Origin of the sequence: Photobacterium sp. GB-72, from assembly GCF_003026095.1 — a bacterium.
In the GTDB taxonomy this organism is placed as follows: domain Bacteria; phylum Pseudomonadota; class Gammaproteobacteria; order Enterobacterales; family Vibrionaceae; genus Photobacterium.
This window is the reverse complement of sequence record NZ_PYNV01000006.1, coordinates 57,672-173,014: the sequence shown is the minus strand read 5'-3', so window position 1 is coordinate 173,014 and position 115,343 is coordinate 57,672. Positions and strand designations below refer to the sequence as shown.

General features: G+C 39.1%; 95 protein-coding genes (1 of these 95 only partly in view). 53 read left to right on the top strand and 42 right to left on the bottom strand.

The window, feature by feature from the left end; translation table 11 throughout:
* Window positions 1-171: 171 nt before the first annotated feature.
* The gene (locus C9J40_RS09575; RefSeq protein ID WP_107208142.1) at window positions 172-837 is read left to right on the top strand and encodes a lipocalin family protein; all 666 of its coding nucleotides are present in this window, start codon (window positions 172-174) and stop codon (window positions 835-837) included.
* A gap of 153 nt (window positions 838-990) precedes the next feature.
* Here the strand turns inward: C9J40_RS09575 and pncB are convergent, their stop codons facing one another.
* Window positions 991-2,190, bottom strand: coding sequence for a nicotinate phosphoribosyltransferase (pncB, locus tag C9J40_RS09570; protein WP_107208143.1), 1,200 nt, complete (start codon window positions 2,188-2,190; stop codon window positions 991-993).
* A gap of 673 nt (window positions 2,191-2,863) precedes the next feature.
* Here pncB and pepN point away from each other — a divergent pair.
* From pepN to rmf, 10 genes are all read left to right on the top strand, one after another.
* Window positions 2,864-5,488 carry an aminopeptidase N gene (gene pepN / locus C9J40_RS09565; RefSeq protein ID WP_107246662.1) on the top strand — a complete coding sequence of 875 codons (2,625 nt, stop codon included), beginning with the start codon at window positions 2,864-2,866 and terminating at the stop codon, window positions 5,486-5,488.
* Between the two features lie 126 nt (window positions 5,489-5,614).
* Complete coding sequence (locus tag C9J40_RS09560) at window positions 5,615-5,839, top strand: DUF2835 domain-containing protein (protein ID WP_006645627.1); 225 nt, start codon at window positions 5,615-5,617, stop codon at window positions 5,837-5,839.
* Between the two features lie 112 nt (window positions 5,840-5,951).
* Entirely contained in the window at window positions 5,952-10,775 is a 4,824-nt protein-coding gene (locus C9J40_RS09555; RefSeq protein WP_107246661.1) for an NAD-glutamate dehydrogenase, read from the top strand.
* A 348-nt stretch (window positions 10,776-11,123) separates the two neighbouring features.
* Entirely contained in the window at window positions 11,124-12,134 is a 1,011-nt protein-coding gene (gene pyrD / locus C9J40_RS09550) for a quinone-dependent dihydroorotate dehydrogenase (RefSeq protein ID WP_107208146.1), read from the top strand.
* A 254-nt stretch (window positions 12,135-12,388) separates the two neighbouring features.
* Entirely contained in the window at window positions 12,389-12,928 is a 540-nt protein-coding gene (locus C9J40_RS09545) for a cell division protein ZapC (RefSeq protein ID WP_107246659.1), read from the top strand.
* A 985-nt stretch (window positions 12,929-13,913) separates the two neighbouring features.
* Window positions 13,914-16,058: a bifunctional 23S rRNA (guanine(2069)-N(7))-methyltransferase RlmK/23S rRNA (guanine(2445)-N(2))-methyltransferase RlmL gene (gene rlmKL, locus C9J40_RS09540; protein ID WP_107246657.1), complete on the top strand. Its 2,145-nt coding sequence runs from the start codon at window positions 13,914-13,916 to the stop codon at window positions 16,056-16,058.
* Window positions 16,052-16,303, top strand: a complete 252-nt coding sequence (locus C9J40_RS09535) for a glutaredoxin family protein (RefSeq protein ID WP_107246656.1) — start codon at window positions 16,052-16,054, stop codon at window positions 16,301-16,303. The genes rlmKL and C9J40_RS09535 overlap by 7 nt, the downstream gene beginning before the upstream one ends.
* Before the next feature lie 5 nt (window positions 16,304-16,308).
* Window positions 16,309-18,243, top strand: coding sequence for an ABC transporter ATP-binding protein (locus C9J40_RS09530; RefSeq protein WP_107208149.1), 1,935 nt, complete (start codon window positions 16,309-16,311; stop codon window positions 18,241-18,243).
* Window positions 18,243-20,228, top strand: coding sequence for a DUF3466 family protein (locus C9J40_RS09525; RefSeq protein ID WP_107246654.1), 1,986 nt, complete (start codon window positions 18,243-18,245; stop codon window positions 20,226-20,228). The genes C9J40_RS09530 and C9J40_RS09525 overlap by 1 nt, the downstream gene beginning before the upstream one ends.
* Window positions 20,229-20,400: 172 nt before the next feature.
* Window positions 20,401-20,574: a ribosome modulation factor gene (gene rmf, locus C9J40_RS09520; RefSeq protein WP_005367875.1), complete on the top strand. Its 174-nt coding sequence runs from the start codon at window positions 20,401-20,403 to the stop codon at window positions 20,572-20,574.
* Between the two features lie 317 nt (window positions 20,575-20,891).
* On the opposite strand, the gene fabA is transcribed toward rmf, so the two are convergent.
* A complete protein-coding gene (gene fabA / locus C9J40_RS09515; RefSeq protein WP_107208151.1) occupies window positions 20,892-21,407 on the bottom strand; it encodes a bifunctional 3-hydroxydecanoyl-ACP dehydratase/trans-2-decenoyl-ACP isomerase in 516 nt (171 codons plus the stop codon).
* 68 nt (window positions 21,408-21,475) lie between these two features.
* Window positions 21,476-23,209: a Lon protease family protein gene (locus C9J40_RS09510; protein ID WP_107246653.1), complete on the bottom strand. Its 1,734-nt coding sequence runs from the start codon at window positions 23,207-23,209 to the stop codon at window positions 21,476-21,478.
* 193 nt (window positions 23,210-23,402) lie between these two features.
* Here C9J40_RS09510 and matP point away from each other — a divergent pair, with 193 nt between their 5' ends.
* From matP to C9J40_RS09495, 3 genes are read left to right on the top strand one after another with little or no spacing between them, the layout of a single operon-like run.
* The gene (gene matP / locus C9J40_RS09505) at window positions 23,403-23,867 is read left to right on the top strand and encodes a macrodomain Ter protein MatP (RefSeq protein WP_107208153.1); all 465 of its coding nucleotides are present in this window, start codon (window positions 23,403-23,405) and stop codon (window positions 23,865-23,867) included.
* A 52-nt stretch (window positions 23,868-23,919) separates the two neighbouring features.
* Window positions 23,920-24,225 (top strand): DUF3634 family protein, encoded by a 306-nt coding sequence (locus tag C9J40_RS09500; protein WP_107208154.1) that lies wholly within the window; start codon window positions 23,920-23,922, stop codon window positions 24,223-24,225.
* A gap of 55 nt (window positions 24,226-24,280) precedes the next feature.
* The gene (locus C9J40_RS09495; RefSeq protein ID WP_107246651.1) at window positions 24,281-24,679 is read left to right on the top strand and encodes a PPC domain-containing DNA-binding protein; all 399 of its coding nucleotides are present in this window, start codon (window positions 24,281-24,283) and stop codon (window positions 24,677-24,679) included.
* Window positions 24,680-24,724: 45 nt separating this feature from the next.
* Here C9J40_RS09495 and C9J40_RS09490 read toward each other — a convergent pair whose 3' ends face one another.
* From C9J40_RS09490 to C9J40_RS09480, 3 genes are all read right to left on the bottom strand, one after another.
* Window positions 24,725-24,970 carry a hypothetical protein gene (locus C9J40_RS09490; RefSeq protein ID WP_107208156.1) on the bottom strand — a complete coding sequence of 82 codons (246 nt, stop codon included), beginning with the start codon at window positions 24,968-24,970 and terminating at the stop codon, window positions 24,725-24,727.
* A 115-nt stretch (window positions 24,971-25,085) separates the two neighbouring features.
* Window positions 25,086-25,523: a hypothetical protein gene (locus C9J40_RS09485; RefSeq protein ID WP_107208157.1), complete on the bottom strand. Its 438-nt coding sequence runs from the start codon at window positions 25,521-25,523 to the stop codon at window positions 25,086-25,088.
* Window positions 25,516-26,310: a transcriptional regulator gene (locus tag C9J40_RS09480; protein ID WP_107208158.1), complete on the bottom strand. Its 795-nt coding sequence runs from the start codon at window positions 26,308-26,310 to the stop codon at window positions 25,516-25,518. Before C9J40_RS09480 ends, C9J40_RS09485 begins: the two co-directional genes overlap by 8 nt.
* Before the next feature lie 730 nt (window positions 26,311-27,040).
* On the opposite strand from C9J40_RS09480, the gene C9J40_RS22385 reads away from it, so the two are divergent.
* Window positions 27,041-27,151 (top strand): single-stranded DNA-binding protein, encoded by a 111-nt coding sequence (locus C9J40_RS22385; protein ID WP_107208159.1) that lies wholly within the window; start codon window positions 27,041-27,043, stop codon window positions 27,149-27,151.
* Window positions 27,152-27,406: 255 nt separating this feature from the next.
* Window positions 27,407-27,583 (top strand): hypothetical protein, encoded by a 177-nt coding sequence (locus tag C9J40_RS21990; RefSeq protein WP_158259551.1) that lies wholly within the window; start codon window positions 27,407-27,409, stop codon window positions 27,581-27,583.
* Between the two features lie 289 nt (window positions 27,584-27,872).
* On the opposite strand, the gene C9J40_RS09470 is transcribed toward C9J40_RS21990, so the two are convergent.
* Together C9J40_RS09470 and C9J40_RS09465 are read right to left on the bottom strand one after the other, a co-directional pair.
* On the bottom strand, window positions 27,873-29,975 hold the full coding sequence (locus C9J40_RS09470; RefSeq protein WP_107208160.1) for a PAS domain-containing hybrid sensor histidine kinase/response regulator: 2,103 nt from the start codon (window positions 29,973-29,975) through the stop codon (window positions 27,873-27,875).
* 12 nt (window positions 29,976-29,987) lie between these two features.
* Window positions 29,988-31,151: an FIST signal transduction protein gene (locus C9J40_RS09465; protein WP_107208161.1), complete on the bottom strand. Its 1,164-nt coding sequence runs from the start codon at window positions 31,149-31,151 to the stop codon at window positions 29,988-29,990.
* A 145-nt stretch (window positions 31,152-31,296) separates the two neighbouring features.
* Between C9J40_RS09465 and C9J40_RS09460 the strand changes: the two genes are divergently transcribed.
* Window positions 31,297-32,028 carry an SDR family oxidoreductase gene (locus C9J40_RS09460; RefSeq protein WP_107246649.1) on the top strand — a complete coding sequence of 244 codons (732 nt, stop codon included), beginning with the start codon at window positions 31,297-31,299 and terminating at the stop codon, window positions 32,026-32,028.
* 46 nt (window positions 32,029-32,074) lie between these two features.
* On the opposite strand, the gene C9J40_RS09455 is transcribed toward C9J40_RS09460, so the two are convergent.
* Window positions 32,075-32,530, bottom strand: coding sequence for a hypothetical protein (locus tag C9J40_RS09455; RefSeq protein WP_107208163.1), 456 nt, complete (start codon window positions 32,528-32,530; stop codon window positions 32,075-32,077).
* Window positions 32,531-32,999: 469 nt separating this feature from the next.
* On the opposite strand from C9J40_RS09455, the gene C9J40_RS09450 reads away from it, so the two are divergent.
* From C9J40_RS09450 to uspE, 5 genes are all read left to right on the top strand, one after another.
* A complete protein-coding gene (locus C9J40_RS09450) occupies window positions 33,000-35,396 on the top strand; it encodes a heavy metal translocating P-type ATPase (protein ID WP_107246648.1) in 2,397 nt (798 codons plus the stop codon).
* Window positions 35,397-35,618 (top strand): cbb3-type cytochrome oxidase assembly protein CcoS, encoded by a 222-nt coding sequence (gene ccoS, locus C9J40_RS09445; protein ID WP_107208165.1) that lies wholly within the window; start codon window positions 35,397-35,399, stop codon window positions 35,616-35,618.
* Window positions 35,611-36,294, top strand: coding sequence for a sulfite exporter TauE/SafE family protein (locus C9J40_RS09440; RefSeq protein WP_107208166.1), 684 nt, complete (start codon window positions 35,611-35,613; stop codon window positions 36,292-36,294). The genes ccoS and C9J40_RS09440 overlap by 8 nt, the downstream gene beginning before the upstream one ends.
* A gap of 74 nt (window positions 36,295-36,368) precedes the next feature.
* The gene (locus C9J40_RS09435) at window positions 36,369-37,133 is read left to right on the top strand and encodes an FNR family transcription factor (protein WP_105060229.1); all 765 of its coding nucleotides are present in this window, start codon (window positions 36,369-36,371) and stop codon (window positions 37,131-37,133) included.
* Between the two features lie 271 nt (window positions 37,134-37,404).
* Complete coding sequence (uspE, locus tag C9J40_RS09430) at window positions 37,405-38,346, top strand: universal stress protein UspE (protein ID WP_107246646.1); 942 nt, start codon at window positions 37,405-37,407, stop codon at window positions 38,344-38,346.
* A gap of 44 nt (window positions 38,347-38,390) precedes the next feature.
* Here uspE and C9J40_RS09425 read toward each other — a convergent pair whose 3' ends face one another.
* Window positions 38,391-38,690, bottom strand: coding sequence for a hypothetical protein (locus tag C9J40_RS09425; protein ID WP_107208220.1), 300 nt, complete (start codon window positions 38,688-38,690; stop codon window positions 38,391-38,393).
* A 166-nt stretch (window positions 38,691-38,856) separates the two neighbouring features.
* On the opposite strand from C9J40_RS09425, the gene C9J40_RS09420 reads away from it, so the two are divergent.
* Together C9J40_RS09420 and C9J40_RS09415 are read left to right on the top strand one after the other, a co-directional pair.
* Complete coding sequence (locus C9J40_RS09420; RefSeq protein ID WP_107246645.1) at window positions 38,857-40,587, top strand: trypsin-like serine protease; 1,731 nt, start codon at window positions 38,857-38,859, stop codon at window positions 40,585-40,587.
* Between the two features lie 3 nt (window positions 40,588-40,590).
* Window positions 40,591-41,349 carry a hypothetical protein gene (locus C9J40_RS09415; RefSeq protein ID WP_107246643.1) on the top strand — a complete coding sequence of 253 codons (759 nt, stop codon included), beginning with the start codon at window positions 40,591-40,593 and terminating at the stop codon, window positions 41,347-41,349.
* 63 nt (window positions 41,350-41,412) lie between these two features.
* Here the strand turns inward: C9J40_RS09415 and ttcA are convergent, their stop codons facing one another.
* Window positions 41,413-42,306, bottom strand: coding sequence for a tRNA 2-thiocytidine(32) synthetase TtcA (gene ttcA, locus C9J40_RS09410; protein ID WP_107208217.1), 894 nt, complete (start codon window positions 42,304-42,306; stop codon window positions 41,413-41,415).
* 198 nt (window positions 42,307-42,504) lie between these two features.
* Window positions 42,505-43,680 (bottom strand): D-alanyl-D-alanine carboxypeptidase family protein, encoded by a 1,176-nt coding sequence (locus C9J40_RS09405; RefSeq protein WP_107208216.1) that lies wholly within the window; start codon window positions 43,678-43,680, stop codon window positions 42,505-42,507.
* 357 nt (window positions 43,681-44,037) lie between these two features.
* Between C9J40_RS09405 and C9J40_RS09400 the strand changes: the two genes are divergently transcribed.
* Window positions 44,038-45,522, top strand: coding sequence for a carboxypeptidase M32 (locus tag C9J40_RS09400; RefSeq protein WP_107246641.1), 1,485 nt, complete (start codon window positions 44,038-44,040; stop codon window positions 45,520-45,522).
* 164 nt (window positions 45,523-45,686) lie between these two features.
* The gene (locus tag C9J40_RS09395; RefSeq protein ID WP_107208214.1) at window positions 45,687-46,358 is read left to right on the top strand and encodes a flavin reductase family protein; all 672 of its coding nucleotides are present in this window, start codon (window positions 45,687-45,689) and stop codon (window positions 46,356-46,358) included.
* A 65-nt stretch (window positions 46,359-46,423) separates the two neighbouring features.
* Here the strand turns inward: C9J40_RS09395 and C9J40_RS09390 are convergent, their stop codons facing one another.
* Window positions 46,424-47,218 (bottom strand): Cof-type HAD-IIB family hydrolase, encoded by a 795-nt coding sequence (locus C9J40_RS09390; RefSeq protein ID WP_107208213.1) that lies wholly within the window; start codon window positions 47,216-47,218, stop codon window positions 46,424-46,426.
* A gap of 75 nt (window positions 47,219-47,293) precedes the next feature.
* Window positions 47,294-47,893 carry a sugar O-acetyltransferase gene (locus tag C9J40_RS09385; protein ID WP_107208212.1) on the bottom strand — a complete coding sequence of 200 codons (600 nt, stop codon included), beginning with the start codon at window positions 47,891-47,893 and terminating at the stop codon, window positions 47,294-47,296.
* 251 nt (window positions 47,894-48,144) lie between these two features.
* Between C9J40_RS09385 and C9J40_RS09380 the strand changes: the two genes are divergently transcribed.
* Window positions 48,145-48,390 (top strand): hypothetical protein, encoded by a 246-nt coding sequence (locus C9J40_RS09380; RefSeq protein WP_107208211.1) that lies wholly within the window; start codon window positions 48,145-48,147, stop codon window positions 48,388-48,390.
* A gap of 65 nt (window positions 48,391-48,455) precedes the next feature.
* Here the strand turns inward: C9J40_RS09380 and pepT are convergent, their stop codons facing one another.
* Window positions 48,456-49,685, bottom strand: a complete 1,230-nt coding sequence (gene pepT / locus C9J40_RS09375; RefSeq protein WP_107208210.1) for a peptidase T — start codon at window positions 49,683-49,685, stop codon at window positions 48,456-48,458.
* 264 nt (window positions 49,686-49,949) lie between these two features.
* Complete coding sequence (locus C9J40_RS09370) at window positions 49,950-50,780, bottom strand: hypothetical protein (RefSeq protein ID WP_107208209.1); 831 nt, start codon at window positions 50,778-50,780, stop codon at window positions 49,950-49,952.
* 444 nt (window positions 50,781-51,224) lie between these two features.
* On the opposite strand from C9J40_RS09370, the gene potA reads away from it, so the two are divergent.
* The 6 genes from potA (at window position 51,225) to C9J40_RS09340 (ending at window position 57,174) form a co-directional block, all read left to right on the top strand.
* Complete coding sequence (potA, locus tag C9J40_RS09365) at window positions 51,225-52,343, top strand: spermidine/putrescine ABC transporter ATP-binding protein PotA (RefSeq protein ID WP_045129697.1); 1,119 nt, start codon at window positions 51,225-51,227, stop codon at window positions 52,341-52,343.
* Window positions 52,327-53,184 (top strand): spermidine/putrescine ABC transporter permease PotB, encoded by an 858-nt coding sequence (gene potB, locus C9J40_RS09360; RefSeq protein WP_045128969.1) that lies wholly within the window; start codon window positions 52,327-52,329, stop codon window positions 53,182-53,184. Before potA ends, potB begins: the two co-directional genes overlap by 17 nt.
* Window positions 53,184-53,954, top strand: coding sequence for a spermidine/putrescine ABC transporter permease PotC (gene potC / locus C9J40_RS09355; protein WP_045084112.1), 771 nt, complete (start codon window positions 53,184-53,186; stop codon window positions 53,952-53,954). Before potB ends, potC begins: the two co-directional genes overlap by 1 nt.
* 184 nt (window positions 53,955-54,138) lie before the next feature.
* Window positions 54,139-55,176, top strand: a complete 1,038-nt coding sequence (locus C9J40_RS09350; protein WP_107208208.1) for an extracellular solute-binding protein — start codon at window positions 54,139-54,141, stop codon at window positions 55,174-55,176.
* Window positions 55,177-55,480: 304 nt separating this feature from the next.
* The gene (gene potD, locus C9J40_RS09345) at window positions 55,481-56,536 is read left to right on the top strand and encodes a spermidine/putrescine ABC transporter substrate-binding protein PotD (RefSeq protein ID WP_107208207.1); all 1,056 of its coding nucleotides are present in this window, start codon (window positions 55,481-55,483) and stop codon (window positions 56,534-56,536) included.
* A 191-nt stretch (window positions 56,537-56,727) separates the two neighbouring features.
* Window positions 56,728-57,174, top strand: a complete 447-nt coding sequence (locus C9J40_RS09340) for a glycine zipper family protein (RefSeq protein ID WP_107208206.1) — start codon at window positions 56,728-56,730, stop codon at window positions 57,172-57,174.
* Between the two features lie 66 nt (window positions 57,175-57,240).
* On the opposite strand, the gene cobB is transcribed toward C9J40_RS09340, so the two are convergent.
* The 10 genes from cobB to C9J40_RS09290 form a co-directional block, all read right to left on the bottom strand.
* Entirely contained in the window at window positions 57,241-57,954 is a 714-nt protein-coding gene (gene cobB, locus C9J40_RS09335) for a Sir2 family NAD+-dependent deacetylase (protein ID WP_107208205.1), read from the bottom strand.
* A 143-nt stretch (window positions 57,955-58,097) separates the two neighbouring features.
* A complete protein-coding gene (locus C9J40_RS09330) occupies window positions 58,098-58,604 on the bottom strand; it encodes a prepilin-type N-terminal cleavage/methylation domain-containing protein (RefSeq protein ID WP_107208204.1) in 507 nt (168 codons plus the stop codon).
* Between the two features lie 177 nt (window positions 58,605-58,781).
* Entirely contained in the window at window positions 58,782-59,852 is a 1,071-nt protein-coding gene (locus C9J40_RS09325) for a formate dehydrogenase subunit gamma (protein ID WP_107246639.1), read from the bottom strand.
* A 95-nt stretch (window positions 59,853-59,947) separates the two neighbouring features.
* Window positions 59,948-60,565, bottom strand: coding sequence for a formate dehydrogenase FDH3 subunit beta (fdh3B, locus tag C9J40_RS09320; protein ID WP_005367779.1), 618 nt, complete (start codon window positions 60,563-60,565; stop codon window positions 59,948-59,950).
* Between the two features lie 11 nt (window positions 60,566-60,576).
* Window positions 60,577-63,435 carry a formate dehydrogenase subunit alpha gene (locus C9J40_RS09315; protein WP_107246638.1) on the bottom strand — a complete coding sequence of 953 codons (2,859 nt, stop codon included), beginning with the start codon at window positions 63,433-63,435 and terminating at the stop codon, window positions 60,577-60,579.
* Between the two features lie 13 nt (window positions 63,436-63,448).
* Window positions 63,449-63,643, bottom strand: coding sequence for a twin-arginine translocation signal domain-containing protein (locus C9J40_RS09310; protein ID WP_107208201.1), 195 nt, complete (start codon window positions 63,641-63,643; stop codon window positions 63,449-63,451).
* A 97-nt stretch (window positions 63,644-63,740) separates the two neighbouring features.
* Window positions 63,741-64,358 (bottom strand): molecular chaperone, encoded by a 618-nt coding sequence (locus C9J40_RS09305; RefSeq protein ID WP_005367775.1) that lies wholly within the window; start codon window positions 64,356-64,358, stop codon window positions 63,741-63,743.
* Window positions 64,359-64,367: 9 nt separating this feature from the next.
* A complete protein-coding gene (locus C9J40_RS09300) occupies window positions 64,368-66,023 on the bottom strand; it encodes a 4Fe-4S binding protein (protein WP_107246636.1) in 1,656 nt (551 codons plus the stop codon).
* Between the two features lie 300 nt (window positions 66,024-66,323).
* Window positions 66,324-67,019: a DUF3306 domain-containing protein gene (locus C9J40_RS09295; RefSeq protein WP_107246634.1), complete on the bottom strand. Its 696-nt coding sequence runs from the start codon at window positions 67,017-67,019 to the stop codon at window positions 66,324-66,326.
* Window positions 67,009-67,503: a DUF3305 domain-containing protein gene (locus C9J40_RS09290; RefSeq protein WP_107208198.1), complete on the bottom strand. Its 495-nt coding sequence runs from the start codon at window positions 67,501-67,503 to the stop codon at window positions 67,009-67,011. Before C9J40_RS09290 ends, C9J40_RS09295 begins: the two co-directional genes overlap by 11 nt.
* 311 nt (window positions 67,504-67,814) lie before the next feature.
* Here C9J40_RS09290 and fdhD point away from each other — a divergent pair, with 311 nt between their 5' ends.
* Together fdhD and C9J40_RS09280 are read left to right on the top strand one after the other, a co-directional pair.
* Window positions 67,815-68,696 (top strand): formate dehydrogenase accessory sulfurtransferase FdhD, encoded by an 882-nt coding sequence (gene fdhD, locus C9J40_RS09285; RefSeq protein ID WP_107246633.1) that lies wholly within the window; start codon window positions 67,815-67,817, stop codon window positions 68,694-68,696.
* Window positions 68,696-69,607, top strand: coding sequence for a helix-turn-helix transcriptional regulator (locus tag C9J40_RS09280; RefSeq protein WP_107208196.1), 912 nt, complete (start codon window positions 68,696-68,698; stop codon window positions 69,605-69,607). The genes fdhD and C9J40_RS09280 overlap by 1 nt, the downstream gene beginning before the upstream one ends.
* A 124-nt stretch (window positions 69,608-69,731) precedes the next feature.
* Here C9J40_RS09280 and C9J40_RS09275 read toward each other — a convergent pair whose 3' ends face one another.
* Window positions 69,732-70,190 carry a hypothetical protein gene (locus tag C9J40_RS09275; protein ID WP_107208195.1) on the bottom strand — a complete coding sequence of 153 codons (459 nt, stop codon included), beginning with the start codon at window positions 70,188-70,190 and terminating at the stop codon, window positions 69,732-69,734.
* 608 nt (window positions 70,191-70,798) lie between these two features.
* Here C9J40_RS09275 and pbpG point away from each other — a divergent pair.
* On the top strand, window positions 70,799-71,695 hold the full coding sequence (gene pbpG / locus C9J40_RS09270) for a D-alanyl-D-alanine endopeptidase (RefSeq protein WP_107246631.1): 897 nt from the start codon (window positions 70,799-70,801) through the stop codon (window positions 71,693-71,695).
* A gap of 418 nt (window positions 71,696-72,113) precedes the next feature.
* Here pbpG and C9J40_RS09265 read toward each other — a convergent pair whose 3' ends face one another.
* On the bottom strand, window positions 72,114-74,108 hold the full coding sequence (locus C9J40_RS09265) for a cache domain-containing protein (protein WP_107246629.1): 1,995 nt from the start codon (window positions 74,106-74,108) through the stop codon (window positions 72,114-72,116).
* A 59-nt stretch (window positions 74,109-74,167) separates the two neighbouring features.
* Window positions 74,168-75,619, bottom strand: coding sequence for a sigma-54 dependent transcriptional regulator (locus tag C9J40_RS09260; protein ID WP_107246628.1), 1,452 nt, complete (start codon window positions 75,617-75,619; stop codon window positions 74,168-74,170).
* 273 nt (window positions 75,620-75,892) lie between these two features.
* On the opposite strand from C9J40_RS09260, the gene C9J40_RS09255 reads away from it, so the two are divergent.
* The 6 genes from C9J40_RS09255 to C9J40_RS09230 all read left to right on the top strand — a co-directional run bounded on the left by C9J40_RS09255 (window position 75,893) and on the right by C9J40_RS09230 (window position 81,841).
* A complete protein-coding gene (locus C9J40_RS09255) occupies window positions 75,893-76,717 on the top strand; it encodes a substrate-binding domain-containing protein (RefSeq protein WP_107246627.1) in 825 nt (274 codons plus the stop codon).
* Between the two features lie 128 nt (window positions 76,718-76,845).
* A complete protein-coding gene (locus C9J40_RS09250) occupies window positions 76,846-77,547 on the top strand; it encodes an ABC transporter permease (RefSeq protein ID WP_107208190.1) in 702 nt (233 codons plus the stop codon).
* Between the two features lie 15 nt (window positions 77,548-77,562).
* Window positions 77,563-78,264: an energy-coupling factor ABC transporter ATP-binding protein gene (locus tag C9J40_RS09245; RefSeq protein WP_107246625.1), complete on the top strand. Its 702-nt coding sequence runs from the start codon at window positions 77,563-77,565 to the stop codon at window positions 78,262-78,264.
* Window positions 78,251-78,844, top strand: a complete 594-nt coding sequence (mobA, locus tag C9J40_RS09240; protein WP_107246623.1) for a molybdenum cofactor guanylyltransferase MobA — start codon at window positions 78,251-78,253, stop codon at window positions 78,842-78,844. The genes C9J40_RS09245 and mobA overlap by 14 nt, the downstream gene beginning before the upstream one ends.
* Window positions 78,831-80,609: a bifunctional molybdopterin-guanine dinucleotide biosynthesis adaptor protein MobB/molybdopterin molybdotransferase MoeA gene (locus C9J40_RS09235; RefSeq protein ID WP_107246621.1), complete on the top strand. Its 1,779-nt coding sequence runs from the start codon at window positions 78,831-78,833 to the stop codon at window positions 80,607-80,609. Before mobA ends, C9J40_RS09235 begins: the two co-directional genes overlap by 14 nt.
* Before the next feature lie 506 nt (window positions 80,610-81,115).
* Entirely contained in the window at window positions 81,116-81,841 is a 726-nt protein-coding gene (locus tag C9J40_RS09230) for a DUF3581 domain-containing protein (protein ID WP_107208186.1), read from the top strand.
* 54 nt (window positions 81,842-81,895) lie between these two features.
* Here the strand turns inward: C9J40_RS09230 and C9J40_RS09225 are convergent, their stop codons facing one another.
* The 3 genes from C9J40_RS09225 to nagE form a co-directional block, all read right to left on the bottom strand.
* The gene (locus tag C9J40_RS09225) at window positions 81,896-83,224 is read right to left on the bottom strand and encodes a HAMP domain-containing sensor histidine kinase (RefSeq protein ID WP_107246620.1); all 1,329 of its coding nucleotides are present in this window, start codon (window positions 83,222-83,224) and stop codon (window positions 81,896-81,898) included.
* The gene (locus C9J40_RS09220; protein ID WP_107208184.1) at window positions 83,205-83,882 is read right to left on the bottom strand and encodes a response regulator transcription factor; all 678 of its coding nucleotides are present in this window, start codon (window positions 83,880-83,882) and stop codon (window positions 83,205-83,207) included. Before C9J40_RS09220 ends, C9J40_RS09225 begins: the two co-directional genes overlap by 20 nt.
* Window positions 83,883-84,065: 183 nt before the next feature.
* Window positions 84,066-85,451 carry an N-acetylglucosamine-specific PTS transporter subunit IIBC gene (gene nagE, locus C9J40_RS09215; RefSeq protein WP_107208183.1) on the bottom strand — a complete coding sequence of 462 codons (1,386 nt, stop codon included), beginning with the start codon at window positions 85,449-85,451 and terminating at the stop codon, window positions 84,066-84,068.
* 356 nt (window positions 85,452-85,807) lie between these two features.
* Between nagE and C9J40_RS09210 the strand changes: the two genes are divergently transcribed.
* On the top strand, window positions 85,808-86,521 hold the full coding sequence (locus C9J40_RS09210; protein WP_107246618.1) for a phosphatase PAP2 family protein: 714 nt from the start codon (window positions 85,808-85,810) through the stop codon (window positions 86,519-86,521).
* A 47-nt stretch (window positions 86,522-86,568) separates the two neighbouring features.
* On the opposite strand, the gene C9J40_RS09205 is transcribed toward C9J40_RS09210, so the two are convergent.
* Window positions 86,569-86,928 carry a helix-turn-helix transcriptional regulator gene (locus C9J40_RS09205; protein ID WP_105060270.1) on the bottom strand — a complete coding sequence of 120 codons (360 nt, stop codon included), beginning with the start codon at window positions 86,926-86,928 and terminating at the stop codon, window positions 86,569-86,571.
* Window positions 86,929-87,149: 221 nt separating this feature from the next.
* Between C9J40_RS09205 and C9J40_RS09200 the strand changes: the two genes are divergently transcribed.
* Both C9J40_RS09200 and C9J40_RS09195 read left to right on the top strand, forming a co-directional pair.
* Window positions 87,150-87,587: a hypothetical protein gene (locus tag C9J40_RS09200; protein WP_107246617.1), complete on the top strand. Its 438-nt coding sequence runs from the start codon at window positions 87,150-87,152 to the stop codon at window positions 87,585-87,587.
* A gap of 81 nt (window positions 87,588-87,668) precedes the next feature.
* On the top strand, window positions 87,669-88,115 hold the full coding sequence (locus tag C9J40_RS09195) for a DUF411 domain-containing protein (protein ID WP_107208180.1): 447 nt from the start codon (window positions 87,669-87,671) through the stop codon (window positions 88,113-88,115).
* A gap of 120 nt (window positions 88,116-88,235) precedes the next feature.
* Here C9J40_RS09195 and C9J40_RS09190 read toward each other — a convergent pair whose 3' ends face one another.
* Window positions 88,236-88,550 carry a heavy metal-binding domain-containing protein gene (locus C9J40_RS09190; RefSeq protein WP_107208179.1) on the bottom strand — a complete coding sequence of 105 codons (315 nt, stop codon included), beginning with the start codon at window positions 88,548-88,550 and terminating at the stop codon, window positions 88,236-88,238.
* A gap of 178 nt (window positions 88,551-88,728) precedes the next feature.
* Here C9J40_RS09190 and C9J40_RS09185 point away from each other — a divergent pair, with 178 nt between their 5' ends.
* Together C9J40_RS09185 and C9J40_RS09180 are read left to right on the top strand one after the other, a co-directional pair.
* Window positions 88,729-89,001 carry a DUF3081 domain-containing protein gene (locus tag C9J40_RS09185; RefSeq protein WP_107208178.1) on the top strand — a complete coding sequence of 91 codons (273 nt, stop codon included), beginning with the start codon at window positions 88,729-88,731 and terminating at the stop codon, window positions 88,999-89,001.
* A gap of 271 nt (window positions 89,002-89,272) precedes the next feature.
* Window positions 89,273-90,358: a methyl-accepting chemotaxis protein gene (locus C9J40_RS09180; protein ID WP_107208177.1), complete on the top strand. Its 1,086-nt coding sequence runs from the start codon at window positions 89,273-89,275 to the stop codon at window positions 90,356-90,358.
* A gap of 175 nt (window positions 90,359-90,533) precedes the next feature.
* Here C9J40_RS09180 and C9J40_RS09175 read toward each other — a convergent pair whose 3' ends face one another.
* Entirely contained in the window at window positions 90,534-91,499 is a 966-nt protein-coding gene (locus tag C9J40_RS09175; protein ID WP_107246615.1) for a hypothetical protein, read from the bottom strand.
* Between the two features lie 207 nt (window positions 91,500-91,706).
* Between C9J40_RS09175 and C9J40_RS09170 the strand changes: the two genes are divergently transcribed.
* The 4 genes from C9J40_RS09170 (at window position 91,707) to C9J40_RS09155 (ending at window position 96,934) form a co-directional block, all read left to right on the top strand.
* Entirely contained in the window at window positions 91,707-92,951 is a 1,245-nt protein-coding gene (locus tag C9J40_RS09170) for an NADH:ubiquinone reductase (Na(+)-transporting) subunit B (protein ID WP_107246614.1), read from the top strand.
* 228 nt (window positions 92,952-93,179) lie between these two features.
* Window positions 93,180-93,878 carry a DUF2786 domain-containing protein gene (locus C9J40_RS09165; RefSeq protein ID WP_107208174.1) on the top strand — a complete coding sequence of 233 codons (699 nt, stop codon included), beginning with the start codon at window positions 93,180-93,182 and terminating at the stop codon, window positions 93,876-93,878.
* A gap of 297 nt (window positions 93,879-94,175) precedes the next feature.
* Complete coding sequence (locus C9J40_RS09160) at window positions 94,176-95,480, top strand: inosine/guanosine kinase (RefSeq protein WP_107208173.1); 1,305 nt, start codon at window positions 94,176-94,178, stop codon at window positions 95,478-95,480.
* Window positions 95,481-95,662: 182 nt separating this feature from the next.
* Window positions 95,663-96,934, top strand: coding sequence for a GlyGly-CTERM sorting domain-containing protein (locus C9J40_RS09155; RefSeq protein WP_233220310.1), 1,272 nt, complete (start codon window positions 95,663-95,665; stop codon window positions 96,932-96,934).
* Window positions 96,935-96,983: 49 nt separating this feature from the next.
* On the opposite strand, the gene C9J40_RS09150 is transcribed toward C9J40_RS09155, so the two are convergent.
* The gene (locus tag C9J40_RS09150; protein ID WP_233220309.1) at window positions 96,984-97,247 is read right to left on the bottom strand and encodes a hypothetical protein; all 264 of its coding nucleotides are present in this window, start codon (window positions 97,245-97,247) and stop codon (window positions 96,984-96,986) included.
* A 473-nt stretch (window positions 97,248-97,720) separates the two neighbouring features.
* Here C9J40_RS09150 and C9J40_RS22380 point away from each other — a divergent pair, with 473 nt between their 5' ends.
* On the top strand, window positions 97,721-97,876 hold the full coding sequence (locus C9J40_RS22380) for a PT domain-containing protein (protein ID WP_369918889.1): 156 nt from the start codon (window positions 97,721-97,723) through the stop codon (window positions 97,874-97,876).
* Window positions 97,877-98,467: 591 nt separating this feature from the next.
* Window positions 98,468-100,657: an LruC domain-containing protein gene (locus tag C9J40_RS09140; RefSeq protein ID WP_107246612.1), complete on the top strand. Its 2,190-nt coding sequence runs from the start codon at window positions 98,468-98,470 to the stop codon at window positions 100,655-100,657.
* Window positions 100,658-100,748: 91 nt separating this feature from the next.
* Here the strand turns inward: C9J40_RS09140 and C9J40_RS09135 are convergent, their stop codons facing one another.
* The 6 genes from C9J40_RS09135 to hrpA form a co-directional block, all read right to left on the bottom strand.
* Window positions 100,749-101,357 (bottom strand): OmpA family protein, encoded by a 609-nt coding sequence (locus C9J40_RS09135; RefSeq protein ID WP_107246611.1) that lies wholly within the window; start codon window positions 101,355-101,357, stop codon window positions 100,749-100,751.
* Window positions 101,357-102,727: a TolC family outer membrane protein gene (locus C9J40_RS09130; RefSeq protein WP_107246609.1), complete on the bottom strand. Its 1,371-nt coding sequence runs from the start codon at window positions 102,725-102,727 to the stop codon at window positions 101,357-101,359. Before C9J40_RS09130 ends, C9J40_RS09135 begins: the two co-directional genes overlap by 1 nt.
* A gap of 30 nt (window positions 102,728-102,757) precedes the next feature.
* Window positions 102,758-104,140 (bottom strand): HlyD family type I secretion periplasmic adaptor subunit, encoded by a 1,383-nt coding sequence (locus tag C9J40_RS09125; protein WP_107246607.1) that lies wholly within the window; start codon window positions 104,138-104,140, stop codon window positions 102,758-102,760.
* Window positions 104,133-106,307 carry a type I secretion system permease/ATPase gene (locus C9J40_RS09120; RefSeq protein WP_107246606.1) on the bottom strand — a complete coding sequence of 725 codons (2,175 nt, stop codon included), beginning with the start codon at window positions 106,305-106,307 and terminating at the stop codon, window positions 104,133-104,135. The genes C9J40_RS09125 and C9J40_RS09120 overlap by 8 nt, the downstream gene beginning before the upstream one ends.
* A 64-nt stretch (window positions 106,308-106,371) precedes the next feature.
* Complete coding sequence (locus C9J40_RS09115) at window positions 106,372-113,790, bottom strand: Ig-like domain-containing protein (protein ID WP_107246604.1); 7,419 nt, start codon at window positions 113,788-113,790, stop codon at window positions 106,372-106,374.
* A gap of 259 nt (window positions 113,791-114,049) precedes the next feature.
* On the bottom strand, window positions 114,050-115,343 hold the end of the coding sequence (gene hrpA, locus C9J40_RS09110) for an ATP-dependent RNA helicase HrpA (RefSeq protein ID WP_107246603.1). 2,621 nt of this gene lie beyond the right edge of the window; 1,294 of the gene's 3,915 nt are visible here — the last part of the coding sequence; the start codon falls outside the window, past its right edge; its stop codon occupies window positions 114,050-114,052.

The window sequence follows — 115,343 nt, the reverse complement described above, 5'->3', positions numbered from 1 at the left end:
TAAGCGCTCCTTCATGGGGCGCTTTTTTATTTCTCTTTGTTACTGTAATAATCTCATAAATAAGACTTGTCGCATATTTAAATGTGATCTGTCGCATATTTTTCATCGCAAAATAGCTTTACCAACTAGTTTTAAAGTACATGCACTTTGTTCTAGTAACAGGGGAAGCCTATGAAAAAACTATTCTTTATTACCGTGTTATTCTTCTTTAGCGCATTTAGCCGCCCAATCATTGCCGACGATATTACGGAGTTTGACTATCCATTTTTATTAGGTAATTGGTATTGGTTTAGCTCAACAGAAGCCGGTGTAGAAAGTGAGGGTGAAAGTTATCGTGCAATGCATGTGATGTTTAAATCTGACTATGTATTTGCAATGCGTTTACTTCGTATTGATGGAAAAATAGAACAATGGTCAGGTGAGTATGATATTGACGAAACCAATATTACTTTTGTCACCGAAGGCGAAGAAGATCAAATGCATACTTATATGCTTAGTTATAATCAGTTCGTGTTAGATGGTGCAAGATTTACTAAGTTAGCCCCTGAAAATCTACCAGGTAATTGGAAAACTTCAATGATATCAGGTTCTGATGTTGACCACAGTATTTCTGAACTTTCACTCACGTTACGCCCTGATTTTTTATTCTCTGCTGAAGTCTCAAATGATCAAGGAAAATCAAAAGAGCATCGTGGTATTTATTATATTGAAGATAACCAACTGGTTTTATTATATGAAGATGGGCAACACGATTCTGAATTTGAATTAAGTAGCAATGACACGCTAACGTTAACGAATACTCATTTTGGAATGGAAGCGATATTACAACGAGAATAATTTTTATTAATGTAGCGACAATGCTAGTGGTGAAAGGGAAGGTCATTCCATAACTTTTATAATATTAACAAATATAGCATTGGTTATGATGTGCAGACAAAAAGGCGAACAAGATAACTTGTTCGCCTTTCTAATTTGAAAATAGATGAAGTTTTATTCGTTAGCGAGATTAAATGCAGTACGAAGCTGATCTAAATAGTCTTCATCCCGACAGATGCTCTTACCGGGTTCGTCTGAAATTTTTGCTACAGGGCGACCTTCGCATTCAGTTAGTTTCAACACAACATTCAATGTTTTTACATTTGGTAAATCACAGGTTAGCTGTGTGCCAATGCCAAAACTTACGTTTATTTGGTGGTTGAAATGCTTAAAGATGTTCAGTGCTTTATCAAGTGTAAGGCTATCAGAAAAAACCAGTGATTTTGTTTTTGGGTCAATGCCTAATGATTTGTAATGTGCAATGGCTTTTTCACCCCAAGAAATAGGATCACCACTATCATGGCGTAAACCAATGAAACGTTCAGATAAACGTTTATCAAAGTCACGTAAGAAAGCATCCATATTGATACAGTCGGTGAGCGCAATACCTAAATCGTTAGGGTATTCTTGTAGCCAACGATTTAATGCTAATTGTTGAGAATCAGCAAGCTCACCGGCTAATTGCTGATGGCCTTGGAACCATTCGTGAGCTTGAGTTCCAACCGGTGTTAAATTACGAGTATATGCAAGATAGTAGTTCGAAGTACCTTTGAACTCTGGCATGTTTTCTTTTAAGTAATCAACAACTTTATGATGAACGGCTTTAGAAAAACGGCGGCGAGTGCCAAAATCTACCAGCGAAAATTCACTTAAATCTGTATCTTGTGCATTGTGGTAGAAGCGTGAAATTTTTTCTTGTAATTGTTTAATGGCATCTTCGGGCGTAGCATTTGGATATAAGTGTGCACAGCGCACTTCACAAATAATTGCGAGAAGAGGAACTTCCCATAAGATCACATCCAACCATTTACCACGAATGATAATAGATAGCTGTTCACCAGAATCATCAACACAAACATCATCTGCATTTAGTTGAAAATTTCGTAAATACTTAAGATAGTCAGCACTGAAAAAAGTTAATGTTGATAGATAATTGATTTCATCGTCAGCAAAAGAGAGCGCTGCGATGTTTGCGATTTGATCTTTGATCTCTTGAGAGTACGGGCGCAGATCTTCGTCGCTTCGGCAGTGGAATTCAGCCACTGCTTCAACGTCTGGGTATTGATGAAAAATTGCCTGTTGCATATGCAATTTATACGCATCAGTATCAAGCAGGGAGTTGATAACCCCAATATTGTGTTGGTTATTATTCATATCTGGCTGTAGATACTTATTAGAAGTGATAATAAATCTATCTGTAACGTGATTTTATTATTATTCAATGGGTTATATTATTGAAGATAAATAAAAAATAGAATTTATTAATGCCTTAGGTTACGACTGATTGTGAACTAAGATGTGATGTTCGTCAAGTATAACCATTCTCATTAGGCTTTATAGACTCATGAAGTTTACTTACTAAATATATAGCTTACGCATTATTTATGAGTTTTTAATTCTCTTATCGTTACGAGCAATATATAAACTATAGCTTGACGGGGAGTTTATTCATTAATACTGAGTGTTTTAAAAGTTTTCTAGTGTTTGGCAGTTAACTACTCATACTTTTCCGGGATAAATAATAATTATTAATAGTGAGTAAAACAGTATTTCTTTATTTAAAAATTGTACTTTACATAGAACAATTGATTAATTTATATCCAGAAAAGGCTGAGGTTAGATATGTCGATTGAAATTTGATTTATTTTTAATCGTTTAATTGCGAAAACTAAGAAATTGACCGTTAAAGATAAAACTATCGGATATATTTGATATTAATTCTTGTTTGAACGTTATAGTATCAAACTATGAAAATTGTTTGTCGTTCTATTAACACCTGTCTATTGATGCAAGGTTTGGTAGAGCCTTTATAAAAGGAAATATAATAATGACAGAGCAGGCATTTTTACAACCTACTGCTAAATATCGTTCCGATTATCGTCAACCGGATTACACTATTACAGATATCGATTTAACGTTTGACCTTTATGACACCAATACAACGGTGATAGCGCAAAGCAAGGTTATTCGTATTAGTGATAACGATGATGCCCAACTTGTACTTGATGGTGATGAACTTGCCATTGTGAGTATTTCTGTCAATGGCAAAACATGGACGTCATATATTCAAGAAGGCAGCCACTTAACTTTATCAGATCTGCCTGCTCAATTTGATTTAACGATCGTTACAACCGTTAATCCAGAAGCAAATACTGCATTAGAAGGGCTGTATAAGTCGGGGGGCGGTTTCTGTACTCAATGTGAAGCAGAAGGTTTCCGTCGGATTACTTATTATCTTGATCGTCCAGATGTACTGGCTCGTTTCACAACTAAGATCATTGCGGATAAAGCAGCATTCCCTTATTTACTTAGTAATGGTAACCGTATTGCTGAAGGTGACTTAGACAATGGTCGTCACTGGGTACAATGGCAAGACCCATTCCCAAAACCTTCATACCTCTTTGCTTTAGTGGCAGGTGACTTTGACGTTTTACGTGATAACTACACCACAATGAGTGGTCGTAACGTAGAGCTCGAAATCTTCGTTGATAAAGGCAATCTTGATCGCGCAGATTACGCCATGACTTCATTGAAAAACTCAATGAAGTGGGATGAAGAGCGTTTTGGTCTTGAATATGATTTAGATATCTACATGATTGTGGCGGTTGATTTCTTCAACATGGGCGCCATGGAAAACAAAGGCTTGAATGTCTTTAACTCTAAATTCGTTCTCGCAAACCCTAAAACAGCAACGGATACTGATTACCAAGGTATTGAAGCTGTGATCGGTCATGAATACTTCCATAACTGGACAGGTAACCGCGTTACTTGTCGTGATTGGTTCCAATTAAGCTTAAAAGAAGGTTTAACTGTATTCCGTGATCAAGAATTCTCATCAGATCTTGGCTCTCGTCCAGTAAATCGCATTGCCAATGTTCGTATTGTACGTGGTCCACAGTTTGCTGAAGATCGTGGCCCAATGTCGCACCCAATTCGTCCAGAAAAAGTTATTGAGATGAATAACTTCTATACATTAACAGTGTATGAAAAGGGTAGCGAAGTGATCCGTATGATGCATACCTTGCTAGGTGAAGCAAATTTCCAAGCAGGTATGAAGCTGTACTTTGATCGCCATGACGGAACAGCTGCAACTTGTGATGATTTTGTTCAAGCAATGGAAGATGCATCAGGTATTGATCTGTCTCGCTTCCGTCGTTGGTATAGTCAAGCAGGAACGCCAGTTGTTACAGTTGATACGTCATATGATGCAGATACTAAGTGTTACAACGTCACTATAAAGCAGCACACAGCCCCAACAGCAGGGCAAGAAGAAAAGCTACCACTTCACATTCCGTTTGATATCGAACTATATGATAGCAAAGGTGAGGTTATTGCACTTCAATCAAATGGTATGCCTGTTCACAACGTGTTAGATGTAAAAGAAGCAGAGCAAACTTTCGTATTTGAGAATGTTGCGGAACAGCCTGTGATGTCGATGCTGCGTGAATTCTCTGCACCTGTGATCTTAAAATATGATTACTCAGATCAAGAGTTGATCTTCTTGATGATCCACGCGCGTAACGAGTTTGCACGCTGGGATGCTGGCCAAATGCTATTGGCGAAATACATTCGTAACAATGTGGCAGCTGTTCAAGCTGGTGAGTCAGTTCAATTACCTGAAGCGGTTATTGATGCTTTCCGTGGCGCATTATTGGATGAAAATCTTGATCCTGCATTTATTGCTGAAATGCTAACACTGCCAAGCGAGAATGAAATCGCAGGCTGGTACAAGCAAGTTGATGTTGATGCAATCAATAAGGTTGTTGGTGCGTTAACTCAGATTTTAGCGACAGAAATGGAAGATGAATTACTCGCGATTTATCGTAGCTTAGCGCAAGGCGAATACAGTCTTGATCATGATGCTATGGCTAAACGCGCATTGCGTAACAAGTGTTTATCTTATCTAGCGCATACAGCGCTAGGTAATGATTTAGTGATTGCACAATATGCAGCTGCTGACAACATGACTGATACGATGGCTGCTATGTCTGCTGCAAATAATGCGCAATTAGCTTGTCGCGCAGTACAAATGTCAGACTTTAGTGATAAGTGGACTCACGATGGCTTGGTTATGGATAAGTGGTTCATGCTACAAGGCACAAATCCTGCTGATAATGCGTTAGAAAATGTGCGTAATACTATGAGTCACGCAGCGTTTAGCTTGAAAAACCCTAACCGCACGCGCAGTTTAGTGGCGAGTTTCTGTGCCAATAACCCAGTGCATTTCCATGCGAAAGATGGTTCTGGTTATGCGTTCTTAACTGAAATCCTAACGGCATTAAATACCAGTAATCCACAAGTAGCTTCACGATTAATTGAGCCGTTCTTAAAGTATCGCCAATACGATGAAACACGTCAGCAATTAATGCGTAGCGAGCTTGAGAAGTTAGCGGCATTAGATAACTTAGCAAAAGATCTGTTTGAGAAAGTGCATAAAGCGCTTGAACAATAAATCATAATTCGCTAAATAATAGAGCCAAGTACCTTATTACTAAACACTTTCTATGAGGGAGTGTGTAATGGGGACTTGGCTTTTTCTATATTGGGCTATTGAACGAATAACGAGATAAAAGGGATTATGCGAAGCTTTACTTTTCGAGTAAATATTAGTTATCAAGTTTTCTTACAACACTATTCTGGTGCAGCAAGTAGTGCTGTTGTGGTGACAGAGAATGGATTAAAACTTCAATTGCCCGCTGTGCGTTTACGTCCGTATTTAACGCAAATGGGTGTACGAGGGCGTTTTCAAGTTGCTGTCGATGATAATAATAAACTGACTACATTAACTAAATTGTCTGATTAGTGTTTACATCTCTTATCATAGCTAAATTGTTATCATGTATTTTATTTGAAACTCGGACAGAAAATTGCATACCTATACTTACCTAAGGTAGTAAAAGTTATGGGATTTTCTTATGAATGCACCAGACAATGTGGTTCCTGTATTACTTGAAAAAGTATATGGCTTAATAAAATCCAAAGTTGATAACACCCAGCAACCTTTAGTTGATGTGTTTGCTAAAAGCCTATTAAATCAATTGGCTGAAGATGATTTATTACAACGTAACGAATCTGATTTATATGGTGCTGTGCTGAGCCTATGGCATCATCTGGTTAAAAATAATCCGCAACAAATATCCGTTCGTGTGTATAACCCCACATTAAGTCGCCATGGCTGGAAATCTACCCACACCGTGGTTGAGATTGTTATGCCAGATAAACCCTTTTTGGTTGATTCTGTACGTATGACGTTAAATCGATTAGATATTACTAGCCATTTAATGCTGAATGGTCCTTATTATTTTGAGCGCGACAAAAAAAATAACATCGTTAAGGCGTGCGGTGATAAGGGGGATCTACAGACACTTTTTCATATTGAAGTAGATCGTCTTACAAAAAATGATCAAATGGCGATATTGCGAGATGAACTTGAAGCGGTGCTTAAAGACATTGAATTAGTGGTGAATGATTGGCAATGGATGCAAGATAAAATGCATCAAATTATCAAAGGTCTAAGAACAGAAAAATTACCTGTTGAAAATCAATACTGCGAGGAAGCGATTGAATTTCTTGATTGGGTTGCCAATCATAATTTTACCTTTATGGGTTATCACTGTTACGACCTAAAGCCGATAAAAGGTGATTATCAATTGAGACCAACGCAAGAGGCCGGGCTTGGTCTACTTAAAAAGCCGCGCCATGCACGGCCACTTAATTTATCCAGTTTACCTGAATCAGCGCGTATTGAAGCGCAAAAGCCCGATCTGCTTATTCTCACCAAAAGTAATGCTAAATCTCGTATTCATCGTCCCGCTTACATTGATTATATCGGTATTAAACGATTTGACAGTAAAGGTAATGTCATTGGTGAACATCGCTTTATTGGTCTATATGCGTCGACGGCTTACCATCAAACAGCAATGAACATTCCATTGATCCGTAATCGGGTAAAACGAATACTCAACGCCAGTGGGTATTCGGAAGGCTCGCATTCTTGGAAAGCGCTCAATAATGTATTAGAAACTTATCCCAGAGATGAACTTATTCAAGCAAAAGAAGAGGAAATGCTTGAGGTGGGAGTAGGCGTAGTACGAATGCAAGATCGTGACATGCTGCGATTGTTTGTAAGACGGGATCCTTTTGGGCGTTTTTTTTCCTGCATGGTCTATGTTGCCAAAGAGCGTTATGACACGGAGCTTAGGCGTAAGATCCAAAGTGTTTTAAAAGACTATCTTGGTTCATCACAAACTGTTGAGTTCACAACCTTTTTTTCTGTGAGTCCATTAGCTCGTACGCACTACATCGTTAGGGTAAAGAACAATAATTTCGATGTAGATGTTAAATCGATAGAGCATAATTTAGTTGTCGCTGTTGCCTCGTGGGAAGATCGTTTAACCCAGTCGTTAGTGGCTAACTTTGGCGAAAGCAAAGGGATCCCAATTGCCAAAAATTATGCGCGTGCTTTTCCTCGATCTTATAAAGAGCAAATGCTACCTGGCTCTGCAGTAGCAGATGTTTTACAGCTAGAAGGGCTGAATGAAGATAATAAATTAGGCATGTTATTTTATCGACCACAAGAGGAATCAGCAGACTCATCGATTGTAAAATTGAAGCTTTTTCACCGTAATGAACCGATTCATTTATCTGATGTTATGCCAATGCTTGAAAATCTAGGTTTGCGGGTCATTGGTGAATCACCATATCAAGTGATCACTGCGGATGGTGTCGTTAATTGGATCTTAGATTTTGCGATGTTACATCATGTTAGAAATGGATTTGACCTATCAGAAGCAAGAGATCGTTTTCAAAATGCTTTTTCTGATATTTGGCATGGAGAGCTTGAAAGTGATGGTTTTAACCGTTTAGTGCTGCGTTCTGGTTTGTCTGGTAGAGAAATTACCATATTGCGCAGTTATGCTCGTTATATGCGACAAGTTGGCTTTCCATTTAGCCAGCAGTATATAGAAGAGACACTGTCTAATCATTGTCAGCTAGCTTGTTATTTGGTGTCGTTGTTTAAATTACGCTTTGATCCCAAAGCGAAATATAGTGAGAAAGCAGAACAGTTATTGATCAAAAAGATCGTAGAGCGATTAGAGAATGTCGAGAGTTTAGATGACGACAGGATCATTCGTCGTTATATGGATATGATCTTAGCAACCCTCAGAACGAACTTTTATCAAAAAACAGATACCGGTAAGCCAAAAGCATGGCTATCACTCAAACTCAATCCATCATCTATCCCTGAAATTCCAGCTCCAATTCCTCGTTACGAGATATTTGTTTATGCCCCCGATGTGGAAGGTGTCCATTTGCGCGGGGGAAAAGTTGCGCGTGGTGGTTTACGTTGGTCAGACAGGCAAGAAGATTACCGCACAGAAATATTAGGACTAGTCAAAGCACAACAGGTTAAAAATACGGTAATTGTGCCTGTTGGTGCGAAAGGTGGCTTTATTTGCAAACGGCAGCCTCAATTAACAACACGTGAAGAGATAGCTGCAGAGGGATTACATTGTTATCAACGTTTTATCTGTGGGCTGCTTGATGTAACAGACAATATCTTAGAGGGTAAACGGTATCCACCAGCAAATGTCGTTTGTCATGATGAAGATGATCCTTATTTAGTGGTTGCGGCGGATAAAGGCACGGCAACATTTTCAGATATCGCCAATTCATTGGCTGCTGATTATGATTTTTGGCTAGGTGATGCCTTTGCTTCTGGCGGATCTAATGGTTATGACCATAAACAAATGGGAATAACAGCGAAAGGAGCTTGGGAGTCAGTTAAGCGGCATTTTAGAGAGATAGGTATAGATTGCCAAACAACAGATTTTAGCTGTGTCGGCATTGGTGATATGGCGGGTGATGTGTTTGGTAACGGGATGTTGTTATCAAAACATATTCGTTTATTAGCGGCCTTTAATCATCAGCATATCTTTATTGATCCAGATCCGGATCCTGCCGCAAGTTGGTTAGAACGCAAACGTCTTTTTGAACTTAAACGATCGAGTTGGGAAGATTATGATCGTGAAGTTTTATCTGAAGGTGGGGCGATATTTTCACGTAAAAGTAAAGCGATTAAGCTTGTACCTATTGTGCAAACTTTACTGCAAACGCGTAAGCAAAGTTGCACACCTAATGAGTTGATACATCTTATATTACAAATGCAGGTCGATTTATTGTGGAATGGTGGTATAGGAACATACATAAAATCGACTAAAGAGACTCACACCGATGTTGGTGATCGCACCAATGATGCTGTTAGGGTTAATGGTTCTCAACTTGCAGCAAAAATTGTAGGTGAAGGGGGAAACTTAGGCTTAACCCAGTTAGGTCGAGTTGAATTTGCGAAAGCTGGTGGTCGAGTGAATACCGATTTTATCGATAATGTTGGTGGGGTTGATTGCTCAGATAATGAAGTGAACATCAAAATTTTACTCAATAGCCTAGTGACCGCTGATGAGCTGACATTTAAACAGCGTAATAGTATTTTAGAAAAGATGGAAGATGAGGTTGCTGACATTGTATTAGATGATGCCTATCGCCAAAGTGAATCTATTTCAGTAACAGAGCAACAGCAAGTACAACTATTAAAGGAACAAACGCGGTTTATTCATTTACTGGAACGACAGGGCAAATTGGATCGAAGCCTGGAATGTTTACCTGATGATGAAACATTAGTAGAGCGTGAAAAGGCAGGGATTGGCTTAACACGACCAGAAATTGCTGTGCTGGTGGCTTACGGTAAAATGGTGTTAAAAGAAAAACTCGTTAATCACGATATAGCCAGTGATCCTTATCATTCCCGTCTTTTACCTGCTTACTTCCCTCAATTTTTACAAGATAACTACAGATCACAAATGGAAAACCATCCATTACGACGTGAATTAATCGCAACATCATTAGCTAATTTGATGTCGAATGAAATGGGATGCAATTTTGTTACTCGGCTGCAAGAAGAAACGGGGGCAACGATAAATGAAATTTCAGCCTCTTACTCAATAGGGCGTGAGATCTTTAAGTTTGACCAGATTTTTAGTGAAATTAGAGCATTAGATAATCAAGTTTCAGCACAAACGCAATATGACATGCTTTATCGTTCAAGGCGTATGTTGCGTCGGGTCACACGATGGTTCCTACGCAATAGAGAGCACAAGTTAGGTATAGAACAACAAATTGTATTCTATCAACCTTTTGTTGAGCAGTTACGAAATGAATTAGATAGTTACCTTGTAACTGAAGAAGTGGTAGAGCATGAAGAGCAAGCGAATGAAATGATCCGCAAAGGGGTACCTGAGCGGTTGGCCAAAAACATTTCACGCTTAACCAGTTTATATTCAGCCATGGATATAGCGCAAATTGCAAAAGAAATGGACGTTAACATATCGCATATTGCAAGAGTGTACTTTGTACTAGGAGCGCAACTATCACTTCATTGGTTCTTAAAGCAAATTCAAAACCAAGCTGTTGAGAATAATTGGCAAGCATTAGCAAGAGCTTCATTTCGTGAAGATCTAGATTGGCAACAAAGACAATTAACAACAGCGGTTATAATGACAAGTACTGCTAAGCCAGAAGAAAGTATATCACTATGGATGGAACAACATAAAAAAGCGGTTGATCGATGGGAGAGTGTACTGGCTGAATTTAAAGTCGGTAATGCGCATGAGTTTGCAAAGTTCTCTGTCGCTTTACGTGAATTAACCATTCTAAATCTCAACTCAAGGCCGATACAGTAGTCAGTGTACTTTATAGTCACCGCCTAATAAGATGGTATAAGCTACGGTGTAACATATATGGTGACAATGTAACTTTTTTACGATGTTATTATGTTACATTGTCACTATTTAAGTATTAACAATAAGGTTATAAAAATAATACGTTACTTTTTTCAGAGCTAAAAAGAAAACGATTGCTTTTATGTGTAATAATTTGTGAAACTACGAAACTATAACTTATTGTTAAACAAAGGTTTAATTTCTAAGTTACTGTTTTATTGACAATAATCAAAAAAATAACGATTGAAGTTAACAGAATAACTGTGAATAATACCATCCCGTTTATTCGGGACTTATTTTGGAGTTACAATGTTATACCGCATCGCACGTTCTGCTATTTTTCAGTTGGATGCTGAAAAAGCACACGACCTCGCTATTGAGAACTTTTCTCGCTTTACTGGCACTCCATTAGAACTTTTCTACCGACAAAATCTTCCTGCACGTCCTGTCGAAGTTATGGGGCTTACATTCAAAAACCCTGTTGGCTTAGCGGCTGGTCTTGATAAAAACGGCGAATGTATTGATGCATTTGGTGAAATGGGTTTCGGCTTTGTTGAAGTAGGGACCGTGACACCTCGTCCACAGCCTGGTAATGATAAACCTCGTCTTTTCCGTTTGATCCCAGCAGAAGGCATTATCAACCGTTTTGGTTTTAATAACCTTGGTGTTGATAATCTTGTTGAGAATGTAAAGAAAGCAAAATTTGACGGCATCATTGGTATTAATATCGGTAAAAATAAAGATACACCGATAGAAAAGGGTGTTGAAGATTACATTATTTGTATGGAAAAAGTTTATCAATATGCTGGTTATATTGCTGTAAATATTTCGTCACCGAATACACCGGGATTACGTAGCTTACAATATGGTGAAGCTTTAGATGATCTGCTTTCCCAGCTTAAAGCTAAACAAGCTGAATTAGCGAAACAACATGATAAGTATGTTCCTCTAGCACTTAAGATCGCTCCCGATCTTGATGATCATGAGATTCAACAGGTATGTGATTCTTTGATCCGTAATAATATAGATGGTGTGATTGGAACAAATACCACATTGGATCGCTCTTTGGTTCAAGGGATGGAACATTGTGATGAAGCGGGGGGCTTAAGCGGTCGTCCTTTGCAAAACAAGAGTACTGAAGTTATTCGAAAAATGTCAGAAGCATTAAATGGCGCAGTACCAATCATTGGTGTCGGTGGTATTGACTCTGCAATGGCTGCTCGCGAGAAGATGATGGTTGGTGCAAGCCTAGTACAGGTTTATTCTGGCTTTATTTATCATGGCCCACGTTTAGTTAAAGATATTGTAAACGGTCTTTAACTGTTGGCTATCGCTCTCGTACTGAAGTATTAAATTTAAATATCTTCTGACATACGAAAACCCAGCTTAGTGAATACTAGGCTGGGTTTTTAATTATGTACTTAGTCTATTTGTATCAAATATACATCTGATTTACTCGTGATAGAACCGCTATTTTCCCCTTTTATTTTATGAATACGCGAGTAGAATTAAGCTAAAATTTAAACATATGATCACAGATACAAAATAAATCACTGTCTTTCAGGAGTAAGAACGTGTTAAAGCCAGATAATTCATGGAAATGGTATTTTGACGCTGAAATGAATTCACTCATGCTTGAGTTGAATGACGATATGCTTTTCCGTGTATCGTTACCAAGTAAGCTGCTTACCCCAGAAGCTAAAATAAGTGATTTTTTTAATGTTGATGATATTGAAGCTTATCAAAACTTCCAAGAGCAGATTGCTCATCTGCCAATTTCTGCAGCTAGAAAATGTGAATTAGCATTAAATGCTACAGCCGCACGACGTTTCCATAAGCCTATGATGCCAAAAAGTTGGTATTTCGCACCTCAACAAGGTGTAGAGCCGTTACAGGGACAAGTTATTACTTTAATGACGGCTTCTTGTACTGCCCATTACGTTGTGATTGAAAACAGTGGGGTCGCGAGTCTCTGTATGCTTGCTGATGTTGCTACTGTTGATTTAGACGGCCTTAAAAGCATGGAGTTCTGCGAAACCATTAAAGTTATGAATGATCGAATGGCTCCCTGTTTTGTAGAAACTGAACAGCGACATTTTGCGCTTGTCGGTTAGTCGTTTCTTCATCTCATATTTTTGTCGTATATCCTTATCAGTCTCCCGGTAGATAGCAGTATTTGTTATCTTTTGTAGTAAAAGCCCATTAAATTTAGGCTAATTTGCTATCTTTCTTATGCTGTCTAGTACGGCCTCCCTTAGTATATTTGCATGCTTTTCTCTATTAGATGGTGAGAAAGATATCACCTTTTATTGAGATAGTTATCGTCCAAATCTCTCATTTTTATATCCATTTTCTTTGTAACTAACGATAACAACATAACTACTGTTATCTACATACCGCATCATCAATTTCTGTAATTCGTGATAGTTACGCTTCCTTGTAGGTATTCAAGATAGGTTAGAGCGTATATTTGTATTCGTTAACTGACTTCATTGCTACTCAGCAAGGTATATCCACCATTTTTCTGGTTAAAAATTACACTAAAAATATGTCATAGATCTCAAAATTCTTATATATAGCCAGACAATTCTTACTGCTTTATTTAAGTAAAACCTGATGGATTATGACGTTAATTTCTTTGTTACATTACGTTTGATTGACAATCCCTTCCTCTTTTTCCTGCGTTAACAGTGAAGTAGTGGTTGTGTAATAGCGTTGGAATAATTTATTCCACCAAAGGGCGGGTGATAATATTGAATAGGGGTATTTAGCGTAAAAAAATTTTAATTTCTTGAATGTTAAAGATAAATCAAATGTCACTCAGGGTGAGAAATTGCTTTGAGGGTGGTTTTCATTATTCCAGATTAATGATTTGTTCTTTGTTTGATGAGAATCGTTAAATATGACTTTTAGCGTTGTATTGGTCGCAAGTTTTGCAGGTAAGTGAAGATGTTTGTTGTTACATCCTCTTTGATTGAGAACGTACTGATTGAAGAATGAATTTTTTTTCCTAAATGAGCCATTTCATTATGGTTTTGACGAGGCATTTTTTGTGATTTCAGTTATAATTCCTCGCAATATTAGTGTGAAAAGAACTCCATGAATCAATATCTAGCGATTACTTCCCGCGGCCTTGAAAATTTGCTTGCGGATGAATTAGAACAATTAGGTGCACAGAACATTCAAGTTGTGCATGCCGGTGTCCGTTTCAAAGCAGAACAAGCAACAGCTTACCGTTGTTGTCTATGGACACGAATCTCATCACGTATCATTCAAGTACTGAGTGAATTTAACGTTCGTGATGATATGGACTTGTACTTAGGTGCAACAGCTATCAACTGGATGAACTATTTTGATAGCAATACACGTATTGTGGTCGATTTTAATGGTACTAACCGCGAAATCCGTAATAGCCAATACGGTGCAATGAAAATTAAAGATGCGATTGTAGACCGATTTACAAAAGCGGATTTACGTCGTCCTAATATCGACCGTGAGCGTCCTGATCTACGTATTCATATGCGTCTATCTGGTGAGAAAGGTATTCTTGGTCTTGATATGGCAGGTAGCGGTTTACACCAACGTGGTTACCGTAGTGAAGCGGGTAAAGCACCACTGCGTGAAACCCATGCTGCTGCACTTGTTATGAAAAGTGGCTGGACACCAGAACAAGCATTGTTAGATCCAATGTGTGGTTCAGGTACTTTAGTGATTGAAGCTGCGATGATAGCCGCTGAAATTGCACCAGGTCTTAAACGTAAGTGTTGGGGCTTTGAATCAATCAAAGACTTTGACCAAGAAGCTTGGTTAGAGATCCATGCAGAAGCAACGGTTAAATCTCGTCGTGGTCCTGCAAAAGTCACGACCAAGTTCTTTGGTCGTGAAATGGATCGTCGTGTATTAGCGATTGCTCGTGATAATGCGGGTCGTGCTGGTGTTAAAGATCTGATTGATTTTGAATATGGCGATGCCACACAGCTTGTTCGCCCTGAAGGGTTCGAAACAGGCATTATTCTTTGTAACCCTCCATATGGTGAACGTTTAGGTACAACCCCTGAACTTATTGCATTGTACAAAGAATTTGGTAACCGTTTAAAACTCGCTTTTGCGGGTTCTGTTGCTGCCATTTATTCAGGTTCGAACGAATTGTTAAGTTGTATGCGTATGCGTGCAGACAAGCAATTTAAGCTTCGTAACGGCGCATTAGATTGTGTACTTAAAACTTATTTGATCACTGCAGGTAGTGTTCAGAAAGAAGAAGGGCAATCTGAGGGTGTCATCGTTCAAGAAGAGGTCGCGCCTGATTTCGCGAACCGTCTTAAAAAGAACATTACTAAGTTAGATAAATGGGCAAAACGTGAAGGTATCGAATGTTACCGTATCTACGATGCTGATTTACCTAACTACAATGCCGCGATTGATAAGTACAAAGATTACTTAATTATCCAAGAATATGCAGCGCCTAAATCTGTTTCTGAAGAAACAGCACGTCGTCGTATTATGGATGTGTTGCGTGCGACAATTGAAGTAACGGGTGTAGAAAGCAATAAAGTTATTCTTAAAGTCCGTGAGCGTCAAAAAGGTAAGAACCAATACCAGAAGCTATCAAGTGCAGAGCGCCACATGATTGTTGAAGAGTACGGTGTTGAACTTAAAGTGAATCTTTATGATTACTTAGATACAGGTTTGTTCCTTGATCACCGTATTACGCGTCGTATGCTTGGCCAAATGGCAACAGGTAAGGATTTCCTTAACTTGTTCTCTTATACAGGATCTGCAACTGTTCATGCTGCTGTCGGTGGTGCAAAGACAACAACTACCGTTGATATGTCGAATACTTACCTTCGTTGGGCTCAAGAGAATATGGAGCTTAATAATCAGGTAGGCCCACAACATGAATATGTTCAGGCTGACTGTTTACAGTGGCTACAAGAAGTTGATGATACTTTCGACCTGATTTTTATCGATCCACCAACGTTCTCTAACTCTAAGCGTATGAAGCAGACGTTTGATATTCAACGTGATCACATCATGTTAATGGAAAACCTAAAGCGCATGCTACGTCCTGATGGTCAAATTGTTTTCTCAAACAATAAACGTCAGTTCAAGATGGATTTAGATAAGATTAATGAACTTGGCTTACAGGCGAAGAATATCTCAAATAAAACATTGCCAATGGACTTTGCTAAGAATAAGCAAATCCATAACTGTTGGATTATTACTCACAAGGAAGACGAGTGTTAATCACACTTTATAGCACGGAAGGCTGCCACCTTTGCGAGCAGGCATACCGTCTGCTCGTAGAGGTTGGACTTAAAGATAAAGTTGATATTGTTGATATCGCATTTGATGACGCACTGTTTTCTCGTTACGGTGTAACTATACCTGTACTCTCTATTCAAAATCATGATCGTAATGTTCCTGAATTGGGCTGGCCCTTTGATACAGATTCATTAAAAACATGGTTAATAACAAATAAGCTTGGTTAATTACGATGGCACTTATAAAAATTAGTAACGCTCAACTAGCGTATGGCGATCATGCTTTACTCGATAAAGCAGAATTTCTTCTTCAGCCACATGAGCGTGTTTGTCTTGTTGGCCGTAACGGCGCTGGTAAATCAACATTAATGAAAGTGATTGCTGGTGACGTATTACTCGATGACGGTAGTATTCAACGTCAAAATGAGCTGGTGGTTTCTCGTTTAGAGCAAGATCCACCGCGTAATGCGGAAGGGTCTGTATTTGATTATGTAGCGGAAGGTCTTGCTGATGCAGGTCGTGTTCTGCGTGAGTACCATCACCAATTGGACCTTGTCACCGCCGATCCTAGTGAAGCAAACATTAATAAACTATCGCGTATTCAGGAGCAAGTTGATCACCATAACGGTTGGCAGTTAGATACGCGTATTGCAGCAGTACTTGAAAGCTTGAAGCTTGAACCGAATACACTTCTTACTGATTTGTCTGGTGGTTGGCAACGTAAAGCAGCACTTGCTCGTGCGCTAGTGTGTGATCCTGATATTTTGTTACTTGATGAGCCAACAAACCACCTTGATGTAACAACGATTGAATGGTTAGAAGGTTTTCTAAAAGACTTCCGTGGTTCAATTATCTTTATTTCGCACGACCGTGCATTTATTCGTTCTATGGCGACTCGTATCGTTGATTTAGATCGTGGCCAATTAGTGTCTTTCCCTGGTGACTATGAAGGTTACCTAGAGGCAAAAGTTGAGTTATTGCGTGTAGAAGAAGAACAAAACGCATTATTTGACAAAAAACTAGCACAAGAAGAAGTGTGGATAAGGCAAGGTATTAAAGCGCGTCGTACTCGTAACGAAGGTCGCGTTCGTGCACTTAAAGCATTGCGCAATGAACGTGCAGAGCGTCGTGATGTTGTAGGTAAAGCGGATATGCAGCTACAAGACGCGAACCGTTCAGGTAAGATTGTCTTTGAAGCGAAGAATATCGGTTATAGCTATGGCGATAAGCAAATCGTTAAAGATTTTAGCTTTAATGTTATGCGTGGCGATCGCATTGCCTTAATTGGCCCTAATGGTTGTGGTAAGAGTACCTTAATTAAACTGATGCTGGATAAACTTCAAGCAACTGAGGGTGACTTCCACTGTGGTACTAAGCTAGAAGTGGCTTATTTTGACCAGTACCGTGAAATTCTCGATCCAGAGAAAACCGTAATGGATAACCTTGCTGATGGTAAGCAAGAAGTGACAATTAACGGTAAAACTCGTCATGCGCTAGGTTATTTACAAGATTTCCTATTTCACCCTCGTCGTGCTCGTACGCCAGTTAAAGCGCTGTCTGGTGGTGAGAAGAACCGACTATTGTTGGCAAAATTGTTCCTAAAACCAAATAATTTACTGGTTCTTGATGAACCAACGAACGATTTAGATATCGAAACATTGGAACTTTTAGAAGATATACTTGCCAATTATCAAGGTACGTTACTTTTAGTGAGTCACGATCGTCAATTCGTTGATAATACTGTGACTACAAGCTGGATTTTTGAAGGTGAGGGCGTTGTTAACGAATACGTTGGCGGTTACCATGATGCACAATCTCAGCGTGCGAATTCTTATGCCAATCAAGCAAAAGAGCAGGCTGCAAAAATCGAATTAGAGAAGAGCAAGAAAGCTGCTCAAGAACAAAAGCAAAAAGATGTTACACCTAAACGCGCAGGTAAGAAGCTATCTTTTACTCTTCAACATGAGTTAGCTGGCTTGCCGCAAAAAATTGAAGACTTGGAAAATGAAATCGCGAAAATTCAGGAACAAATTAATGATCCTGCATTTTTCTCCGATCCGAAAAATGACACACAAGCCATCCTTACAGGTTTAGCTAAGCTTGAAGAAGAGTTTGAAGTTGCCTTTGAACGATGGGAAGAATTGGAAGCGATGCAAAAGGAATCCTAATGCCACATAAGATGTTAAAACTATCAACACTTGCAATCCTCGTTGCTGGTGCCTCTCAAGCTAGCGCTGCTGTTTATGATATTGTCCCTGTTTCAACTGCAGGATCAGATCAACTTGCAGCTCAAGCATATTTCCCGAGTGCACAGGCAAATGCAGATAGTACACCTGTTTCAGCTTTTACTACGGGTATTAAACCATCTGCTGAAGGCGACAATTGCTTTACAGGTAACAACTGTAATGCTGATTCATATGATGTTGCGGGAACCGTTCGACGTGGTACTCAAGGTACGCCGTTATCTGATACCACAGCATATAATGAGAATCGTCAGTTCATTGATGATTGGAATGGGTTATATAGTTACTGTCGTGATAACTTAGGCTACAACATCTGTAATGTTTGGGCTGATAATGAGTATTACGGTTATGACTACAATATTGATGATGTTCAAGACGGTCAAGGTTTAGGTGGTCTACAACATATTCAACAGACATGGTTAAATGGTTACCATTCAAATGCTCTTGCACTTAAAAATGGTGTAGCTGTTACAACCAAAGCTGATGAAGCTAGTGGTTATACTTCAATTGATAAAACACTAGGTGATATCGAAGCAAATACTACTGATGCCGTTCTTGAAGGTATCGTGGGTAATTACAGTTTTGGTACGTCAACTTCAGCCGTATTTAAGAATGGTTCGGTAAATCCTCGTGCTTTTGCTAAACGTGGTTTTGTAAATAATGATGGTACCCCAGTATCATTATTAGCGCCTGTATCGGGCGATGCATTTGTTAAAAATATGGGGCAGACGACAGCGAATGGGGCAGTAGAAACGACTGACGGTAATTTGCTAGTTGTGGGTTCATCTTCTTTTGGTCAAACATTTACTCAAAATCTTGATTCGCGAGAGCCAAATACAGATAACATTAATATAGGTTTAGGTTTCAACAAAGATACCTTCGCTAAATGTGTGAATAATCCTTCTAATCTGTACAGTACGTTTGAGTGCCAGTTTAGTACTTTTGCTAATGCAGCTGCTTTCTGGGTTGTTGATAATACAGGTAATCTTGTTAAATCAGGTGTTATTAGTTCAAATTTAGCAGCTGTTGACCCTGATCATGATGATGTTTCTTCACAGGCATCTGCTAATGCGGTTGCTATGGTCAATAACGCTCCTGTTGCTGTAGGCTATGCATCTCGCGATACCAATAGTAATGATTCTTATGTTATGCAAGCCGCATACTTTGAACCTAGTGCTGATTTAACGAAATGGACACAAACTTTTGTTCCTGGCTTAAATATTTCAACTGGCGATGATCGTAATTATCAATACACAATGGCTAACGACATCAACTCGAGCTTTAAAGTTGTTGGTATTGCAAAGAGTCATAATGCTGAAAACCGTTCGATTCCACAAAAAATGTTTATCTTTGATAAAGCAACGAACCAGACTAAGTTCCTTGATACATCTATAAGCCCATTATTCTTCCGTGGTTCAAATGGTGATGCAACAGCAATTAATGATAATGATCAGGTTGTAGGTTGGGTTGATTCAGAAACGAAGAATCAAATTGATGGCTCTGAGCGTCGTCATCGTGCATTTACCTACATTGCAGGCTCTACAGCGCAAGGGCCTCTAAAGGCTGGTAGTGTATGGATGCTAGATGACTTAACCAATGATGGCGGTGCAGCGAATACGGTTGCAAACTCTTACCGTATTATTTCTGCAACCGATATTAACGACGCAGGTGTTATTTCAGCAACAGCAAATTACTGTGCTGGTGGTTATCAAAACTTAACTAAAGAAGCGCAGTGTTCTGTGACTGAAAAGCAGGTTGCGATTAAGCTTGTTCCTAAGGCAAATGCGACGGATAAAGATATTATTGTTCGTAAAACAGAAGACGAGGAGCCAGTAAAACGTTCTGGTGGATCGCTTGGCATTTTGGCTTTGACAGCGTTAGGCTTTATTGGTTTCAGACGCCGTAAGTAATTTTTAAAATAAATTATGTTATACCAACAAGCTCACATTTTGTGGGCTTGTTTCGTTTTTAAATTTGATAAATTGTTCGAAATAACCCATTTTTATAAGTGGAGACATAAAAACTCCATCATTATGTAATGATAATGAAAAGTAATATACAGATAAGGATGAGGACCGAACTATGAAGAGACAAAAGCGGGATCGTTTAGAACGTGCGCAGGCTCGAGGTTATCAAGCCGGATTAAATGGCCGTTCTACAGATGCATGTCCGTACCAAGGTACAGATGCCCGTACTAACTGGCTAGGTGGTTGGCGAGACGCTAGAGAAGAGTTACAACAAGGTCTCTACAAATAATAACCTCCCTCATGGTTAACCCTATTCTGCAGCCCCTTAGGAGAAGGGGCTTTTTTATGCATAATAAGAAATGATAGCATTCTTGATTTATCTACTTAAGACACATTACAGAGACTGCAATCAAATGAGTATTAATGGCTATTTTCTTGTTTTTGTGATTGCAAACTAAAGAGTGTTATTATTTTTAATTCGTTGATTTGTCAGAGTCATGTAACGGATAAGTACGTAGAAGAGATACAAGGTTATTATGCTGGTGGATAAAAAAAGCCCCGAGACATAAATGCCTCAGGGCTGAGTATTTAGATTCGCCACACTGATTAGAAATTGTCAGTATCTTTAAAAAGACCCACTTTTAAATCTTTAGCAACGTAGATTTCTTTACCGTCTACCAGTACACGGCCATCAGCAACACCCATGATTAGCTTACGGTTGATAACACGCTTAAACTGAATTTCATAAGTTACTTTTTTGGCTGTCGGGAGAATTTGACCTGTAAATTTAACTTCACCCACACCCAGTGCTCGACCTTTGCCTTCACCGCCAGACCAACCAAGGAAGAAGCCTACTAGTTGCCACATTGCATCAAGACCAAGGCAACCAGGCATTACAGGATCACCTTTAAAGTGACAGTTAAAAAACCATAAGTCAGGATTGATATCTAATTCGGCGACAATAAAACCTTTGCCGTGATCACCATCTTTATCGGTGATATTTACGATACGGTCAATCATTAGCATGTTATCTGATGGTAATGATGGGAAGTCAGGACCGTATAGTTCGCTGTTGCCACAAGCGACAAGTTCTTCGTGTGTATAAGAATGCTGGCGTGTCATTAGAATCAATTACTCCTTCAAATGTATGGGAGCAATTTAGCTTACACGTGTAAGCTAAACAACTCGGATCAGTTCTGGACAAACCAGTTAGATATACGTAAACGTAGGCGATTTAACAGACCAATCTCATTTGAAAGGTCACCATGGTGGAAATAATCAATTCTTTCTTCAATCAAAGATAAAATCGTTTCATCTTCATCATTCTCGCTACGGAATGGCTTATCCGTTAAAAGAGGGATCGCTTCATCAACGTTCTCTATTGCCCAGATGTGGAACTGCTTCGCTTTTATTGCTTCAATGACTTCATCATTTAAACAAAGGTTACTCAAGTTAGTCTTTGGTAATATAACACCCTGATTACCAGTTAACCCTCGATGAACACACACTTTATAGAAGCCTTCGATTTTTTCATTAATCCCACCTACAGCTTGTACACGGCCAAACTGATCAACAGCACCGGTTACCGCTATTTGCTGATTAATAGGCTGTGAAGATAATGCAGACATTAATGCACAGAGTTCTGCAAGAGAGGCACTGTCACCATCGACTTCAGAGTATGACTGTTCAAAAACAATGGACGCTGAGTAAGGCAGGGCTTGATCTAAATCTAGCGCTGTTGCAACAAACGCTTGCATGATCATCATGCCTTTCGCGTGAATATTTCCGCCCAGTTCAACTTTACGTTCGACATCAGAAATATCGCCGTCACCAAAGTGAACCACACAAGAAATACGAGCAGGCTCGCCATAGGCTGTTGGGTGTCCAGGCATTTCAACCACGGTTAAACCATTAACCTGACCCACTTCTTTACCTTCACTAGCAATCAGGACTTGGCCATGGTGAATATCAGCAATAGCGCGTTCTGGCAAATAAGACTCACGATATTCTTTAGCGCGAAGTGATGCTTTAATATTCGTTGCCGTTAAAACTTTGCCGTCTGTCTCTATACTTGCTTCAGACAATAGATTTAGGTGCCAAAGCAAACAAAGTGGTAAGCGTGTTTGATCTTCAGCATAACGCGCACCTGCACATAGCAGTGCAGTTACAGCGTCCGTATCAGCCAAGTCTGGCAGTTTATGATGAGTAATAATCGCCTTTATATAACGAAGATACTCTTCAAGATTGGATTCGTTTAATAAGAGATCTTGTTCAAATTCACCGTACATAGCAAAACCAGCGGCAAGATCAGGCTCAGCATGATCAAGTTCTGCCATTAAATGACGATCACCAATGATTACCAGTTTTACATTTACCTTCTCAGGCGCAGGTAAGGGGCATAGTACTTTTTTGTTAGCGGCCTCCCAATCTAGCATGCCGTCCATTAGTACGCTTTTTAAACGCGGCCATAACGATGGATTACTGAGAAGGGCGGTGATTGATAAAATCAAATATCCATTATTTGCTTGGTGTAATAAACCATGCTTAACGCTTGGTTTTGCTAAACTATTTGACTCTAGAGCAGGATAGACGGCACCAAATAGTTTTTCAGCAGTAATATCATCACCCGCGATGATGATCGGTTGCTCATTTTCACTCGTTTGTGAGCTAGATGTATTATTACTACTTTGATATTGGTATTTTTTTATGAGTTCAATAATATAGTCACGATACAACGTGTTATCAGGCGCCGTAATACGTAGAATACGAGGCTGTAAATTAAGCGCGCTGAAGCGGCGTACGGCATCTGATAGTCGAGGTTGAAGAGTACCAACTGTCGCGGGTTCAAGATTACTATAATGTTCTAGAGTTGTTTGGTACTGGCTATAATCAGGAAACATTGTACGCCAAGATTCTTCATGCATAAATTTAGCTTTCTATTGTTACTGTGAAAAGGTAAGCAGTATAAAACAATCAAAGAGCTCATAATAGAAACTTATGAGCTATATTTATGTTTCATAAAAACAATCGGTTATTCTATATAGGTGATTGTTATTTAAGAATGCCAGAGTTACACTGTAACGCGTTTTTCGTTGACGATGAGAAAATTGTAATTTTATGAAATATCAGCAGCTTGAAAATCTTGAATCCGGTTGGAAATGGGCTTATTTAGTAAAAAAACACAAGGAAGGCGAATCAATTACACGCTTTATTGATCGCAGTGAAGCAGAAGCTGCTGTTGAGGCTCTTTTCGATATTGAACACGAACCAACAAAAGTGATTGAATGGATTGGTTCAAATATGTCTCCTGCGCTTGAAAATAAATTAAAACAAGCGATTCGAGCAAAAAGAAAGCGCCATTTTAATGCAGAACAAGTACATACACGAAAAAAATCAATCGATTTAGATTTCCGTGTTTGGGAAAAGTTGGCAGAAAAATCGCAAGAGTTAGGTTCTACATTATCCGATACTATCGAATATTTGATCAGTGAAAGTAACCGAACAGAGCGAGCTAACAAACAGGTTAGTGATATCAAGAATAACCTGACAGAACTACTGAACATTGAATCCTTTGATAAATAACGTTTTTTGGTGGTTGCTGTTCTTTTAAAGGTTACGTTTAAGGAGTAAGCAAATGGAATATGTACTTGTTTTAGCAGTAGTTGTTATTTTTATCGTCTTTAAAGATCGTCCTATTATGGTTTTGAAATTTGAAAATGGCGAACTGATAAAAACGAAAGGGAGTGTACCGACTGGCTTTCAAACCGCATGTAAAGAGATCGCACATAAAACACCTTTTAGTGGTCATATCAAAGTTTATAAAAATCGATTCACTACAAAAATTGATTTTTCAAAGGATATTCCAAGTAAAACAAAGCAACGTATTCGTAATGTTTTCCCTCATAGCTCTCATTCAACTAAAAAGGGCAAACGTGCTTAATTGGAAGTAAGTGTAATAAAACGTTTATTACACTTACTATTTAAAAGAGTCAATTGTGATTATTCCATACGCGTTTCGATTAACCCAAGGTAAAGATCTTAAAAAGAGTATTCTGCACTTTGTACAAGACAATAAGATCCAAGCAGGAAGTTTACTTTCAGGCATTGGTTGTTTGTCTAAAGTGATTATACGATTGGCTGATGAATCTAAGACAATAGAGGTTTCTGGCCCTCTGGAAATTCTTACATTATCAGGAACATTAACACCACAGCATGTCCATCTTCATATTTCGGTAGCTGATAAAAAAGGGCAGGTAATAGGTGGCCATCTTGTTGATGGAAGCATTGTTTCTTATACTGCAGAAGTTTGTATTGCGAGTTATACAAATTTATTATTTAACCGAGAGTATGACGAATCAACACGATTTGATGAGCTGAAAATTTGTGCAAAGTGAAGCGAATAATAACAAGTTAAAGATAAGTTTAACTTGTTATTAAATCTACTTTAATGCATCTAATAACTCTTCTTTACTTTTGATATAAGATGAAAACTTTTGCTTTAATTCCTGAAGTTCACTCTCTGCTTTTATTCTTTTTAGTCGTTCATCTTCTAATTGTTGACCTAAATCTACGGCTAAATAGCCACCTTTTATCAGCGCTTTGGTTGTAACATTACTATTCGTTAATGATTTAAGAGACTCAATCATATAATAATGCTTATCTATATCACGGATTGTTATTGCCATTAGGTACTCCTTAACTCTCTATAATATATCAACTTTTAATCAAAACGTCACCATCCTAGCGCACTATAACTTAGTGTTATTAGCTAAAAATAAACCGGCAAACACCGGCTTATTTTTAGCGTATCTTTTGACCTAATAGTAGGCTACTTAGGTAAATAGACTTACCTGAAGCTAGCTCTAGAATACCTCTGTCATCGGATATATAAACAGCTTCTTTTGTTCGAAGATAATCAATATAGAAGTTACTAAAAGTGAAATCGACTTCACGACTTTTATTTAATTGCTTAACACCAAAAGTGTAATAATGATTTTGAATTTTTAAAAATACACCACTAAATAAAGATGATGAAATAACTCGATTTTCTTTATCTTTTCTAATTGTATTAATCTTAATTCGCCCATCATTTAGGTCAACCTTTATAATTTCAGAGCCAAAAGCAGGGTATTCCTTAGTAAATAAATATGCCGACTGTGTGCTGACAGCATTAAAAATCGCTTGGACAATAATAAACAATAGAGCTAGGAATATGCCAAGGAAAGCTTTTTTAAGCATCGCACTGCTCCTGGTTCACCTGTGAAGTTAAGTCAATATAGTGCTCATTATGCACACCTATTAATTTATAACGCTCACACAATCCACCGATAGGGAATGCATACCATTGACTTATATCGCCTGCTTTATAATCAATGATTGCCTGTGTAACAGGATTTGGTAATTCAACGCCATTATAATTAACAGATATACCATCAACATCAGTTGTATTAACAAAAAATAAGTACTGGTAACAGACAAATAAAGTAGCTAAAAAGAAAAAGCAAACAATCAGAAAATCAAATAGGCTGAATGTATTTAATTTATTGAGTAAGCTGAATTTTTTTTTCTTCTCAGTAATTACTGGTTTATCAATAATGCTTTCTTGATGCTCTTCTAATTCTAACTTTTCTGCAATTTCATGAGCTTCTATATGTTTACTAATATCTTCAGACAGAGGCGGATGAGAACCATCATCAAGCAGAGAGGTTTCTCTAATTGAGTAACCAAGTTTTGGCTCAGTTGTGATGATATTATGCTCACCGATTTTACTAAATGAAGTGCGAAGGTTTTTTATCGCTACAGTTAACGAATTATTCGTTACTACTTTTCCTTGCCAGCACTCTTTTAGTAATGTTTCTCTATGTACAGTATTGTTTGCGGTGTTTGCTAATAAAGCAAAGATATGAGTCTCTGAGCGTGAGACTTTTAAAACAGCATTATCACTTATACGGGTGATCGTTCTTCGCGAATAATCAACATCAAAACGACCAAAACGTTCTATTCCGTTGTTTACTTCATCGTTCATTATTTACTTATCAATAATAGAGTTGTCAAAGGGGATAACTACTCAAAAAGAGAGGCTATTTTATACAAAAAAGGTATCGAATTCTATATTGATGCAACTATATGCTTGGCATATTATCATTTGTATATAAATTCTTCTGTTTTTTAATCAAATTGATAGTGAAAACGACTTAGTTAGAAGCTTTAAATGCTATAAGTGACGGTGTAACTATTTTGTTTAAAGGTTATATCAGTGTAACTCTCTGTTTAATTAGCCATTAATCAGTTGAAAGAAGAAAGCTTGTTTTTATTCGTTCGATAGTATTGAAGAAACATCAACAACATATTGAGTTATATCCATGTACACATGAATTTAGCGACTACATGGTCGAATTGGTTGGAGAATTTAAACCAAGTAATTACAAAAAGCGACCAAGTTAAATAACATCGTAGTTATGTTTTCCTATTTAAAAATGTCCTCATTATTATCTGATTAAAGGTCTCCTTTAAGGTAACTCTAGTTGGGATAAATTGGGTTATAGAGTAGGGAAGTCACGGTTTCTTCTTGGTGTTAGAGGTGAACGTTATAGGGTGAATAAGTGCGGGATTAATGGTTTTAAATTGCCGTACTGCTTATTCGTTTTGTTTTTCTGGTTGCATTTCAGCTCTTTCGTTTGAGAAAATTTAACTACCTTATCTAAGCGTTTGTTACTCACCATCAGACCTTGGGTTACATTTTCTAGTTTATCAAAATGAAATTAATCTTATCTGAAGAAGAGCAAGCTTACAAAGCTGGACTTTATACATTAGATAGATCGAGCTTTACCGTTATTAATTTTTGGTCTCTAGAGCTTAAACGCTAGGGATTGAAAATTGTTGTAGTGTTAGTCGCTTGGTTTAACTCGGATATTATCATTAATAGATGCTGACCAAGAAATCATTGAAAACTACAAATCAATTCTGGTGAACTAACAATGACAACTAAAGTGTGCCAATATTTTTCTTACGATAAAGTTAACCACAAGTTCAAGCTTAAACTTTAATTTATACTTTCAAATATCACAGCCGAGAATGTAGAAGATGTACAGCGCAGCACCAACGATACATTTAAAATCGACATGTGGTTTTTATCAAAAGTTATTGAAGGACATCAGTTTGAAATTTACGGGCCATTCGAGTCTGCCGATGCAACAATGAAGTTTGCACATGAGCATCATGGAATTACAAGTTACCGAGGTGCGCCTGAATTTGATGATGGTATGGACGAGCTACTTGAAGCACTTAAAACTCAGTAACCAACAAAGCTACCAAGCTAAATCTCCATCATTTCAACATTATACTTAAGTGCGCATTATGTATATTATGTTAAATAAGGTATCGAGGTAACTATATATGATCTTGTTTTTCCTACTTTGTATCTAACATCTCTACTCTGCTTGTGGGTTGATTATTGTATTTAACAGTATTGGCTATTTACCATAAAATAGGTAATTAACATCAATTTTAAATACTGCTGCAAATGTTCAGTTTGCCTTGTACTTAAAGCTTGCTGTTAATTACTAGAGATTCGATTAATACGAATCTCTAAATCGTACTTTCTGATTGCTGGTTTTCTTTAAGTTCTTGGTATTTTTCCAGCAACGCATCTAGCTCGTTTGAACAGATTGGTTTTGCTAAAAAGCCATCCATACCAATATCATGATAAATTTTCTGGTCACTTTGCATCGCGTTCGCGGTTAATGCGACGATTGGAATACTAATTTTTCTCTGTCTAAGTTGTTTTGTTGCTTCTAAGCCATCTAAGATAGGCATAGAAATATCCATTAGCACTAAATCAAACTTATTGTGACCCTGTAACAGTACATTTATCGCTTCCTTTCCGTTGTTAGTTATCGCAACTTTATGTCCTCGCCGCTCTAACATCAACTTAGCAACCAACTGATTGGTGTTACTATCTTCTGCTAATAAAATATTTAAAGAGCAATCCGATTTATTTTTAAATTTAGTGTCAGCTTCACAACTCTTCAATGATGGATAAATAATAGGAATAGAAATTTTAAAACAACTTCCCGTTCCTAATTCACTTTCAAGTGATATTGTTCCGTTCATCTTTTCGATCAAATGCTGGCTAATCGCCAAGCCCAAACCTGTGCCGCCATAACGACGTGTGATACTTCCATCCGCTTGATGAAATGGATTAAAGATATTTGCTTGTGCATCTTTAGCAATACCAATGCCGGTATCGATGACTGCTATTTCAATGTTATCGTCAACTTTACGAGCAACAACGCGAACCGAACCAATACTCGTAAATTTAACGGCATTGCCGATTAAATTAAATAACACTTGAGCAATTCGATTTTTGTCACCGTAGATTTGTTTAGGGATCGCATCGTCAATTTCACATTGAAATTGAACATTATTTTTAGTTGCTTGTGGTGCCAATTGATCAGAGACAAGCCTTATACTTTCCACAACATTAATATCACTATTGAAAAGCCTAAAACTCCCCGATTCTATTCTTGATAAGTCTAAGATGTCATTGATAATCGTCAGCAATAAATGTGCTGATTGGTCCATCTGTGATAACCAAAGATTTTGCTTATTATTCAAGCCAGATAAAGATAGCGATTCCATTAAACCTAACACCGCATTAAGTGGTGTTCGTATCTCATGACTCATCATTGCGATAAATTGAGATTTAGCTTTGTTGGCTGTTTCTGCTTGCTTTTGCGCTTCCTGTAAGTCAAATAAACGTTTTTTTCTGCTCGTTATGTTTTTAGCTGTTCCGCGAAATCCTTGTAGTTTTCCATACTTATCAAAATAAGGGGTGCCACTAAAGCTGTACCACTGCTCAGTATTATCAACGCTAAGATTCCATTCTACGTCTTCAAAGACAACTTGCTGCGAGAGCTTATTCGTCATTTTTTGTTGGAACAGTGGGTAGTTATTAAAGAATTCTATAAAGTTATCACAGGCAATTTGTGTATTAGCGACTTGAGGTTCTGAAATATAGGTAAAGTTATAATCAACATCAATTTCCCAAAACCAATCACCTGCTGTTTTGGCAAAATCTTTAAATCGTTGCTGACTAAATGTCAGTTGTTGAGTTCGGGCTGCCACTAAAGATTGCAGCCGTTCTCGATAATCTATATCGATGATCGCACGTGCAAGTAATGGTCTAAATCTATTAAGCACTCGCCTGCATCTTGGTGTGAACTGACTTTTATCGTGGCTCATTAAAATCATAACAGCATCACTTGAGCTTACTTTAACCCCCGTTAATAATGCCGAACTGTAGTCATTTAATGCTTCAATCGATTGCGTACTAAATTCAACAATATCTTTAGGAGAATATAGTGCAATACATTCACCATTGATCGCTCGTCTAAATGTACTTTCCATAAGCCAAGAGTTTGTACTAAAACGATTATCAGTACTGACCAGCACATCAAGCAGCTCTTGCTCGTCTTCTCTAGTAAGAACTAGTGCTTGATCAAAACCAATAAACTTGCGTAGGACTTCTAATAAGCTATTGAATACTTGACGTTTATCATTCGCACCCGCCATTGCCGAGATGCCTTCTAAGATGGCTTCATTCTCATCTTGTAATTGGCTTTCTCGTTCTTGACTGCGTAATAAATCAATGACTGTTTCTTGTAGCTTTTCAGATTCAGAACTTATCATAGTATTAACAACCTACCCTTTATGAAAAATAGCTGCTGAAATCATTAAGTTACCGTGCGCATTTTCACCACTGATGAATTGCCCCTGCTCACCAAAGGTAAATGGAGAAACATAAGGCTTATTTAACATTGCAATATTTACACCGCTAGCAACATCATCCATACGATTTTTTATTTTTAACATGCATCCGGCACAAAAAATCGTAATGCCACCTATTGGATTAAGCTTATTACCATTTGATGCTTTAACTACCCGACTAGCTCTAGAAATCAGTCGTTCATCAGTGCCGTTCATAAAGTACAAGCGATCCCCTTGCTTTACTTCAGCAAACATTTCGATGCCCTTGCGTTGTGTAATATGTGCAGGATGAGCTAATTTAAAATAAGGTAAATCAAAATATTCTCCAGCAAAACGCCCTAAAGGATTTAAACTGCTTTCACTTATTATGTTGCTGTTGGTATCAAATGGAATCTTCATCCATTGTTGATAGACATCCGCTGCGGGTTTATTATCGAGCTCTATAACTTCTCTATGTTCAACTTTAGTGGCTATTGCTGATAAGCCTGTACTAGCATAACCTGAATGAAATGAAAGGCTTACTTCGCAGGTCGGATAAAAAACAGCGATACCAATCCCCTGACCTGTTTGTTGTTCAACATTAAATATTTGCCATTTCTCTGCAATGAAATCGTCAGCAGCTGAGCCGCCAATAATAGGAACGGTACAGCCCAACTCTTTTTCTATTCCTTGAATAATTTGTTCTTCGTAACCTGGTGTTGCATGTAATAAAATGAGTGATGGCAACTCGCCAACTCGACCGCTATTATGAATCGCTTTTAATGTTGCTTGCCTTGCCATTTCATAAGGCGTCTCAAAATTCGAAATAATGGCCGTGCCATATGCTCCGTGATAATCATTAATTGCCCATAATGCTAAACCTGTTCCACTAAAATAGCCTTCATTTGTCATAAAGCCCTGACACGACGTACAACCTAAAATAGCGGTATGGGGAAATGACTTTTTGAGTTCGGCTTGGAAAATATTGATGTCATAATTTTCAGAATAATAGATAAGCAGCAAAGAAGGCGTTGCAATTTTTAGATTTAGCTTATCAATAGCCTCATTAATAGCTTCGAAAGATGAAGATTGTATTGAGTAACTTGTTGTTATATCCATATCAATAGACTCATCCTTGAATTAACTCATGATTAATATTATCAGTTATTTGCACATTTTAAGTCAGAATTTTACCTACCTCTTATTAGATTAGCTTATCTTATCGTATCATGATGCAAATATTTGTAAGCTAAGGATTATTAAAGTGGATTTAAGCTTAAATAAAATCGTTATTGTCACCGGTGGTGCTAATGGTATCGGCAAAGGGATTTGTAAATATTTGGCACAAAAAAACGTTATCGTTATCGCATTAGATATCAATGAACAAGCCGGATATGATTTAGTCAATGAAGAACCACGTATTCGGTTTCGTTTAACGGACGTTACTCAAATATCGGATATTAAAAACGCGTTAGATTGGGTGAAATGTCAATTTGGAAGACTAGATGGTCTCATCAATAATGCTGCTATTTCCAACCCTTACAATACTCCCTTACACCAATTACCGTTAGATGAATGGCACCATATTTTAAATGTTAACTTAACATCCCCTTTAGCCATGAGTCAGCAGTGCCTACCTTTACTTACTGAAAGTAAAGGACATATTATTAATATGAGCTCAACAAGATATCTACAGTCTGAACCAAACACTGAAGCTTACGCTGCAAGTAAAGGTGGATTGGTATCATTAACTCATGCACTCGCTGTGAGTTTATCTCCCAATATAAAAGTAAACTGTATTTCACCGGGTTGGATTCATACAGATACGAGTCAATTACGAGGTATCGATCATCAGCAGCACTTGTCTGGACGAGTTGGAAATGTCAATGATATTGCTGAAATGGTTGATTTTTTACTTTGTAGCCAAGGTTTCATAACGGGGCAAAATTTTGTTGTGGATGGCGGGATGACAAAGAAAATGATTTATTGCGAGTAAATAGCACTTCAGTAAATGTTCATATTAAGAAGTGCTATTTCTAATATTATTTAGTAACGGTAAATTGGGCAATCATTGTCGTGTTTTTAGCCGTTATATCTATTTCCCAAACCATTGAGTTATGTGTACATGCTGGAACGGTAAACTCTCCCACCCAAGTGTTCTTATTATGCTGCGTAAATATAATGGGTACCGTTCCCATATTCATTGAAACACCTGAAGCAGTAGCTGACGGTTTAACATCCATGTTGGTTATTTGTAATAGAATTGGTGCTTGTGCAGATATTTTTTTTGTTAAAAGCTGTACATCAACGTTCTTATCATCTAACAAATACTGACAATTTGTTGTGTCTAATTGACATATTTTCACTCCATCTTTAAGACTATCTTCACCTTCGGGAGATGTATATGTCACTGTTCTCCAAAAAAAAGCTGAAATCAATATAGTCATTAACACTATTATTTGGATTAAACGACCACGGGTTAGTTTTTCTGCTGCCATATTTTACAAATATTCCTGTGTTACAGAGCTCAAAATTCTCACATACTGTTACTTAAGCGTAAATGTAATGTGGTCACCCCACTCTGAAAAATGTGTTAGCTCAAGTATTATGAGAAATGAAAATGCCACTTCTACAAAAAAATAGCAATTTGAATCTTGTTTTGATGAGTAATCAGAGGAGCAAGGTCGAATGTCAACATTTTTGGGGATATGGATTACTATTATTAATGTAGTTCGTTCTCGTTTTCGGTAGGTTGATACTTTAAATATTAATGCGAATATACGAATTATTCCGGATAAAGATATTAGCCAAATGATCATGACCTACGTAAAAGGTACTTATCACACCGGAATCTTTAATTGGCCCATGGTTAGTTGATATTGAACCTTTTAAAAGTGATTGGAGTTTACAAGGACGTGTAGACGTACCATCACCTTCTCCGACTTCGTTGTACGGGCAGAGTAAGGAATGACAATAGAAAAACATGTTCATGATGAGTGCTACCACTGCGGTGATCCTGTTCCTAGTGGTTGCCAATTTGAAGTCGAAATATTAGGCCAACTTCGATCTATGTGTTGTCCTGGCTGTGAAGCCGTTGCAACAACGATTGTTAAAAGTGGCCTTACTTCGTATTACGAGTACCGAACTGAGCCTGCCGAAAAAGCCGATTTAGTCCCCGAACAGTTTAAGTCTCTCTCCCTTTATGATCATGCAGATATTCAGCAAGATTTCGTACGAACGACAGATCAAAATTTCAGTGAGGTGTCCCTTTCTGTTGAAGGTGTCTCTTGTGCTGCTTGCGCATGGTTAATTGAAAAGCAATTAGTACGCGAAGATGGTGTTATTTCCATTCGTGTAAATACTACGACCAATCGTGCATTGCTCGTTTGGGATACTGAAAAAGTACAACTCAGCCATTTATTAACGGTTATCCATAATATTGGCTATCAAGCATCACCCTTTGAAGCTGATGCTCAAGAGCTACAATACCACAACATAATGAAGCAATATTTGTATAAGCTAGGTATTGCGGGCATTGCTACCATGCAGGTGATGATGCTTGCATTTGCGCTCTATTTTGAAGTCTTTGACGATCTAGATAGTGAGTTTAAAAACTACCTCCGTTGGGTAAGCCTAATTTTTGCCACCCCCGTTTTACTCTACTCAGCACTCCCTTTTTATATTAATGCATGGAGAAGCCTAAAAGCCTTCACATTAGGGATGGATGTGCCTGTTTCAATCGCTTTATTGTTTGCTTACGGTGCAAGTTTATACGCAACTGTTATGGAAAAAGGCGAAGTATTCTTTGAATCCATTTCAATGTTTACGTTCTTTTTACTATTGGGTCGATTCTTAGAAATGCGTGCCCGTCGACAAGCAGCGGCCGCCAGTGCAAATTTGTTAAAACTCATACCAAATATGGCTACGCTTGCTAATGGTGAACAAGTTGCAGCAAAAACGCTTAAAATAGGTGACGTTGTCACTATATTACCAGGGGAGCATTTCCCTGCAGATGGTGAAATAAATAAAGGATTAACAACCGTTAATGAATCCATGTTAACGGGAGAGTCAGTGCCTGTCACTCGCGCGATTGGAGATAAGGTGTATGCAGGGACGATTAACGGTGATGCCAATGTCACAATGACAGTTACAGTCAATAGAAATGACTCACTTATTTCTAATATCGTACGCTTGCAAGATGAAGCTCAACTCTCAAAACCTAAAGTGGCAGAGTTAGCCGATAATGTAGCTCGCTATTTTGTTGCTGCAATACTGATTATCGCAGCTAGCACTTGGTATTATTGGCATCAAAATCAACCTGATGATGCATTATGGATCACATTAGCTGTCTTAGTTGCCACCTGTCCGTGTGCCCTATCATTAGCCACACCAACGGCTATTACCTGTTCAACGTCTACACTTAGTAAATTAGGGATATTGCTTCGTCAAGGGCATGTATTAGAAACGCTATGTAACGTTAATCGACTGGTATTAGACAAAACAGGCACCTTAACTGAAGGTAATATTCGTTTAGTTGAAACGCGTACATTCGGAAACATAGAGCAAGACAAAACGTTGATGATTGCTGCTGAATTAGAGCGTTTCGCCAATCACCCTATTGCTCAAGCTTTTAGCCAATATCGCCTACAAAGCGTACTTTTTGATAAGGTCGAGAATGTGATTGGTTGTGGTTTGAAAGCAACGCTGAATGGTGATGAGTGGCGCATTGGTAAATATAGTTTTGCTCTTGATATTGAAAATAATCAATCGTTTAAAAATAGTAATGAATTCTCGGTATGGTTAACTTGCAATCAGCAACCTATTGCAGCATTTAAATTAGACGACCCAATCCGTCAAGAAAGCGCTCTTTTAGTTAAACAATGTCAGCAACATGGTATTAACGTAACAATGTTAACGGGTGATAATACTGTTCATGCCAATAACGTTGCTAAACAACTGAATATTGATGAGGTTATAGCTAACCAAACACCACAAGGAAAGTTGGCGTATTTGAACGAATTATTAGCAGATGACGTAGTATTAATGATAGGTGATGGTGTCAATGACGCCCCTGTTCTCGCAGGCGCTCACCTTTCTGTTGCTATGGGTGGTGGAACAGATATAGCTAAATCTTCAGCAGATATGGTACTAGTTGGCGATAAATTAGAACGTATCTTAGAAGCCCGTACTTTAGCATTGAAAACTCGAAAAATTATTCGAGAAAATTTATCTTGGGCGCTTGGCTATAACTTGATAATCCTACCTCTGGCTATTTCAGGACTGGTGGCGCCCTATTTTGCCGTTGTCGGTATGTCAGCAAGCTCGATCATTGTTGTATCAAATTCTTTAAGGTTATTAAAATAAATGGAAAGTCTTTACATATTAATACCTATCGCTATTGTTTTTGTCTGTATTGCTATCGGTATATTTTTATGGGCAGTGAAAAGTGAGCAATTTGATGATTTAGAGCGTCGTGGATATGATATTTTGTTCGACGAAGATGATACTAAACATAAAAACACAGTTTCCAATTCTGAATTAATAGAAAAAAAGCCAAGTAACGATCAAGATAGCAATAATGGTTAATTTAGATTTTTATGCTGCCTTTTTAATCGGCTTAATGGGCGCTGGCCATTGCATTGGTATGTGTGGTGGTGTTGCTGCTGCGATCACAATCGGTATGCCAGAAAACACAAAAAACAGTAAACGTTGGATTTATCTATTAAATTATAATTTTGGAAGATTAGTCGCTTATACAGTTGCGGGGGCAATTATAGGCGCAATGCTTGCGAGTATTGCTACCATTAATGGATCTAATAGCCCATTGATATTCATGCGCTTTTTAGCAGCAATTATGATGATTATTTTAGCGTTATATATTGGCCAATGGTGGTTTGGGTTAAACAAAATTGAACGTGTTGGGCAAGTGGTATGGCGATATATCTCACCACTAGCCTCATCATTTCTTCCCCTTAAATCACCGATAAAAGCTTTGCCATTTGGTTTTCTCTGGGGCTGGCTACCTTGCGGTTTAGTTTATTCAACTTTAACATGGGCAGCTGTTTCTGGAAGTGCTCTAAATGGTGCAATAGTAATGCTTGCTTTCGGGTTAGGTACATTACCTGCAATGTTAGCGGTTGGCGGTTTTGCGACACAGTTAAAAATATGTCTAAAGAACCTCTATTTTAGGCGTGTTAGTGCATTATTATTAATGGTTTATGGCATTCAAACTGGTTATATAGCAATCAAACAAATATTGTGACCTTTTTATTACTCGTAATAATGCTTCATAATATGTTAAAATATTGACCTACATCAAATTGGTTAGACAGGCATATGATTTCAGACAAGCTTACAACAAAACGTATCCAATCAGGTGGGTGTGCAATTCACTGCCAAGATTGCAGTATTAGTCAGTTATGCATTCCTTTCACGCTGAATGAGTCTGAGCTAGACCAACTGGATCAAATCATAGAACGAAAAAAACCGATCCAAAAAGGTCAGGAGCTATTTAAAGCAGGTGACGAACTAAAATCGTTATATGCTATTCGTTCTGGCACCATTAAGAGCTACACCATTACCGAACAAGGTGACGAGCAAATTACTGCCTTCCATCTTGCAGGTGATTTAGTAGGTTTTGATGCGATCAATGAAATGCAGCATCCAAGTTTTGCTCAATCACTTGAAACATCAATGGTGTGTGAAATCCCATTTGAAATCCTTGATGATCTTTCTGGTAAAATGCCAAAGCTTCGTCAACAAATCATGCGCTTAATGAGCAATGAGATTAAAGGCGATCAGGAAATGATCTTGCTGCTTTCTAAAAAGAATGCTGAAGAACGTCTTGCCGCTTTCTTATATAACTTATCACTACGTTTTTCTCAGCGCGGTTTTTCTCCACGTGAATTCCGTTTAACAATGACACGCGGTGATATTGGTAACTACTTAGGCTTAACGGTTGAGACTATCAGTCGTTTATTAGGGCGTTTCCAGAAATCTGAGATGTTAAGTGTAAAAGGTAAATACATTACAATTATTGATCACGATGAGTTAGCTCGTCTTGCTGGTGTGGCTAAAAGTAACACATTACCTCCACAATAATCGTTTTAGCCCTATCCTTTTTAAATTTTAAAGCATCGTTTATACGGTGCTTTTTTATTTCGCTAATCCGCTATTTCTTATATTTATTTGTCCAGCGTATCAAAGTTTACATAATTTTCTCTATTATCGTTCCCATATCTTTCTATTCTAGGTTACAGTATTTATAAGGATTTATTTAATCTTTTGATATCTAAGTACATAGCCGTTGTTATACCTGTTTTAAATTCAACTTATCAAGAGATTGCCTACACAGTTGTGTAAAGGAGGCATTATGCAAAAGTATAAAAATATATTAGTCGTCGCAGATCCTGAAAAAGAACAACAACCAGCGATCTCGCGCGCTGTTCATCTTGCTAAAATGAGCAAAGATGTAAAAATTATTATTTTCTTAGCTATTTATGATTTCTCTTATGAAATGACGTCAATGTTATCATCAGACGAACGTGATGCTATGCGTCGCGGTGTGGTAATGCAGCGAGAAGAGTGGTTAAAGGAAATCATTCAGCCTTACTTAGAAAAAGACGTTGATATAGAAATTAAAGTGGTTTGGCATAATCGTCCTTATGAGGCCATCATTGCTGATGTATATAGCCAAGACATTGATTTACTTATCAAAGCCACTCATGAACATGATCGTTTAGGCTCTGTGATTTTCACACCAACAGATTGGCATCTGCTTCGTAAATGCCCTATTCCTGTACTTTTAGTTAAAGGTAATAACTGGCCTGAGCACGGCAAAGTATTAGGTTGCGTCAATATCTCTACCGATGATGAAACTCACGAGGAGCTTAACGAAAAAATCGTCAAAGAATCATTTGCGTTTGCTTCTATCGCTAATGCCGAAGTTAATTTAGTTAATGCTTACCCTGCAACACCGGTAAATATTACGATTGAATTACCTGAATTTGATCCTGCTAGTTATACCGATGCTGTACGTGGGTATCACCTAACGACGATGAAAGCACTCCGTCAAAAATATGGAATTAGTGAAGAGCAAACTCATGTGCTTGAAGGTTTACCTGAAGATATTATTCCTCAAGTTGCTGAAGATATAAAAGCAGAACTTGTTATATTAGGAACAACAGGTCGGACTGGATTATCGGCTGTCTTTATAGGAAATACCGCTGAAAATACGATTGATAGTTTAAATTGTGATTTATTAGCTTTAAAACCTGATGGGTACGTTAGTCCATTAGCACCTAATATCGATTAAGTAAGAAAGGCCTCTATTGAGGCCTTTCTCTTATAGAATGCGATTTATTTCTTCTCAGATTCTTGTAGCGTTAGCCATTTGGCAAATTTGGTAAGATACCACTCATTGGCTTTTTCTTTACAATATGCTCGACTTAACTTGCGACGACTCCATTCAGAAGCAATAGCTGATCGAGTCTGATTTGACGTCCGTTCTTTTAAATAAATGCTGCACAATTGAGCATTTGTCATATTTTGCGCATAGCCATTAACTTGCCCACCACCTAGCCCCAATTCTTGTGCTTGATGAGAGCTACAACCCACCATGAATACAAGGCTCGTTGTGATTAAAATACTGCGTAACATGCATGTCTCTATCGTCGAAATATTTCCAATCATGTTATCAGCTTAAAAACACAAAGAATATTGTTAGGTATGTGTTGTGCCACTGACAATGTCTTATTTTTGATAAAAATGACTTCTTATTGATAATCTACTCTTAAAAACACACCGTTTTAGGCTGGTTAACGTCATGAATAGTTATCATTTTTTAAGTCGTTATATATGCTGTCTCACCCTGTTGTTTTCAGCTTCTGCTTTTTCATTAGGCATTAACGATAGTAAATACATTGAATTAGGAGGAAGTTTAGATCCAAGTGTCGTCAATAATGTTAGTAGCGTATTAGAACAAAATGCGAATGTTGAACAATTTCGCTCCGTCGGTTTAGTGATTGGTAGCGGATATTGTTCAGGTACATGGCTTGGGAGTGATGAATCTCATAGCTATGTACTAACGGCTGCACACTGTTTATCAGGCTCTGATTCTTCAGAATATTCAGGTCAATATGTCTCGTTTAAACAACAAGATGGGACGATTATTGCTGCAGGTATTTCTACTAACTATTTTCGTACCTTTACTGGCTGCAGTGATGACATAGCGGTCGCAAAAATCCCGAAAGTCTCCGATCCCCTAGATGCAAATGGTGATGTCATTAAGCAACCGTTTGTCGACAATAATTTAAATACTGATTTGCTACTTAACCCTACTACCTTCACAGGATTTGGTATCTTCGGTTCACGTTCATTAGGTCAACTTGGCTATATTGGTAGGCGACATGGTGAAGGACATATTCGTTATTATTACCAAGACTGTTTAATAAATCAGGCCATTGAGAATACAGACGCATGGGCATTTGCAAGCCCAGGTGATAGTGGCTCTGCGATTTGGCAACAACGGAATGAACACCCTGTTGCTGTCGGTATTTCGTCATGGTGGTATGGCTGGCAATATGGGTATTCAGGTCACGTCCCTATTGCTTTACATATTGATTGGTTAAAAGGTGTCGTTCCTGTATTAAAAACCGTAGATGATATTGAAGATGAGCCGCCAGTTGAGGAACCTGCATGGTTATTAACCCATGAAGCACCGATAGAAACCGATCCTTTAGAACAAAGTGTACGAGGCTCTGTTTATTATGTTAAGGGCGACAATGTTGTTTCTGGACCTGAACGATTTGTTTGGCGTTATCCACGAAAAATGACCAAATTTTCCGTTGCATTAACCCAAAAAGAAAACAATACAGAACATGAAGTCTGGTTGCGAGGTCAACGTAAAACACATTGTGGCTGGGGACGTATTAATAACAGTGCATGGTGTTACCCTGCGCCAAACTTAGGTCAACTTAAACTAGAATTTATTCAAGCAGATAATCCGACATTGCCTATCGGTACTTACAGTGGTGATTTTAGTTTAATGGTAAAAAGTCTCTATAACCGCTCTTACTCAGATGAAGTAACCGTTGCAACAAATATCGAGATTACTTCTGCACTTCCAAGTGACGGAGTCATTACTGATTCAACACCTTACGTTTCTCCTCGTTATGAAAAAGATGTTTATGGCAGCGTATATTATCTATCTGATAATAAAATGAACCGTAATCGTGTGGTTTGGCGTCGCTATAACCGAGGTTATAGTCGTTTGAAAGTAAATGTAACGAATACAGAAACCGGAGAACAACAAACTATTATGTTGCGCGGAGAACGCTATATGGGTTGTGGGTGGACAATAATGAACAATGCCGCCTATTGTCGTTATATGCGCCCTGTTTATGGTGAGTTACGTGTGAGCTTTATCGCTGATGACAATAAAGATTTACCTATTGGTGAATATTCTGGATCTTTATCCGTTAACGTGAAGGGCTTACATAAGCGTGGGTTAACTAAAGACTTACACCTTGATATTAAATTAAATATTACCGAGTAATGTATGAAAAGAGTGATCCAATATACTGGTTTAGCGCTGATTGTTGGGTTGCTCTGTGTCTTTATTTTTAAACCCGACAAAACAGCTAACGAAATAAAAACACCTGAAATTGTAAGTGATACATCACGTACAATAAATAAGAATCAACTAACAAAAAACCTTTATGAGGTTGCTGAAGCGCCCAAAGATTTTAAAATATTAAGTATGGAAGAAGAAATAATCATTGATGATCCTTCTTATGTCGCTGAAGAAGATCTAGAAGGTAACCCACAACTTCATAGTTATGATCATCAAGTAGCGACAACAATTGATACACCGATTAATCTATTAACAGGCGAAGATCTCTGGCTTTACCGCCCCAATTTACTAGACAAAGTGAAACAAGAACAAGGAATATCAATACTACCGATTGAAAGTATTGTGGAAATAAATGATGAGTTACTCAGTATTTTAACTATTGGTGATAGCTTAGTTTTCACCATGCCAAATGGTGCTGAACAACAAATAATAGTCTCAAAGATAAATACAATAAGTGACAAGGTAACATCATGGGATCTTCAAAACACACAACGCCAAGATATAGGGAAGATTACACAAATAAGTAACTTAACAGAAGGTTCGTTTATTACTGACAATAAAGACGAATACCACTTAAGAACCGTGAATAATAAAGGATGGATAACCAGCAAAAGTCAGTTGATGAGTAACAACGATAATGCAGTAAAAAGAAACAGTGAGGCATTTTCTGAGCTTCTTAAATAAAGGGCTAAATTCTTTGTCGTATTTGGCAAAGTTTATTAGCCCATTATTTTAACAACGTAGTGACTAAACGTTAGTCACATCAATAAACATCGACTCATCAATGTTTGTTGAAGAAACCGTCGCTTCAGTAAAGGCATACTCAGCCTTCTCACCTTCACGATCTAATGGCAAGTTAACAAAATCAAATAGATTTTTATCAGCTAACTGGCTTGGACTGATGTTTTGGATAGATTTAAAGATAGCATCTACGCGACCTGGTGTTTTCTTGTCCCAATCAATTAACATCGCTTTAATACTTTGACGTTGTAGATTTTCTTGAGAGCCACACAGGTTACAAGGAATAATTGGGAAGGCTTTATGCTCTGCGTACTTAATTAGATCTTTTTCACGACAGTAACTTAATGGACGAATAACAACATTACGACCATCATCAGAACGTAACTTAGGCGGCATTGCCTTTAAACGAGAGCCGTGGAACATGTTTAAGAATAATGTTTCAACGATATCATCTAAGTGGTGCCCTAGTGCGATCTTAGTTGCACCAATTTTCTCAGCAAAAGAGTACAGCGTACCACGGCGCAAACGAGAGCAAAGACCACAGGTTGTTTTACCTTCTTCCACTTTCTCTTTCACTACAGAGTAAGTGTCTTTATCTACGATATAGTATGGGATATTTAAGCTAGAAAAGTACTCTGGCAGAATATGCTCAGGGAAACCTGGTTGCTTTTGATCTAAGTTAACCGCAACAACTTCAAAATTGATCGGTGCTGCTTTTTGCAGGTTCAATAAGATATCCAGCATCGCAAATGAGTCCTTGCCGCCACTGATACATGCCATCACAACATCATTTTCTTCAATCATGTTGTAGTCAATAATGGCGTTACCGACATTACGACGTAGACGCTTTTGCAGCTTATTAAATTCAAGTACTTCTTTACGATTATCTGTCTGATTCATTACTACTTCTCTCACCGTCGGTAATCCCGACAGTAGAATTGCTGGATAAGAATTTATAGGGCGTGAATTATACGGATTTTAGACTCAACAGGAAATAGTAAACTACGGAAAACCATCATTGGATAAATCGATACAAAAAAGCTCGGCTAAAACCGAGCTTCTTTGTATACGAATCTTTAACCTTAAAAAGCGATTAAATTAACTAAATAATCCAGCAAAGAACTTTTTAACATGATCAACAAGGCGGCTGAAAATACTGCCTTGTTCAACTGAATCTAATGCAACAAGTGGTTGAGACGCAACTTCTTTACCATCAACAGAGTAAAGTACCTTACCGACGACTTCACCTTTCTCGATCGGTGCATCAAGTTCACCATTAAGCTCAACGCTTGCTGTCAATTTTTTGGTGTCGTTACGTGACAATGTCACATAGCTTGAACTATCAACACCTAACTCAACGTTCTCTTTATTACCAAACCATACGCGTTCAGATAAGATTTTATCGCCAGCTTTATGTGGCACGACTGTTTCAAAAAATCGGAAACCGTAATTTAGTAAGGCTTTACTTTCTCTTTCACGGGTTTTGGTACTTTTTGTTCCCATCACAACCGCAATTAAACGCATGTCACCTTCAGTTGCAGAACTTGTTAAGCTATATCCAGCACCGCTTGTGTAGCCGGTTTTCATACCATCAACATTCATGCTTTTATCATACAGCAGACCATTTCGGTTACGTTGGGTAATGTTGTTATATGTAAATGATTTCTCACTGTATAGCGGATAAATTGATGGTAAGTCGCGAATTAACGCTTGGCCTAATAATGCAATATCATACGGTGTAGTATAAAGATCACTGTGATCTAAACCATGAGGATTCGCAAAATGTGTAGCATTCATTCCTAGCTTTTTAGCCCATGAGTTCATTAAACCCACAAATGCTTGCTCAGAGCCAGCTACGTGTTCAGCAAGTGCAACACTTGCATCGTTACCTGATTGAATAATCAAACCACGGAACAAGTCCATTAGTGGTACTTCACTCCCTACTTCGATAAACATTTTCGAAGAATCAGGGAAATTACGTGCCCATGCGTTACGGCTAATAACAACAATATCATCTTTACTGATATTGCCTTGTTGCATTTCCTGACCAGCAACATAACTAGTCATTAATTTCGTCAAGCTTGCAGGGTTTAATTTTTCGTTAGCATTCTTCTCGACTAATACTTGGCCTGTATTGTAGTCCATCAATACATAACCCTTTGCACTTAATGTCGGTGCATCTGGAATAACAGAAGGTGCTGCTAATGATGAAAACGACACAGTACAAAGCGCAGTTACACCAACGAGAGAAAAAAGCGGTGATGTCTTTTTCATTTGAGGCAAAATCCCTTAAAAATACGATAAACAATCTAATATAACTATTTACAACATCATAAGTTCGTAAAATAGTTCAAATAGGTATATTAGTTGAGGCCCATTATAGCGTTTGCAATATGAAAAACTTCCTTTTGTAACACTGTTTTACGATTTGCACGCCATCTTTACATTTATAGCGTTAATAAAAAAAAATATAAACGTTTAATACTGCCTCTATCGTGTTTTTTTATTATTGCTCACGTTGTTATAAATTTTTCCCTATTTTAATGAACCTTTCGTACTTTTTTACTGACTATTCAATAAGTAATACATAATATAGTGATGTTTTTAACAGCTAAACATTAGGGATGTGAAATGAGCTATTATCTAAAATTAGAACAGCATGCTCGTAAGTTATCGCGTTTAGGTCATCTAAGCGCAATATGTGGTTGGGATCAAGCTGCAATGATGCCAAGTGGTGGTGCTGAAGCTCGCTCGGAAGCAATGGCTGAACTTGCGGTTATTACACATGAATTATCAACGGCTGGTTATCTTGCTGATTGGTTTGAACAAGCAGAAAAAGAGCAATTATCTAATGCTGAACGTATCAGCCTTGCTGCGTTAAAACGTCAATGGATGATGCATAACATTTTACCAGCCGAGCTAGTGGAGCAAAAATCCTTATTAGGCTCACAATGTGAGCATGCTTGGCGTACCCAACGTAAAGAAAATGACTGGGAAGGATTTAAACAAAACCTCGCTCCTGTTGTGAAACTTGCACGTCAAGAAGCGGCTATTCGCTCTAAAGCAACAGGATTAAGTCTATACGATGCCCTGCTCGATCTTTACGAACCAGGAATGACTTCTGAAATTCTTGACGGTATTTTTGCTGATGTAAAATCGTGGTTGCCGCAGCTTATTCAAGATGTGCAAAACAAGCAGAAGAATGACGCCGTATTGCCTTTAACCGGAACATTCCCGATTGCCGAGCAAAACGCACTTAGTCTAGACGTCATGAAACTATTAAACTTCGATTTTAATCATGGGCGGTTAGATATCAGTACTCACCCATTCTGTGGTGGTGTATCAACCGATGTACGTATTACAACGCGTTATGACGAAACTGACTTTACATCAGCCTTAATGGGCGTTATTCATGAAACTGGTCATGCACGTTATGAGCAAGGTTTACCACATCAATGGCGAGATCTGCCTGTAGGCCAAGCTCGTTCAATGGGGATTCATGAAAGTCAGTCGCTGTTTTTTGAAATGCAGCTTTCACGTAATATTGATTTTGCGAAAAAATTGGCGCCATTAGCACAGAAAACATTTAACCGTGAAACCGATAGTGCGCTGACGGCTGAAAACCTCAACACTATTAATACTCGCGTTAAACCGGGTTTTATCCGTGTTGATGCTGACGAAGTAACTTACCCAGCCCACGTAATTCTGCGTTATGAAATTGAACGTGATCTTATTGAAGGGATAATCGAAGTTGACGATATTCCTGAAATTTGGGATCAAAAAATGCAAGCTTATCTTGGTATTGATACGAAAGGTAACTTCAAAGATGGCTGTATGCAGGATATTCACTGGACAGATGGTAGCTTTGGTTATTTTCCATCTTATACGCTGGGTGCTATGTACGCCGCACAATTCATGGCTGCAATGAAGAAAGTAGTAGATGTTGAAGCTGCAATTACATCAGGTGATTTATCCCCTATTTTTACATGGCTTGAAACGAATATCTGGTCAAAAGGATGTACACTTTCAACGGATGAATTAGTAAAACAAGCGACAGGCGAAACATTAAATCCTCGTTTCTTTAAACAGCATTTAATGGCTCGTTATAACCAGTGATGCATTAAATCAGGTTAAATATTAGCCATAGTGTTTTAAGTAGTTAACCATAACTCACTATGGCTTTATAACTCTTTCATTTCTTTATTATTCATATTATCAAGGTGATCCACACTCAGTCATTAGGCGTAAAAAACTTAACGTTTAGAAACCTGAGGTAATATATGGATAATATTCGATTATCAACACGTGATATTCACACAATGGAAAAACGTCAAAGAGTTCAATTAATAAACTCTTTACCTGGTTTTAAAAGCGCCAACCTTATAGGAACGACAGATAAAGATGGAAATGAAAATGTATCCATTGTCAGTTCTGTTATCCATCTTGGATCATCACCTGCATTATTAGGCTTTATATTACGTCCTAACACCGTCGAACGACACACTTATACAAACATCCAGCAAACCGAACAATACACAATTAACGCTGTATCTGAGGAATTCTACCAACGAGCCCATCAAACATCTGCTCGCTATCCTAAAGATGTGTCAGAATTTAATGAAACGCGTCTCACCCCTTTCTATGACAATCATTTTGATGCGCCATTTGTATTAGAGAGTCCAATAAAAATAGGCTTAAGGTTAGTAGAAATCATACCTATTCCATCTAATGGTACATATATGATTATTGGGGAAATTGAGCGAGTGATTTTACCTAAATACGCCCTTCGAAAAGATGGCTATATCAATATTGAAAGCCTAGACTTAATGACGCTTTCTGGACTCGATAACTACCACGTAACGCAAAGTGTTGGACGTTTAAGTTACGCAAAACCCGATAAACCTATCGTACCACTCGATATTGATGGTAATGCTTTTTTTATTAAAGAGTAAAAGTAGAGCCTCAATGATTGTTAAAACAATATATTGAGGCTTATAACTTTAGATTAAGATGCTGATTATAATATTGTCTTCTTAATAACAGTCATTACACCCTGTTCGTTATTACTCGGCGCTTCAAATCGAGCTAATTTTTTTATCTCAGGATGGGCATTGTCCATTGCATAGCTATGGTAAGTTTCTTTAAGCATTTCTACATCATTGAAGAAATCACCAAAGCTCATACTCTCCTCGAACGTAAAACCGAATTCTTTTTGTAAGTACTTTATTGCGGCGCCTTTTGACGCTGTTTTATGCATTAAATCAAGCCAAATCTTCGCACTTACGACCACTTGATGTGTGCCACCAAATTGCGGTGATAGCACTGGATAAACATGCTCTTCTGTACCATTGAAATTTAAAACCGCGACTTTAATAAACTCATCATCAACAGCCAGTAAATCATCAACTAACTCAAGATTATGGTAATACTTACGAATTTCATCTAAAGCTTGTTCGCTGGTGGCTTCGGTATAGGCTGCATTCTTACCACATAACACAATGTCACAGTCCTGTACTTGCTTAACAGTTTTAAGAATATCGTGAATTTCATTGGTTGGGATAGTTGAGCTATACAACTCTTTTCCTTGATACATTACTAATGTACCGTTCTCAGCAATAAAGATCATATCATCTTTAATTGGAGCAAATGTATTCACTAGGCTTTGATATTGACGCCCTGATGCCGCAGCAAATAGCACATTCTTTTGCTGTAGTTGGTTGAATACATCATAAAAATCCGATGGTAATTGCTTTTTTTCACAAAGCAGCGTGCCATCCATGTCTGTTGCAATAAATTTAATTGAAGCTGTCATATAACCTTTACCACTGAGTGTTTATCACACTATTTTACCTGTTAGAGAGCAATCATTGTAAATGAATAGAAATAATTACTCATGAATCCGGCGGTTCTTATAGTAATACTCTTTATCGTGCTCAGTAATCGGTCTTAATATTCGGCAAGGGTTACCGACTGCAACCACATTGGCAGGAATATCTTTGGTAACAATACTACCTGCACCAATCACCGTATTCTCACCTATTGTCACACCTGGTAAAACCACCACATGTGCACCTAACCAGACATTATTTCCAATCGTCACTGGAATATTAAATTGGGCCACATCGCGACGAAGATCAGGGTCGATAGGATGACCTGCTGTTGCAATAGTGACATTAGGTCCGATCATGACACTGTCACCAATATAGATATGGGTATCATCAACCAAGGTAAGATTAAAATTAGCGTAAACGTTATTGCCTATATGTGTATTGATTCCCCAATTAGCACGTAGCGGTGGCTCGATGTAGCAATTATCACCCACAGCAGCAAACAAATCTTTCATGATAGCTTGCCGCTTATCATATTCAGAAGGTCGAGTTTGATTAAAGTCATACAGCACTTCCAAACATTGTACTTGTGCATTTGCTAACGCTTCATCGGTACAAAAATAGACTTTTTGACTATGAACTTGTTCGAGGGTGTCCATCGTTGCCCTTATTAAGACATTAATAATAACGCTAGAATAATACTGACAATTTGGGTTGGGAAGACTGCTGTAATGAGATTCAAAAGCTCATCACAAATACAGTTAGTCAGAACGAAACGTGAGAATCTAATCCCATTATTTATATTAATAATTGGTTACATTCACTATAAATATTATACTTAGATCACGGTTTAGTATTCTGATTTTCTATATTGTTCTGACATAACTGACTATAAAACAAAGGATAAAGTATGGCTTACCAAGCTAAAGATCTTAACTACCGTGGTGAAAATTGTGGTGTACATAATTGGATCACAGATGGCGGTCAATCTTTTTACTGGCATCCAGACTGGCTTCATATCGCTGAAGAAGAAACCGGCTTATACGGTAAAAAGAAAATTGAAGTTGAGCAAGGTGGTGAAGTCACAAAAGGACACGCCGTTCATACTATTTTGAAAAAGCTAAACGAAATACTTAAAGGCACAGATCACGAATAACAAAACCCCCTAACACGTTTATTATGATTTAAAACATGTTAGGGGCTTTAATTAGCTACAACGCATTAGCTATATTTTTCTGTTGTTTTTTCAACCAGTTTTATAATCACATTTACTGCCTTTTCCATCCCTTCGACAGTAATAAACTCATGAATACCATGAAAATTATATCCGCCAGTAAAGATATTCGGGCATGGTAATCCTTTAAATGATAAACGCGCGCCGTCTGTACCACCTCTAATCGGTTTGATCTCTGGCTGTACGTCGCATTCAATCATTGCTGATTTCGCTAATTCAATGATATGTGGATATGGCTCTACCATTTCACGCATATTGAAATATGAATCGGTTAACACTAACTCTACACGCCCTTTTTCAAGTTGTAGATTTAGTTCATCAACTTTCTGCTGCATAAAGGCTTTACGTTGTTCTTGCCCTTCACGGCTAAAATCACGAATGATATAACCTAACTCTGTTTTAGCGACAGATGGTTTCATTGATTTTAAATGGTAGAAACCTTCATACCCTTCTGTAGCTTCTGGCGTTTCATTGCTGGGCATCATTAACTGAAACTGCGCGGCAATGTTCATTGAGTTCACCATCTTACCTTTCGCAGTTCCAGGGTGAACATTGGTTCCATGACAAATCACATCAGCAGAGGTTGCATTAAAGTTCTCGAACTCTAATTCACCTATAGGTCCACCATCTATGGTGTAAGCCCATTGTGCATTGAACTTCTCAACATCAAAGAGATCAGCCCCACGTCCGATTTCCTCATCAGGTGTAAAACCAATACAAATATCACCATGTTTAATTTCAGGGTGTGCCACAAGATACGCAATGGCAGTCATGATTTCAGCAACCCCGGCCTTATTATCCGCACCTAGCAGTGTTGTACCATCGGTAGTGATAATATTGTGACCGTGTAACTTATTTAAGTCGGGATATTGAATGGGAGATAGCACTTCATCACCAATGCCTAATGCAATATCACCACCTTGATAGTTTTCTACAATTTGTGGTTTAACATTTAGACCTGAAGCATCAGGTGCTGTATCCATGTGAGCAATAAAACCAATAGCTGGAATATCAGCAGAAACATTTGAAGGAAGACGTGCCATTAAATAGCAATGTTCATCTAATGAAATATCAGATAAACCCAACTCTTCCATTTCAGATTTTAGTTGTTGTGCAAGGTTAAATTGCCCTGCAGTACTCGGACATGATGCAACATCACCATCAGATTGTGTTTCGATGCGAACATATCGTAAAAAACGTTCAAGTAACTTATCCATCATTAACCTTACATAGCTTATTTATTTGCGTAATAAATTATGACGGATAAGTTAATTACTATTTTTGCGATGTATCAGTTTTAATATGAATAGACGGGTATTTAGGTCAATATGCCCTATTAAAGCCTTTAAAATGATTGAATCATGATTTTTATTAGTTACTGTTCGTTATTTTATCAATTAAATATAAAGTTATAGTGCGTTAGGGTGTTATTCAAATAATAAAAAAGCCCCTAACCTAGGAGCTTTTTTTAAACTTATGCTTTACGCATTAAAGACATCTTTATCTATCTTATCAACTGGTGGCTCACCGCCATCTTGTGGAGGTTGCTCATCATCACTTTTTGCCACAGAAGTAACTTGTAATGTTACGCCAAACATATTGCGATAAATAATCCCTTTCACGTTAAAGAAGAAAGGTAATGTCCAAATCAATCCGATACCTGCAGTAGCAATCGAGATAAAGAACATTAGCATGATCACAATATAGATAGCCGTCATTGGCAATACTTTACGGATCGTTGCCATGAAAGAGTATTGAATCGCTTTTATTGGTGATACTTTCTTTTCGCACACTAATAAAATAGCCATGCTTAATGCCATTGTGAGGAACAAGCCAATTAATGGGAAAACACTGCTACCTAGTCCTTGAATAGAAGAAAGCAGTAACATGGTAATTAATGAAACAAGGGTAAAAGAAAACCCTTTAACGATCTGGCTTGGCTTGGTTGGTAAACCAACCGCATGGTTTAATGCCATTAGGCTAACCCCTGCATAGAGTGGCGCAATAAGCACATCAGACCAAAAATTAGCCATAAAGCCCGCTTTTAGTATTTCAGCGGTAAATCCCTGCCCTGTAATGAAAGCATCAAAAAAAACCGTTGGGCTACCTAATTGAACTTCAAGCCCTAAAAGTAATAATGCAACTTGCGCAAGAAACAAGCAAATTACGGCAGGCAAAAAGCTAAAAATGTTCTTCCCTGTGATTTTCCATGCTTCAACTAAAACAGTGACGGGTTGTAGCTCCACTTCCCCCTTCAATGCTTTTTCAATAGACCCACCAATGTGGAAGCTTCGATTAATTGGCTCTTTCATACTCATGTCAGTTATTGGTGTAATGGCGGCATTGTACTTCAGAGAGGGTAAGACAAAAACATTTCTAAGATAAAAAAACAGTCAAGCTGACTAATTTGTGTGTTTTTCATGCAAAAAAGTCAAAAAAGCTGATAATAAAATCGTCTTTCATTTAAAGATCGACTATTAAGACTAAGCTGTAATAAGGTTTTTTATTATAACGATAGTTTTTTGAATAATCATATTACCGACATGTTAGTAAAAGATTGTTTATAAAATCGATAAAGTGACTGACACCATATAAGGGATTTCACTACTTAACGATGAAAAATATTACATCTTTGCATTAAAATTAGTGAAAAAACGCTTTAATTTGAAAGACTACAGGTCTATCATGCGCCCTTTATTTTAAAGCCAAAATGTTGGGATTTAACCAAATAATCCCAGGGTGGAGATAACGTAGAATTGAACGCTGAAAAAACATCTCAGAAACCTGTCATTCAGCTGAAGGGTCTTAGCAAAAGCTTTGACGGTAAGCAGATCATTTCAGGTTTGGACCTAAACGTAAACAATGGTGAGTTTCTAACCATTCTAGGTCCATCAGGCTGTGGTAAAACCACAGTACTTCGTCTAATTGCTGGATTTGAAACTGCCGATGATGGGCAGATCACCATTGATGGCAAAGATGTTACAGACATTCCTGCTGAACAACGTCTAGTAAACACGGTGTTTCAGAGTTACGCACTGTTCCCACATATGACAGTGTTTGAGAACGTCGCGTTTGGTTTACGCATGCAAAAAGTACCCGCGAGTGATATTGAGCCGCGTGTAATGGAAGCATTGCGTATGGTGCAACTTGAAAAGTTTGCCCCTCGTAAACCTCATCAACTGTCCGGTGGTCAGCAACAACGTGTTGCGATTGCTCGTGCGGTTGTAAACAAACCAAAAGTTCTTTTACTTGATGAATCACTGTCTGCACTTGATTACAAATTACGTAAACAGATGCAGCTTGAGTTGAAACAACTACAGCGTAAGTTAGGCATTACCTTTATTTTCGTAACACACGATCAAGAAGAAGCCTTATCTATGTCTGATCGCATCATTGTTATGCGCGATGGTCACGTTGAGCAAGATGGTTCACCTCGTGAAATTTATGAAGAACCAACGAATTTATTTGTTGCCCACTTTATCGGTGAAATCAACGTATTTGATGCAACAGTTAAAGAGCGTTTAGACGAAAAACGTATCATGGCTGATGTTGAAGGTCGCCACTCATTGATCCACTGTGATTTAGATGTGAATGTTGGTGATAAGGTTAAAGTATTACTTCGACCTGAAGACATTCTTATCGAAGAGATCCATAACGGTGACGAAACTAACGGCATCGTTGGTTATGTTCGTGAACGTACCTATAAAGGTATGACATTGGATTCTGTGGTGCAGTTAGAGTCTGGCAAGTCTGTGATGGTTAGCGAATTCTTCAACGAAGATGACCCTGACGTAGACCACTCTCTTGACCAAAAAGTTGCCATTACTTGGATTGAAAGTTGGGAAGTGGTACTCGCTGATGAGCAAGAAGTTTAATTTACAGAATTTCATTATCGCGTTAGTTGTTAGTTGGTTAGTACTGTTTGTATTTGTACCTAACTTAATGATTATAGGAACGAGTTTCCTAACGCGTGATGATGCAAATCTAATCAAAATGGTCTTCACGTTTGATAACTATGAAAGACTGTTTGATCCACTGTACGCAAAAGTACTTTGGCACTCTTTTTACATGGCAATCACAGCAACCATTCTGTGTTTAGTAATTGGTTACCCTTTTGCTTATGCCATTGCAAAAATGCCAGAGAAATGGCGTCCATTTATGCTGTTTTTGGTTATCGTACCATTTTGGACTAACTCTCTAATTCGTACATATGGCCTTAAACTGATGTTGGGTACGCGTGGTATTTTAAATAACACATTAATGTATCTCGATATTATCGATAAGCCACTGCGTATTATGTACACCGAGTACGCAGTAATGATCGGTTTAGTGTATATCTTGCTACCATTTATGGTGCTACCACTCTACTCCGCTATCGAAAAGCTTGATAATAACTACATTGAAGCAGCTCGCGACTTGGGCGCAAATAAGGTTCAAACCTTTATTAAAGTGATCTTCCCACTAACCATGCCTGGTGTTATTGCAGGTTGTTTATTGGTATTACTGCCTGCTTTGGGTATGTTCTACGTTTCCGACCTTTTAGGCGGCGCGAAGAACTTACTGATTGGTAATGTTATTAAGAGTCAGGTTTTAAACGCGCGAGATTGGCCATTTGGTTCTGCAACAAGTATTGCCCTTACGTTAGCAATGGCAATTATGCTGTATGCCTACTACCGTGCAGGTAAGTTGCTGAACAAAAAAGTGGAGCTTGAATAATGGGACGCTTGTTTAAATTTAGCTTTATGTCGGTGGTATATGCATTTTTATATACCCCTATCATTATCCTGATTGTTAACTCATTCAACGAAAGCAAATTCGGTATGAAATGGGGTGGCTTTACCACTAAATGGTATGAGCAACTGGTTAACAATGACAGTTTAATGCAAGCGGCAGGACACTCGATCACTATCGCTGTGTTCTCTGCAACAGCAGCATCCCTAATTGGTAGTTTAACGGCTGTTGCTTTATTTCGTTATAACTTTAAAGGTAAGAAGTTTGTATCAGGTATGCTATTTCTCGTTATGATGTCTCCAGACATCGTAATGGCAATCTCGCTACTTGCACTGTTCTTACTATTGGGTGCGAACTTAGGCTTCTTAACGCTATTGCTTTCTCATATCACATTCTGTTTACCTTTTGTTGTTGTAACAGTTTACAGCCGATTAAAAGGCTTTGATGTGAAAATGCTTGAAGCAGCACGTGACTTGGGCGCTAGTGAGTGGGTTATCTTAAAGCAGATTATCCTACCATTGGCTAAACCCGCAGTTGCTGCAGGTTGGCTATTAAGCTTCACCCTATCGCTAGATGATGTAATTGTAAGCTCGTTCGTAACGGGTCCAACTTACGAAATCTTACCATTGAAGATTTACTCAATGGTTAAAGTCGGTATTTCACCTGAGGTGAACGCCCTAGCGACAGTGATGTTGATAGTTTCTCTTGTTCTGGTTATTTGCTCACAATTACTGGCTCGAGACAAAATAAAGTAAGCATCAACAACAGCTAATGCTAAATGGCTAACTGTATTCAGTTAGCCATTTTTTTTACATATTATTCAATGACCTTTAAATATATTCTCCTGTAACATTTTCAAACACTTTTTTGCTATCTAAAAACGGAAACTTGCTCTAAATTTCGGCCACTTTTTATCGCATTCACTACGAAGACACTCTAATGAAAAAATGGTCATCTCTTGTTATTAGTACAGCCCTACTTTCAGCAAGTTTTAATGCTTTTGCTTCAGAAGAAGAGAAAGACAAACAGTTAGTATTTATGAACTGGGGGCCGTATATCTCTACTGAGCTTCGTGAACAATTCACGAAAGAGACAGGTATTAAAGTGATCTACTCGACTTACGAGTCGAATGAAACCATGTATGCAAAACTTCGTGCCCACCCTACAGGTTACGATCTGGTTGTGCCATCAACTTACTTTGTTGCGAAAATGCGCGACGAAGGTATGTTGCAAAAAATTGATAAATCAAAGCTATCGAACTTTACTGAGCTTGATAAGAACTACTTAGATAAACCTTTTGATCCAAATAACGATTACTCAATTCCACACGTAATCGCAATGACAGGTCTTGCGGTTAATACTGATATGTACGACCCAGAAGATTTCGACAGCTGGGCAGACTTATGGAATCCTGACCTTAAAGGTCAATTAATGCTAATGGACGACACCCGTGAAGTCTTCCATATTGCATTACGTAAGCTAGGTTACTCTGGCAACACTACCAACCCAAAAGAAATTGACGAAGCGAAAGCAGAGCTTGAGAAACTCATGCCAAACGTACTGGTATTTAACTCAGATAACCCTGCAGCGCCCTACCTAGCGGGTGATGTGGGTCTAGGTATGTTGTGGAATGGCTCAGCAGCAGCAGCACAAAAAGAAGGTTTACCAATTAAACTTGTTTGGCCAAAAGAAGGCGGTATTTTCTGGGTTGATAGTTTAGCAATAGCTAGAAACGCGAAGAATGTAGAAGCAGCACATAAGATGATCGACTTCCTACTACGCCCAGATATTGCCGCTCAAATTTCAGAGCAAACCGGCTACCTCACGGCAGTAGAAAAATCTAACGCTAAATATAAAGATGACCCAACTCTATTCCCACCACAAGAAGATCTTGATCGTGGTGAGTGGCAAGATTCAGTTGGTGACATGAATATCCGCTACGAAAATTATTTCCTTGAATTAAAAGCGGATCAATAAGTAAAACAAAAGCTGCCAATGGCAGCTTTTTTTATATTTGTTATTTATTAATAAACATGGTTAGTTGTGTTATTTTCTAAGGTTTTACTTATCATGTTTGTTATTTATCAATATGATAGCGGAATTTAACAGACAAATTACTCTTGTTTTGTGATGCGCTCGACGAATAATCTCTGCTATAATAACTCTGTTTTATAATCAACATCTGTTTCTGCATGTATCATGCGTCGACAACCAATTAGGAGAAGCGGTCAATACCGCTAGAGAACACTCTCGATATCCTGTTTAGTTAGGAGCTAACACAATGAAAAAATGGTCTTTATTAATGGCCGGTGCTGCATGTGCAATGTCAATGTTTTCGAACGTTGCGACTGCCGATGATAGCAATAAATCTAATGAGCTGTACTTTTACAACTGGTCTGAATACATCCCATCAGATGTTTTAGAAGAGTTCACAAAAGAAACAGGCATTAAAGTTATTTATTCGACTTACGAGTCGAATGAGACGATGTACGCCAAGCTAAAGACCTACGATAAAGGTTACGACCTTGTTGTTCCTTCTACTTATTATGTAGCTAAAATGCGTAATGAAGGTATGCTTCAAAAAATCGACCATTCTAAAATTCCAAACTTCGCAGGTCTAGATCCTAACTTTTTAAATAAACCTTTTGATCCTAACAACGACTACTCTATTCCATACATTTGGGGAGCAACGGGTATCGGTGTTAACACAGACATGATCGACAAGTCTAAAATCACTAGCTGGGCAGACCTATGGGATCCTAAATGGCAAGGTCAGCTAATGATGATGGATGATGCACGTGAAGTATTCCACGTAGCGCTTCGTAAACTTGGTTACTCTGGTAACACTGAAGATCCTAAGCAAATCAAAGCAGCATATGAAGAGTTGAAGAAACTAATGCCAAACGTATTAGTATTTAACTCAGACTACCCTGCTAACCCATACATGGCTGGTGAAACATCACTCGGTATGCTTTGGAATGGTTCTGCTTACATGGCACGTAAAGATGGCGCTCCAATCGACATCGTATGGCCAAAAGAAGGCGCAATCTTCTGGATGGATAACATCTCTATTCCTAAGAATGCGAAGAACATCGACAATGCATACAAGATGATCAACTTCCTACTTCGTCCAGACATCGCTGCGAAGATCGCACTACAAATTGGTTACCCAACACCAGTTGCTGCCGCTAAGAAACTGCTTCCAGCAGATTTCGTTAACGATCCAAGCATCTACCCACCACAATCTGTAATGGATGCAGGTGAATGGCAGAACAGCGTTGGTCCTATGACTGAAGTTTACGAAGAATACTTCCAAAAACTAAAAGCTGGTGAATAATAGCCACTCATCGTTAAATGCAAAAAAACCGAGCTAAATGCTCGGTTTTTTTATTTGAGTCAGACGGTTATCTATAACCTAATAAAATCATATAACCATTCAATAATTATGACAATTTACTCATACAGTTTTGATTCAGAATTTCTATATAAGCTATAACAACCATTTTAGATGTAAGTTATAAGGTTATAATGTCTACAAAATTTAAAGCGCTAATCCCCGTTTTATTCGTTTCAACCCTTTCGGCTTGTAGCGCCCCGATGACACCAGTCGATAAAGAACTCGTCGTTGACATGAATGGTGTTGATACTGCTCAATATCAAAAAGATTATGATTACTGCAACCATTTTGCTGATAGTGTTTCAACACCTGAAATGACGTCAGCAACAAAAAAGAGAGATGTAGTAATTGGCACTCTAGCAGGTGCTACAGCGTTTGGTGCAGGCGCTTACGATTCGGATAATTACGATACGATAAAACATCCAGGAGTTGTAACTGCATTAGGTGCTGTTGTTGGTGCAGCTGGCGGATACGTAGCAGGCTCTAATGAAGCATCTAAAGATGAAAAACATAAAAAGTCATCCGTTCTTCGCCAATGCTTATTACAAAAAGGTTATCACGTTTACGATATATCTTAATTAATCGAAAAACATGCTCACGTTTTGTTCTTATAATAAAAAAGCCTCAAACTTGAGGCTTTTTTATTAAGCAGATAATATTTCGTCTACATAAGCAGGTACTAATTCAGAAGCTTTACCATAACGTTTTTCTTCAAATTCATTTTCTACGTTACTTGGTTCAAGATTTAATTCAATCGTATGAGCGCCCTGTAAAGCAGCTTCATGTACAAATCCAGCTGCTGGATATACATTGCCAGAAGTACCAATAGAAATGAATAAATCCGCCTTCACAATGGCATCATGAATTCTATCCATTCCAATTGGCATCTCACCGAACCATACAATATCAGGACGCATCGGTGCAGGAATTTGACAACAATGACAATGATCACAGGTCGTTAAGTCACCATGCCATTCAATTGTTTGTCCTGATTCACAGCATCGTGCTTTTAATAACTCTCCATGCATATGAATGACATTTTTACTTCCTGCTCTCTCATGCAAATTATCAATGTTTTGCGTAACAATAGTCACGTTACCATCTAATTCTTGTTCAAGTTTAGCAAGTGCAATATGTGCAGCATTAGGCGCTACAGAGCCATTCTCGATTTGGGCTCGACGCGCATTATAAAAGCGTTGCACAAGCTCAGGGTCACGTAAATAGCCTTCTGGTGTTGCAACATCTTCAACACGATGTTCTTCCCATAAACCATCAGCGGCACGGAAAGTTCGGATGCCCGATTCAGCCGAGATACCTGCACCCGTAAGTACAACGATATTTTTATAGGGAAAAAGCATATGAACATCCTTTATTTCAGTATTTATACTGCCTTTATAGCACTGAAATACAAAGAATTTAACCCTAACAATCTAGGTTCTTAATTATGCGTGATTTCACCCTACAAAACCGTGTAAATAAACTTTTCAGTATCACAGTTAGATCAGCAACCTGAATCAATAATTGTAATAATAGGTTCGCCCCCAGTGTTATTTTCTTTGTAACTTAAATAACAATTGGTCGCTTTGATTTTATTAACATCATCTTTGTCTTTTCTATCCAGTTTTTTGAGAAAAGTCGCAACAAAAACACGCTCACCACCATTATGTGAATTAGAACCCGTCTTATCTTGGTTAAATGCCCAGTTTTTATTAAAATCCACAATCGTTAAACCAATACCGACATATATTGCTTTCGGGTAACCATTCCAGATAGCGATCCCCTCTACCTTTTTACGGCCGGTAATATCATTTTCATCGCCTTGTATTACAGCTTTTCCGTAGATAATCCGAGATATTTCAGTCATAGATCCTTTAAGCTCATGTAGCTTGGCGCGATACGTATCTGAAGAAATATTGAGGAATTTAGGAGCCGCAGTAACAGCAAGGATACCGAGAATGACGATAACAATAACAACTTCAATCAGGGTAAATCCTGCTTTATTCCTCATCAATTAATCCTTTTTAATGTTTTATTATTGATATTATTGGCAGTAGTATTTTACTTTATTGTACAAAAACTTAACAGGATGAATGAATAGCTATAAGTAACAAAATAAACATTAAGCTCGAATTTTAGGTATAAAAAAACCGACACGAATGTCGGTTTTAAAAATCACTAACTATGATTATGCATTAGACGAAGGTTTACTCTTCGCTTCATGCTGCTGTGATTCACTGTATCCTGGTTGGTTTTCAGGCAGATCTTTTACTTCTTCAAACCATTCGCTGTGGTGTTCACGCGCCCACGTTTCATCCACTTCACCAGTTACCATGCCGTCAAGACCCGCTTCCATACCGAATAAACCAATATAGATGTGGAAAATAAAGCCACAGATCAGAATAAGTGCTGAAATCATGTGTACGAGATTTGATAATTCCATGTGTCGACGCGTTTGGTCGAAAATTGGAAAATCTAAAACAAAACCACTCACGACAATGAATACACCAAAGAAGGCAAGTAGCCAGAACAGTGCTTTTTCACCACCATTTGAGAAACCAGCTTTAGGGTGTGAGCCTTTATGTTTGCCCACCATACCACCCATTTTTTTAAACCAATCAATATCAACTTTATTGAAGATACTCTTACGCCACCATTTAACGACCACTAAAAGAAGAATGATTGCAAATAATGGCCCCATATAGTTATGGTATTGTTTCGCGGCATAAATGATCCAGCCCCACACTTCTGTTGGGACGATAGGTTTAATAAAATGTTTACCGTAAACAAGAGTTAAACCGCTAAAACCTAACGTTAAAAATGTGAATGCCAAACTCCAGTGTAAAGCACGATCCATCCGGCTCCAACGCTGAATTTTACGACCTGTTTTAGGCTTACTTAATTTAAGAGGGCCTACCACAAAGTAGGCTAGCGTTACCATCACAAGGCTGCCAAAAATAGCCATCGCGCCAAGTGGTGACATCCACTTTTCTTTTAAGATATACCATGTTTGACCAGGCACACTGATCAACACATCATGCTCAGGCCAACCCGATGTGGTATACCCTTTTTCGCCATCCTTGACCGCTCGCCAATAATCAGCACCTGCAAAACCTATGACTTCTTTTTTTACCACAGATTCGCCCAGTTGCTCGCTACTGGTTGATGTAGTGGCTTCGTTTGCCATCACTTGGACAGAAAACGCAACCATTAATGCGGTAACGAATACCGTTAACCAGCGTTGAATTCGCTTAGTCATTAAAGCTCCTGCCTGCTCAATTTGAACAGATATTTTGTTACATCCGAGATCTAATATTTAGGCTCAACACTTATGTTGAGCCCAAATAAAGACAATTACGCTTTACGAACTTTTGCTGCGTCGTACGCTAGATCTTCAGTACTTGCCCAACCTGCATCTTTTGCACCACGAGCAACAACACGCTTGCTGAAGATTTCAGAAATCTTCTCAGCATCACCTGCAAGTAGTGATTTAGTCGAACACATAGATGCACACATTGGTAACTTACCTTCTGCAATACGGTTTGCGCCGTAAAGTACACGCTCTTTTTCTGAACCAGGTTCAGTATTTGGACCGCCAGAACAATAAGTACATTTATCCATTTTGCCACGCTCTGCGAACGCTTCCTGTTTAGGGAACTGAGGCGCTCCAAATGGACAAGCAAATAGACAGTAACCACAACCAATACAAAGATCTTTATCGTGCTGAACGATGCCATCTTCTGTTTGACTAAAACAATCTGCCGGACAAACCGCCATACAAGGCGCATCACTACAGTGCATACAAGCAACAGAAATAGAGGTTTCACCTGGTAGACCATCGTTTAGTGTCACAACGCGACGACGTTGAATACCCCAGCCTACGGCTTCTGAGTTAGCATTTTTACAAGCTGTCACACAACCATTGCATTCAATACAACGCTTAGAGTCACAAAGAAATTTCATACGTGCCATTTGATGACTCCTTACGCTTTAGAGATATTACAAAGGGTGACTTTTGTTTCTTGCATCTGAGTTACTGGATCGTAACCGTATGTCGTTGCTGTGTTAGCAGCTTCGCCAGAAACATAAGGCGCACATCCTTCTGGATAATGACTACGTAGGCTTTCACCTTCGAATTCGCCACCGAAGTGGAATGGTAAGAATGCTAAGCCTTCACGAACACGTGGGGTTACCATCGCTTTCACTTTAATGCGGCCTTTTTCTGCACCTTCAACCCAAACCATCTCGCCATCTTTAATGCCACGATCGTTTGCATCTTTAAGGTTAAGCTCAACGAACATTTCTTTTTGTAGCTCTGCAAGCCATGGGTTTGAACGCGTTTCTTCACCACCACCTTCGTACTCAACCAAACGACCAGATGTGAGAATAATTGGGTATTCTTTTGATACATCTTTGTCTTGAATTGACTTGTACAGTGTTGGTAAACGGAACAAGTGTGCTTTATCATCCCAAGTTTGGTACTCAGGAAGAAGATCACGACGAGGTGTGTACAGTGGCTCACGGTGAATAGGCACTGCATCTGGGAATGTCCAAACCACAGTACGTGCTTTGGCGTTACCGTATGGAATACAACCGTGTTTAATCGCTACACGCTGAATACCACCAGAAAGATCAGTTTTCCAGTTTTTGCCTTCAGCAGCCACTTTCTCTTCTGCTGTTAGATCGTCCCACCAACCAAGTTGCTTTAACATCTTAGCGGTAAACTCTGGGTAACCATCTTCTAGCTCACAACCTAATGAGTAGCTATCGTCAGCCAATAGGCTTACACCATTGTGCTCAACACCAAAACGTGCACGGAAGTTACCGCCACCCTGTGCCACCGTCTTAGATGTATCATAAAGAATGTGTGTACCTGGGTGTTTCATCTCAGGCGTACCCCAACAAGGCCAAGGTAGACCGTAAGTTTCACCGTTCACTGGGCCACCAATCGCTTCAAGAGAAGTACGGTTGAATGTATGCCAGTTTTGTTGGTGCTCTTTTAGACGCTCAGGGCTTTGACCTGTGTAACCAATCGTCCACATACCTTTGTTGAATTCACGTGTAATGTCTTCAATGTGTGGGCGGTTATTTTCAACTTTAATGTTTTTAAATAATTGATCTGCAAAACCAAGACGCTTAGAAAGCAAGTACATGATTTCGTGATCAGGTTTCGATTCAAATAGCGGTTCGATAACTTGATCACGCCATTGAATAGAACGGTTAGTTGCTGTTACTGAGCCGTATGTTTCAAACTGCGTAGTCGCTGGGAATAGGTATACATTGTCTGTACGACCATTCATTACAGCGGCAACACCTGGGTATGGGTCAACGATGACCATCATATCCAGTTTTTCCATCGCAGTTTTCATTTCAGGACCACGAGTCTGTGAGTTTACAGCATGGCCCCAGTAGAACATGGCGCGGATGTTATCGCGCTGTTCAATCTTATCTTTGTTTTCTAACACACCGTCGATCCAACGAGAGACAGGAATACCCGCACTGTTCATTGGTTTTTTGCCGTTGTAAGTGTTTTGGTCGAAACGACCTTGTAGCCATGAGTAGTCTACATCCCACACTTGTGCCCAGTGTTTCCAAGCTCCTTCAGATAGGCCGTAGTAACCAGGCAGGTTGTCAGAAAGCACGCCAAAGTCTGTTGCGCCCTGTACGTTATCGTGACCACGGAAGATGTTTGCACCGCCGCCTGATTTACCCATATTGCCAAGTGCAAGTTCAAGGATACAGTAAGCACGTGTGTTGTTGTTACCTGTTGTATGCTGAGTACCACCCATACACCAAACAACACAACCAGGACGGTTTTCAGACAGCATTTTCGCTGTTTGATAAACTTGATCTTCTGGCACGCCAGATACACGCTCAACTTCTTTTGGATTCCATTTCGCCACTTCTGCGCGAACTTCGTCCATACCGTATACACGTTGACGGATGAATTCTTTATCTTCCCAGCCATTGTTGAAGATGTGGTATAGCACCCCCCATACAAAAGCAACGTCAGTACCTGGACGAAGTGAAACGTAGTGATCTGCTTTTGCCGCAGTACGTGTACGGCGTGGATCGACAACCACAATCTTACAGCTGTTCGTTTCTTTCGCGATAAGGATGTGCTGCATTGCTACTGGGTGAGCTTCAGCTGGGTTTGAACCAATGAATAACATCGACTTACAGTTATGCATGTCGTTTAACGAGTTAGTCATTGCACCGTAACCCCAAGTGTTCGCTACACCTGCCACTGTTGTTGAGTGACAAATACGCGCTTGGTGGTCAACGTTGTTCGAGCCCCACATAGAAACCATTTTGCGGAACATGTAAGCTTGTTCGTTGTTATGTTTTGCAGAACCTAGGAAGTAAACAGAATCTGGGCCTGATTCTTCACGGATCTTAAGCACTTGTTGGCTAACTTCATCTAACGCCTGTTCCCAGCTCAGTTTCTTCCACTTGCCATTAACAAGTTTCATTGGGTATTTTACGCGACGTGCACCGTGACCATGTTCACGAAGTGCTGCGCCTTTCGCACAGTGTCCACCAGCATTAAAAGGGTGATCAAAAGCGGGTTCCTGGTGAGTCCAGACACCATCTTGCGTCTCTGCGTAAATACCACAACCCACTGAACAGTGTGAGCAAATAGTACGTTTAACCACTTTAGGCGCGTCGTACACATCTTCTGATGCAGCTTCTGCTTTTTTCATCATACCAGGTGCAAACATGCTTGCACCTGCAACGCCACCAGCCGCAGCTAGAGATGTATTACGAATAAAAGAACGACGAGAAATACCCAGTTGGTTTTCTGCTTTGCTCACTTTATCGGAACGTTTAGTAAGTTTCATTTAGAGCTCCGCCTTACAAAGTGTTGTAGTAATCACGAATGTGTTGGGTCTCGTGATAACCTTTAGTTGTTTTTGTTTTTTTCTCTTCTGACTTTTCAACAGCTTGAACTGCTGTTGTCGTTCCAGCAGCAACAGCACCAGCAGCCACTGTTAAGCCAATGTTTTTCAACAATTGACGACGGCTTTCATTGGTTTTTTGCTCACTCATAAAGTTTGCTCCTTTATCGTCACTAAAATAAGTTACGATGGGTTTTTGCCTTAGTTTTATTGCTTTGAATCAAACCGTTGCAAGCAACGTATAGGGATTATTTTGATTCTAAAAAGCGTGTTTTCTCTACAGTTAAGAACTGCAAAGCGAGCTCTCCAACAGCGGTATAAAAAACAGCACTGTTAGCAGCTTTAACATCGGTACAGAACTTTTCACACCACTCAGCTAAGTGACGATTAAAGAACGTTTTTTGAAGGTGCTCATCACCGCCTTCAACTAGCATTGCCATCACTTCAAGCAAAGCCGCAATATGATCTTCCGGTTCTTTCACTGACTCATCACGTTCAAATCCTAATTGCTTAAGATCTCGTCGAAGATAAGCCAGAGGCATTTCCATTAATGAACCTGTTAAATACCATGATCCAAAAGGCACAACTTCACCGCGACCAATACCAATAAAGACATCTTGATATTCTTCTTCAACTGCAAGTGGCATGCTCTTTTGTGCTGCAAGTTTCAGTAAAGGCCAAGCAGCAGACATCGTAGATTGTTGAGGTTTATTAGCCGTATCAACATCTATATCAGCCAAAAAATTCAATACATTTTGATCAGGCGCTTGACGAAATAAATGTGCAAGCATGTTATAAATTTCAATACGAAGTACTGCGTCTTCATTCAATGACGTTTGAGCTGGGCTCATAGCAATTGTTTCCATCTTCGTTCCTTAAACTCGAGCCTGACTTTCTGGATCTTTTTCCATTTGTTCGAAAATATCGCGAACACGACAATCTTCACACATGGATAAACGACGAATAGCATCACCTTGGAAGTGAGAATGTCCTTGAAGTTTTTCAGTTAACATTTTCACCATAGATGCTGGCGCAAATGCATTTCCACAACTGATACAACAAGCCGCAGGCTCTTCATGAACAAGACGCGCTTCTTTACGAGCATGCCAATCCCAATTAAAACGAGGTTCTAATGAAATGACTTTTTCAGGACATGCTTTTTCACACATACCACATTGAACACAGTCCTCTTCAATAAATAGAAGTCCTGGACGATCACCAATGGCATGTAAAGCGCGAGTTGGACAAACTGCCACACAACTCATACATAACGTACAATCCGTTGTGTCACATGAAACAGAACCATAAGGCGCTTTTTCTACAACGGAAGATTGTTCTGGTTTTGTACTCGCTTCGGTGTAAAGCATTTCAAGTGAAGTAAATAGTTTTTCACGTTTAGAGCCAGTTAAAGCCTCTGTAACAGGAGAAACTAGTGCATCGTCATAAGAAACAAAGTTTTCAACATCACTAAAATCAAACAGACAAATACGATCAGCGTCATAACCCATTTCGGTTAAGAAACGTTGAGCCATTGCAAGCTCATTCGATAAAACACGATCAATCGTGGCAGGAATATATTTTGTGTTAGTCGCAAGAAGAACTTGATGCGCACCATAAACCAATGCACTAAACCATGTATCAACACCAACAGTTGCAAGCTCTTCTAATGCAATCGCAATAACTGAACTTGGAAACGTTGCTAATGCAGCAGTCACCGCTTTCTCATCACGATTGCCGTACAAAAGTAATGTTGGTTTCTCACCGCCCTCTTGCTTATAACGAGTAAGAACACGATGAACAAAGTTTTGTGTATTTTGAGGATCAGGTAATGCGTATGTGATCGCCTCTGTTGGACAAGCTGTAGCACACGTGCCAACACCCTGACAAAGGTAAGGATCAATCGCAATTTCTACCCCATCACTGCTTAGCGCACCAGCAGGACATGCATCTAAACAACGATCACAACCTGAAACACCACGCGATGAATGCGCACAAAGATCAGGATTTAGGCGAAAGTATTTAGGTTTATCAAAAGTCCCCATCATAGCCGGTAGTTCTTCCACCAGCTGAGCCAGTTTATCTTTACGACTACCTACCGCGTAATAACCCGGCGCAGGAATTTCTAACGACATAATGCCGTTTTCTGTCATATCTAAGATCAAATCAAAGCAATCACGACCGATAGCCACTTTTGCTAAATTCGCTTTGGTCAATTGACCTGCAACCTGACAAGTTACTTCAAACGCGCCAAGATAACCTTGTGCTGATACGTCATGGCTAAAGTAAAGATTAGACAGTCCTGATTTTTCGCCTGTTGCATCCGTTGACAGCAAGGTGACGCTATTAAGTTCTGAAAACTGTTCAGCAAGTGCAATGATGTTTTCCTGAGTACCCACGATCAACAAATCCCCACGGCTCTCATAGGTAACCGTAGGTGGAATTAAATTTGTTAGCTCTACTGTGCCATTAATGGCAGCAGCACGCGCTTTACCGTTTGTATCAGAAAATGCTTCTAGTGTACTTTTTAACATTCTTATTCCTGTTTGCCCGTCACCGCTAGTCAGTGCCGATTGAAGAAGTAACGAAGTTATGTCTTAAAGTTTTTCTACAATAAAATCTGACTTTCGTTTTTGGCTTCTTCCACTCTATATAGAGCAATAACCGATCCAACTTTTCACGGAATAAAATGACTTAAAAGGAACTAAAGTCGGAGGTGGATAATTACACCCACCAGCATTGAGACATTTTGTCCTAGCGCAAAAGACCCATCGCGCCAAAATGTCCCAACATTTAATAAGGTTTTAGTTCCCTTTTTGTCTCACTCTATAAACTTAAATCTCTTGTGCTGAATTTTTCTCTGGAGAAACCGTTGTAGGGTTAGTTTCATCCTCAGCACCATTATCCGTAGATGAAGATATTGTTGACTGGAGAGTATCTTGAGAAGTTAAGGATGTTTGCTCTGTTGCTGTTAGCGCTAATTCAGACTGTTCAGCCTTATTGTCTAACTCAGAGTTGTACATCGTTTCACTGCTTAAATCTTCAACCATATCAGTTACTTTCTCTACCGCTTGATTTACCCAACCACGCATTTGAGAAGCGATGGCAGGATCTAACGTTGGGATGTTGCTAAAGTCTTCAGTGCAATCATCCATGTCACTGATATAATTAAATTCTTCTGAATGAAATAACTTACGTAATGCTGCTTTCTTAACTGATTTCTCAACCGACTCTTTCATAAATGATGCAACGCCAGAATCGTAAGTCACGGTTGATACATCATCATGCGTCAGTGCAATATCAGGGGTGTCATCAGCGACTAAATCAGTTTTATCTAATTGATTATCTAATGCTTTGTCCGTTTCAACAGGTTCAATAACATCTGCATTTGAAGCCGTATTTTCGGTAACAACTACATCTTGTTCAGGGGCCGTTTCAGCACTTTCGAGAGTTAATGTCTCATCAACAGATTCATCTTCTGTTTTGGTTAATTTTCTTTGAGACCAACGTTGAAAAAAATTAGTTGCCACTTGAACGCCCTTTTTGCTTTTTACCTTTGCCACCGCCTCGACGTTTACACTCTTCTAATTCACCGTGTCGTCCAAGATACGCTTCCATCCAGACTTGAATAGGCAATGGGATTTGAATGTGAAGAACAACATAATCTCCATCCATATAACGCGCTGCAACCCCTTGAGCTGCCGTCATTAATACAGGTTTAAGTTGTTCATCTTCTTCGGCACAAACAAAAAATAAATGCGGATCTTGTGCGTTTAAGTTAAAGCGATATTCCATACGTTCATCACGAAATAATTCTAACGGCAGCATGTAATTACCAGCACCGATTTCTACAAGTGCTACGTTTGAGTCTTGTTCACCATTCAAACAAAGATCTTCAATCGTCCATGCGTATGTCGTCCAACGCCCAACTTGTTTCTCTTCTGCTTGAAGTCGAAAATAAATAGGCCAAATACTTTCATCTTTCTTTATTTCTAGCTTTACTTGTTCTGGCACAATGACTCCTTACATCTTGCTTTTTACACACTCGCTTATCGCGGTATGTTGAGAATATTCGTCCGTAATAAGCAAAATTTAGACCAAGTGCGAATTATAAATCAAAATATCGCCAATAATGGCAGCCAGTAGCCTCTTTCAATCCGTAAATGGAATTTATGGAACAATATTTGCTTTAATGCGTTAGAGATAAACTTATTTGCCTTAATACATGCCATTTAATGCTACTTATTGAGCTTAGTATCATTGTGTGTATTTTGACGGACTTATTTGAAATCTCGATACGTTTCTTGTAACCACTGGATATCCTAATGAGCCAACTCCCTAAAATTATAAAAACTAAATCCGCCGTTAAGCAGACAATGTCTGTGGAAATCATGGATGAGTACGGTGATCTTCAAACCAAAGAAATTGCGTGTGAGCATCCCCTAACGGTTTATTTGAATTGGATTGAGATCGTTACCCTGATGACCCTAGGTGAACGACCTTCTGCACTTGTGCTCGGTTATCTAAAGAACCAAGGCTTTATCGAAGATATTGATGCCATTGAATCTGTGATTATTGATTGGGATACCAATTCAGCGGCGGTGATCACCCGTGAAAATACCCATGGCTTAGAAAAAAAATTAGAAAAAAAGACCGTTACCTCTGGCTGTGGTCAAGGCACTATGTTTGGTAACGTCATGAAAAAGCTTGAAAACGTAACACTGCCTCAAGTACAAATAAAACAATCTATGTTGTATGGGCTGCTTGAAGCGCTAACTCACCACAATGAAACGTACAAGGCTGCAGGTGCCGTTCATGGTTGTGCCGTTTGCCGTAATACAGAAATCTTATCGTTTGTCGAAGATGTAGGTCGCCATAACGCTGTTGATACCCTAGCCGGTGAAATGTGGCTACAAGGCGAAACGGGCGAAGATAAGATTTTCTACACCACAGGCCGCTTAACCTCAGAGATGGTAATTAAAGTCGCACAGATGGGTATTCCCGTACTTCTATCCCGCTCTGGTGCAACACAAATGGGCTATGAGTTAGCGCAGAAGCTCGGTATTACTATGATAGCCCGCGCTAAAGGTCATCGCTTCCAAGTTTATAATGGCGGTCAGAATCTTATTCTTGATGTGAAAGATGCTGATACCTCTCAGCAATCGAAGAAAACAGAGCAACCTTCTTCTAATAAAGAGCAAAATTAATGGCTGACTTTCCTGAATTCATGAACGCGAAACTTGTCGCAGAATATTTAGATCTTAATGAGAAGAAAGTCTATGCCCTTGCTAACGATGGCTTACTTCCAGCAACAAAAGTGACAGGGAAATGGTTATTTCCTAAAGCAATGTTGGATAAATGGCTATTAGAGTCTTGCCATAACGGTGTGTTAACCGATCGATTATTAATTGCAGGCTCAGACGATCCACTATTACAAATGGTGGTAGGTAAGATGGCAAATCAATTAGGCAGTACCGCATTAGTTGGTTATACCTCAACGGGCACAAGACAAGGCTTAGCCATGTTAAGTAAAGGCCACGTTGATATGTGCGCCATTCACTGGGGAAATGCCGAGGAAGCTAGCCTGCGTCACCCTGCGCTATTACAACAATACCAAGGGCATAAAAACTGGGTATTAGTCCATGCCTTTGAACGTGAACAAGGCTTAGTGGTCAGTAAAGAGTTAGCAGAAGCGGTAAATTCAAAATCTATCCAACTGCCTGAATTGCTGTCTTCTCGCTGGCGCTGGGCACTACGTCAAGAAGGTGCAGGTAGCATGCGTGCGTTAGATGAATGGTTACACGGTCACGCTTATAATCTTTCTATGCTTAATCAATCAGATGTGTGTAACAGTGAACGTGAACTTGCCTCGTCTGTTGCTCGTGGTAAGGCTGATGTGGGCTGCGCTAGCCAAAGTACGGCGGGTGAATTTGGCTTAGGCTTTATTCCACTATGTACCGAAGCGTTTGAATTGGTGATCCCAAAGAACATTTACTTTAGAACACTACAGCAACAATTGCTGCAAGCGATTTCAGAGGAAGATGTTCAAGCTCACGGTAAAGCACTCGGTGGTTATAACTTCGCTCGTACAGGTAAGCAGGTATGGAGTGCTAACTAAGTCAGCTAATAGCTAACAATATCCCCTGAAAGTCGCTGGATAATAAAAAGCCCTGATAATGCATGATGATTATCAGGGCTTTTTCCATTCAGTTTAAAACCGCATCACTATTAGTTAAAAAGAATTAATAAGAACGAGTAAGCAAACCAATAATAGAAGCGTCTGTTTCACCAAAATACAAGGTCACTGACTTTGTTTCACCTTGTGCAAATTTTCCCTTTTGCTCAATTCGTGTCGGTTCAACATAGGTATTATTGCTGAAATACGCTTTGACCTGCTTAGGTTTAAGTGCAATACCGCCGCCGGAATGGTTTGTAATTACCGCTTGGATCATACGCTTTCCACCTTGACTACTATAAATGTCATAAGAGACGATTTCATAGTAACTATAAGCTGGTTTATCTTCATTATGTTTAGGCATAGGTACAGGGATCGAGCCCGATACCGTCCGAACGTAATGCATTGTATCTTGTGACTTTTCAATACTGTTTTTAATATCATTTAAATCTGAATCGTCAATTGATGCGTTAGATGATAACGACATCAGTGATACAGAAGCGATAAGTAAACAACGAGCAAGCATAGTAAGTCCAATGAATAGAATTTAATTGAAAGACCCTAACTAATTGACCACTATTTCTCACCTTTCGTTTGTTAATTTTATGTCAATAGATATTTATATTCGTAATAGATCACATTATATCGACTCTTTATCTAGTCTAGAAATATCTGTGTTTCTTTAAGTCCTTCACACGATTGTTCAAACTTACACTTCAGACAATCTACTTAATGACTTAATCATAATTATCCTATGTTTAATTCGTATCTACTTTTTAAATAGTCACAAAAATGCAATCAAAACACCATAACCCACGAAATACGCCCTCGGAATTAAACCATTAAAATGATAAAAATCAATGAGCAGCAACAATAGTATGCAATCATAAATTAAGATTTGCTCACTCAAAACTGATAGCCATTGCCTTGTTTACAACGATCCCCTGTATTACTCAGTCACTTTTTATTTTATTGAATAATGTTTCATTACAAATATTCACTCATTGATAATTTTTGGTGCGAATAAATGGCCTATTTACATAAACATGACTTGCCTAACAGTACAGGTTAAGTCGACAATAGCGACATTAACAATACTGTTATTATTTCCCTTTGCATTTTCAAGGAGCCGTTGTGCGTAACGCTTTTATTCTGTTTTTTACTCTTGCTAGTATAAGCTTCTCTTCCGTGGCTAGCATCAACACCAGTAAGCTGGATCCTAATAAGTTACAAACGGCATCAGTCAGTAATTATGTGATAGACCTCAGTACAGGAAAGACACTGTACAAAAAAAATTCAAATGTAAAAATGCCAATTGCTTCATTAACTAAGTTAATGACAGCGATGGTAACACTGGATGCAAAACTCCCACTTAACGAAAAACTTACGTTTACTCCTACTGATAAAGAGCACATGTACAATACATATACACGTATTCGTATGGGCTCTACCCTAAGCCGTGGTGAGACAATTCATATTGCTTTAATGTCATCTGAAAACCTAGCAGCAGCAACACTTGCAGGAAACTACCCTGGCGGCTACAAGGCATTCATTAAAGCGATGAACCGAAAAGCTAAATCTTTGGGGATGACCAATACGCATTTTGTTGATAGCTCAGGCCTTGACCCTCATAACCACTCGACAGCATCAGATGTCGCTAAGATGGTACGCGCTGCTTACAAATACCCTGAAATTCGTAAGTACAGTACAACACCTGTGCATACCGCTTACTTTGGTAAACCTAATTACAAACTTGGCTACACGAATACAAACGCCTTAGCGCGTGGTAAGAAGTGGACGGTTAACTTAACCAAAACAGGTTACCTAGATGAAGCTGGTCGTTGCTTAGGTATGGTAACAACAATTGATGGTAAGAAAATCCTAATGGTTATGTTAGATTCTCAAGGCAAATTAACACCTATTGGTGATGCAGGCCGTATTAAGCAATGGCTACAAACGGGTAAAAGCAAACCAATTAGTGCTGATGCAAAATACTACCAACAACAGAAACTAAAAGAATTAACGAAATAATCATTACTGTTAATTGATATAAGTAAAAGCCAGCATATATTGCTGGCTTTTTGCTTTTAAAACTATCATGAACATAGCATTAAAAACCTTCGATGTTTGTGGTGATGCTGCTTAGCCCGTAATAAGAATTTTCCTTACCAATTACCTAGCCTTTTATTTTTTAACAAAAAACGCACGCCTACAACACTCTTCAACTATGCTTAAGTTAGAGTAAATAAAAGGAGTGTCTATGCAGCATCAAGAAATGATTAATCCCACCCATCTTAGTTTAATAACTCGTATCTCTCTTACCTCTCTAGCCATTCTAGTTATTGGCTTATCGTTTATGTAATTTCTAAATAGACATATAACAAAAAGCCCCTTGGTATTTTCTCTCACTTAAATGAAAAAATACCAAGGGGCTTTTGTTGTAATGAAACTAAGACATCATCAATAAATCTAGATCATTATTTGTTGACGCTTTTTGTCTTAAATAGACAGAGAACGTTGTCCCTTTACCCACCTCAGATTCAACCGTTATCTCTCCACCAATATCTTCAATTAAACTTTGGCTAACAGAGAGACCAAGCCCAGTACCTGAACGACGAGTAGTAAAGAATGGATCAAATATTCGCTCTAAATTTTCTTTCGCAATACCACAGCCATGATCAGTTATACGAACAATTGCACCAATAGACTTCCCCTGCTCATCAATCCAATCTTCAGTTCTAATGATTAATCGCCCCTTATCGTCCATGGCATGAATACCATTCATTTGAAGGTTCACTAGCACTTGCAATAATTGGTGGCGATTAACTTCCACGCTGCATTTCGCATTTAGTTCAACAACAAAAGTAACGGATAGTTTTTTTGTGCCTGAACGTACTAAGGTTAAACTCTCTTCAACAATCTGGTTCAGGTGATGCCATGTCACTTCATTTTGTACGCCACCTTGACGACTGTATTGCAACAAACTTCGAGTAATATTACGTATACGGTCAATTTGTGCATGGATTGCATCTAACTCTTCTTGAACTTGAAGCGTATTATCCCCTAACTCAAATTGGATCAATTCCACATTACCCAAGATAACCCCTAATGGATTATTAATTTCATGGGCGATACCAGCAGTCAGTTCACCCAAGGCGGCTAATTTTTCACTCACCACCAGCTTAGATCTTGCTTGATTCAGCAATTTAATATGTTGCTCTAGTTCTTCAGTTTTATGATGTAAACTATGCGTACGTTGCTCGACCTTTTCTTCTAATTCCACTGCAGCCTGCTTTATCACTTGATTACGCTGTTCAAGCTGATCCAGCATGGTATCAAACTGATTCCCCAAAATTTGCAGTTCGTGATCAGGGTAAACATCTAATTTACCTACTCGACGCTCAAATCCCATCTGTACTAATTTGGCTACCTGATAAATTTTTTCAATCGGTAAAAACAGATCACGAGAGCCCCGATAAACGACAAAACCAGAGATAATCAGCACCAAAATAATACCAATGCCAAGCTCAATAATATTCGTTAAAAAGGTTCTGATCAGTGGCCATTGTAAATAGCCCGCATAAAGCATACCAATCACTTTACCGTTTATATCGCGTAACGGTTCATAAGCAGAAACATACCAACTGTCATAGACATAAGCTCTATCAACCCAGGTTTTTCCAAACGTAATTACTTCACGGCTCACTTCATCTGATACCCGAGTACCAACCGCTCGCCCAACCAGATTTTTACTATCTAATGGTACATTCGTACTAATACGAACATCATTCATAAAAATAGTAACAGTGCCAATACTGCCCGTCGGTAACGTATCAGACGCAAAAACTAAATCACGAATTCGATCAACCAGTTCCGTACTATTATTGAGTAATATACCGCCATCAAGAATCCATTGAAGATGCCCTTTATCATTAAAAATAGGGATCAAACTTCGACTCACTAACCCCTTCTGCTCTATCTTATGTTCTTTGAGCAGTGGCACTTGCGCACGAGCAGGTAAATCACTATTCAATGCTGCTAGTGCTCTACGATCTAGTACCTGAAAAAATGTTTGCACTTTTCCTTCGAGTAAAAAACGGCGCTCTTGCTTAGAGAACTCGCCTAATGCTGATGCAGGATGAAGCACGATAAAATCCAGATTATATTGCTGGTTTTCAGTGCGTACCCAGTGACTTAAAGAGGATTCATCAAAACGTAAACGATATTGGAAATCGTAAGAGTCAGCCATTGACTGCAATTTCATACGCTGCTCTTTTTGTAATAATTCCATACTATGATGAGCAACAGCTAAATCCGCTCTTACGTTCATTAACGCATTTTGCCAAGTGTAAGTGACTGTCCAATAAAAAGTTAAGGCAATTAACGCAATTAATGTGATGATAATAGGTACAGACGTTAGGACTAATAGACGATAACGAACCATGGTTCGAAACCGCCTTAGCCATAACAATATAAAAGCTTTAGGATGCATTAATGCTTTGGTTATTCGCATGATGCCGACTCTTCAGCCCATTCTTTATATTTACGCTCTAACGTTTTACGCGCTACACCAAGCTGACGAGCTGCCGCAGACTTATTACCCTCGTTTGAATCTACTACCTGCATAATATGTGCTTTTTCGACATCTTTTAACGTCCAATCTACTGGGTAACAATATTGCTCTTGTTCACCATCGTGACACTGACATGGTCGCTTCTCATCACTCCTCAATACGATCGACGTTTTCTCGGGCGATGGTATTACAGGTACATCCCCATTTAATTCCTGCCAATATTCAGAAGGTGATTTACCCAATAAAATACAACGTTCCATCATATTACGTAATTCACGAATATTACCCGGCCATTGATAAGCTTGCATTGCTAGAATATCTTCATGTGCCCAATTAATTGGCTTCATTCCTAAATCTTTCGAAAGCTGCTGTGTAAAGTGGTGAGCTAACGCTGGAATATCTTCTATACGTTCACGTAATGCGGGTAATTCAATGGTGAGCACATTTAAGCGATAGTACAAATCTTGACGAAAGCGCCCTTCTTCTACTTCTTTTTTCAAATTCCTATTCGTTGCTGCCACAATACGCACATCAACATTCACTTCTCGCTCAGCACCTACAGGTCGTATTGCTTTTTGCTCAAGCGCGCGTAATAACGAAGATTGCATGGATAACGGCATTTCACCAATTTCATCTAAAAACAGTGTGCCGTTATTTGCTACCCGAAATAGACCATCACGCCCTTTTTTAGCGCCTGTGAATGCACCAGAAACATGACCAAACAGTTCACTTTCCAATAAATCAGGTGCAATCGCACCACAGTTAAGAGGTACAAATGGTCCGGTACGTTTACTTAACTGATGAAGGGCACGCGCCACCAGCTCTTTACCGGTTCCAGATTCCCCTTCAACCAATACCGCGGCAATTGATGGTGCTAATTGAGTGATCAGTTTTTTCATTTTTTGCGTGCTTGCTGCATCCCCGATAATATCAACGGGATAACTGCGCTCTACATCGCGTTGGAGTGCAAAGTTTTGACGTTCGACTAATCGACGTTCAATACAACGGCTTACTGACTGCATCATTTGTTCTAAATTGAACGGCTTTAAGATGAAATCTGACGCCCCCGCGCGTAGTGCTTGAATCGCCATGTCTAAATCTGCATAGCCTGTCATAAAGATAACATCGCTACGGCGTGTATTTGGATCAAACGCTTCATGCCATTCAATGCCTGAACGCCCTGGTAGATTTATATCTACTATTAATAAATCAAAGTGGCAGCGTTTTCTTATTTCTTCCGCTTCTTCAATACTGCCTGCAGTATCAACCTGAGCAAACTTTTTACTTAATGCTTTTTTTAAGATGGCACGCATTCCCGGCTCATCATCGACAACCAATACAGAAACAGCAGTCCAAGGTGTATTTAATTCAAGATCAGACATAAAGGGACATTATTACCCATAAAAAAGATGCGACATTTTGTCTCACCATGAAGATAAAAGTCAAAATAGATTTGAAGCAGAATAATGACGCAGCGCAAAAAACAAAAAATAGCAGTTTATAATCAAAGTATTATGAAATAAATATTCACATATTTTAAATCCTATCGCTTCTGGCATTTTATTTGCTTATAGGCGCATAAGCTATTTATTGGGACGAAAGGTCTCAAATTGTCTCTTTTTATTTGACGTTGAATCTGTAAATCAAGGAACCTTATGAATTTTTTTAAAACGAGTTTAGTTGTTTTAAGCTTAGCCGCAGCAAGCCTTAGCCATGCTGCAACCGATAACAAGGAAAACAAAACAATTCGTTTAGCAACGACAACCAGTACTTACCACTCAGGGCTTCTTGACTACCTTTTACCAGCGTTTAAAAAAGACACGGGCTACACTGTTGAAGTTCTAGCTGCAGGTACAGGCAAAGCATTGCGCATGGGCGAAAATGGTGATGTTGATTTAGTCATGACTCACGCCCCTAAAGCAGAGGCCAAATTTGTTGATGGTGGTTTCGGTATCCTTCCTCGCAAGCTAATGCACAACGACTTCGTACTTGTTGGTCCAAAGGCAGATCCTGCAAAGATCAAAGGTGATAAAGACGTTGCTAATGCGCTGGTTAACATTGCCGAAACAGAGGCTGTGTTTGTTTCTCGTGGTGATGATTCTGGTACCAATAAAAAAGAACTTAACCTTTGGGCACAGACAAAAATGGAACCAAACTTCGGTGGTTACAAAGCGGTTGGTCAAGGTATGGGGCCTACATTAAACATGGCGTCTGAATTACAAGCGTATACTTTAACTGACCGTGGTACATGGCTTGCTTACCAAAATAAACTGCACCTAGAAATCATGGTTCAGGGTGACAAACGTCTATTTAACCCATACCAAGTGATCTTAGTGAACCCTAGCCGTTACCCTGACATTAACTACCAAGGTGCAAAAACATTCAGCGATTGGTTAGTTAACGCTAAAGCACAAACCATGATCAATAGTTACCAGCGTCATGGCGAACAACTATTTGTTGCAGATGCAATCACACAATAAATAATTAGCTTTATTTGATTTTATAGCATTTTGCGCCGAACACTTCCTCTTATCTAATTAACACTTCTGTTATAATGAAATAAGGCCATGTTCGGCGTAACCAATTAAATATTAGAAATAAAATAACAATGAATATTTGGCAAACAACGCAACAAGCAATCCAACTTTTGTTCAGTGGAGATAGTTCGCTATGGGGCATTGTTGGTGTTTCTTTTTCAGTTTCTCTGTTAGCCATTGCTATTGTATTAATTCCCTCTTTATTGGTTGCTTTCGCCCTTGCTTATGGCAAATTTCCAGGTCGATGGCTAATCCTTTCTTTTGTTAATACACTGCAATCCGTTCCTACTGTTGTTATTGGCTTATTGTTGTATATGTTGCTATCGCGTTCAGGGCCTTTAGGTGACTGGCAAATGCTGTTTACACAGCGAGCGATGATTCTTGGGCAAATATTAATTTGTTTTCCAATCTTGATATCTATGATGCATGCCGCCTTCCAAAATAGTGACCGTCGCGCATGGGAAACCGCTATTTCATTAGGTGCAAGCTACCCTCGCGCGCTAATGAGCCTTATGTGGGAAAGTCGTTTTCCACTATTAGCTGCCATTGTTGCGTCTTTTAGTCGCATCATCACTGAGGTGGGTTGCTCAATGATGGTGGGTGGCAACATCTTAAATTCAACCAGAAATATTCCGACAGCCATTGCATTGGAAAGCTCTAAAGGTGCGTTTGCACAAGGTGTCGCCTTGGGAATGGTCTTATTACTTCTCGCTCTCGGACTAAACTTTATTTTATCGTTCTCTCGTGGCAAAGCCCACTTGCGTACGAACTAAGCTGAGGGTATTGATATGATGCATATTTCAATTGAGGCAACAGATCTTTCTGTTCGCTTTAAACATCGTCTACTTTTCCATATTCCTCAGTTAAAGTTAGAGCCGCAAGATGCGATTTATCTTACTGGTGATAACGGTGTTGGAAAAACAACGCTATTAAAAGTACTCGCGGGATTACAAAAGCCGACCACTGGAAAAATTAATACTCAACACCATTGGTTAAGTCGTTTGTTTGGAGGCTGTTATCAAAATGGCATTATCTACATGCATCAAACCCCTTATATGTTTGATGGAACAGTGTTTGATAATGTTTGTTATGGCTTAAAATATATTGTTAGAGATCGCCAACAACGCCGTAATGAAGCCATTAATGCCTTAAGAATGGTTGGCTTAGAAACCCTTGCCGATGAACATGTCTCGGTATTATCGGGCGGCGAACGACAACGTGTAGCAATGGCACGTGCATGGGTATTAAAACCAAGTGTATTATTGATGGACGAATCCAGTGCAAGTATGGATAAAGAATCCATCAGCCGACAAGTTGTATTGGCAAAAGATTTATTAGAGCGAGGCTCTAGCCTTGTCATCACTAGCCACCAACATAATGAGCTAACCGACTTATGTCGTCGCCAGTGGACAATCAATGATACAAAATTAATTGAGCGTGCAGATTTGCAGCTTGTTAAAAAAGATAAGGATAACTATGCCTACGCCTGAGCAAACTCAGTGGGTTATTTTGGCTGGTGGACAAGCCAGTCGCATGGGAGGCAATGATAAAGGTTTAATTAAATTGGCTGATAAGCCATTAATTCAACATGTTATCGATACGCTGCGCCCACAAACATCACATGTCACCATCAATGCAAACCGCAACCATGAACGTTATGCTGAATTTGGTGAAGTCTTTGGGGATACCATTAAAGACTACCCCGGCCCTTTGGGGGGGATGCATGCCGCACTTTCTCATATCGATAACGACTGGATCGGTTTTGTGCCTTGTGATTGCCCACAGCTTCCGCATGATTTAGTCGCAAGAATGGCAAACGCTTGTACAGAAGAAACCGATATTGCTGTTGCTCATAATGGTGAGCATATTCAACCGGTAGTCACACTTGTTCACCGCCGCATTTTACCTAAGCTTGAAGCCTTTCTCGCTAATGGTGATAGAAAAATCATTCTGCTTTACCGTCAATGTAATATGATCACGGTTGATTTTAGTGATCAAGCCGATGCTTTTGTAAACCTTAATACCCCTGAAGAACTCTCTCAATTTGGAGTGCTACATGAGTCAAATTAACGCTTCTTTACCGCTACTTGGTTTCGCTGCATTTAGCGGTACAGGTAAAACCACTTTACTTGAAGCAATGTTGCCTAAACTTGTAGAGCGAGGACTTCGTGTAGCCGTGGTAAAACACGCTCACCATAATTTTGATATCGACCAAGAAGGCAAAGACAGCTACCGCCTTCGTAAAGCAGGCGCAAGCCAAATGTTGATCTCTTCTCGCTACCGGCGCGCACTGGTGACAGAAACACCAGAAGAAGAAGCACAACTTCCCTATTTACTCAGCCAACTAGATCAAACCCAATTAGATCTCATTTTGGTGGAAGGTTTTAAAAAGCTCGATTTCCCTAAGATTGAATTACACCGCAAAGAAGTCGGCAAACCTTGGCTACACCCAGAAGACAGCAACATCATTGCCATCGCTGCGAATATCCCAGCTGAAAGCACATTGCCACAAATGGATATCAATAATCTTGATCAACTTACTGACTTTGTTATTGATTACGTGAACAGCAGTGCAACCACTGAAGCGCAAACATTAAGCTGTAGCGATATCAATCCTGCAGGTATGTTATCGGTTACTCAAGGTCGAGAAAAAATTCTTGAACAGATTAAGCCATTACATATCAGCGAATCTGTGAGTCTACATCAAGCGCTAGGGCAAATTGTCGCACAAGATATTTTATCGCCAGTCAATGTCCCCCAACATACTAATTCTGCAATGGATGGTTATGCTATTGCTGGTGATGATATAGGGCGTGATAGCTATCAGGTTGTTGGTCAAGTACTTGCTGGTCATAGTTACGATGAGCCACTACATCATGGTGAAGCTGTTAGTATCATGACAGGCGCACCTATTCCGCAAGGTGCGGATACCGTCATTATGCGTGAACAAACAACCCAAAAAGGTGACACGGTCACGTTTGATAAAGCAATGGGTAACATTAAAGCTGGTCAAAACGTACGTCAAGCAGGTGAAGATCTCGCATTAGGTCAAATTGCCGTTGCTGCAGGAACAACCATCACAGCGCCAGAGCTTGGTATGGTAGCGTCACTGGGTATTGATAAAATCATAATCAACAAACCTATCCGGGTTGCAATTTTTTCTACCGGTGATGAAGTTCAGCAACCGGGTGACGCACAGAAACAAAACTGCATCTATGACTCAAACCGCTATACATTATATGCCCTACTCACTCACTTAGGCTGTGAAGTCGTTGATCTCGGTATTATTGATGATAACGAAGCATCGCTTGAAAAAACGTTAATACAAGCGAGCACGAAAGCTGATTTGATCTTATCTTCTGGTGGTGTATCTGTCGGCGATGCGGACTATATAAAAAGCGTGTTAGAGAAGTTAGGTCGAATTAACTTTTGGCGTATTAATATGCGTCCAGGTCGTCCGCTTGCTTTTGGAACCATTGGTAACGTGCCATTCTTTGGCCTACCGGGTAATCCTGTCGCGGTAATAGTTGCATTCTTACAATTTGTTGAACCAGCAATTAGAAAACAGCAAGGCATCATCAACTGGCAGCCGAAAACGCATCAAGCTATCGCGATTGAAAAACTTCGCTCTCGTCCAGGACGTACTGAGTATACTCGCGGTATTTCGAGTTTTGATGCTAATGGCCGTTTAGTGGTGAAAAGTACAGGCTCGCAAGGTTCTGGCATACTTCGTTCGATGAGCGAAGCAAATTGCTTAATTGAAATAGCACCAGAGCAAGTAAATGCAGAAATCGGTGATAAGGTTACCATCATTCCATTAGATATACGCATGTAACGTTTCAGCTCTCGATGATAAAAAAGCCAAGCTACTTAAAGTAGCTTGGCTTTTTTATTTTTATATGTAGCTTCCATGCTACCTTTTTATTTCCCATCTTCTACACGTTAGAAGTCGACACAAACCTTTCGTTATATGTTAAGTTGTAACAAAAGGTTTCTTTATTCTCTAGATAAATGATAATACCGAATAATTTATCGATATACACGACAATCATAGATTTACTGGGTAAAACATTAAAAAAATAGCGGTTAAGCATATTATGCAATCAAGATTATATGTTTTATTGAAATTTTCATAAAATACTGTAAACATTTCTATATAATTAAACTAGAACAAATATGGCATTGTATACTATTCACAATCATTGAATATCAATGGTGAATAGAAGCACTTGCATTTACACATAAGTTAAGAACAACTCGTTTTTCATCTGGCTAGACCATTACACAACATTTTATGTTGTAGAATAGGCGCAGTCTCTATTTTAGGTATTCATACGTAACATGTTTTTAGATACATACTATTCAGATAAAAGTGGTCAGTTTTCTTTTACTCGTGAACAAGCAAGTGATTTTGCAAAACGAATTGCGGGTGACTTCAACCCTATTCACGATCCAGATAATAAGCGCTTTTGTGTTCCTGGTGATCTACTTTTTTCTGTCTTACTTGCCAATGTTGGTATCAGCCAAAAAATGCGTGTGACGTTTGCAGGTATGATAAATGAGAGTACAGAACTGAGTATTTTAGCCGAATCCGATACCGATTTATCATTAATCGATAGCAAAGGTAAGGAATTTCTTCATCTTGCACGTTCTGGTGAAATTACCCATAACCAAGATTTAATTGCTCAAATAACTAAAAGTTACGTTCAATTTTCAGGAATGAATTTTCCTCATATCATGGTGCCTTTGATGAAATCTAAAGACATGATGATCAACCCTGCTCGACCATTAGTTATTTACGAAAGCATGGAACTTGAGTTCTGCCGACTAGATTTAACAGCACCCCATGTAGAGCTAACAAGTTCAAATATTGATGTTGATGGCAAACGTGGCAGCGTAACGCTGAATTTCTGTTTTAAAGAAAATGGAGAGATTGTGGGTACTGGGCGTAAGCGTATGCTGATGAGTGGCTTAAAGCCTTATTGCCAAGATGGTATCGATGATTTGGTTTCTCGTTTCAACGCAAAAAAAGAACACTACAATAATCTTCAAACAGAAAAAGTTTAAACAGAAGAAATCATATTTTGTATTTCAAAAAGCCCGCCATTAGCGGGCTTTTTCTTAATGATCATTTATTCTATGATCATGTTTTAAAGGAAAATATAATCGTGCTCGTAAACCAGGATTATTATCACTAAACACCAAATCGCCACCATGACGTTTCATCACCGCTTCAACAAGCGATAATCCTAAACCAAAACCTTGATGCGTCCTGCTTTTATCAGCACGGTACATCGGCTCTTTAATGCGTCCTTTATCTTCATCGGATACGCCAATTCCATTATCAATCACTACCACACCAAAATGATCGACGACAACATCAATACTTCCTTCATCAGGTGTATATTTAATCGCGTTTTCAACCACATTATAAATGGCACGAAAGAGTAAACTAGGTTCACCTTTTACATGGTATGGCTCGTCCTCACGAAATGATAAAACTTGTTTCTTTTCATCCGAAATAGGCAATAGAAAATCAACAACATCTTGGCAAACTTGAGATAGACTTACCCATTGCTTATCAATTTTATGTTTCCCCGTGTTGATATGAGAAATTTCCAACATCCCATTGAACATGCTAAGGAGTACTTCCAAATCATCATGGCAAGCTTCTAAGTCTTTGGTAAACGGTGTCGTATCTTTTTCGAGTAAGCTTTCAAGCCGAAGTTTCATTCTTGCAATTGGTGTACGCAAATCGTGCGCCATACCAACCGAGAGTTCCTTTAATGACTCTTCTTTTTTCTCGACTTGTTCAATAAGAAAATTAAGGTGGATAGTCAGTACATCAAATTCATCATCATTTTTACTGACTGGGAGTTTCACCCCTTTTTCGCCAAGGCTAACTCGGTTCATACCATGGTTAACACGCTCTAATTTCCTTAAAATAGAAATTGCAAATAATAGAGCGCCCGCAAGCATCAAAATCACGGGAACCACAATGCCTGAAACTAACATTGGTGTCATGTTTTCTCGGTATGAGCGCATTATTTCAGGATTAATACTAATAATAAGCATCTTATTATTAGGTAAATTTAATGTCTTTTGAAGGCGATTAACACTAAGCTCGGTATCTGATAATACTGCTGGATACGATAGCGTAGTATTCATCTCTGGTCTGTTGATAATCCTATATTCAAGCTCATTTTGGATTTGCTGATGCTCTTTAACAAGATCAGGAATCGCATTAATATGACCTTTTTGAACCATACGCTCAAACAATGTCATTTCAATATTTAACTCTTTTGTTAACTGTTTATTGTAAATAGTTTCTGAATTAACATAAACTTGGTTAATAAACAGTATAAATATAATAGCAACACAACAAATAAAATAGAGTAGAACTTTAAGAATACTCGAACGCGATAACCGATCAGAGCCTGCGTAAGACATAACCTGCACCTCGTACGGTATGGATCAAACTGGGCTCACCACCTTCTTCTAATTTTTTTCGTAAGTTTGCGATATGTACATCGATAACATTGGTTTTAGGATCGAAGTGGTAGCTCCATACCGACTCAAATAAGCTCATACGCGAAACCACACTTTCAGCATGCTCCATTAAATATTGCAGAAGTAAGAACTCTTTTTGCTGCAAATTTAATACGCGAGATCCGCGCCATACCCGATGAGATTTAATATCAAGTCGTAAATCGTCATAGCTATATTCAGATGAAATATTCACACTAGACTGATGGCGCTTCACTAATATATTGGCACGAGCAATGAGCTCAGCTAAAGCAAAAGGTTTCGTTAAGTAATCATCACTGCCTGCCGTTAAACCAGCTACACGGTCTTCTACACTATCCATGGCACTTAAGATTAAAATGGGGGTTTCATTTTCTGTTGCTCGTAATGCTGCAAGTACTTTTAAACCATCAAGTATCGGTAACATTCGATCTAAAATAATCAGTTGATACTCACAACTTGTTGCCATCATTAATCCTTGATGACCATCCTCTGCTTCATCAACCACAAAGCCATGCTCTCGCAATCCTTGCGCAATAAATTCACGCGTAGTGACATCATCTTCAATAACGAGAACTTTCATTTAATACCTAATCATTTCTTCTCACCGCTTATTTTCGCATTATATACATAAGAGATATAATTTTCAGGTAACAGGATCATGGCTTTACTTTTTAAAGACAAAAAAACGGCCTACCAAAAGGTAGGCCGCTTAACGTGATCATAGGGGGAATTATGAAATCACGAATTTCTTAATGCTAACGTCTTAAAGTGACTTCATCTGGTTAGCAATAATTTCAGCTTGAGGGCCAAGGATGACTTGAAGGTTATTAGAACCTACATTTACTACACCTTTAGCACCAAGTTGTTTAAGTTTTGTGTCATCGATAACTGAACGATCAACAATACCTAAGCGTAAGCGTGTGATACAAGCTGAAATATCAGTTAAGTTATCTTTACCACCTAATGCTGCTAGGTAAGCTTTTGCTAAATCTGCTTTGCTTGCAGCATCGTCTTCTGGGTTAGAGTTTTCAGCCGGCGTATCTTCACGACCTGGTGTTTTAAGATTAAACATCTTAATTACAGTAACGAAGATTACGAAGTAGATTGCGCCTACCACAAGACCCATTGGGATAATTTCCCATGAGTTGTGCGCAGCAGGTGCGTTGTAGTTCAAGATGTAATCAATTAAGCCTGAAGAGAAGCTAAATGCCATGTGGATATTCAGGTAAGACGCCACAACAATACTCACACCCATTAAAATAGCGTGTACTAGGTATAATGCTGGAGCTAGGAACATGAACATGAATTCGATTGGCTCTGTGATACCAGTTAAGAATGCAGTTAGTGCAACACTTAACAACATACCACCAACCACTTTCTTGTTTTCTTTCTTCGCTGTTACATAGAATGCAAGCGCAGCACTTGGCAAACCAAACATAACAACTGGGAAGAAACCACTTAGGATGCGTCCTGCTGTTGGGTCGCCAGCAAAGAAGCGAGAGATTTCACCTGTTACTACATGGCCATCAGCAGCTGTGTAGCTACCGAATACAAACCAAACCATGCTGTTTAAGATATGGTGTAAACCAAGTGGAATTAATAGACGGTTAGCAACACCGTAAACGAACTCACCAGGTACGCCACTTGTTAGGATCCATTGACCAAGATGGTTAATACCATCTTGAATTGGAGGCCAAATAATGCTGAATGCGTAAGCAAGTACTAAAGCAACTAAACCCGTTACTATAGGTACAAAACGCTTTCCGCCAAAGAAGCCTAAGAACTCAGGTAATTTGATTGCATGGAAGCGGTTATATAGAAGACCTGCGCAAACACCAATAATGATACCGCCAGCAACACCTGGATCAACATCTGGGTTTAACGTTTTAAGTGCCGCCATCAGGATGAAATAACCTACGGCAGATGCAATCGCTGCTGCTGCTGAATTATCTTTCGAAAATCCGGCCCCCACACCCATTGCGAAAAGTAATGCAAGATTGGTAAATACAGCCTGACCACCCGCTGCAATAAAAGGAATATTTAATAGATCAGGTTGTCCAATACGCAGCAAAATACCGGCAATCGGTAAAACTGCAATAGGAAACATAATTGCGTTTCCTAGCTTTTGGAAATGTCCGAGAATGCTCATCCTCTTCTCCACGTTAAAAGTTAAAAGTTAAAAGTTAAAATTAAAGTAAATTGTTTTAATAACTTAATGATACGCATTGATTCTTAATTGGAATTAAGCAAAAGATTAAGGATTCTTAATGTTTGCTTCTAAAAGCACAATTATGAGTGATAGACATCACAGTTTTATAAATTCTCCAGTTTTTCACGTTTAACATGAAAAGAACCAATAGCAAATAATCATAGCTATATAGCATTACACATTCTCTTTGATGCAAAATTTGGCCGTCTTTGTGAAAATAAAATATCATTTCTATGGCACTTTCTTTAGAATTTGATGTCAACCTACTCATACCCTATTACTGATTGACTTTAACCATGATGTCTTTTATCTCTCAAAAACTTGTTAACTATCTAGCATTAGCTTTTTTTGCATTAGCACTTTTCATTGCTATCTCTATATTCCCAGTACCTCTGTTAAGCGATCCCATTAATAATGCGGCTGGCTTATCATTTTCTTTATTAACGGATACGGCAGGTAAACCTTTCTTCCTTATCACAACCGTATTGCTGTGTTTATTACCGGTATTTTTCCGTTTACCTAAAAAACAAATCACTAAGTTGTGGATTCAATTTGCTATTTTGTTGGTACTAAGTTTTGGCGCGAAAACAATCTTAAAGCATGAAACCGCGATCCCTCGTCCTTATACCTATGAACTACAGCGTTTAAACTTAGTCACATCACCTGAAAACTTTTATCAGCTGAATAAAAGCGAAAGAAAAAACGTTGTTAAAAAAGCATCTACCTATATTAGTAAATGGCGCATTCGTAGTTGGGAAGCTGAAACAAACTATTCATTTCCATCAGGACACACAATCTTTGCTGCAATTTGCGTTCTGTTTTGGGGCGGCTTTTTACTACGTACTCGCCACTATTTATTAGCTGGTGGACTTGTAACATGGGCCGTGGGTGTGGGTATTAGCCGTTTATGGCTAGGTATGCATTTCCCATCAGACGTAATGGGCTCCATCTTATCTGCAGCAGTGTTATATTTATTTATACCCGAATGGCGAGTAGATTCTGAGAAATAATAAAAAGGGCTCGCAAGAGCCCTCTTTTACATCCACACAATATTAATTTACTGTACAGGTGTCGCTTTGTGTTCGTATTCAACAATCAATTGATTGCCCGAATACGTTACGTTAGTAATTTCACCATCAAAAATAAACGTATTTTTAATAGATGAATTAGCGCTTTGTCCTGAAGCCATTTGCTCTCGCAGTGACGGTAAAATCAAGATAGGGTCAACATTTAATAGACGACAAAACTCATTGACGAACTGTTGCTCAATCGGTTTAGATCCCCGTAAAATATCTGAAAACTCCAACTGGGTTAAGCCTAGCTTTTTAGCCATTTCAATCTGAGTTATACGCATTTTTGCTTTGTAACTCATCCATGTGTCATGCAAAATTTGACGATCTTTTTCTGTATACAACATAATTAGCCCTAACAGCGCATTTTTATTTTAAAATAGAGTCATTTCCTCTAGTTAGAATAGTTTACGCCTAATTACTAGGTATTAATGTCAAAACCGCGTTAAGCTCTGCTTCGATAACACAGCTCGTTACAACCTCGTTATTGTACTTACATGATGTTCATATATACTTGTTAATAATTAATATTTATAAGCTAATGTTATGTAAGGAATGCTGCTTTTATATGATCACGTTGTGTCGTCGTTCAATCCTCACACTCTTTATCATTTTCAGTGTTTTTACTAACGCTGTGATTGCACGCACCATTAGCTTTGATCAAATACCTCAAACACACTGCCTTCAAATGACAACACCATTAAAAGAAGCAGTCCATCCAGATCAATGCTGCGATGAAGATATGCCTATGTTGTCAACGAACATCACGACGCTTTCCTCTTGTGGAATGAGCGATATCGATGATATATCACTGGCTCACAACGATACTGTTAAAGAAAAATCATCATGCTGTAATGACGATGATTGCAAGAGCAAACAAACACAAGCAGCACTGTTAACTTTGTTTGCGTTTTCTGCAATTGTTAATGACGTGCAATTATATGCAAGTCAAACACACACACCTATTTATTTTAGTGAAGCACAACTAAGGCCTCCTCTCGTTTAACGAAATAACTAATCGGCATTTGCCACCACTTTATTTTGTTATTTAGCGCGACAATATTCGCGCAACTTGAAGGACTTACAGATGAAAATTTCACATATCTTTGCTGCTACATGCTTATTTGTTACCTCATTGGCTCAAGCAAGTACACCTATTACTGGCACTAACTACCAGTCACCTTACTGTGGTTGTTGTAAAGAATGGGTTAAGCACATGGAAGACAATGGCTTTAAATTAGATATGGTGTACGAAGAAAACTTAACGCCTATTAAAATTAAATTAGGTTTACGTCCTGAATATGCGTCATGCCACACTGCACAAATTGAAGGTTACACTTTTGAAGGACATATTCCAGCAACTGAAATTAAGCGTTTCTTAGAAAGTAAGCCTGAGCGTATGATTGGCCTTGCTGTAGGTGGTATGCCAATGGGTTCACCTGGTATGGAATATGGCGATCAAAAAGACGCCTATGACGTGTTAGCATTTGATAAGGATGGCAACACCATGGTTTGGTCACGCCACAACCAGTAATCGATTTTAGCGATGCATGAAAAGCCCGTACTTGTGACGGGCTTTTTAATGTATCGCATACAGAAACTATACATTCTTACCGTAAGATTCAAATGAATTACTGCATCACAACAGATAACACTATTTTAATTTAACGGCGGTACCAAAAGCCATAATTTCAGATGCGGCATCAGTGACAGAGCTAGTGGTATATCTCACGCCAACAATAGCATCAGCACCAAGTTTATCAGCTTCTGCAATTAGACGCTCTGTCGCAAGCGCGCGTGCTTCCATTAGCATTTCTGTATACCCTTTCAATTCGCCACCCACAATACTCTTTAAGCTTGCCATAATATCTCTGCCGACATGTTTTGACTGAACAACACTTCCAGTGACCACGCCCAGCAAGGACTCTATTTCACGTCCAGATATTGTTTCCGTTGTTGTGTAAATCATATGGCCTCTGCCGTTGCGTTAGAAACAGTGATAAATGAGAACCTATCACAATAACACCCTCACTCATATGTTATTAAAATGGTAATGATGCATTAGGTGATCAATGCATATGATTAAATCGTAACTCTTTTAATAAGATAACTACACTCAGTTAATATCTACATTGTTGGTGTGATAAATGGAAAGTCAACTTACTATTAAAGAATTTCTTAGAGTATTTGATCATATTCGCTCAATCGGTACCCCCCTAGATAGCAAATACTTGTTGGAAGATATATACGCATGGCATGACTATGACGGTTACACCTGCTGGCTAAATTATCGAGATGTAACGGTCACATTGATGTTTCATGGCTCGCTAAAAGTTGAATACGAGAAACATGCAAACTATGTAGACTTCACTAAGCGTTGTTTATCACTGATTGCCAATAACACGCAAACGGTCAAATAGGTGTTAGTAGGGATTTTATTAGCCAGTCTTCGCTAAATGGTTTATGAAGATGTTTCACCTGTTCTACTTATAAAGCCTTTACAACCACTTATTTGATTATTAACGGGTTAACAACTTATCATTTCGTTTTTTATTCACAATCTTTAAATATTTGTAACAAGTCACGGTATAAGAGCCGTATTTCTCAGATAATATTATTAATACTCAGTATTACTTTCACTATGGAAAATCGATTGTATTTCACGGCTGTATAAATAAAGGTTTGATAACAATGTTTGGACGAAAACGAATAGAAACAGAAAATAAAGCGCTAAAGCAAGAGTTAGCAGACCTTAAAGAAAAGTATCAAGCTGATATCACCGCCTTAGAAGAAAAACTTCAACAAACTCAACAATTAGTTCAATCGGCTAAGCAGGATAACCATAAAAGTGATGAGTTATTGTCGTGCAGTTTAAAAGGTGGCGACATGCTTACAACGATCCGTAATGAGATGGTTGAAAGTGCTCAATCTATGGAACACGAAAACCATCAGCTACAACAACTAGACGAAATGTTTGCACAAACCCATCAGGCACTTTCACGCCTTGATACTCGTGCGGTTAACATCAGCTCTCAGGCCACTCAAAGTACAGACTCTGTAAAAATACTCGATACCACCGCCACTTCTATTTCTCACCTTGTATCAACGATTAAAGAAATTTCTGACCAAACGAATTTGTTAGCGCTCAATGCCGCTATTGAAGCTGCTCGTGCGGGTGAAGCTGGGCGTGGTTTTGCGGTTGTAGCCGATGAAGTTAGAAATTTAGCAGGCAAAGCAAGCGAAGCCAGCGAGCAGATTGACACTCTTGTTAGCCAAGTACTTACGCAAGTGAATGAGATAAAATCATCGATTGATGAAAACCAGTCCTGTGCTGAAGAAGTATCAGCTTCTTCTGCTCAAATCGGTACCATTGTTAATGAAGTGGTTGGCCAATCTGAACATATGCAGCGTGTTATTCATATTGCATCAACGCGTGCTTTTTTAGATACGGTAAAACTTGATCATGCCATTTGGAAAAATAATATTTACAGCTTCCTGCAGCGTGGTGCATTTAATGAAGTTATTAATAGCCACTCGGAGTGTCGTTTAGGTCAATGGTATTACCATGGTGAAGGTAAAGCATTTAGCCATTTAAGAAGCTATGCATTAATGGAAGAGCCTCATAAAGCGGTTCATGAAATGGGGCGTGAAGCGATGAGCCAAGCGAAATCGGGCAATATGTCAGAAGTAGTAACGGCAATAAACGCTATGGAAGAAGCAAGTAAAAAAGTAGTTCTCCAAATCGACAATTTAATGCACGAAATAACACAAAGCTAGTTGATTAGGTTATTTTAATTGCACTCTTGTGTTTATATCGAGCGCTAAAGATTACCTCAAATATAAACGGTGTATAGCTTTTTTTACATGCTATACACCGTTGTTCAGATAGGTTAAAGAGCGCAACAATGCCCTCTCACCATTACAGCACTTTGATGGGAAATCATTTACTCAGTTAAGATTCAAATAGCTGCTTATTTGGATCAGAATTAACGACCCACTCAGGATCAATCTCTCGCTGCTCAAGGTAAATCTGTAAGCCATTAAAATACGTAAAGGCTGTTAATTCAGATTCTTTATTAAAATGCTCAAAAAACGCCTCTTCTTGTTCTGCTAATAATTGCAAGGTGGTTGCACCATGCTCTAGCGCCCATTGAATGGCATAAGGTGAAATCATCGTTCGATGTAAGATCAGCTCTTTGATCTCCGAAATAGCGACTTTTTTGTTTTTACAACGAGTACTGCTAGATTCAATCTGCTTGTTGGCTTTTTCTTCCGCTAACAATGCTCGTAAACTCGCTAAACTTGCCGCAATTTCAGCACTTGAATAACCGTAGCTTGTTTTACAAAAACGTAAGGCATACGCCATTTTATCGCGTCCGACTAACTCAATGACCTGTTCCAAATAGGGTTGTGGGATCGCATATGCCGTCGCCAGCTGGATCACGGCATGATTTAAACTGGTATATACAATGCCATCAAATTCAAACTGGAACGCTGTTGTTAGCCCTTCAACAGGAATACCATCAATACTTACCGCCCATCCACGGTAATTGACTCGCTCTTTGGCAATTTCAAACATTGCCCATGCGCTTTCACGAAAACCTTCAAGTGCTTTGCCTTCAAATTCACACTCTTCAAGCTCTTGCTTAGTCCAATTAACACCAATCTGTAAATGCTTTTGATACTTCTTATGCAGTTTCTCTTTTACTTTATCGCGTAAAATATCAAGGCCACTTGCTTTAATTTCTTTCGTAAAACCAAAGCACTCTTGGCAACAAGGCACCATGATAGGTGCAGATTGGCCATCATAATTAGGCTTTGCCATAAACGCATGGCTTTCATAATAAGGTTCGCCACAAAACCAACAGGTATGACGAAACTCAAAAGGCACATCAATCGACACATAATCGGTCGTCATATGGGAGTACTCATTGTTGTGGTAATCGTTGAAGTTGACATGATCTCAACCTTGTATGGCTATTTATACTTAAAGTCGCTGTTTATGGCTAATCTGATTTTATCTTTCATTAGAGATAGAGGTGTTAGATATAAAGAAAGGCGTTTACTTGCTCAAAAAGCGATCTATTTTAGCGATCGATCGTAATACATCATAGGAGGGTGTGTTATGAGTCTTAAACGTTATTTAGATAAGCTATCACCAAAGTTCAAACCTGGTGGACAATACCAAACCTTTTATCCCTTGTTTGAGGCGGTTGAAACTATTTTCTATACCCCTGGACAGGTCAACAAAGGTATTACTCATGTTAGAGATAGCATTGATTTAAAACGCATTATGATCATGGTTTGGTTAGCTGTTTTTCCCGCCATGATTTGGGGTATGTACAACATAGGGCAACAATCTAGTCATGCGTTGTTATACGGACTTGATGCGACGGCAGCGCAACAAGCATTGGATTCCTCATGGCGACTTAGCTGGATATGGGGTTCTCTTGACGCCGTTCAGCAATCAAGTTGGATCAGCGATCTCTTAGTTGGTGCTAGCTACTTTTTCCCTGTTTATCTTACTGTCTTTATAGTTGGTGGTTTTTGGGAAGTGTTATTTGCCATTATTCGGCGGCATGAAGTGAATGAAGGCTTCTTCGTCACCTCAATTTTATTTGCGCTTATTCTTCCTCCGACTATTCCACTTTGGCAAGCTGCGCTAGGTATTACCTTTGGTATTGTTGTCGCAAAAGAGATCTTTGGTGGTACGGGTCGAAACTTCTTAAATCCAGCACTCGCCGGTCGTGCTTTTTTATACTTCGCCTACCCTGCAAATATGTCTGGAGGCGCTGTTTGGGTTGCAGCGGATGGTTATTCAGGGGCGACACCACTCAGTCAGTGGTATGAAGGTGGACAAAATGCACTGACGAATAATATGACGAGGCAACCTATCTCATGGTTTGATGCTTTCATTGGTAATATTCCCGGTTCAATGGGAGAAGTCTCAACCCTATTTATCGCGCTAACAGGCGTCATCTTAATTTTTATGCGAATCGCATCGTGGCGAATTGTACTAGGTGTTTTCATCGGCCTCGCAGGGAGTTCCTTACTACTTAACACCATTGGTTCAAATACTAATTACATGTTCTCAATGCCCTTCTATTGGCACTTTGTTATTGGTGGTGTCGCTTTTGGTACTTTCTTTATGGCAACCGATCCAGTTTCTGCCGCATTTACCAATAAAGGGAAATGGGCATACGGCATTTTAATTGGTGTGATGACCATATTCATTCGCGTGCTAAATCCTGCTTATCCCGAAGGTATCATGCTCGCTATTTTATTTGCCAACTTGTTTGCGCCACTGTTCGATTTTATGACCAAAACAGGAAATATTAAACGCCGTGCTAAACGGGCGGCATTAAAATAGATACCTTCACTGATACCCTTATCAACTATCTGATTACACGATAATCTTTCGTTTCGTGTAATCAGATAATAAGAAAAATATATCAACAGAAATTATCGTTACAGTATGTTGTTATGATAAAGATTAGGTTCTTAGTATTAATTGTCGTTATTAATAGCCGTTACGCTTGATGTAATAGCAACTAAAGCGGTAAAATACGTGCCCTGTTTTAAATCGTGAGTATGTTGAATGTCTGAACAAAAGCGAAAGGCGCTAAAGAAAATAGCAAAATGCCTTGAGTTAGGTAACTCGGCTAACGTTAATGAAGCCGCGCAAGCTATTCGTATGGCCCATCGCCTCATGCTCAAATATGGTCTTGAGAAAGACGATATTGAATTCATCAAAATGGGCAAAACAAAATCTCAAACCTTACTCCCAACTGATATAAGCGCACAGATATTAAAAATAATCCGTGGTATTAACCGTCGATTTGGCGTGGAATGTGTACTAACTAATTATAAAGGTTTAAAAAAAGCGGAATTCATCGGTATGGCTGAGCGCGCAATTTTCGCCGCTTTTGCTTTTGATGTTGTATATCGTGAAATGAACCAACAAACGGGACAATTTAGAAATAGTTTTGCCGGTTCTGGCACTAGCACACAGGAAGTCACACGACGTGTAAACTCTTTCCTAGCAGGTTGGCTTGAAGGTGCATTGGAAAAACTGCCGGAGTTAACGACAGACGATGACCATGATCAACGTATGGCGAACTACATTGATAAACAATTTGAAAACCTTGATCGTGAAACGTTTAAAAAACAGCTACAGGAAGCAATGAAAGCACTCACCGATGATTATGAAAAAGGGATGAAAAAAGGCCGTTCCATTTCGGTTAGCCGCCCTGTCGGTGGTAAATCAGCACAAGAAGAATTAAAAAGACTTAACTGATTCTATCCTTTTCTCGTAAAAAAGCTGCTAATGTGGCTTTTTTTATAACTTTTTAATTTATAAATTACCATAATCGCTAATATAGCTACCATTTCACGCCTATCACAAATCGATGTACATCGCTGATAAATAGCTTAAAAGCATAGTTATTAGCCTCTTTTTATCTAACTTTATTTGACTCGTTTAAAAAAACAGCAAAAGAACAACTATAAACACGATATTTCAAAGAAATGAGATTCCAGTCGCGTTTTTATGTTAGAATAAATCAAAATCCCTTAATTCCATAGCCATCAAGACATGAAATTTCCTGGTCAACGCAAGTCAAAACATTACTTTCCTGTCAATGCCCGCGATCCATTAATTGTTCAAATTCAACAAGACAATCCATTAGCAAAATCACATCTAATTGGTGTTGGTCAAACCATAGTTGATATTGAAGCTCGCGTTGACGATGACTTCTTAGCCAGACATGCTCTTACTAAGGGACAATCTGTCGTTCTTGATGAAGATAAAGCTGAACTGCTTTATAAAGAATTAAAAGATCGTAAGCTTATCAGCCACGAATACCCTGGCGATACCATTGGTAATACATTGCACAACTACTCTGTATTAGCTGATGATAAGTCAATTCTGCTTGGTGTAATGAGCCAAGATCTAAAAATCGGTTCATACGCCTACCGCTATTTATGTAACACCTCTAGCCGTATGGATTTAGATTACCTGCAGCCTGTCAATGGCCCTATCGGTCGTTGTTACACGCTTATCAGTGAAGATGGTGAACGTACTTTCGCGATTAACGAAGGTCAAATGAACCAGCTTCGTCCAGAAAGTATTCCTGAATCTGCATTCAAAAAAGCCTCTGCATTGGTGCTATCAACTTACCTTGTTCGTGGTAAGCCAACAGATCCAATGAAAGATGCGGCACTGAAAGCTATCGAATACGCGAAAAAGTATAATGTGCCAGTCGTACTGACGATGGGGACTAAATACGTTATCGAAGATAAGCGCGAATGGTGGATTGAGTTTCTAAAAGAGCACGTCACCTGTGTTGCGATGAACGAAGAAGAAGCTGAAGCACTAACCGGTGAAACAGATCCACTGACGGCTGCCGATAAAGCACTTGATTGGGTTGATATGGTTTTGTGTACTGCCGGTCCTGCGGGTTTATACATGGCGGGTTACACCGAAGATTCATTAAAGCGTGAATCATCACTGCCGCTTCTGCCGGGTAAGATCCCAGAATTCAATAAATACGAATTCAGCCGCCCAATGGCAAAAAGTGCATGTGAAAACCCAATTCGTGTTTACTCTCACATTGCCCCTTACCTTGGTGGCCCTGTTGAGATCAAAAACACAAACGGTGCGGGTGATGCTGCGCTTTCTGCACTTCTACACGATATGTCTGCTAACCGTTTCCATAAGGTTAATGTACCTAATTCTGCGAAACACACTGCGAATTTCTTGTCGTATTCGTCTTTCTCTCAGATTTGCCAGTACTCTAACCGTGTTAGTTATGAAGTATTGATCCAACACGCACCTCGCCTATCTCATGGCCTACCAGAGCGTGAAGACTGTTTAGAAGAAGCATACTGGGAACGTTAATTCCAATTTGTAATAGTTTAAAAAAGGGGCTAATTAGCTCCTTTTTTGTTATTTGCATTTAACTCAATGTGATAAGTGCATCGCAAAATTTTGCCACTTCATTGAAAGTTAATATTTTGTTAATTAGGCTTGAATTTTTCGATTACTTTATAAAGTTGCAGTCTATATTGTTAAGGAAAACAATGAATAAAATATTAATCGTGTCGTTATCGGCTTTATTAAGTGCCCCCACATTCGCAGGAATGCAACCATTCTCAGCAAACAATCTTCCTGAAAATTGGCCGAATTATGAAATCCAAAATTACAATGCCCAAGTTGAAAATGGTTACGACGGCCCACTGAGTAACATTCTTGTTATTTACGATCCAAGCATCAAACCTGAGCAGTTAAATCGATATTTGATGCAGCAAACCGCCATTGCGAATAAAGCTCACGACATCAACAACATCAAATACCGCCGTAACATTGTTGCCGCCATTCCTATGAAATTGGAAGGCGATAATGTGGCAGAAGTTGCGGATAGTTTTTCATTTGGTGATTTTGATGAGATACGCCGCAAATACGGTGCCTCAGTCGTCTCACTTGTAATCAACAGTAACCTTGCTGACCGTCAGTGTGGTGTGCAAACCAGTTACCACACCGTCAGCGTATTTAACGAAGCCTGCTCACTACCAACGTTGCTAGCGCACGAATGGGGACACGTTGACCGTCTAGGTCATGAGTACGAGCACACACAATCACATTTTGAAGATGACAACTACGCATGGCTCTGTAGCGGAAAACCGACCATCATGAGTGCCGACCTCAATTACAATCAGTTTGATTTGAATGAGTTCTATTCGGACCCCAACGTAACAAGAGGTGGCGAAGCGTGTGGTACAGTAACCGCGAACAATGCGAAAGTATTACTCGAAACAATTAGTGATATTGAATACGCAAGATGGGCGCAAGTACCACCTTTAGAAAAAATTGGTAACGTCACTATTGCTCTGGATGAAAACCAATCGTCAGAATTTGAGAAAGTTATCACGGTGACACGTGATGGTGACTTGTCTCAAGCTGCTTCGATTGAAGTTTACTCCGATGCGGTCACCGCTGTGCCAGCAACCGATTATCAAGAGCTGGCAAAACGTGTTGAGTTTGCACCGAACGAAACCACAAAAACGGTATCTCTACAACTTGTCAATCCAGCACCTACTGATGCGATTTGTGATGATGGTGAAAGAACGTTAAAACTTGGTACACGATGGGGAGAGAAACTTGGCTCATCTAACCAACTCGATTTTACCGTTAAAACGCCTGAAGACACGCTAGCTAGTTGTGCGAAAGACAAAGAGCCAGAACCAACACCGACACCAGCACCAGATAATGGAAATGACGGCGGTGGCGGCGGTAGCACAGGTCTATTGAGTCTATTTGGCCTTGCACTATTGCTCTTCAGACGTCGTAATTAATTTTTTAATTACAACAAGCCGTTCCTAACCATTAGGAACGGCTTGCCACTTATAGACCATAACCATTTACATCAACAAGTTGCTGTTTACTATGCACAAAGACGCCACTACCTCGCCCTATTTCTCTATTTTCGGCATCATAAACCGCCGCTTCAACAATCAACTGAGATTTATTTTGGTTTACCAGCTTCCCCACTGACCGCATTGTCCCTTCTGAAATCAATCGAGTTAAATAAGTCGTAAACGATGTTGTTAATACAAACACTTCGGTTTCTAGTAAGCTTGCGACAAAGAAAGCAGCATCATCAAGCATTTTAATAGTGCTTCAATACTATTTGCTTTCATTTATTTTTCATAAATACTAATAAACCCTTATAAGTCGCATTACATATACGCTTATCAGACACTGGATATGGCGTTCCGACAGTAGAAAAATTAATAGAACTTCACGTTATTTTATTTAAAATTAAGAAAACCTCTTTAACTAGATAAACACAGGTGATTTGTATTTCCTGTATTTAATCACTTTAAGTAGTAATATATTAACCAGTGCTTTCATATGAAAATTTTTCTAATTTTTTAACATTTTATATAACTTTTTTACTACTGGTAATCAAAGTTATATTTTAATGTTTAATTTAATAAAAAACTTAGCATTTATAACCGAGATAGCAAAACATTAGGGGTAATAATTTAAATTAATTACGAATACTATTTTAAAAACCTTGCCAATTCCAATATTGATGATGCGTAGATATGGCTACACTTTAGCTCGCCATAGCTTGTTTGTTATTTACATTGCGCTCGTTCAACATAAATAAGAGAGGAAAAATAAAAAACACCAATCAATCGACCAATCAACCAATCAACCAATCAACCAATCAACCAATCAACCAATCAACCAATCAACCAATCAACCAATTGAAACCATTTAATAAATGATGAAAGCCTATGAATGATCGCGCAACAGAAAAATAATATTTAGTTTCTTTTTATGATGTTACAACAACGTTTTTTCTTCAGAACAGTCTGAATGCTTTCAATTAGTTGAAAGTCACATACGATGATGATGTTATTGTTTAGAAAAAGAAGCTGTTATACGACAATTTTCTACGTTCTTTTTATCTTACTTTCTTGATACTTCTATTAACCAATTCTAAACTTTATATTAGAGTGCAATTTAAATCATATAATTATTAAATGTGCATTCCTGTATTTTTACTAGACAAACAAAGCAATCGCTTATGATAGAGATCATAAGTTAAATATGAAACAATTCTTATATTTTATTTTTACTTAGAAGTATATATATGAATACATTAATGTCTAATTTATATTTTCAATCTTAGAATCATTATGATTTCTTTACCCTATTAGATCATAACTAGATTATTCGAAAATTTAATTAACAGATAAATCATATAATTACCCGACTGCTTTTTTAAATATTTATTGGCTTGATACTTGTAAATTTTTCAATGATGAAAGGCTCAATTACTTCCATTAATATTTTTAACTGAGTGAGGCAAAGATATGAAGTGTTTAAAACACTCTTTACTAGCATGCTCGTTAGCCTTAGTTTCAACCTCGGCCCACAGCATCATACCGCATGCATTCACTGACAATGGTGGCTGCCCTAGTAATGCTTTTTTGTTTCAAGGTAATCCAACTGTAGTGTACCAAATGGATTTATCTTCTGGATTTTATCGCCCATCGAAAACGATGGCATCTCAAGTTAATGCTGTCGGATTTAACGTAACAGACAGTTATATTTACGGATACGACGTAAATAATGAAGAAATTGTCCGTATAAATCAGCTTTTTGATTTCGAAAGTATTCCCGTCACAGGTATTGACACCACCATGCCCTATCCAACTGGTGACGTTTATAATAATAAATATTATATATACAGACAGGGTGTAGGTATGTACGAGATAGATCTAACGACTTTATCTGTTACTCTCGTCATGACACCCAGTAGTGCCACATTAAACCTTCATGATATGGCTTTTCATCCCGATTCATCTGGACGACTATTTACTGTTGATAGCGACAATAAAAAGCTTTATGAAATAACTAACTTTACTACACCCAATAGTGCATCGTTTGTTGAAATTGGTGGGATCAATGTTCCAGAAAACGGTGGTTTTGGTGCGCAGTATTTCGATTCAAATGGTTTCCTCTACCTAAGCCGTAACGATGATGGCGCCATTTATAGAATTGATTTAAGTGATTTATCGAGTTTTACATCAAATGCCGTTTTTTATTCTGATGGTCCGACTTCAACGTTGAACGATGGCGCTAGGTGTTCAACGTCTGCCATAGTTGCTGAAAATACAGATTTTGGTGATGCTCCTGATACATACAAAACATCCCTTTCTACTAACGGCGCTCGTCACTACAATATTTCAGGCGTCAATTATTATTTTGGTTCCAACATTGATACAGAAGGCGATGCTTTTGTTTCACCGAATTCAGATGATGCCAATAGTGTTGCTGATGAAGACGGTATTTCGTTTCCGGCAAACTTTAGACAAGGTTCTGACGGTTTAGTTAACGTGACTATTGGTGGCTCAGCAAATGGTTTTATCAATGCATGGTTTGATTGGAATAATAATGGTGTATTTGATGAGGCAACAGAACATGCGATTGATGATGAGTTATTAACCGCTGGAGATGGAACAACACCAGCAAGTCATGTTCTGAAAATTAGAGTGCCTGACGATGCAGCCACTGGACAAATATGGGCTCGTTTTCGTATTTCCAAAAATGCAGGTTTATTATCTTATGGGGGGACCTCTTACGGTGAAGTAGAAGATCACCAAGTAACGATTGATTCCCAACCCGTTACCCATAACTGGTACCCATCCTCAGGCTCTTGGGTAACATTGGCATATGAGGATGACTGGCCGCAAGAAGGCGATTTCGACTTTAATGATGTCGTTATATATTACCGCGTTGATAAAGTAACGAACTCTGCGGGTGATGTTCTCCGCTATGATATATATGGAAATTTAAGAGCATACGGTGCAGACTTTGCGAATGGTTTCGCTGTAAAATTTGATGGTATTCCCGTTTCTGCCGTAGATGCGGACAGAACTAAGTTAGTGATTAATGGATCAACCTTACACCCTAAACAGATATTAGAATCGGGCACAACTGATGCGGTTGCAATTATTTCAAATAATCTCCTTACAGAAATACCGACCCCAACCTGTTCAGGATTCTTAGGAACTTTTTACAGAGTATGGACGGGGTGTAATTCCGATGCCGCTGATTTATTCCAATTTGAAGCAAGCATTCCTTTCATAACGCCATTAGCATCATCGAGTGTTCCCAGCATGCCTTTGAACCCATTTCTATTTGGTACGCCAGGTATTGATCATGGCGAAGGTACGCGTGCAACTGATGGCCGTGCAATTGAGATTCATCTGAAAAATACAGACGTTTCAAGTAAGGCAAATACTGCTTATTTTGCAACTGAACATGATGATTCTGCCTATGTAGATAGCGACTGCCCTGGTATTAACTGTGATACCTATCATACTTCAAACGGTATTCCATGGGCTATCGTAGTTGATGGAACATGGGATCACCCTAGCGAAGGGATAAACATACTTGAAGCCTACCCTGATCTTCAAAGTTTCTCTGTATCTGGCGGTAGTACTAATACGGACTGGTATCTTCGTGCGAACTCAGATATTACTAAGCTCTTCGAGTAAATCTATTCGTAAGCGATGAATATAAAAAAGCCGACAGTGCTTTCACACTGTCGGCTTTTACTGTAGCTCGTTAATTGTTTATCTGTGGCACTTATTCATCATCTACCGAATAAATATTCCACTTCATATCAATTGTTTTATCTGTGCCTGATACCGCTGCGATAACACGTCTATTTCGCTCTGCAGCAATCTCTGTTTCACTATCATCAATAGGCTTGGTGTAACCATAACCTATTGCTTGTAGACGATTAGGGTCAATAAAGAATGTATCTTTCAACATATCAACCACAGCTTCAGCACGAGCCTGAGACAGTGCCATATTCAACTCATAGCTACCGGTCTTGCTACAGTGCCCTTCAATCGTCACAGACGAGTCAGGGTACTGATGCATAAAATTAGCAATGGCCTCTATTTCACGCTGATACACGGGTTTAATAACGGCTGAATTATTAGCAAAATTTAATTTAAGATCTACACGCTCAGAAGTTTCTTTCTCTTTTCCACAGCCAACATTATTAACAAATGAGCCTGGCACACTGTTTGGGCATTGATCGCGTGCTTCAATCACACCATCACCATCTAAGTCACGTAGATCGTATTGCTGTGTCGTTGTTTGTGATTCAGAACCGTCGGATGAAGCACAACCGCTAATCATTGTAGACATAATGACTAACGAACTTAATAGTCTATTTTTTTTCATTATTCACTCTCTCCTTGACGAGTTGCTTCACTGTTCCAGTTCTCAGGCGTTGTTACACGTAGTGATGAGATTAGCTGCCCTGTTGCATGTAATATGCGGTATTGTGAAACAAGCTCATCAAACTCAGCGCGTAAATAACTTTTTCGCGCTTCAAACAATTCGTTTTCAGAATCTAACAAGTCTAATAATGAACGTTGGCCTAATTTAAATTGCTGCTCATACGCTGATTGGGTTTCTTTCGAAGCCTCAACATGTGTACGGATAAAGTCTCGTTGCTTAGCCAAAAAGGTATTAGCATTCCAAGCGAGTGTTGTACCATCTCTTACATCGCGTGATGTATTTTGATGAACACTTTTTGCTTCATCAATTCTATATGCTGCTTCACGAACTCGAGACGTGTCTTTGCCACCATTAAAGAGGTTATAACGTAACTGAATCCCTGCCTGTAACTCTTTATCTTCCCCTTCAAGCGCATTTTCATAATCAAACTTTTCATCTGACCATTTACCACCAAGCTCCAAAGTGACTTCAGGATAATAGTTAGATTTTAAAGCCTCTCTCTCTGAACGCGCTGCATTAATATCACTGTTGGATGATTTCAATATCGGATTATTTTTTTGTGCTATTTCAATCGCTTGTTCTAATGATGATGGAAGTTTGTCTTGATCGGCCATTGGCACAATTACATTCTCTGGCGATTCATTAACCACTCGAATAAATTCACTTCGTGCATCAGCGAGATTATTTTGTGCTGACATTAAATTAGAATTAGCACGTGCTAAACGCCCTTTACTTTGAGATAAATCAGCGCTTGAACCTAAGCCAGATTCTGTTTTCTCTTTTATTTGGTCAAACAAAAGCTGATGCTTTTCAACATTGTTTTCTGCTAACTTAACAATCTGCTCTTCTACTAAGTAATTGATGTAGACTTTTACCACCGAAAGCGCGATATCTTCCGCTGTAGCAAAAAGTTTTAGTTGATCCGCTTTAGCTTCAAAATCTAAACGTGATAATTCATGTCCTGTTAAAAAGCCATTAAATAATACTTGTCGGATACTAATTCCAACTTCTGGTGATTCTGAATCAACCATATCTTCTGTTTGTAATCGACTCTGAGGAGTTGAGCTTTGCTTAAAACCATAACTCGCCGTCAAATCAACAGTCGGTAAATAGTCACCAAACACTTGATTACCTTGCTCCTCTCGGGCTTTAAATTGACTTAAAGCCTGCTGTAACTGAGGGTTAGTATCTAAAGTAACCGCAACAGCTTGCTCTAATGTTTGGCTCATGGCTGACACTGGATATAACGATGAAACAATGGCTGTTGTAATCAAACTCTTCTTAATACAATCGCGTATTCCATAACGCATAAATGAATATCCTTCTCTTATTTTTATGGTTTAGCGCTCTCTAAGCGCCATTTCCTTAGCTCTTAAAATCGGGTTAAGTATGTATTCTAAAACTGTTCTTTTTCCTGTAATTACATCAACAGATGTCAACATACCGGGAATAATAGGCAAAGGTGTCTGATCTGATTTCATTAAATGTGAGTTTGTTGTGCGAACCTTTACTAAGTAATAACTATTGCCCTCTTCATCTTGCGAGGTATCTGCACTAATATTCACAACAGAGCCTTCAAGCCCGCCGTAACGAGTAAAGTCATACGCTGTTACTTTTACAACAGCCGGTAACCCAGGGTGTAAAAATGCAATATCTTTAGGCTGGATCTTTGCTTCAATTAATAAGTTATCTTCCGTTGGTACGATATCTAATATGGCTTCACCGGGTTTAACCACGCCACCAATGGTTGTTATATTGATACTTTTAATTGTGCCATTTACGGGTGAATGTAATATCGCTTTATCTACTTTATCCTGCGAGCCAACCTGCGCTTCGGTTAAACGTGAAAGTTTGGCTGTCATTTCATTAAGTTGAGCTCGTACATCTTTTTGATAATTCAACACGGCTTCACGTCGCTTTAAAATAGATTCATCTAAAGCGGCTTTTACCTTCGGTTGTTCAGCATAAAGTGCCGAAAGTTCACCTTTGGTTTCATTGACTTTACGCTCTAACTGCAACAGTTCAACTTCCGAGACAATGCCCTTTTTCGCTAAAGGCTTTGTCATTACTAATTCTTTATTAATCAGTTTTAAGCTACTTTTCAGGGTGCGAATTCGAGATGATAATGCGTAACTTTCCTGTTGCTGTTGAACAATTTGACGAGCAAGGATCGCCAATTGATTTTGAAGTTCTTCTAACCGCCCTTGATATTCATCCTGCTGGCGAGCGATGAGTTCAGGCTCTTTTTGTGCAAGTTCTTGGGAGAAAACAAGCGGCTCGATATTGATCTTAATCCGTTCTTTCCAGTCTTTAATATCATCATCAATTACAATGCTTTTCAGTTCTTGCCGAAAACGGGCAATATTCGTGTTTAAGCTATCTTCTTCGTCTTCTTGCTGAGCTAAATCAGAACGAAAACGAGTATCATCAATACGTACAAGGGGTTGACCTTTTTTAACTGTCATTCCTTCTTCCACGTATAGCGCTTGCAACAGACCGCCATCGTAACTTTGAATTACTTGTACTTGTGATGATGGAATAACCTTACCAGAGCCTCTAGTGACAAGTTCCAATTGAGCAAAAAAAGCCCAAATAAAGAAACATATCAACATAAAAAACAGTGCCCATACCATATAACGATGCTTTCTTGGCGAATCAATCATCATCGCGTTGTAGACATCATCCATCATCTCTTGATCTTGGTCGGAAAAAGGCTTATTCATTCCGGCCTCCCGATACACCTTGCTGTAACTGTTTCAATACTTTTTCACGTTGATCATCTAAAACGATCTTACCGTTATCAACGACGATAATGCGATCCACAAGCGGTAGTAATGACATTTTATGGGTGATAATTAGCAAGGTTCGATTTATGGCAACATGCTGCATTGAATGCATAAAACGCTTCTCTGCATGTGCATCCATACTTGCTGTTGGCTCATCCATTAATAAAATTGGAGGATCATTTAATATCGCCTGAGCTAGTGCGACTGCTTGACGCTGCCCTCTCGATAATGCGTTTCCTAACTCTCCAACTTGTTTATCTAAACCTTCTGAGTCGCTATCTGTAAAGCTGCTAACACCTGAGAGTTGAATTGCACGCAACAACTGATGTTCAGTGACTTGTCTCGTTCCAAACATAATATTGTCACGAATAGTGCCATGAATAAGCGTGATATCTTGTGGCATGTAACCAATATTTCTTCGCAAATCTGCGGGGTGAATTTGTTCACGATCAATGCCATCAAAGCGTAGACTTCCTTCTGTTGGGCAATATAGCCCCGCTAATAACTTCGCTAATGACGTTTTACCTGAACCATTTTTACCAAGAATCGCGATTTTCTCACCCGGTTTAATTGAAAAGTTCGCAGAGTCAATCGTGCATTTTTTCTGATTCGGATACGAAAATTGGACATTTTCTGCCTTAATAGCTCCTTTCATTCTATGGCGACTGATCAAATGTGCTTTGTCTTCAAATTCACTTTCTTCTTGCATCAGTTGATCTAATTGACGCAGAGAACTTGACGTTTGATTGGCTCTTGTTAATAAATTTGCTAACTGAGCCATAGGAGAAACAACACGGCTTGATAACATGACAGCAGCGATAATCCCACCCATGGATATATCGACCGTTGATACACGATAAACGCCTAAAACCACAACACCAATAGCCGTTAACTGAGTAATAAAGGTGGCAAAATACGAAACAGAGTTAGAGATTTTTTTAACTTTTAACTGCCAATTAGCAGTATGTGCGATCATCTGTTGCCAGTGCCGTTGTATCATCCCTTCTGCACTATTTGATTTAATCGCCTCTATCGCCGTTAAACTTTCAATTAAATGTCCATGTTTTAACGCTGAAAACTTATTAGACTCCTCAACGGCTATTTTTAATTTAGGTTGAACCAGTAATGTATAACCAATAATTAATAAGCCTGCAATTAATGGAATAACAGCAAGGTCGCCAGCAACAAAATAAATAACTAATAAGAATAATAAAGCAAAAGGTAAATCAATTAATGTCGTTATCGTTGCTGACGTCAACATGTCACGAACATTATCAAATTCACCTAATTGTTTTGCCATTCCACCAACTGAAGATGGACGTTTTGATAATGGAATTCCAATCACTTTTTCAAATAAACGAGATGAAACAACAATATCAATTTTCTTCCCAGCTAAATCGATTAAATACCCTCTAATATGACGCATTAAAAAATCAAATATAAAAGCAACGACAGCACCGCTGGCTAAAACCCATAATGATTCAAATGCTAAATTAGGTACAATTTTATCGTACACATTCATCATAAATAAGGGAGAGATTAAAGCAAAAACATTCACTAATATCGAAGCAATTAATACGTCTCGATAAATAGGGCTGGCTTCTTTAATCATATTCCATAACCAGTGACCGTAACTAACATGTTGATGAACATCAACACTTTGGTCACCTCGGTATTGCTTCTTAATAAAGAAGCAATACCCCGTATAGCAACTTTCTAGCTCTTCTAATGAAATTTCAGATTCGCCACCATTATCAGAAAATTGAATCACAGCAAGGTTATTTACTTGATCTAATTCCCTTAAAATACATGCTTGCTTATCTTTTAAAAGTAAAACACAAGGCAAAACAAGTGGCGTTATATCTGATAACAATTTACGTAATAATTTTGCGGTTAAACCTGCTCTTGCTGCTGCTTGAGGAAATATATCAGGCGTGACTAAAGCACTTTCAAGAGGAAGCCCTGCAATTAACGCATCTCCAGAACAAGGGTTTCCATAATATTCAGACAAAATAACAAGACTATCCAATAATGGATCATCCGTTGTTTTTAATGAAGCAGGAATACTCCAATATTCCTGCTTATTTTCAGCTGTGGATATCATGAATTATACGTCCTTGTTACTTTTTATTACTACGAACAGGAATATCCATTTTCTCTATTCATATTTAATTATCATCTTGCTGTGGTGGTAATGTCATTGGCTTATCAATCGAAATACTATCAAGCATCTGAGTATTTAAAATGATTTCACCATTATCATTACTTAATAAGTTATTGGTGATAACACCAAGCTTATCTTTCAAGCTGTTTGAATCGATATCTTCTAGAATAATGTTTACTGACTGATCATTTCCCGTTTTGATTGAAATAACGCTATCATCATTATTTTGACTAATCGATAAGAAGTCATCTAACGTTTCTGCGGTTGCATCTTTTAATAAATCGCTGAGGTTTAATTTATCTTCCGCTAAATCAAAATCTCGAATGGTATCTATATCGCTAATAGACTCACTTTTACTCCAAGTAAATGTATCAGCACCGATCCCGCCATTAAGAAGATCATTGCCTTGACCACCAATTAGAAGATCATCGCCCTCACCGCCATTTAATGTATCGTTACCCTCACCACTCGAAAGTTTATCATTACCTAGCAAGCCATTAAGAATATCGATACCGGTACTACCGACAAGGTCATTATCAACATCCGAGCCATTGATAATGTTATTATCAAATAACACGCTATCAGAGCCATAATTTTCACTGCTACTACTATTTTCTTTACCAGTCGCCGTTACCGTTAACTCAATTGAATCTGCTGATTCTGCTGGTACGGTAATTTGTAAACCAGGAAGTGAAACTTGCGTATCCGTGTTTTGCCATAATCCCGTTAGTTCAATCTCACCAGCAGCATTGGCAATACCGAGAACGGTTGTACCATCCGCGCTAATTACTTTGGTATCTTTAGGTAATCCTGACAATAATATTTGGCTAATTGACTCGCTACCATCTGTATCCGTTAGCATAACGTTAATATCTAACGTATACGTGTAAGTTGGTTGCTCTTTGATCCAGCTATCACCATCCCAATAGTATGTGCCATCAGCAAATTGAAGGCGTTCAATGTCGTAGAGATCATCTGAGCCTTCTCGTGCATATACATTTTCGCCACTTGTTACTCGTTTATCTGTTACTTCAAAAAATATCGATGATCCTGAGGTTTCGACAGGTTTAGTAATATCGTAATCAGAGAAATTTCCAGCATATACTGCTGTATCAACTCCTGCGGCACCATATAGTGAATCATCCCCTTGCTCACCCATTAAAATATCATTACCGGCACCAGCAGTTAATGTGTCGTTAACTAGACCTGTTATTGGGCTACCATCAATCGTTGAATTACCTATAATCCCATCTTCACCGACCAAAATGTTATCGCCAGTTGATTGAATAACAATATGATCGCTGAGCTCCATTCCTCTATAAGCTAAACTTTCAGTCGATAATGTATTTTCATATGGAGTATCAACCTTCTGTGTTAACGTTCTTGCTTTATCACCGTACTCTTTAACAACTGTTTCCCAATCGACATAGTTCTTTCCACCTTCATATTTACCGCCAGTATTGTAAACAGGAGTACCTAATAAATTCACGGTGACAAGAATTGGATCTGCAATAGCAACAACGTCTAGTTTAACAGTGATGGTATCAGTGCCACCTTTGCCGTCACTGACCTCAACGTCAAAGCTATCTTCACCATGAAAATTAGTATTAGGTGTGTATTCCCATGAACCATCCGTATTGACGGTAACTGTGCCGTTCGTTGGATTTGTCAGTGATGTGAACGTTAAACTATCACCATCAGCATCTGTCGCAGACAGTTGACCGCTCACTGCCACTTCTTCATCGGTAGTGACGGTAATGTCACTGCCTAATGGATCATTGTTATCATCAACCAATACTGGCGCATCGTTGATTGGATTAACTTTGATAATCACGGTTATGGTATCGGTGCCACCTTGGCCGTCACTGACTTCAACGTTAAAGCTATCATCACCGTTAAAATCATTGTTTGGTGTGTAAGTCCACGTACCATCCGTATTGACGGTAACTGTACCGTTCGTTGGATTCGTCGATGAAGTGAACGTTAAGCTATCACCATCAACATCTGTCGCAGACAGTTTGCCGCTCACTGCGACTTCTTCATCTGTCGTAACGGTAATGTCACTGCCCAGTGGATCATTGTTATCATCAACCAATACTGGTGCATCATTGATTGGATTAACTTTGATATTCACGGTGATGGTGTCAGTGCCGCCGTTGCCGTCACTGACTTCCACCTTAAAGCTATCATCACCATGGAAATTAGTCTTAGGGGTGTATTCCCATGTACCGTCAGTATTCACGACGACGGTGCCATTGGTTGGATTGGTCGATGAAGTGAAGATTAAGCTATCACCATCAACATCTGTCGCGGACAGTTGACCGCTCACTGCGACTTCTTCATCAGTCGTAACGGTAATGTCACTGCCCAGTGGATCATTGTTGTCATCAACCAATACTGGCGCATCATTGATTGGATTCACGGTCACATTAACAGTAATAGTATCTGTACCGCCGTTGCCGTCACTGACCTCAACGTTAAAGCTATCATCACCGTTAAAATCATTGTTTGGTGTGTAAGTCCACGTGCCATCAGTGTTAACCGTCACTTGACCATTGGTCGGGTTAGAACTTTGCGTGAAGGTTAAGCTATCACCATCAACATCTGTTGCTGACAGTTTGCCGCTCACTGCCACTTCTTCATCTGTCGTGACGGCAATGTCTGTGCCTAATGGATCATTGTTATCATCAACCAGTACTGGTGCATCATTGATTGGATTCACGGTCACATTTACAGTGATGGTATCGGTGCCACCCTTGCCGTCACTGACGATAACATCAAATTTGTCGCTACCATTAAAGTCGCTGTTTGGTGTGTAAGTCCACGTGCCGTCAGTATTCACGACGACGGTGCCATTGGTTGGGTTGGTCGATGAAGTGAAGGTTAAGCTATCACCATCAACATCGGTCGCGGACAGTTGACCGCTCACGGCGACTTCTTCATCTGTCGTGACAGTAATGTCACTGCCTAATGGATCATTGTTATCATCAACCAATACTGGTGCATCATTGACTGGATTCACGGTTACATTAACTGTGATGGTGTCAGTGCCGCCGTTGCCGTCACTGACTTCAACCTTAAAGCTATCATCACCATTAAAGTCACTGTTTGGTGTGTAAGTCCATGTGCCATCCGTATTGACGGTCACTGTGCCATTGGTTGGATTAGAACTTTGCGTGAAGGTTAAGCTATCACCATCAACATCGGTCGCGGTCAGTTTGCCGCTCACTGCGACTTCTTCATCGGTCGTAACGGTAATGTCACTGCCCAGTGGATTATTGTTGTCATCAACCAATACTGGCGCATCATTGATTGGATTAACTTTGATATTCACGGTGATGGTGTCGGTACCACCTTTACCATCACTGACTTCAACCTTAAAGCTATCATCACCGTGGAAATTAGTCTTAGGTGTGTAAGTCCATGTGCCATCAGTGTTAACCGTCACTTGACCATTTGACGGGTTAGAACTTTGCGTGAAGGTTAAGTTATCACCATCAACATCGGTCGCAGACAGTTGACCGCTCACGGCGACTTCTTCATCGGTCGTGACGGTAATGTCACTGCCTAATGGATTATTGTTATCATCAACCAATACTGGCGCATCATTGATTGGATTAACTTTGATATTCACGGTAATGGTGTCGGTGCCGCCGTTGCCGTCACTGACTTCCACCTTAAAGCTATCATCACCGTTAAAGTCATTGTTTGGTGTGTAAGTCCACGTACCGTCAGTGTTAACCGTCACTTGACCATTGGTCGGGTTAGAAATTTGCGTGAAGGTTAAGCTATCACCATCAACATCGGTCGCGGACAGTTGACCGCTCACTGCGACTTCTTCATCTGTCGTAACGGTAATGTCACTACCCAGAGGATCATTGTTATCGTCAACCAATACTGGCGCATCATTGATTGGATTAACTTTGATATTCACGGTGATGGTATCGGTGCCGCCGTTGCCGTCACTGACTTCAACGTTAAAGCTATCATCACCGTTAAAATCATTGTTTGGTGTGTAAGTCCACGTACCGTCAGTGTTAACCGTCACTTGACCATTTGTCGGGTTAGAACTTTGCGTGAAGGTTAAGCTATCACCATCCGCATCGGTCGCGGACAGTTTGCCGCTCACTGCCACTTCTTCATCAGTCGTGACAGTAATGTCACTACCCAGAGGATCATTGTTATCGTCAACCAATACTGGCGCATCATTGATTGGCTTCACGGTTACGTTAACAGTAATAGTATCGATGCCACCGTTGCCATCACTGACTTCAACCTTAAAGCTATCATCACCGTTAAAGTCATTGTTTGGTGTGTAAGTCCATGTGCCGTCAGTGTTAACCGTCACTTGACCATTTGTCGGATTAGAACTTTGCGTGAAGGTTAAGCTATCACCATCAACATCGGTCGCGGACAGTTGACCGCTCACTGCGACTTCTTCATCTGTCGTAACGGTAATGTCACTACCCAGAGGATCATTGTTATCGTCAACCAATACTGGCGCATCATTGATTGGCTTCACGGTCACATTAACAGTAATAGTATCTGTACCGCCGTTGCCGTCACTGACTTCAACGTTAAAGCTATCATCACCGTTAAAATCATTGTTTGGTGTGTAAGTCCACGTACCGTCAGTGTTAACCGTCACTTGACCATTTGTCGGGTTAGAACTTTGCGTGAAGGTTAAGCTATCACCATCTGCATCGGTCGCTGACAGTTGACCGCTCACTGCGACTTCTTCATCGGTCGTGACGGTAATGTCACTGCCTAATGGATCATTGTTATCATCAACCAATACTGGCGCATCATTGATTGGCTTCACGGTCACATTAACAGTGATGGTGTCAGTGCCACCGTTGCCGTCACTGACCTCAACCTTAAAGCTATCATCACCATGGAAATTAGTCTTAGGTGTGTAAGTCCACGTGCCATCAGTGTTAACCGTCACTTGACCATTTGACGGGTTAGAACTTTGCGTGAAGGTTAAGCTATCACCATCTGCATCTGTCGCAGACAGTTGACCGCTCACTGCGACTTCTTCATCGGTCGTAACGGTAATGTCACTGCCTAATGGATCATTGTTATCATCAACCAATACTGGCGCATCATTGATTGGCTTCACGGTCACATTAACAGTAATAGTATCTGTACCGCCGTTGCCGTCACTGACTTCCACCTTAAAGCTATCTTCACCGTGGAAATTAGTCTTAGGTGTGTAAGTCCACGTGCCATCAGTGTTAACTGTCACTTGACCATTGGTCGGGTTAGAACTTTGCGTGAAGGTTAAGCTATCACCATCCGCATCGGTCGCGGACAGTTTGCCGCTCACGGCGACTTCTTCATCGGTCGTGACAGCAATGTCATTGCCTAATGGATCATTGTTGTCATCAACCAATACTGGTGCATCATTGACTGGATTCACGGTTACATTAACAGTGATGGTGTCAGTACCACCCTTGCCGTCACTGACTTCAACGTTAAAGCTATCATCACCGTTAAAATCATTGTTTGGTGTGTAAGTCCACGTACCGTCAGTGTTAACCGTCACTTGACCATTGGTCGGGTTAGAACTTTGCGTGAAGGTTAAGTTATCACCGTCAACATCGGTCGCGGACAGTTGACCGCTCACGGCGACTTCTTCATCTGTCGTAACGGTAATGTCACTGCCCAGTGGATCATTGTTATCATCAACCAATACTGGTGCATCATTGATTGGCTTTACGGTCACATTAACAGTAATAGTATCTGTACCGCCGTTGCCGTCACTGACTTCAACGTTAAAGCTATCATCACCGTTAAAATCATTGTTTGGTGTGTAAGTCCACGTACCATCAGTGTTAACCGTCACTTGACCATTTGTCGGATTAGAACTTTGCGTGAAGGTTAAGCTATCACCATCAACATCTGTCGCGGACAGTTGACCGCTCACGGCGACTTCTTCATCTGTCGTAACGGTAATGTCACTGCCTAATGGATCATTGTTATCATCAACCAATACTGGTGCATCATTGATTGGCTTTACGGTTACGTTAACAGTAATAGTATCGATGCCACCTTGGCCGTCACTGACTTCAACCTTAAAGCTATCATCACCGTTAAAATCATTGTTTGGTGTGTAAGTCCACGTACCGTCAGTGTTAACCGTCACTTGACCATTTGCCGGGGTAGAACTTTGCGTGAAGGTTAAGCTATCACCATCAACATCTGTTGCTGACAGTTTGCCGCTCACTGCCACTTCTTCATCGGTCGTGACAGTAATGTCACTACCCAGAGGATCATTGTTATCGTCAACCAATACTGGCGCATCATTGATTGGATTAACTTTGATATTCACCGTGATGGTGTCAGTACCACCTTTGCCGTCACTGACCTCAACCTTAAAGCTATCTTTGCCATTAAAGTCACTGTTTGGTGTGTAAGTCCATGTGCCATCAGTGTTGACGGTAACTGTACCGTTCGTTGGATTCGTCGATGAAGTGAACGTTAAGCTATCGCCATCAACATCGGTCGCGGACAATTTGCCGCTCACTGCGACTTCTTCATCGGTCTCAACACCAATATCTGTGCCCAGTGGATTATTGTTATCATCAACAATCACTGGCGCATCACTGATAGGATTCACGGTCACATTAACAGTGATCGTATCGGTGCCGCCGTTGCCGTCACTGACCTCAACGTTAAAGCTATCTTCACCGTGGAAATTAGTCTTAGGTGTGTAAGTCCACGTGCCATCAGTGTTGACGACGACGGTGCCATTGGTTGGATTGGTCGATGAAGTGAACGTTAAGCTATCACCATCCGCATCGGTCGCGGACAGTTGACCGCTCACGGCGACTTCTTCATCGGTGCTTACCGTAATACTCTCACCTTCTGGCGCACCGTTTTCATCGACAATAATAGGCTTGCTGTTTATTGATATATTCGATTTACCGTCATCTTGAGGAGATTGCTGCTCTAGTGGTTTTGAAGGACTATAAAAATCATTACCATCATTGTAAGGAGAGGCAGGAGGACGAGGACTGGTATCACGACTATCATATCCAGACTCAGCTATGATTTCTTTTGCGTTTCTTTCAATGCTATTAAAACTAAAACCACCACTATTACTAATGTTTTGAAGACCAGCTGCAGTAGCTTCCGCAATAAGGGTTGGATCCTCTCCAGAAGCAATTAAAGCCTGAAGGTTGGCTATCTCATCAGGAAGATCTTCTTCTACACTATTAGAATTAACATTAGAAAATACGACTTGTGTTCCATCTGACTGCTCCAAACTCACAGTTGCATAATTAGGCAATATTAATACATCGCCAACTGACAACATGAGCTGCTCAGTAACAACCTTGTTACCCATTTCATTACTCAATTCAACATTGCCAGAAAATGACAATACTTTACTTTCTTGAACGACCGCAAAAGATTTCATGGAATAAACAATCCTTGTTTAGTTACAAAATCAGATAGATATAGCTCTAGTGGTATTATCACCTGATGGTAATTGGCACAAAAACAATTTAATAAGTTCACACTTATTTTATATATCATATGGTGTCATTTTTTTGTCACCACCTCAACAAATTTGCATGTTAATTATTAATGACATAATAAATACTGTTTTTTATGCATAAAAAAGCCGATAATGTTATGTACATTATCGGCTCTTTATTATTTCGCTATTAACTAAATCAACATTCGTTAATTGCGTTTCGTACACGCTTGTCTGATACAGGGTATGGCGTACCCAACTGCTGAGCAAAGTAACTAACACGTAGCTCTTCAATCATCCATCGGATCTCTTTTACTTTATCAGGTACTGGCTGCCCTTTCGGGATCTTATTCAATAGCTCTTTGTACTCATTAACTACTGATTCAATCTTCAGAATATGCACACGATCTTTGTTTGGATCGATTGGCAGTTTTTCCATTCGACGCTCAATGGCACGCATGTAACGCAGAATATCAGGCAGACGTTTCCACCCACATTCTGTTGCAAAACCTTTGAAGATCAAGCTTTCAATTTGTGCTTTGATATCAGACATCGCAAATGCCATGCTTAAATCAATACGCCCTTTCAAACGCTTACTGATGTTAAATGCTGTGGTTAAGATTTCTTCTACTTGTTTGGCAATATCAACCACGGTGTCACCAAGCTCAGCACGAACAAACTCTTTCAACGCTTCAAATGATTCAGGCTGCCATGCTAATCCGCCTTTCTCTTCAATTAGCTTATCAACACCACAAGCAATACAATCATCAATCAGATCAAGTACACGACCATACGGATTAAAGTACAAACCTAGCTTCGATTTGTTTGGCAAGTTTGAATGAAGGTACTTAATTGGCGATGGTACGTTAAGTAAAATCAAACGACGTTGACCCGCCTGCATCGCATTGTTTTGCTGCTCTTCAGTTTCAAACAGTTTGATACCAACAGAATCTTTGTTATCCACCAGCGCAGGATAGGCTTTTACTTCAAAGCCACCGCGTTTCTGTTGGTAACGTTCAGGTAGCGTACCAAAACTCCAGGTTTTCAAACCATCTTGCTCAATATCATCATCAGCAACTTGTGACAAAGTTTCTTGAACCTTCTCTTTTAAGTTGTCTTTCAGACCATAGATATCTTTGCTCTCACGTAACTTACGATTGCGGTGATCAACAGCACGATAAGTGATCTTCAAGTGATCAGGGATCTGATCTAAATTCCAATCTTCACGCACAATTGTGACGCCACTCATACGCTTCAATTCTTTTTCTAGTGAATCTAGCAATGGTGCTTCCATTGGCTTAACACGTGCTAAGAACGCATCAGCGTAGTTTGGTGCAGGCACAAAGTTACGACGTAACGGTTTTGGTAATGATTTGATCAACGCAACAACCAACTCATGACGTAAACCTGGAATTTGCCAGTCAAAGCCGTCAGGTTGAACTTGGTTTAAGATAGCCAATGGCACGTGAACGGTGACACCATCGTTATCTTCA

Excerpts from the sequence above, each read along its gene's own strand:
- C9J40_RS09575 (WP_107208142.1), top strand. The coding sequence starts at position 172 with ATGAAAAAACTATTCTTTATTACCGTGTTATTCTTCTTTAGCGCATTT.
- pncB (WP_107208143.1), bottom strand. The coding sequence starts at position 2,190 with ATGAATAATAACCAACACAATATTGGGGTTATCAACTCCCTGCTTGAT.
- pepN (WP_107246662.1), top strand. The coding sequence starts at position 2,864 with ATGACAGAGCAGGCATTTTTACAACCTACTGCTAAATATCGTTCCGAT.
- C9J40_RS09560 (WP_006645627.1), top strand. The coding sequence starts at position 5,615 with ATGCGAAGCTTTACTTTTCGAGTAAATATTAGTTATCAAGTTTTCTTA.
- C9J40_RS09555 (WP_107246661.1), top strand. The coding sequence starts at position 5,952 with ATGAATGCACCAGACAATGTGGTTCCTGTATTACTTGAAAAAGTATAT.
- pyrD (WP_107208146.1), top strand. The coding sequence starts at position 11,124 with ATGTTATACCGCATCGCACGTTCTGCTATTTTTCAGTTGGATGCTGAA.
- rlmKL (WP_107246657.1), top strand. The coding sequence starts at position 13,914 with ATGAATCAATATCTAGCGATTACTTCCCGCGGCCTTGAAAATTTGCTT.
- C9J40_RS09530 (WP_107208149.1), top strand. The coding sequence starts at position 16,309 with ATGGCACTTATAAAAATTAGTAACGCTCAACTAGCGTATGGCGATCAT.
- C9J40_RS09525 (WP_107246654.1), top strand. The coding sequence starts at position 18,243 with ATGCCACATAAGATGTTAAAACTATCAACACTTGCAATCCTCGTTGCT.
- rmf (WP_005367875.1), top strand. The coding sequence starts at position 20,401 with ATGAAGAGACAAAAGCGGGATCGTTTAGAACGTGCGCAGGCTCGAGGT.
- fabA (WP_107208151.1), bottom strand. The coding sequence starts at position 21,407 with ATGACACGCCAGCATTCTTATACACACGAAGAACTTGTCGCTTGTGGC.
- C9J40_RS09510 (WP_107246653.1), bottom strand. The coding sequence starts at position 23,209 with ATGCATGAAGAATCTTGGCGTACAATGTTTCCTGATTATAGCCAGTAC.
- matP (WP_107208153.1), top strand. The coding sequence starts at position 23,403 with ATGAAATATCAGCAGCTTGAAAATCTTGAATCCGGTTGGAAATGGGCT.
- C9J40_RS09500 (WP_107208154.1), top strand. The coding sequence starts at position 23,920 with ATGGAATATGTACTTGTTTTAGCAGTAGTTGTTATTTTTATCGTCTTT.
- C9J40_RS09490 (WP_107208156.1), bottom strand. The coding sequence starts at position 24,970 with ATGGCAATAACAATCCGTGATATAGATAAGCATTATTATATGATTGAG.
- C9J40_RS09485 (WP_107208157.1), bottom strand. The coding sequence starts at position 25,523 with ATGCTTAAAAAAGCTTTCCTTGGCATATTCCTAGCTCTATTGTTTATT.
- C9J40_RS09480 (WP_107208158.1), bottom strand. The coding sequence starts at position 26,310 with ATGAACGATGAAGTAAACAACGGAATAGAACGTTTTGGTCGTTTTGAT.
- C9J40_RS22385 (WP_107208159.1), top strand. The coding sequence starts at position 27,041 with ATGAAATTAATCTTATCTGAAGAAGAGCAAGCTTACAAAGCTGGACTT.
- C9J40_RS21990 (WP_158259551.1), top strand. The coding sequence starts at position 27,407 with ATGTGGTTTTTATCAAAAGTTATTGAAGGACATCAGTTTGAAATTTAC.
- C9J40_RS09470 (WP_107208160.1), bottom strand. The coding sequence starts at position 29,975 with ATGATAAGTTCTGAATCTGAAAAGCTACAAGAAACAGTCATTGATTTA.
- C9J40_RS09465 (WP_107208161.1), bottom strand. The coding sequence starts at position 31,151 with ATGGATATAACAACAAGTTACTCAATACAATCTTCATCTTTCGAAGCT.
- C9J40_RS09455 (WP_107208163.1), bottom strand. The coding sequence starts at position 32,530 with ATGGCAGCAGAAAAACTAACCCGTGGTCGTTTAATCCAAATAATAGTG.
- C9J40_RS09450 (WP_107246648.1), top strand. The coding sequence starts at position 33,000 with ATGACAATAGAAAAACATGTTCATGATGAGTGCTACCACTGCGGTGAT.
- ccoS (WP_107208165.1), top strand. The coding sequence starts at position 35,397 with ATGGAAAGTCTTTACATATTAATACCTATCGCTATTGTTTTTGTCTGT.
- C9J40_RS09440 (WP_107208166.1), top strand. The coding sequence starts at position 35,611 with ATGGTTAATTTAGATTTTTATGCTGCCTTTTTAATCGGCTTAATGGGC.
- C9J40_RS09435 (WP_105060229.1), top strand. The coding sequence starts at position 36,369 with ATGATTTCAGACAAGCTTACAACAAAACGTATCCAATCAGGTGGGTGT.
- uspE (WP_107246646.1), top strand. The coding sequence starts at position 37,405 with ATGCAAAAGTATAAAAATATATTAGTCGTCGCAGATCCTGAAAAAGAA.
- C9J40_RS09425 (WP_107208220.1), bottom strand. The coding sequence starts at position 38,690 with ATGTTACGCAGTATTTTAATCACAACGAGCCTTGTATTCATGGTGGGT.
- C9J40_RS09420 (WP_107246645.1), top strand. The coding sequence starts at position 38,857 with ATGAATAGTTATCATTTTTTAAGTCGTTATATATGCTGTCTCACCCTG.
- C9J40_RS09415 (WP_107246643.1), top strand. The coding sequence starts at position 40,591 with ATGAAAAGAGTGATCCAATATACTGGTTTAGCGCTGATTGTTGGGTTG.
- ttcA (WP_107208217.1), bottom strand. The coding sequence starts at position 42,306 with ATGAATCAGACAGATAATCGTAAAGAAGTACTTGAATTTAATAAGCTG.
- C9J40_RS09405 (WP_107208216.1), bottom strand. The coding sequence starts at position 43,680 with ATGAAAAAGACATCACCGCTTTTTTCTCTCGTTGGTGTAACTGCGCTT.
- C9J40_RS09400 (WP_107246641.1), top strand. The coding sequence starts at position 44,038 with ATGAGCTATTATCTAAAATTAGAACAGCATGCTCGTAAGTTATCGCGT.
- C9J40_RS09395 (WP_107208214.1), top strand. The coding sequence starts at position 45,687 with ATGGATAATATTCGATTATCAACACGTGATATTCACACAATGGAAAAA.
- C9J40_RS09390 (WP_107208213.1), bottom strand. The coding sequence starts at position 47,218 with ATGACAGCTTCAATTAAATTTATTGCAACAGACATGGATGGCACGCTG.
- C9J40_RS09385 (WP_107208212.1), bottom strand. The coding sequence starts at position 47,893 with ATGGACACCCTCGAACAAGTTCATAGTCAAAAAGTCTATTTTTGTACC.
- C9J40_RS09380 (WP_107208211.1), top strand. The coding sequence starts at position 48,145 with ATGGCTTACCAAGCTAAAGATCTTAACTACCGTGGTGAAAATTGTGGT.
- pepT (WP_107208210.1), bottom strand. The coding sequence starts at position 49,685 with ATGGATAAGTTACTTGAACGTTTTTTACGATATGTTCGCATCGAAACA.
- C9J40_RS09370 (WP_107208209.1), bottom strand. The coding sequence starts at position 50,780 with ATGAAAGAGCCAATTAATCGAAGCTTCCACATTGGTGGGTCTATTGAA.
- potB (WP_045128969.1), top strand. The coding sequence starts at position 52,327 with ATGAGCAAGAAGTTTAATTTACAGAATTTCATTATCGCGTTAGTTGTT.
- potC (WP_045084112.1), top strand. The coding sequence starts at position 53,184 with ATGGGACGCTTGTTTAAATTTAGCTTTATGTCGGTGGTATATGCATTT.
- C9J40_RS09350 (WP_107208208.1), top strand. The coding sequence starts at position 54,139 with ATGAAAAAATGGTCATCTCTTGTTATTAGTACAGCCCTACTTTCAGCA.
- potD (WP_107208207.1), top strand. The coding sequence starts at position 55,481 with ATGAAAAAATGGTCTTTATTAATGGCCGGTGCTGCATGTGCAATGTCA.
- C9J40_RS09340 (WP_107208206.1), top strand. The coding sequence starts at position 56,728 with ATGTCTACAAAATTTAAAGCGCTAATCCCCGTTTTATTCGTTTCAACC.
- cobB (WP_107208205.1), bottom strand. The coding sequence starts at position 57,954 with ATGCTTTTTCCCTATAAAAATATCGTTGTACTTACGGGTGCAGGTATC.
- C9J40_RS09330 (WP_107208204.1), bottom strand. The coding sequence starts at position 58,604 with ATGAGGAATAAAGCAGGATTTACCCTGATTGAAGTTGTTATTGTTATC.
- C9J40_RS09325 (WP_107246639.1), bottom strand. The coding sequence starts at position 59,852 with ATGACTAAGCGAATTCAACGCTGGTTAACGGTATTCGTTACCGCATTA.
- fdh3B (WP_005367779.1), bottom strand. The coding sequence starts at position 60,565 with ATGGCACGTATGAAATTTCTTTGTGACTCTAAGCGTTGTATTGAATGC.
- C9J40_RS09315 (WP_107246638.1), bottom strand. The coding sequence starts at position 63,435 with ATGAAACTTACTAAACGTTCCGATAAAGTGAGCAAAGCAGAAAACCAA.
- C9J40_RS09310 (WP_107208201.1), bottom strand. The coding sequence starts at position 63,643 with ATGAGTGAGCAAAAAACCAATGAAAGCCGTCGTCAATTGTTGAAAAAC.
- C9J40_RS09305 (WP_005367775.1), bottom strand. The coding sequence starts at position 64,358 with ATGGAAACAATTGCTATGAGCCCAGCTCAAACGTCATTGAATGAAGAC.
- C9J40_RS09300 (WP_107246636.1), bottom strand. The coding sequence starts at position 66,023 with ATGTTAAAAAGTACACTAGAAGCATTTTCTGATACAAACGGTAAAGCG.
- fdhD (WP_107246633.1), top strand. The coding sequence starts at position 67,815 with ATGAGCCAACTCCCTAAAATTATAAAAACTAAATCCGCCGTTAAGCAG.
- C9J40_RS09280 (WP_107208196.1), top strand. The coding sequence starts at position 68,696 with ATGGCTGACTTTCCTGAATTCATGAACGCGAAACTTGTCGCAGAATAT.
- C9J40_RS09275 (WP_107208195.1), bottom strand. The coding sequence starts at position 70,190 with ATGCTTGCTCGTTGTTTACTTATCGCTTCTGTATCACTGATGTCGTTA.
- C9J40_RS09265 (WP_107246629.1), bottom strand. The coding sequence starts at position 74,108 with ATGGTTCGTTATCGTCTATTAGTCCTAACGTCTGTACCTATTATCATC.
- C9J40_RS09260 (WP_107246628.1), bottom strand. The coding sequence starts at position 75,619 with ATGTCTGATCTTGAATTAAATACACCTTGGACTGCTGTTTCTGTATTG.
- C9J40_RS09255 (WP_107246627.1), top strand. The coding sequence starts at position 75,893 with ATGAATTTTTTTAAAACGAGTTTAGTTGTTTTAAGCTTAGCCGCAGCA.
- C9J40_RS09250 (WP_107208190.1), top strand. The coding sequence starts at position 76,846 with ATGAATATTTGGCAAACAACGCAACAAGCAATCCAACTTTTGTTCAGT.
- C9J40_RS09245 (WP_107246625.1), top strand. The coding sequence starts at position 77,563 with ATGATGCATATTTCAATTGAGGCAACAGATCTTTCTGTTCGCTTTAAA.
- mobA (WP_107246623.1), top strand. The coding sequence starts at position 78,251 with ATGCCTACGCCTGAGCAAACTCAGTGGGTTATTTTGGCTGGTGGACAA.
- C9J40_RS09235 (WP_107246621.1), top strand. The coding sequence starts at position 78,831 with ATGAGTCAAATTAACGCTTCTTTACCGCTACTTGGTTTCGCTGCATTT.
- C9J40_RS09230 (WP_107208186.1), top strand. The coding sequence starts at position 81,116 with ATGTTTTTAGATACATACTATTCAGATAAAAGTGGTCAGTTTTCTTTT.
- C9J40_RS09225 (WP_107246620.1), bottom strand. The coding sequence starts at position 83,224 with ATGTCTTACGCAGGCTCTGATCGGTTATCGCGTTCGAGTATTCTTAAA.
- C9J40_RS09220 (WP_107208184.1), bottom strand. The coding sequence starts at position 83,882 with ATGAAAGTTCTCGTTATTGAAGATGATGTCACTACGCGTGAATTTATT.
- nagE (WP_107208183.1), bottom strand. The coding sequence starts at position 85,451 with ATGAGCATTCTCGGACATTTCCAAAAGCTAGGAAACGCAATTATGTTT.
- C9J40_RS09210 (WP_107246618.1), top strand. The coding sequence starts at position 85,808 with ATGATGTCTTTTATCTCTCAAAAACTTGTTAACTATCTAGCATTAGCT.
- C9J40_RS09205 (WP_105060270.1), bottom strand. The coding sequence starts at position 86,928 with ATGTTGTATACAGAAAAAGATCGTCAAATTTTGCATGACACATGGATG.
- C9J40_RS09200 (WP_107246617.1), top strand. The coding sequence starts at position 87,150 with ATGATCACGTTGTGTCGTCGTTCAATCCTCACACTCTTTATCATTTTC.
- C9J40_RS09195 (WP_107208180.1), top strand. The coding sequence starts at position 87,669 with ATGAAAATTTCACATATCTTTGCTGCTACATGCTTATTTGTTACCTCA.
- C9J40_RS09190 (WP_107208179.1), bottom strand. The coding sequence starts at position 88,550 with ATGATTTACACAACAACGGAAACAATATCTGGACGTGAAATAGAGTCC.
- C9J40_RS09185 (WP_107208178.1), top strand. The coding sequence starts at position 88,729 with ATGGAAAGTCAACTTACTATTAAAGAATTTCTTAGAGTATTTGATCAT.
- C9J40_RS09180 (WP_107208177.1), top strand. The coding sequence starts at position 89,273 with ATGTTTGGACGAAAACGAATAGAAACAGAAAATAAAGCGCTAAAGCAA.
- C9J40_RS09175 (WP_107246615.1), bottom strand. The coding sequence starts at position 91,499 with ATGACGACCGATTATGTGTCGATTGATGTGCCTTTTGAGTTTCGTCAT.
- C9J40_RS09170 (WP_107246614.1), top strand. The coding sequence starts at position 91,707 with ATGAGTCTTAAACGTTATTTAGATAAGCTATCACCAAAGTTCAAACCT.
- C9J40_RS09165 (WP_107208174.1), top strand. The coding sequence starts at position 93,180 with ATGTCTGAACAAAAGCGAAAGGCGCTAAAGAAAATAGCAAAATGCCTT.
- C9J40_RS09160 (WP_107208173.1), top strand. The coding sequence starts at position 94,176 with ATGAAATTTCCTGGTCAACGCAAGTCAAAACATTACTTTCCTGTCAAT.
- C9J40_RS09155 (WP_233220310.1), top strand. The coding sequence starts at position 95,663 with ATGAATAAAATATTAATCGTGTCGTTATCGGCTTTATTAAGTGCCCCC.
- C9J40_RS09150 (WP_233220309.1), bottom strand. The coding sequence starts at position 97,247 with ATGCTTGATGATGCTGCTTTCTTTGTCGCAAGCTTACTAGAAACCGAA.
- C9J40_RS09140 (WP_107246612.1), top strand. The coding sequence starts at position 98,468 with ATGAAGTGTTTAAAACACTCTTTACTAGCATGCTCGTTAGCCTTAGTT.
- C9J40_RS09135 (WP_107246611.1), bottom strand. The coding sequence starts at position 101,357 with ATGAAAAAAAATAGACTATTAAGTTCGTTAGTCATTATGTCTACAATG.
- C9J40_RS09130 (WP_107246609.1), bottom strand. The coding sequence starts at position 102,727 with ATGCGTTATGGAATACGCGATTGTATTAAGAAGAGTTTGATTACAACA.
- C9J40_RS09125 (WP_107246607.1), bottom strand. The coding sequence starts at position 104,140 with ATGAATAAGCCTTTTTCCGACCAAGATCAAGAGATGATGGATGATGTC.
- C9J40_RS09120 (WP_107246606.1), bottom strand. The coding sequence starts at position 106,307 with ATGATATCCACAGCTGAAAATAAGCAGGAATATTGGAGTATTCCTGCT.
- C9J40_RS09115 (WP_107246604.1), bottom strand. The coding sequence starts at position 113,790 with ATGAAATCTTTTGCGGTCGTTCAAGAAAGTAAAGTATTGTCATTTTCT.